The 109,653-nt window shown below is 65.2% G+C and carries 111 protein-coding genes, 2 tRNA genes, 3 pseudogenes and 1 riboswitch (2 of these 117 only partly in view); of the genes and pseudogenes, 45 read left to right on the forward strand and 71 right to left on the reverse strand.

What is annotated here, in order from left to right:
- A protein-coding gene (gene mgtE, locus ACVWY5_RS19820) for a magnesium transporter (protein WP_028336444.1) crosses the window boundary here: on the reverse strand, positions 1–795 show its 5' portion. 627 nt of this gene lie to the left of the window's left edge; 795 of the gene's 1,422 nt are visible here — the first part of the coding sequence; the start codon lies at positions 793–795; its stop codon lies off the left edge, out of view.
- An 84-nt stretch (positions 796–879) separates the two neighbouring features.
- Between mgtE and ACVWY5_RS19825 the strand changes: the two genes are divergently transcribed.
- Entirely contained in the window at positions 880–1,695 is an 816-nt protein-coding gene (locus ACVWY5_RS19825; protein ID WP_080667185.1) for a polysaccharide deacetylase family protein, read from the forward strand.
- A 96-nt stretch (positions 1,696–1,791) separates the two neighbouring features.
- A complete protein-coding gene (locus tag ACVWY5_RS19830) occupies positions 1,792–3,171 on the forward strand; it encodes a polysaccharide deacetylase family protein (protein WP_028336446.1) in 1,380 nt (459 codons plus the stop codon).
- A 6-nt stretch (positions 3,172–3,177) separates the two neighbouring features.
- On the opposite strand, the gene ACVWY5_RS19835 is transcribed toward ACVWY5_RS19830, so the two are convergent.
- Complete coding sequence (locus tag ACVWY5_RS19835; protein ID WP_051376264.1) at positions 3,178–3,417, reverse strand: hypothetical protein; 240 nt, start codon at positions 3,415–3,417, stop codon at positions 3,178–3,180.
- Between the two features lie 275 nt (positions 3,418–3,692).
- On the opposite strand from ACVWY5_RS19835, the gene ACVWY5_RS19840 reads away from it, so the two are divergent.
- Positions 3,693–3,872, forward strand: coding sequence for a hypothetical protein (locus tag ACVWY5_RS19840; RefSeq protein WP_321177000.1), 180 nt, complete (start codon positions 3,693–3,695; stop codon positions 3,870–3,872).
- Positions 3,856–4,896: a DUF354 domain-containing protein gene (locus ACVWY5_RS19845; protein WP_051376265.1), complete on the forward strand. Its 1,041-nt coding sequence runs from the start codon at positions 3,856–3,858 to the stop codon at positions 4,894–4,896. The genes ACVWY5_RS19840 and ACVWY5_RS19845 overlap by 17 nt, the downstream gene beginning before the upstream one ends.
- A 256-nt stretch (positions 4,897–5,152) precedes the next feature.
- Here ACVWY5_RS19845 and ACVWY5_RS19850 read toward each other — a convergent pair.
- Together ACVWY5_RS19850 and ACVWY5_RS19855 are read right to left on the reverse strand one after the other, a co-directional pair.
- A tRNA-Leu gene (locus ACVWY5_RS19850) sits at positions 5,153–5,237 on the reverse strand.
- 93 nt (positions 5,238–5,330) lie between these two features.
- Complete coding sequence (locus ACVWY5_RS19855) at positions 5,331–5,576, reverse strand: FliM/FliN family flagellar motor switch protein (RefSeq protein ID WP_021080574.1); 246 nt, start codon at positions 5,574–5,576, stop codon at positions 5,331–5,333.
- Between the two features lie 60 nt (positions 5,577–5,636).
- Between ACVWY5_RS19855 and lipB the strand changes: the two genes are divergently transcribed.
- Positions 5,637–6,365, forward strand: coding sequence for a lipoyl(octanoyl) transferase LipB (lipB, locus tag ACVWY5_RS19860; protein WP_028336447.1), 729 nt, complete (start codon positions 5,637–5,639; stop codon positions 6,363–6,365).
- Between the two features lie 3 nt (positions 6,366–6,368).
- Here the strand turns inward: lipB and ACVWY5_RS19865 are convergent, their stop codons facing one another.
- On the reverse strand, positions 6,369–6,794 hold the full coding sequence (locus ACVWY5_RS19865; protein WP_028336448.1) for a tautomerase family protein: 426 nt from the start codon (positions 6,792–6,794) through the stop codon (positions 6,369–6,371).
- A gap of 112 nt (positions 6,795–6,906) precedes the next feature.
- Between ACVWY5_RS19865 and ACVWY5_RS19870 the strand changes: the two genes are divergently transcribed.
- Positions 6,907–7,764 carry a LysR family transcriptional regulator gene (locus ACVWY5_RS19870; RefSeq protein WP_028336449.1) on the forward strand — a complete coding sequence of 286 codons (858 nt, stop codon included), beginning with the start codon at positions 6,907–6,909 and terminating at the stop codon, positions 7,762–7,764.
- An 18-nt stretch (positions 7,765–7,782) separates the two neighbouring features.
- Here the strand turns inward: ACVWY5_RS19870 and ACVWY5_RS19875 are convergent, their stop codons facing one another.
- The 4 genes from ACVWY5_RS19875 to ACVWY5_RS19890 are packed head-to-tail and all read right to left on the reverse strand — an operon-like array spanning position 7,783 to position 10,901.
- Entirely contained in the window at positions 7,783–8,208 is a 426-nt protein-coding gene (locus ACVWY5_RS19875) for a hypothetical protein (protein ID WP_028336450.1), read from the reverse strand.
- 10 nt (positions 8,209–8,218) lie between these two features.
- Entirely contained in the window at positions 8,219–9,655 is a 1,437-nt protein-coding gene (locus ACVWY5_RS19880; RefSeq protein ID WP_028336451.1) for a TIGR01777 family oxidoreductase, read from the reverse strand.
- Positions 9,652–10,317 carry a DUF4166 domain-containing protein gene (locus tag ACVWY5_RS19885; RefSeq protein ID WP_028336452.1) on the reverse strand — a complete coding sequence of 222 codons (666 nt, stop codon included), beginning with the start codon at positions 10,315–10,317 and terminating at the stop codon, positions 9,652–9,654. The genes ACVWY5_RS19880 and ACVWY5_RS19885 overlap by 4 nt, the downstream gene beginning before the upstream one ends.
- A gap of 26 nt (positions 10,318–10,343) precedes the next feature.
- Positions 10,344–10,901: a GbsR/MarR family transcriptional regulator gene (locus tag ACVWY5_RS19890; RefSeq protein ID WP_028336453.1), complete on the reverse strand. Its 558-nt coding sequence runs from the start codon at positions 10,899–10,901 to the stop codon at positions 10,344–10,346.
- Positions 10,902–11,130: 229 nt separating this feature from the next.
- On the opposite strand from ACVWY5_RS19890, the gene ACVWY5_RS19895 reads away from it, so the two are divergent.
- The gene (locus ACVWY5_RS19895; RefSeq protein WP_028336454.1) at positions 11,131–11,943 is read left to right on the forward strand and encodes a class I SAM-dependent methyltransferase; all 813 of its coding nucleotides are present in this window, start codon (positions 11,131–11,133) and stop codon (positions 11,941–11,943) included.
- Between the two features lie 9 nt (positions 11,944–11,952).
- Here ACVWY5_RS19895 and ACVWY5_RS19900 read toward each other — a convergent pair whose 3' ends face one another.
- The 5 genes from ACVWY5_RS19900 to ACVWY5_RS19920 form a co-directional block, all read right to left on the reverse strand.
- Positions 11,953–12,252 (reverse strand): acylphosphatase, encoded by a 300-nt coding sequence (locus tag ACVWY5_RS19900; RefSeq protein ID WP_028336455.1) that lies wholly within the window; start codon positions 12,250–12,252, stop codon positions 11,953–11,955.
- Positions 12,249–13,115 carry an isocitrate lyase/PEP mutase family protein gene (locus ACVWY5_RS19905; protein ID WP_028336456.1) on the reverse strand — a complete coding sequence of 289 codons (867 nt, stop codon included), beginning with the start codon at positions 13,113–13,115 and terminating at the stop codon, positions 12,249–12,251. The genes ACVWY5_RS19900 and ACVWY5_RS19905 overlap by 4 nt, the downstream gene beginning before the upstream one ends.
- Positions 13,116–13,221: 106 nt before the next feature.
- On the reverse strand, positions 13,222–15,237 hold the full coding sequence (locus tag ACVWY5_RS19910) for an acetyl-CoA carboxylase biotin carboxylase subunit (RefSeq protein ID WP_431014771.1): 2,016 nt from the start codon (positions 15,235–15,237) through the stop codon (positions 13,222–13,224).
- Between the two features lie 197 nt (positions 15,238–15,434).
- Positions 15,435–15,671 carry a hypothetical protein gene (locus tag ACVWY5_RS19915; RefSeq protein WP_431014772.1) on the reverse strand — a complete coding sequence of 79 codons (237 nt, stop codon included), beginning with the start codon at positions 15,669–15,671 and terminating at the stop codon, positions 15,435–15,437.
- A gap of 23 nt (positions 15,672–15,694) precedes the next feature.
- Positions 15,695–15,895, reverse strand: a complete 201-nt coding sequence (locus ACVWY5_RS19920) for a hypothetical protein (RefSeq protein WP_321177141.1) — start codon at positions 15,893–15,895, stop codon at positions 15,695–15,697.
- A gap of 86 nt (positions 15,896–15,981) precedes the next feature.
- On the opposite strand from ACVWY5_RS19920, the gene ACVWY5_RS19925 reads away from it, so the two are divergent.
- Both ACVWY5_RS19925 and ACVWY5_RS19930 read left to right on the forward strand, forming a co-directional pair.
- Entirely contained in the window at positions 15,982–16,761 is a 780-nt protein-coding gene (locus ACVWY5_RS19925) for a thermonuclease family protein (protein WP_028337653.1), read from the forward strand.
- 91 nt (positions 16,762–16,852) lie between these two features.
- Complete coding sequence (locus ACVWY5_RS19930) at positions 16,853–19,321, forward strand: PAS domain-containing hybrid sensor histidine kinase/response regulator (RefSeq protein ID WP_028337652.1); 2,469 nt, start codon at positions 16,853–16,855, stop codon at positions 19,319–19,321.
- Positions 19,322–19,340: 19 nt separating this feature from the next.
- Here ACVWY5_RS19930 and ACVWY5_RS19935 read toward each other — a convergent pair whose 3' ends face one another.
- The 4 genes from ACVWY5_RS19935 to ACVWY5_RS19950 form a co-directional block, all read right to left on the reverse strand.
- Positions 19,341–19,637, reverse strand: coding sequence for a septal ring lytic transglycosylase RlpA family protein (locus tag ACVWY5_RS19935; RefSeq protein WP_016840471.1), 297 nt, complete (start codon positions 19,635–19,637; stop codon positions 19,341–19,343).
- A gap of 105 nt (positions 19,638–19,742) precedes the next feature.
- Positions 19,743–20,192 (reverse strand): PPC domain-containing DNA-binding protein, encoded by a 450-nt coding sequence (locus ACVWY5_RS19940; RefSeq protein ID WP_028337651.1) that lies wholly within the window; start codon positions 20,190–20,192, stop codon positions 19,743–19,745.
- An 81-nt stretch (positions 20,193–20,273) separates the two neighbouring features.
- A complete protein-coding gene (locus ACVWY5_RS19945) occupies positions 20,274–22,976 on the reverse strand; it encodes a bifunctional diguanylate cyclase/phosphodiesterase (protein ID WP_038377996.1) in 2,703 nt (900 codons plus the stop codon).
- 125 nt (positions 22,977–23,101) lie between these two features.
- On the reverse strand, positions 23,102–23,596 hold the full coding sequence (locus ACVWY5_RS19950; protein WP_028337649.1) for an ArsI/CadI family heavy metal resistance metalloenzyme: 495 nt from the start codon (positions 23,594–23,596) through the stop codon (positions 23,102–23,104).
- A gap of 94 nt (positions 23,597–23,690) precedes the next feature.
- Between ACVWY5_RS19950 and ACVWY5_RS19955 the strand changes: the two genes are divergently transcribed.
- The 5 genes from ACVWY5_RS19955 to ACVWY5_RS19975 all read left to right on the forward strand — a co-directional run bounded on the left by ACVWY5_RS19955 (position 23,691) and on the right by ACVWY5_RS19975 (position 30,900).
- Complete coding sequence (locus ACVWY5_RS19955) at positions 23,691–23,918, forward strand: hypothetical protein (RefSeq protein ID WP_018272058.1); 228 nt, start codon at positions 23,691–23,693, stop codon at positions 23,916–23,918.
- Between the two features lie 92 nt (positions 23,919–24,010).
- A complete protein-coding gene (locus tag ACVWY5_RS19960; RefSeq protein ID WP_321177140.1) occupies positions 24,011–24,367 on the forward strand; it encodes a hypothetical protein in 357 nt (118 codons plus the stop codon).
- A 113-nt stretch (positions 24,368–24,480) separates the two neighbouring features.
- On the forward strand, positions 24,481–25,701 hold the full coding sequence (locus ACVWY5_RS19965) for an efflux RND transporter periplasmic adaptor subunit (RefSeq protein WP_028337647.1): 1,221 nt from the start codon (positions 24,481–24,483) through the stop codon (positions 25,699–25,701).
- On the forward strand, positions 25,694–28,918 hold the full coding sequence (locus ACVWY5_RS19970) for an efflux RND transporter permease subunit (protein ID WP_028337646.1): 3,225 nt from the start codon (positions 25,694–25,696) through the stop codon (positions 28,916–28,918). The genes ACVWY5_RS19965 and ACVWY5_RS19970 overlap by 8 nt, the downstream gene beginning before the upstream one ends.
- A 140-nt stretch (positions 28,919–29,058) precedes the next feature.
- Positions 29,059–30,900 carry an alkaline phosphatase family protein gene (locus ACVWY5_RS19975; protein ID WP_028337645.1) on the forward strand — a complete coding sequence of 614 codons (1,842 nt, stop codon included), beginning with the start codon at positions 29,059–29,061 and terminating at the stop codon, positions 30,898–30,900.
- Between the two features lie 60 nt (positions 30,901–30,960).
- Here ACVWY5_RS19975 and ACVWY5_RS19980 read toward each other — a convergent pair whose 3' ends face one another.
- A complete protein-coding gene (locus ACVWY5_RS19980) occupies positions 30,961–31,503 on the reverse strand; it encodes a hypothetical protein (RefSeq protein WP_456671689.1) in 543 nt (180 codons plus the stop codon).
- Positions 31,504–31,931: 428 nt separating this feature from the next.
- Between ACVWY5_RS19980 and ACVWY5_RS19985 the strand changes: the two genes are divergently transcribed.
- Positions 31,932–32,591 carry a peroxiredoxin gene (locus ACVWY5_RS19985; protein WP_028337644.1) on the forward strand — a complete coding sequence of 220 codons (660 nt, stop codon included), beginning with the start codon at positions 31,932–31,934 and terminating at the stop codon, positions 32,589–32,591.
- A 21-nt stretch (positions 32,592–32,612) separates the two neighbouring features.
- Entirely contained in the window at positions 32,613–34,076 is a 1,464-nt protein-coding gene (locus tag ACVWY5_RS19990) for a cryptochrome/photolyase family protein (RefSeq protein ID WP_028337643.1), read from the forward strand.
- On the opposite strand, the gene ACVWY5_RS19995 is transcribed toward ACVWY5_RS19990, so the two are convergent.
- Complete coding sequence (locus ACVWY5_RS19995) at positions 34,073–34,945, reverse strand: DMT family transporter (RefSeq protein ID WP_018272064.1); 873 nt, start codon at positions 34,943–34,945, stop codon at positions 34,073–34,075. The genes ACVWY5_RS19990 and ACVWY5_RS19995 overlap by 4 nt on opposite strands.
- A gap of 491 nt (positions 34,946–35,436) precedes the next feature.
- On the opposite strand from ACVWY5_RS19995, the gene ACVWY5_RS20000 reads away from it, so the two are divergent.
- On the forward strand, positions 35,437–36,264 hold the full coding sequence (locus ACVWY5_RS20000) for a hypothetical protein (RefSeq protein ID WP_028337641.1): 828 nt from the start codon (positions 35,437–35,439) through the stop codon (positions 36,262–36,264).
- Between the two features lie 30 nt (positions 36,265–36,294).
- Here the strand turns inward: ACVWY5_RS20000 and ACVWY5_RS20005 are convergent, their stop codons facing one another.
- On the reverse strand, positions 36,295–36,669 hold the full coding sequence (locus tag ACVWY5_RS20005) for a hypothetical protein (protein ID WP_028337640.1): 375 nt from the start codon (positions 36,667–36,669) through the stop codon (positions 36,295–36,297).
- 140 nt (positions 36,670–36,809) lie between these two features.
- Positions 36,810–37,994 carry an MFS transporter gene (locus tag ACVWY5_RS20010; RefSeq protein WP_028337639.1) on the reverse strand — a complete coding sequence of 395 codons (1,185 nt, stop codon included), beginning with the start codon at positions 37,992–37,994 and terminating at the stop codon, positions 36,810–36,812.
- A gap of 115 nt (positions 37,995–38,109) precedes the next feature.
- Between ACVWY5_RS20010 and ACVWY5_RS20015 the strand changes: the two genes are divergently transcribed.
- From ACVWY5_RS20015 to ACVWY5_RS20030, 4 genes are all read left to right on the forward strand, one after another.
- Positions 38,110–38,925: an AraC family transcriptional regulator gene (locus ACVWY5_RS20015; protein ID WP_028337638.1), complete on the forward strand. Its 816-nt coding sequence runs from the start codon at positions 38,110–38,112 to the stop codon at positions 38,923–38,925.
- Between the two features lie 96 nt (positions 38,926–39,021).
- Positions 39,022–39,249 carry a hypothetical protein gene (locus tag ACVWY5_RS20020; protein ID WP_028337637.1) on the forward strand — a complete coding sequence of 76 codons (228 nt, stop codon included), beginning with the start codon at positions 39,022–39,024 and terminating at the stop codon, positions 39,247–39,249.
- A gap of 85 nt (positions 39,250–39,334) precedes the next feature.
- Positions 39,335–39,553 carry a hypothetical protein gene (locus ACVWY5_RS20025; RefSeq protein ID WP_028337636.1) on the forward strand — a complete coding sequence of 73 codons (219 nt, stop codon included), beginning with the start codon at positions 39,335–39,337 and terminating at the stop codon, positions 39,551–39,553.
- Positions 39,554–39,566: 13 nt separating this feature from the next.
- Positions 39,567–39,869 (forward strand): hypothetical protein, encoded by a 303-nt coding sequence (locus ACVWY5_RS20030; RefSeq protein ID WP_028337635.1) that lies wholly within the window; start codon positions 39,567–39,569, stop codon positions 39,867–39,869.
- Between the two features lie 433 nt (positions 39,870–40,302).
- On the opposite strand, the gene ACVWY5_RS20035 is transcribed toward ACVWY5_RS20030, so the two are convergent.
- Positions 40,303–40,425 carry a hypothetical protein gene (locus tag ACVWY5_RS20035; protein WP_256438759.1) on the reverse strand — a complete coding sequence of 41 codons (123 nt, stop codon included), beginning with the start codon at positions 40,423–40,425 and terminating at the stop codon, positions 40,303–40,305.
- Between the two features lie 218 nt (positions 40,426–40,643).
- On the opposite strand from ACVWY5_RS20035, the gene ACVWY5_RS20040 reads away from it, so the two are divergent.
- The gene (locus ACVWY5_RS20040; protein WP_321177139.1) at positions 40,644–42,908 is read left to right on the forward strand and encodes a cation:proton antiporter domain-containing protein; all 2,265 of its coding nucleotides are present in this window, start codon (positions 40,644–40,646) and stop codon (positions 42,906–42,908) included.
- 63 nt (positions 42,909–42,971) lie between these two features.
- Here the strand turns inward: ACVWY5_RS20040 and ACVWY5_RS20045 are convergent, their stop codons facing one another.
- On the reverse strand, positions 42,972–43,418 hold the full coding sequence (locus ACVWY5_RS20045) for a hypothetical protein (RefSeq protein WP_018272072.1): 447 nt from the start codon (positions 43,416–43,418) through the stop codon (positions 42,972–42,974).
- Positions 43,419–43,630: 212 nt separating this feature from the next.
- Here ACVWY5_RS20045 and ACVWY5_RS20050 point away from each other — a divergent pair, with 212 nt between their 5' ends.
- Positions 43,631–43,903: a hypothetical protein gene (locus ACVWY5_RS20050; protein ID WP_028337633.1), complete on the forward strand. Its 273-nt coding sequence runs from the start codon at positions 43,631–43,633 to the stop codon at positions 43,901–43,903.
- A 100-nt stretch (positions 43,904–44,003) separates the two neighbouring features.
- Positions 44,004–44,080 (forward strand) — tRNA-Arg (locus ACVWY5_RS20055).
- 281 nt (positions 44,081–44,361) lie between these two features.
- Here ACVWY5_RS20055 and ACVWY5_RS20060 read toward each other — a convergent pair.
- Entirely contained in the window at positions 44,362–45,372 is a 1,011-nt protein-coding gene (locus tag ACVWY5_RS20060; protein WP_321177138.1) for a helix-turn-helix domain-containing protein, read from the reverse strand.
- Between the two features lie 162 nt (positions 45,373–45,534).
- On the opposite strand from ACVWY5_RS20060, the gene ACVWY5_RS20065 reads away from it, so the two are divergent.
- Positions 45,535–46,677, forward strand: coding sequence for an alkane 1-monooxygenase (locus ACVWY5_RS20065; RefSeq protein WP_028337631.1), 1,143 nt, complete (start codon positions 45,535–45,537; stop codon positions 46,675–46,677).
- A gap of 29 nt (positions 46,678–46,706) precedes the next feature.
- On the opposite strand, the gene ACVWY5_RS20070 is transcribed toward ACVWY5_RS20065, so the two are convergent.
- The 6 genes from ACVWY5_RS20070 to ACVWY5_RS20095 form a co-directional block, all read right to left on the reverse strand.
- On the reverse strand, positions 46,707–47,504 hold the full coding sequence (locus tag ACVWY5_RS20070) for a class I SAM-dependent methyltransferase (RefSeq protein ID WP_028337630.1): 798 nt from the start codon (positions 47,502–47,504) through the stop codon (positions 46,707–46,709).
- Between the two features lie 186 nt (positions 47,505–47,690).
- Entirely contained in the window at positions 47,691–48,062 is a 372-nt protein-coding gene (locus tag ACVWY5_RS20075; RefSeq protein WP_016846479.1) for an SANT/Myb-like DNA-binding domain-containing protein, read from the reverse strand.
- Between the two features lie 224 nt (positions 48,063–48,286).
- Complete coding sequence (locus ACVWY5_RS20080) at positions 48,287–48,580, reverse strand: hypothetical protein (RefSeq protein WP_028337629.1); 294 nt, start codon at positions 48,578–48,580, stop codon at positions 48,287–48,289.
- A gap of 224 nt (positions 48,581–48,804) precedes the next feature.
- Complete coding sequence (locus ACVWY5_RS20085; RefSeq protein WP_193395243.1) at positions 48,805–49,233, reverse strand: zinc-ribbon domain containing protein; 429 nt, start codon at positions 49,231–49,233, stop codon at positions 48,805–48,807.
- A 227-nt stretch (positions 49,234–49,460) separates the two neighbouring features.
- The gene (locus ACVWY5_RS20090) at positions 49,461–49,913 is read right to left on the reverse strand and encodes a MaoC/PaaZ C-terminal domain-containing protein (protein WP_028337627.1); all 453 of its coding nucleotides are present in this window, start codon (positions 49,911–49,913) and stop codon (positions 49,461–49,463) included.
- 129 nt (positions 49,914–50,042) lie between these two features.
- A complete protein-coding gene (locus ACVWY5_RS20095) occupies positions 50,043–50,906 on the reverse strand; it encodes a bifunctional 5,10-methylenetetrahydrofolate dehydrogenase/5,10-methenyltetrahydrofolate cyclohydrolase (protein WP_028337626.1) in 864 nt (287 codons plus the stop codon).
- Between the two features lie 15 nt (positions 50,907–50,921).
- Positions 50,922–51,001, reverse strand: a riboswitch (ZMP/ZTP riboswitch).
- A 217-nt stretch (positions 51,002–51,218) separates the two neighbouring features.
- On the opposite strand from ACVWY5_RS20095, the gene ACVWY5_RS20100 reads away from it, so the two are divergent.
- Positions 51,219–51,626 carry a hypothetical protein gene (locus tag ACVWY5_RS20100; RefSeq protein ID WP_028337625.1) on the forward strand — a complete coding sequence of 136 codons (408 nt, stop codon included), beginning with the start codon at positions 51,219–51,221 and terminating at the stop codon, positions 51,624–51,626.
- 120 nt (positions 51,627–51,746) lie between these two features.
- Here ACVWY5_RS20100 and ACVWY5_RS20105 read toward each other — a convergent pair whose 3' ends face one another.
- On the reverse strand, positions 51,747–52,274 hold the full coding sequence (locus ACVWY5_RS20105; RefSeq protein ID WP_051376370.1) for a hypothetical protein: 528 nt from the start codon (positions 52,272–52,274) through the stop codon (positions 51,747–51,749).
- Between the two features lie 215 nt (positions 52,275–52,489).
- Positions 52,490–53,125 (reverse strand): hypothetical protein, encoded by a 636-nt coding sequence (locus tag ACVWY5_RS20110; RefSeq protein ID WP_051376369.1) that lies wholly within the window; start codon positions 53,123–53,125, stop codon positions 52,490–52,492.
- A gap of 262 nt (positions 53,126–53,387) precedes the next feature.
- Between ACVWY5_RS20110 and ACVWY5_RS20115 the strand changes: the two genes are divergently transcribed.
- Positions 53,388–53,771, forward strand: a complete 384-nt coding sequence (locus ACVWY5_RS20115) for a VOC family protein (RefSeq protein WP_026192879.1) — start codon at positions 53,388–53,390, stop codon at positions 53,769–53,771.
- Positions 53,772–53,786: 15 nt separating this feature from the next.
- Here ACVWY5_RS20115 and ACVWY5_RS20120 read toward each other — a convergent pair whose 3' ends face one another.
- Positions 53,787–54,218 (reverse strand): hypothetical protein, encoded by a 432-nt coding sequence (locus ACVWY5_RS20120; protein WP_410712072.1) that lies wholly within the window; start codon positions 54,216–54,218, stop codon positions 53,787–53,789.
- 237 nt (positions 54,219–54,455) lie between these two features.
- Between ACVWY5_RS20120 and ACVWY5_RS20125 the strand changes: the two genes are divergently transcribed.
- Positions 54,456–54,806, forward strand: coding sequence for a GrlR family regulatory protein (locus ACVWY5_RS20125; RefSeq protein WP_026192881.1), 351 nt, complete (start codon positions 54,456–54,458; stop codon positions 54,804–54,806).
- 252 nt (positions 54,807–55,058) lie between these two features.
- Here the strand turns inward: ACVWY5_RS20125 and ACVWY5_RS20130 are convergent.
- From ACVWY5_RS20130 to ACVWY5_RS20180, 11 genes and pseudogenes are all read right to left on the reverse strand, one after another.
- Positions 55,059–57,677, reverse strand: a pseudogene (locus tag ACVWY5_RS20130) (PAS domain S-box protein); the annotation flags it as partial.
- A gap of 149 nt (positions 57,678–57,826) precedes the next feature.
- A complete protein-coding gene (locus ACVWY5_RS20135) occupies positions 57,827–58,798 on the reverse strand; it encodes a tripartite tricarboxylate transporter substrate binding protein (protein WP_028337622.1) in 972 nt (323 codons plus the stop codon).
- 138 nt (positions 58,799–58,936) lie between these two features.
- Positions 58,937–59,845, reverse strand: a complete 909-nt coding sequence (locus tag ACVWY5_RS20140) for a DMT family transporter (RefSeq protein ID WP_028337621.1) — start codon at positions 59,843–59,845, stop codon at positions 58,937–58,939.
- A gap of 303 nt (positions 59,846–60,148) precedes the next feature.
- Complete coding sequence (locus ACVWY5_RS20145) at positions 60,149–60,946, reverse strand: NUDIX hydrolase (protein WP_028337620.1); 798 nt, start codon at positions 60,944–60,946, stop codon at positions 60,149–60,151.
- Positions 60,947–60,948: 2 nt separating this feature from the next.
- Positions 60,949–61,905, reverse strand: a complete 957-nt coding sequence (locus tag ACVWY5_RS20150) for a dihydrodipicolinate synthase family protein (protein WP_028337619.1) — start codon at positions 61,903–61,905, stop codon at positions 60,949–60,951.
- Positions 61,906–62,008: 103 nt separating this feature from the next.
- On the reverse strand, positions 62,009–62,887 hold the full coding sequence (locus tag ACVWY5_RS20155) for an SDR family oxidoreductase (protein WP_028337618.1): 879 nt from the start codon (positions 62,885–62,887) through the stop codon (positions 62,009–62,011).
- Between the two features lie 126 nt (positions 62,888–63,013).
- Positions 63,014–63,874, reverse strand: coding sequence for a MaoC family dehydratase (locus tag ACVWY5_RS20160; RefSeq protein ID WP_028337617.1), 861 nt, complete (start codon positions 63,872–63,874; stop codon positions 63,014–63,016).
- 204 nt (positions 63,875–64,078) lie between these two features.
- Positions 64,079–64,468, reverse strand: coding sequence for a Zn-ribbon domain-containing OB-fold protein (locus ACVWY5_RS20165; RefSeq protein WP_028337616.1), 390 nt, complete (start codon positions 64,466–64,468; stop codon positions 64,079–64,081).
- Positions 64,468–65,625, reverse strand: a complete 1,158-nt coding sequence (locus ACVWY5_RS20170; RefSeq protein ID WP_028337615.1) for a thiolase domain-containing protein — start codon at positions 65,623–65,625, stop codon at positions 64,468–64,470. The genes ACVWY5_RS20165 and ACVWY5_RS20170 overlap by 1 nt, the downstream gene beginning before the upstream one ends.
- Positions 65,626–65,780: 155 nt before the next feature.
- Positions 65,781–66,722, reverse strand: a complete 942-nt coding sequence (locus ACVWY5_RS20175) for an IS110 family RNA-guided transposase (RefSeq protein ID WP_283089494.1) — start codon at positions 66,720–66,722, stop codon at positions 65,781–65,783.
- Positions 66,723–67,014: 292 nt separating this feature from the next.
- Positions 67,015–70,506 carry an indolepyruvate ferredoxin oxidoreductase family protein gene (locus ACVWY5_RS20180; RefSeq protein WP_028338217.1) on the reverse strand — a complete coding sequence of 1,164 codons (3,492 nt, stop codon included), beginning with the start codon at positions 70,504–70,506 and terminating at the stop codon, positions 67,015–67,017.
- A gap of 234 nt (positions 70,507–70,740) precedes the next feature.
- On the opposite strand from ACVWY5_RS20180, the gene ACVWY5_RS20185 reads away from it, so the two are divergent.
- A complete protein-coding gene (locus ACVWY5_RS20185; protein ID WP_038378161.1) occupies positions 70,741–71,967 on the forward strand; it encodes a c-type cytochrome in 1,227 nt (408 codons plus the stop codon).
- Between the two features lie 4 nt (positions 71,968–71,971).
- Here the strand turns inward: ACVWY5_RS20185 and ACVWY5_RS20190 are convergent, their stop codons facing one another.
- On the reverse strand, positions 71,972–72,613 hold the full coding sequence (locus ACVWY5_RS20190) for a trimeric intracellular cation channel family protein (protein ID WP_028338219.1): 642 nt from the start codon (positions 72,611–72,613) through the stop codon (positions 71,972–71,974).
- 144 nt (positions 72,614–72,757) lie between these two features.
- On the opposite strand from ACVWY5_RS20190, the gene ACVWY5_RS20195 reads away from it, so the two are divergent.
- Positions 72,758–73,198: a hypothetical protein gene (locus ACVWY5_RS20195; protein WP_028338220.1), complete on the forward strand. Its 441-nt coding sequence runs from the start codon at positions 72,758–72,760 to the stop codon at positions 73,196–73,198.
- Between the two features lie 67 nt (positions 73,199–73,265).
- On the opposite strand, the gene ACVWY5_RS20200 is transcribed toward ACVWY5_RS20195, so the two are convergent.
- The 4 genes and pseudogenes from ACVWY5_RS20200 to ACVWY5_RS20215 form a co-directional block, all read right to left on the reverse strand.
- The gene (locus ACVWY5_RS20200; RefSeq protein ID WP_028338221.1) at positions 73,266–74,084 is read right to left on the reverse strand and encodes an isocitrate lyase/PEP mutase family protein; all 819 of its coding nucleotides are present in this window, start codon (positions 74,082–74,084) and stop codon (positions 73,266–73,268) included.
- A 73-nt stretch (positions 74,085–74,157) separates the two neighbouring features.
- Positions 74,158–74,921: pseudogene (locus ACVWY5_RS20205) on the reverse strand (IS5 family transposase).
- A gap of 68 nt (positions 74,922–74,989) precedes the next feature.
- Positions 74,990–75,340, reverse strand: a complete 351-nt coding sequence (locus ACVWY5_RS20210; RefSeq protein WP_028338223.1) for an antibiotic biosynthesis monooxygenase family protein — start codon at positions 75,338–75,340, stop codon at positions 74,990–74,992.
- A 33-nt stretch (positions 75,341–75,373) separates the two neighbouring features.
- The gene (locus ACVWY5_RS20215; protein WP_028338224.1) at positions 75,374–75,682 is read right to left on the reverse strand and encodes an NIPSNAP family protein; all 309 of its coding nucleotides are present in this window, start codon (positions 75,680–75,682) and stop codon (positions 75,374–75,376) included.
- A 117-nt stretch (positions 75,683–75,799) separates the two neighbouring features.
- Between ACVWY5_RS20215 and ACVWY5_RS20220 the strand changes: the two genes are divergently transcribed.
- Complete coding sequence (locus ACVWY5_RS20220) at positions 75,800–76,495, forward strand: ArsR/SmtB family transcription factor (protein WP_028338225.1); 696 nt, start codon at positions 75,800–75,802, stop codon at positions 76,493–76,495.
- A 179-nt stretch (positions 76,496–76,674) separates the two neighbouring features.
- Here ACVWY5_RS20220 and ACVWY5_RS20225 read toward each other — a convergent pair whose 3' ends face one another.
- Positions 76,675–76,800: a hypothetical protein gene (locus tag ACVWY5_RS20225; protein ID WP_283809401.1), complete on the reverse strand. Its 126-nt coding sequence runs from the start codon at positions 76,798–76,800 to the stop codon at positions 76,675–76,677.
- Here ACVWY5_RS20225 and ACVWY5_RS20230 point away from each other — a divergent pair.
- A complete protein-coding gene (locus ACVWY5_RS20230) occupies positions 76,799–77,062 on the forward strand; it encodes a GCG_CRPN prefix-to-repeats domain-containing protein (RefSeq protein ID WP_028338226.1) in 264 nt (87 codons plus the stop codon). The two genes, ACVWY5_RS20225 and ACVWY5_RS20230, sit on opposite strands and share 2 nt — an antisense overlap.
- Positions 77,063–77,131: 69 nt before the next feature.
- Here the strand turns inward: ACVWY5_RS20230 and ACVWY5_RS20235 are convergent, their stop codons facing one another.
- Both ACVWY5_RS20235 and ACVWY5_RS20240 read right to left on the reverse strand, forming a co-directional pair.
- On the reverse strand, positions 77,132–77,428 hold the full coding sequence (locus ACVWY5_RS20235) for a twin-arginine translocation signal domain-containing protein (RefSeq protein ID WP_028338227.1): 297 nt from the start codon (positions 77,426–77,428) through the stop codon (positions 77,132–77,134).
- A 134-nt stretch (positions 77,429–77,562) separates the two neighbouring features.
- Positions 77,563–77,880: a hypothetical protein gene (locus tag ACVWY5_RS20240; protein ID WP_028338228.1), complete on the reverse strand. Its 318-nt coding sequence runs from the start codon at positions 77,878–77,880 to the stop codon at positions 77,563–77,565.
- 94 nt (positions 77,881–77,974) lie between these two features.
- On the opposite strand from ACVWY5_RS20240, the gene ACVWY5_RS20245 reads away from it, so the two are divergent.
- Positions 77,975–79,222 (forward strand): glycerophosphodiester phosphodiesterase family protein, encoded by a 1,248-nt coding sequence (locus ACVWY5_RS20245; protein ID WP_038378163.1) that lies wholly within the window; start codon positions 77,975–77,977, stop codon positions 79,220–79,222.
- A gap of 138 nt (positions 79,223–79,360) precedes the next feature.
- Positions 79,361–79,711: a cupin domain-containing protein gene (locus tag ACVWY5_RS20250; protein ID WP_028338230.1), complete on the forward strand. Its 351-nt coding sequence runs from the start codon at positions 79,361–79,363 to the stop codon at positions 79,709–79,711.
- 557 nt (positions 79,712–80,268) lie between these two features.
- Here ACVWY5_RS20250 and ACVWY5_RS20255 read toward each other — a convergent pair.
- Both ACVWY5_RS20255 and ACVWY5_RS20260 read right to left on the reverse strand, forming a co-directional pair.
- Positions 80,269–80,616: a hypothetical protein gene (locus tag ACVWY5_RS20255; RefSeq protein ID WP_028338231.1), complete on the reverse strand. Its 348-nt coding sequence runs from the start codon at positions 80,614–80,616 to the stop codon at positions 80,269–80,271.
- A 106-nt stretch (positions 80,617–80,722) separates the two neighbouring features.
- Positions 80,723–82,255 carry an acyl-CoA carboxylase subunit beta gene (locus ACVWY5_RS20260; protein WP_431014773.1) on the reverse strand — a complete coding sequence of 511 codons (1,533 nt, stop codon included), beginning with the start codon at positions 82,253–82,255 and terminating at the stop codon, positions 80,723–80,725.
- Positions 82,256–82,407: 152 nt separating this feature from the next.
- On the opposite strand from ACVWY5_RS20260, the gene ACVWY5_RS20265 reads away from it, so the two are divergent.
- Both ACVWY5_RS20265 and ACVWY5_RS20270 read left to right on the forward strand, forming a co-directional pair.
- Positions 82,408–82,824: a DUF4260 domain-containing protein gene (locus ACVWY5_RS20265; protein ID WP_028335494.1), complete on the forward strand. Its 417-nt coding sequence runs from the start codon at positions 82,408–82,410 to the stop codon at positions 82,822–82,824.
- A gap of 98 nt (positions 82,825–82,922) precedes the next feature.
- Entirely contained in the window at positions 82,923–83,924 is a 1,002-nt protein-coding gene (locus tag ACVWY5_RS20270; protein WP_028335493.1) for a dienelactone hydrolase family protein, read from the forward strand.
- A 153-nt stretch (positions 83,925–84,077) separates the two neighbouring features.
- Here ACVWY5_RS20270 and ACVWY5_RS20275 read toward each other — a convergent pair whose 3' ends face one another.
- Positions 84,078–84,941, reverse strand: coding sequence for a DMT family transporter (locus ACVWY5_RS20275; RefSeq protein WP_028335492.1), 864 nt, complete (start codon positions 84,939–84,941; stop codon positions 84,078–84,080).
- A 167-nt stretch (positions 84,942–85,108) separates the two neighbouring features.
- Between ACVWY5_RS20275 and ACVWY5_RS20280 the strand changes: the two genes are divergently transcribed.
- Positions 85,109–86,464, forward strand: a complete 1,356-nt coding sequence (locus tag ACVWY5_RS20280) for an aminotransferase-like domain-containing protein (RefSeq protein ID WP_028335491.1) — start codon at positions 85,109–85,111, stop codon at positions 86,462–86,464.
- Between the two features lie 124 nt (positions 86,465–86,588).
- Here the strand turns inward: ACVWY5_RS20280 and ACVWY5_RS20285 are convergent, their stop codons facing one another.
- The 5 genes from ACVWY5_RS20285 to ACVWY5_RS20305 form a co-directional block, all read right to left on the reverse strand.
- On the reverse strand, positions 86,589–87,245 hold the full coding sequence (locus tag ACVWY5_RS20285) for a carboxymuconolactone decarboxylase family protein (RefSeq protein ID WP_028335490.1): 657 nt from the start codon (positions 87,243–87,245) through the stop codon (positions 86,589–86,591).
- An 81-nt stretch (positions 87,246–87,326) separates the two neighbouring features.
- On the reverse strand, positions 87,327–88,139 hold the full coding sequence (blaOXA, locus tag ACVWY5_RS20290; RefSeq protein ID WP_028335489.1) for a class D beta-lactamase: 813 nt from the start codon (positions 88,137–88,139) through the stop codon (positions 87,327–87,329).
- A 133-nt stretch (positions 88,140–88,272) separates the two neighbouring features.
- Positions 88,273–88,536 (reverse strand): EscU/YscU/HrcU family type III secretion system export apparatus switch protein, encoded by a 264-nt coding sequence (locus ACVWY5_RS20295; RefSeq protein WP_028335488.1) that lies wholly within the window; start codon positions 88,534–88,536, stop codon positions 88,273–88,275.
- Positions 88,533–90,116, reverse strand: coding sequence for a flagellar hook-length control protein FliK (gene fliK, locus ACVWY5_RS20300; protein ID WP_028335487.1), 1,584 nt, complete (start codon positions 90,114–90,116; stop codon positions 88,533–88,535). Before fliK ends, ACVWY5_RS20295 begins: the two co-directional genes overlap by 4 nt.
- A gap of 64 nt (positions 90,117–90,180) precedes the next feature.
- Complete coding sequence (locus tag ACVWY5_RS20305) at positions 90,181–90,966, reverse strand: ATP12 family chaperone protein (RefSeq protein ID WP_028335486.1); 786 nt, start codon at positions 90,964–90,966, stop codon at positions 90,181–90,183.
- Positions 90,967–91,036: 70 nt separating this feature from the next.
- On the opposite strand from ACVWY5_RS20305, the gene ACVWY5_RS20310 reads away from it, so the two are divergent.
- Positions 91,037–91,492, forward strand: a complete 456-nt coding sequence (locus ACVWY5_RS20310) for a hypothetical protein (protein WP_038377669.1) — start codon at positions 91,037–91,039, stop codon at positions 91,490–91,492.
- A gap of 103 nt (positions 91,493–91,595) precedes the next feature.
- On the opposite strand, the gene ACVWY5_RS20315 is transcribed toward ACVWY5_RS20310, so the two are convergent.
- On the reverse strand, positions 91,596–92,903 hold the full coding sequence (locus ACVWY5_RS20315) for a metal-dependent hydrolase family protein (RefSeq protein ID WP_028352164.1): 1,308 nt from the start codon (positions 92,901–92,903) through the stop codon (positions 91,596–91,598).
- 165 nt (positions 92,904–93,068) lie between these two features.
- The gene (locus ACVWY5_RS20320) at positions 93,069–93,632 is read right to left on the reverse strand and encodes an HdeD family acid-resistance protein (protein ID WP_028335483.1); all 564 of its coding nucleotides are present in this window, start codon (positions 93,630–93,632) and stop codon (positions 93,069–93,071) included.
- A 202-nt stretch (positions 93,633–93,834) separates the two neighbouring features.
- Between ACVWY5_RS20320 and ACVWY5_RS20325 the strand changes: the two genes are divergently transcribed.
- A complete protein-coding gene (locus ACVWY5_RS20325) occupies positions 93,835–94,002 on the forward strand; it encodes a hypothetical protein (RefSeq protein ID WP_157348039.1) in 168 nt (55 codons plus the stop codon).
- Between the two features lie 52 nt (positions 94,003–94,054).
- Here ACVWY5_RS20325 and ACVWY5_RS20330 read toward each other — a convergent pair whose 3' ends face one another.
- Positions 94,055–95,707: an MFS transporter gene (locus ACVWY5_RS20330; protein WP_028335481.1), complete on the reverse strand. Its 1,653-nt coding sequence runs from the start codon at positions 95,705–95,707 to the stop codon at positions 94,055–94,057.
- A 70-nt stretch (positions 95,708–95,777) separates the two neighbouring features.
- A complete protein-coding gene (glsA, locus tag ACVWY5_RS20335; protein ID WP_050384494.1) occupies positions 95,778–96,776 on the reverse strand; it encodes a glutaminase A in 999 nt (332 codons plus the stop codon).
- A 428-nt stretch (positions 96,777–97,204) separates the two neighbouring features.
- Here glsA and ACVWY5_RS20340 point away from each other — a divergent pair, with 428 nt between their 5' ends.
- A complete protein-coding gene (locus tag ACVWY5_RS20340; RefSeq protein ID WP_028335479.1) occupies positions 97,205–97,414 on the forward strand; it encodes a hypothetical protein in 210 nt (69 codons plus the stop codon).
- A 152-nt stretch (positions 97,415–97,566) separates the two neighbouring features.
- Here ACVWY5_RS20340 and ACVWY5_RS20345 read toward each other — a convergent pair whose 3' ends face one another.
- From ACVWY5_RS20345 to ACVWY5_RS20355, 3 genes are all read right to left on the reverse strand, one after another.
- Positions 97,567–97,869, reverse strand: a complete 303-nt coding sequence (locus ACVWY5_RS20345; protein ID WP_028335478.1) for a hypothetical protein — start codon at positions 97,867–97,869, stop codon at positions 97,567–97,569.
- 88 nt (positions 97,870–97,957) lie between these two features.
- Positions 97,958–99,172: an amidohydrolase family protein gene (locus ACVWY5_RS20350; RefSeq protein WP_051376216.1), complete on the reverse strand. Its 1,215-nt coding sequence runs from the start codon at positions 99,170–99,172 to the stop codon at positions 97,958–97,960.
- Between the two features lie 115 nt (positions 99,173–99,287).
- The gene (locus ACVWY5_RS20355; protein WP_028335476.1) at positions 99,288–100,571 is read right to left on the reverse strand and encodes an RluA family pseudouridine synthase; all 1,284 of its coding nucleotides are present in this window, start codon (positions 100,569–100,571) and stop codon (positions 99,288–99,290) included.
- 167 nt (positions 100,572–100,738) lie between these two features.
- On the opposite strand from ACVWY5_RS20355, the gene ACVWY5_RS20360 reads away from it, so the two are divergent.
- Positions 100,739–101,656: an alpha/beta hydrolase gene (locus ACVWY5_RS20360; protein WP_321176898.1), complete on the forward strand. Its 918-nt coding sequence runs from the start codon at positions 100,739–100,741 to the stop codon at positions 101,654–101,656.
- Between the two features lie 186 nt (positions 101,657–101,842).
- Here the strand turns inward: ACVWY5_RS20360 and ACVWY5_RS20365 are convergent, their stop codons facing one another.
- Positions 101,843–103,177, reverse strand: coding sequence for a replication-associated recombination protein A (locus tag ACVWY5_RS20365; RefSeq protein WP_028335474.1), 1,335 nt, complete (start codon positions 103,175–103,177; stop codon positions 101,843–101,845).
- Positions 103,174–104,533 (reverse strand): annotated as a pseudogene (locus ACVWY5_RS20370) (DegQ family serine endoprotease). The gene ACVWY5_RS20365 and the pseudogene ACVWY5_RS20370 overlap by 4 nt, the downstream one beginning before the upstream one ends.
- Before the next feature lie 341 nt (positions 104,534–104,874).
- Between ACVWY5_RS20370 and ACVWY5_RS20375 the strand changes: the two are divergent.
- Positions 104,875–106,473, forward strand: coding sequence for an OprO/OprP family phosphate-selective porin (locus ACVWY5_RS20375; RefSeq protein WP_028335472.1), 1,599 nt, complete (start codon positions 104,875–104,877; stop codon positions 106,471–106,473).
- A gap of 327 nt (positions 106,474–106,800) precedes the next feature.
- Here ACVWY5_RS20375 and ACVWY5_RS20380 read toward each other — a convergent pair whose 3' ends face one another.
- The gene (locus tag ACVWY5_RS20380) at positions 106,801–107,178 is read right to left on the reverse strand and encodes a winged helix-turn-helix transcriptional regulator (protein WP_028335471.1); all 378 of its coding nucleotides are present in this window, start codon (positions 107,176–107,178) and stop codon (positions 106,801–106,803) included.
- A 118-nt stretch (positions 107,179–107,296) separates the two neighbouring features.
- On the opposite strand from ACVWY5_RS20380, the gene ACVWY5_RS20385 reads away from it, so the two are divergent.
- From ACVWY5_RS20385 to ACVWY5_RS20395, 3 genes are all read left to right on the forward strand, one after another.
- The gene (locus tag ACVWY5_RS20385) at positions 107,297–108,310 is read left to right on the forward strand and encodes a zinc-binding alcohol dehydrogenase family protein (protein ID WP_028335470.1); all 1,014 of its coding nucleotides are present in this window, start codon (positions 107,297–107,299) and stop codon (positions 108,308–108,310) included.
- Positions 108,311–108,500: 190 nt separating this feature from the next.
- Entirely contained in the window at positions 108,501–109,580 is a 1,080-nt protein-coding gene (locus ACVWY5_RS20390) for a phosphotransferase family protein (protein WP_028335469.1), read from the forward strand.
- A 52-nt stretch (positions 109,581–109,632) separates the two neighbouring features.
- A protein-coding gene (locus tag ACVWY5_RS20395; RefSeq protein ID WP_028335468.1) for a hypothetical protein crosses the window boundary here: on the forward strand, positions 109,633–109,653 show its start. The gene runs 1,107 nt beyond the window's last position; 21 of the gene's 1,128 nt are visible here — the first part of the coding sequence; the start codon lies at positions 109,633–109,635; its stop codon lies off the right edge, out of view.

Consider the following 109,653-nt stretch of genomic DNA (forward strand, 5'->3'; position numbering starts at 1 on the left):
GCCGACCAGCCGGTCGATGGTGTCGACCACCGGAGCTGCGACCAGATTGTACTTGCCGAACATCCGCGCGACCTCTTCCTGGTCCTCCAGCGCGGAGACCCGGCGGCGGTCCTCATCGACCAGGTCCTTGATCGGAACCGGGCGGCGCGCGCGCAGCAGCACGTCGAGCGGCACCGCGCCGAGCAAATGCCTGTCGGCGTCGACCACATAGATCTCGTAGAAGCGGTCGGGCAAATCCGGCGTGTCGCGCATGTAGTCGATCGCCTGCCCGACATTCCAATCCGGCGGCACCGCGATGAACTCGGTCTGCATCCGCCGGCCGGCGGAATTCTCCGGGTACAGCAGGCTGCGCTCGATGTCCTCGCGCTCGGCCGCCGGCAGCTTCTCCAGGATCTCTTCCTGGTCCTCTTCGTCGAGGCTCTCCAGGAGCTCGACGGCGTCGTCGGATTCGAGCTCTCGGACGCCCTCGGCAACCGTCTCCGGCTCGAGTTCCTCGAGGATTTCCTCGCGGACGGTCTCGTCGACCTCGTTGAGCGCCGAGAAGTCGAAATCGGCGCCGGTGATCTCGACCAGGGTGACGCGGTCGTCCGGCGCCAGCGCCGCAATCAGGTCGCCGAGATCGGCCTCGTGCAGTTCCGCCACCACCTCGCACAGCAGCGGCCGGTCGGCGGCGTGGATGGCCCGGGTGATCGCCGCAACGAATTCGCCGCGGAGCTCGCCCTCCTCGTCCCGCATCGGCATCCGGGCCAGCGGATCGGCCTCGGCGGGTTCGGCAACGTCGAAATTCTCGGCCATGCCGTGTTTCGCCGGTTTGACAGGAGGGGAAAAACTGGTTGGATGAGTGCGGAACGGATTACCTAATCGGTGGGGCCCAGTGCAATGAGAAAGATGTCGAGCGCACCGCGACCGCTCCGGAAGGCTTTCGCGGCGCTGGTCGCGCTCGCGCCTGTTGCAGTGTTCGGCTCGGCGCACGCCGCCGAATGCCAGCGCAAGGACGCGCTCGGCACCTCACGTGTGCTCGAGGTCGACCCTGCGACCTATCCCCGCGTCGGGCTGAAGAGCTTTCCGCAGACCCTGCCGCTCAGGGATGGCGAGGTCGTGCTGACCTTCGACGACGGACCGACGCCGGGGGTCACCGACAAGGTGCTGACGGCGCTGGCGGCCGAATGCGTGCAGGCAACCTTCTTCATGGTCGGCCGCAACGCAGCCGATCATCCCGATATGGTCCGCAAGATCGCGCGCCTCGGCCACACCATCGGCTATCACAGCTGGGACCATCCGCATCTCAACAAACTCCCGCTGGATCAGGCCGAGGCGAACATCAACCGGGGGATCGAAGCGATCCAGAAGGCCCTACGTGGCACCGAGAGCACGATTCCGAGCACGCCGTTCTTCCGGTTCCCCTATTTCGAATCGACACCCGCCCTGCTGGACCACCTGGAAAAGCGCGGTATCGCGGTGTTCGGAGCCGATTTCTGGGCCAGCGATTGGAACAAGATGACCCCCGAGGAGGAACTCAAGCTGCTCACCGGGCGGCTCGAAGGCCACCGCAAGGGAATTATCCTGCTGCATGATCCGCAAATGCGGACAGCCGAGATGCTGCCCGCCTTCTTGAGGTACCTGCAGGAGCATAAATACCACGTCGTCCACATCGTCCCGGCGGCGCTGAAAACCGTGTCCGACCGGACACATTGAACCCGGGACCCATGGTGGATTACAGACCGTTAAGGCGGCATTCATGGCGCCGCACCTAAGGATTCGTCAGTGCGTTTGGAATGCGGCCGAGATTCGATGATTGCAAACGTCCTGGTGATGATCCGGAAGCGGTCGCGGACCGTGGTCCGCGCGACGCTGCTGGGCTGCGGCTTGATGACGCCGTACGCTGCCCTCGCTGCAGATTGCCCTAACCCCAACGCACTCGGCACCTCGCGGACCCTCGTCGTCGATCCCAAGGAGCATCCCCGGATCGGCACCATGCAGTATCCGGAGACCTTGCCGCTCGCCGATCACGAAGTGGTACTGACCTTCGACGACGGGCCGCTGCCGAAATACAGCAACCAGGTGCTGGCCATTCTCGCCAGCCAGTGCGTCAAGGCGACCTTCTTCACCATCGGCTCCCAGGCCCGATTCAATCCGGAGGGCGTGCGCAAGCTGATCGCGGCCGGACACACGGTCGGCACGCACAGCCAGAACCATCCGCTGACGATGAACAAGATGCCGCTCGAGAAGGTGCGGCAGGAGGTCGACGACGGCATTGCCTCGACGCTCGCCGCCCTCAATGGCGACAAAAGCAAGCTCGCGCCGTTCTTCCGGATTCCCGGTTTGATGCGCGCCGAGATTCCGGAGGCCTATCTGGCGTCCCAGGGCATCCAGGTCTGGAGCGCCGACTTCCCGGCGGACGACTGGCGCCACATCTCGCCGCAGCGGGTCTATGACCTCGCGATCCAGCGGATCGAAGCCAAGCGCAAGGGCATCCTGCTGCTGCACGACATCCAGCCGCGCACCGTTGCGGCGCTGCCGCGCATCCTCAACACGCTGAAGGAGCGCGGCTACCGGATCGTTCATGTCGTGCCCGCAACGCCCGATCGCCCGGCGACGCCGACCCAGCCGCAGCAATGGTACCTGCATCCACCGACCGAGACGGTGGCGACCACGCGCTGGCCCAAAATTCCGAACTTCGTGTTCACCGCGACGCGGGCGCTGCCTGCCCCGGTGTTTGCCGACATGGATTGGCGCGATGCCGATATCCTCGACCACGCACAGCGCACCCGGGTCGCGATGCCCGTCCGCACGCTGTGGCCGCAGCCCCAGCTTGCGCGGTTCGCAACCGTCTCGACATTGCCGGTCCCGGCGTCCGACGTGTTCCGCGTTCCCGAAGCGCTCGATCTGACCCTGCTCGCAGCCCGATCGGCGGCCAATCGCCGCCTCGCCCAGCGTGCGACCGTTGGCGTTGGCGTACCGCGCGCGCAGGCGTTCTCCGCGCGTCAGGCCCGGCATCCGAAGCAGGCCGCGCATCAAGGGCCCGTCGCGGCGCACGGCCGAGCCCACGGCGCCCCCTTGCATGTCGCACCGCCGGCTGCCGACAATGCGTCAGTCCACCTCGCCAACAACATGAAGAAGCGCACGCCGCGCGCCGAGGCGTCGGCGGCCGGCAAGCGCGTGCCTGATTGACGTGATCTAGCCGGCCACGATCTTGGCGACGCAGAGCAGGATCACCAGCGCCAGGAAGAAGATATCGATATAGGATTTGATCTCGCCGGCATGCCTGAGCACGGTGACATCGGCGACGATCTGCCTGCGCGAGGCGACAGCATTGGGCCCCTCGCCGGCCGCCGCGGCGAGCCGTCGCGTCTCGCCCTCCAAGCGCTCGATGCGCTGGAAGAAATAGAACGAGCGCAGGCCGGAAAAGGCGTGCATCGCCGCATAGACCAGGACCAGAATCGCGACCGTCGCGCGCTGCTCGTACTTCTTCGATCAAGCACGAATATCTCCGACTGTTCGACTACATTCCCTGGGTCGAGAGCGAAGTAAACGACACGCTGATCGATCAATACGACTGGGAGACCGCCAACGATACGCGCTCGACCTGGCGCATCGGAGATGGGACGGCTGCTTTCTATAACTACATTTATACGCGGGTCGCGGGCTTCAGCGAGAACGACACCTTCCGCTCGAACCAGATTCGAGAGGGCGTGCTCGATCGAGCGAGCGCGCTTCGTCTCGTCGAAATGGAGAACATTCCGCGCTTCGAATCGATCGCGTGGTATTGCGGCGTAATCGGTCTCGATCCAACCGAGGTGCTGGAGCGCATCGCTCAGATCCCAATGCTCTATCCAAGCAAAGTTAACAAGAGCGATGCACGTTCTGTTTGATATCGGCCATCCCGCGCACGTTCACCTTTTTCGAAACGTGGCGCAGCGCATGCAGGCGCGTGGCGACAAGATCACCGTCACAATCCGTGATCGCGGCATTATCGGTGGATTGCTCGATCACTACGGCCTGCCCTATACCGTCGCCTCGAAGCCGCGCCGGGGCCTTGTCGGCAGCGCCATCGAGCTTGCGATCCACAACTGGCAGGTCCTGAAAGCCGCGCTTCCAGACAGACCGGATTTCCTTGTCGGCACGTCTGTATCAGTTGCTCACGTCGGCCGCGTCATTGGCAGGCCCTCGATCGTCCTGAACGAAGACGACGCCGATTACGTGCCGCTGTTCGCGAAGATTACCTATCCTTTCGCAAATCGCATCGTCATACCGGCGGTCTTGCGGGACAAAAAGACCGCGAAGGTACGGACTCACGACAGCTATCATGAGCTGGCCTACCTCCACCCGAACCATTTCAAGCCCGACCAGGACGTGGTCCGCCTGTTGGGAATAGAGCCTCGCGAGACATACTTCATCATACGGCTGGTTTCGCTGACGGCTCATCATGACGCTGGCGAGCGCGGGCTTTCCGAGGCTCAGGTTCTTCGATTGATTGCGTTGCTCGAACCGCATGGCCGCGTCTTCATCAACGCGGAAAGCTCCATCGCTCCGCGCCTTCAGCCATACGCTCTGAAGGCTCCGCCCGAGAGCATGCATGATCTTCTGGCTCACGCGAAGATACTGATCAGCGACAGCCAGACGATGACGATGGAGGCGGCTTTGCTCGGGCGCCCCGCGATCCGCTGCAATAGCTTCGTCGGGCGCTGCTCCGTGATCGCTGAACTGGAACAGCGGTATCGGTTGGCCTGGGGCTTCAAGCCCCAGCAGTTTGAGGAACTGGTGACGCTCGTGTCGGGTATGGTCGCTGATCCAGCATTGGAAGCAACGATGGCGCAGCGGCACGCGCGGGTACTGGCCGAGAAGGTCGACCTCACCGACTGGCTGCTCAAGCAGTTTGATAGTGGCTTTGCGTGATGGCCGGTCGCGCGTGTTGAGGTCAGGCGTCGAGATCTAGCTTAGTCTCGCCGGAAGCGACCGCTATCGCCGAGGTCCAGCGATTCGATCGGCGCCTCGAACTGTCATCGCCCAAGCCGAGAAGATAGCAGCGCGACCCTGCAGGTCCGCGCGACCAGTCATTCGACAGCGCCTTGCCGGGGCCGGACGCGAACGGCGGCATTCCCGGGCACCACCCGGTAAAAGCCTAATGATTTCAGATGGAAACTTGGGTTTATGGTGCGCTCGGAGGGACTCGAACCCCCACGGTGTTACCCACTGCCACCTCAAGGCAGCGCGTCTACCAATTCCGCCACGAGCGCTTGGGATACCGGATGGAACCCCGAAGGCACCGCCGGATCGACGGGGCCATGTAACAAATCACGGATGCAGGGACAAGGCGATTAATGCGGGAATTAACTGCGAACCCCGGGAGATTTCGGCAGCATTTGCTTGACCTCGACCGCAATCCGGTTGCGGTCGACTAGGACCACGCCGCTGGCCACCGGCAGGTTGTTGGCGAGGATCTTGACCTCGTCGGCCTCGGTGGCATCCAGTTCGATGATGGCGCCGCGGGACAGCCGCATGACCTGGTGAATCGGCATCGTGGTGGTACCGAGGACCACCATGAGATCAACGCTGACTTTATCGAGGGTGGGCACTTCTGAACCGCCGAACGGGAACTAGATTGTGGGTTCACCTGACCACGTTAGGGTTAGCTAATGGTTAACGACCGCCAAAACCTCGATTTGACGACCTTTGCGCGCTCTTCGGGCGGCGAAGCGGTCGAATGGCGGATTTCGGACCGCGCGGTGCCCTACCCCGATTCGCTCGCCGCAATGGACGATCGGGTGGCGAAGATCGCAGCGGGCTCGGCCCCCGAACTGGTATGGCTGCTGGAGCACCCGCCACTGTATACCTCCGGCACCAGCGGCAAGGCCGACGATTTGCTCGCGCCGCGCTTTCCGACCTTCCAGAGCGGACGCGGCGGCCAGGTCACCTATCATGGCCCAGGCCAGCGCGTCGCCTATGTGATGCTCGACCTCAAGCGGCGCCGGCCCGATGTGCGCGCCTATGTCGCCTCGCTGGAAGAATGGATCATCCGCACCCTCGCCGCCTTCAACGTCCGCGGCGAGCGCCGCGAGGACCGCGTCGGGGTCTGGGTGCGGCGCCCGGACAGGGGACCAGGCCATGAGGACAAGATCGCCGCGATCGGCGTGCGGCTGCGCCGCTGGGTCTCGTTCCACGGCATCGCGATCAATGTCGAGCCTGATCTTGCACACTTCCAGGCCATCGTGCCCTGCGGCGTGGTCGATCCGCGCTACGGCGTCACCTCGCTGATCGATCTCGGATTGCCGGTCACCATGGCCGATGTCGACGTCGCGCTCCGGCAGGCCTTTTCCGAGGTGTTCGGCGACACCGCAGCGCGCCTGCCGGAAGCGACGTCATAGGCTTCACGCCGCCTTCTGCGGCGCGACCTCGAGCTTGCCGGCGATGTAGCGGCGCTCCTGGGTGAGGCCACCGAAGCCGTAGGCGTCGCCCTTCACCTCATCGACATGGGCGTAGCTCTCGGTGTGGAGCGGCCCGAGCAATTCGCCCATCCGCTTGAACAGCGCCGCGAGATAGGCCGCCTTCTCGTCCTTGGTGTTGGTGCCCTCGGTGACGTGGATGTCGAGCCAGTAGCTCGCGAGCCCCTGCTCGGCGAGCGACTTGCCACCCGCGAACCAGTCGGCCGCATCGGCGGACTTCACAATGATCGCGGTGACCTTGGGATCCTTGTGCAGAATTCCGGCGGTCAGGTCCGACACGGCGGCGGCGATGTCGGATTTCAGCGACGGCCTCTCGCGCGAGGTCGCGTAGGTGACAGTGATGAGCGGCATGATCGGTCTCCTTGAATCCGGTTGGCGCGGGTCAATTGCGCCTCCTCTAACTAGACCTTCGCGCATCATCTTGGTATCTTATCTAGATTGATAGCAATGATAACGATCATTGATCATGACCACGCTCGATATCGACACCGTGCAGGCCTTCCTCCTGGTCGCCGAGCTGCAAGGCTTCACCCGCGCCGCCGAGGCGCTTGGCACCACGCAAGCGGCGATCAGCATGAAGTTGCAGCGGCTCGAAACGGTGCTGGGCAAGCGGCTGGTCGAGCGCTCGCCGCGCGCCGTGCGGCTGACCGCCGACGGCGCGGCCTTCCTGCAGCACGCCCGCGCGCTGATCGAGGTGCATGATCGCGCGCTGGCCGGCGAGAAGCCGGCGCGGCAGCAGCTCACGCTCGGGATCAGCGATCACGCCGCGGGCCCGGAGCTGGTGCGGCTGCTGGAGCGGCTGCACGCGATGGCCTCCCAGCTTGCCCTCTCCGTGACCATCGGCTTCTCGCGCGAAATGCTCGATGCTTACGATGGCGGCGAGCTCGACGCCGTGATCGTGCGCCAGGAGGGCAGCCGGCGCGGCGGCGAGAAGCTGACCGAGGACGAATTCGGCTGGTTCGCCGCCAAACGCTTCGTCTGGCCGCGCGGCGATGCGCTGCCGCTCGCGACCCTCGCCCCGCCCTGCGGCGTGCGCGCCCTCGCGGTGCGGGCGCTCGACAAGGCCGGCATCGCCTGGACCGAAGGCTTCGTCGGCGGCGGCGTCACCGCGGTGGTGGCGGCCGCGCTTGCAGGGCTTGCCGTCGCGCCCCTCGTCGGCCGGATTGCGCCGCCGGGCCTGGTCGATATCGGCCCTGCCCACAAGCTGCCGCGGCTCGGCACGTCGAAGGTGATGCTGCATTCCAAGGTCGGCGATGCCGCCAAGCTCGCGGCGCTCAGGACGCTGGCTGCGACGTTTCGGAGCGTGGCGTCTGCGGCATAGGTTGAACCTCGCAGCGGTTCACATCGAGTCTTCGCCTGTCGCCAGTTCGCACATGACGCACCAGTAGGTCAGGCCGGCGACAAGCCCGGCCACGACGAACAGGCAAACCAGTCCGGATGTCCAGACAGCCGGGGATCGTAGAAGGACAGTGATGCTCAACGCGCCGATCGCCGCGCCTGCGCAGGCGAAAAATCCCGCGGCCCTGATATGGAACTCCTCAGTGAACCAGACGACGATCGCAGTGGGAATTGCCGTGAGCAGACAAGTGATGATGAAGACCGCGGCCGACGGAAGCAGCATCACGACGATGCCGTAGAGCAGCCGCGCGACATCGCAGTGCGATGTCATCATCAGAACGGTCTGACCGACGGCGGAAATCACCGCGGTCGCGGCGCCACAGCCCGCAAGCCAACCTCCGAATGCACGGGAACAGGTGCTGCACATCGAGGCCTCCTCACAGGATCGCATCGAGCGCGCTGCGCAAGGTTTCGTGCCGGAACACAAAGCCGTTGCTCAGCGCCTTGTTCGGCAGCACGCGTTGGCCGCCGAGCAAGAGCTCGTCGGCGAAGTCGCCACCAACGGCGCGGAGCAGCGCCGCCGGCACGCGGAAGATCGCCGGCCGGTGCAGACGGCGTCCGAGCTCCTCGGTGAATTTCGTGTTGGTCACCGGGATCGGCGCGGTCGCGTTGACAGGACCGGACAGTTCAGGTCTCACAATCACATGCGCGATCAGACGCACGAGGTCGTCGCGCTCGATCCACGACATCCACTGCTTGCCCGAGCCGAGCGGGCCGCCGAGGCCGAACTCGAACGGCGTCAGCATCCGCGTGATGAAGCCGCCATCGGTGCCGACCACGAGACCGATGCGCAAATATGCCACCCGCACGCCGTGATCCGCGGCCGGCTTCGCCGCATGCTCCCAGGCCTCGCACAATTCGTGACTGAAGCAGGTATGGGATTTCGCCGACTCCGTCAGCACCTGGTCCTGCCAGAGCCCGTACCAGCCGATCGCGGAGCCGCTCACGAGTACCGACGGCTTACGTTCGAGGCGCGCGATCAGCTTGACCACATCAGACGTCATGTCGATACGTGAGGCGATGATCTTGTGGCGCTTGGCCTCGGTCCACAGGCCGTTGCCGATCGGCTCGCCCGCGAGGTTGACGATGGCGTCGATCCCGGAGTCGGCGGGCAATTGGTCGAGGCTCGTGATCAGCGTCACCGGCGGCGGCAGCATGTCGGCCTTTGCCGGATCGCGGATCAACGCAATCACCTGATGGCCGGATGCGGTGAGGCTCGCGACCAGGCGGCTGCCGATGAAGCCGGTGGCGCCGGTGACGAGCACGGTCTGCCGCGCCGGCAATTTCTCGACCAGCGTCGCGGCCGGCACTCTGGCCATCCGTCCGAGGCGTCTGGCCGCGGCAAAGTCGCGCGCGCCGAACAGCGCGGCGCCGAAGGCCGCAGCCGTCGCGAACAGACTTAAGGGACCCGCATAGGCCGGCGCGACGGCGGTCGGCAGCATCGCCCAGCCGATCAGGACCGGCACCAGCAGCACGAGGATGGCGCCGTAATTGATCGCCAGCAGCGTGTGATTGATCCGCTCGCTCGGCGGCAGCTTTCGGCTCAGATCCTCCTCGACGAAATCCATCAAGGTGATGACGACCTCGACGACGAGGACGGCCATGATCGCGATCGCAAGGATGCCGTGCACTTGCAGCCAGCCGAGCACGAGAAACAGCAGCGCATAGAGCATGTTGCGCACGCTGTGCAGCTGGAGCTCGTGGCGCTGCGAGGGACGCCAGGCCAGCCGCTCGGTGAATTCGTGGTGATAGAATGTATCGAATGCGCCCATCGCAATCTGGATGGCGACAAGCGTCCAAAGCAGCGGCGTCATGGCGTGGCCTCCCTGAACACGGCGGACTGACGGATCAGCCGGCCGAAACGCGGGTGGATGATCTCCAGCGTGAAGCGGAAGTCACCGCAGCCGAGATCGGAATGGGTCACGGTGAGATCGCCCGGCGTAAGCCATTCGGGCAGCGGCAGGCGAAACGGACCGAGTTGCAGCGAATAGCCGACGCTGCGAAACACCAGCGCCTCGTGCTCGACCGCGATCCGCAGCGCCATGCTGACGCCGAAGCCGACATATTCCTCGAGCCCGGTGGAACCGGCAAAGCGCTTGGCGGAATGAATCACCTGCGGGAAGCCGTCGCGGCGCGCGCAGATGCGGGTCCAGACCTGGCCGCCGCTTGCCGCGTCCTCGGTGACGGTGACGATCATCGGCACGCGCGTTTCGGTACCGGTCGGGAATGGTCCGCCGATCAGCCGTGCGGCCTGCGCCAGCCACCAGCCGATGCGGCTGCACGCGGCTTCCTCGACCTCGCCAACGTAAACGACGGTGTTGCCGTCTTCAAACCGTTTCGAGAAGCGCCGCCAGATCGCAACCGGCAGGCGACCCCAATCCTCGTCCGACAGCAATGCGCGGAAGCGATGGTCGTCGAGCAGCTTTGTATCGGAAGCCGGCGCTGTCTTTAAGGTGGATATCCTTGCTGACGCCATCGCACACTCCCGTTACGCCGCCGCCTTTATTTGGCCCTGCCCGTGGGCAGGAAACTCACGATCTTCTCGCCGAGCTTGATCAGCGCGACCAGGCGCGGCCGCGGCACGTTCAGCATCTGCGTGTACCAGCGGTCGACCAGTTCGGTGAATGTCAGCATCTCCTTCAGCCGCTTGCTCGCGAGCGGGCTGATCGCGGGATCGTCGGCCGCGTCGGAGACGCAGGCGCGCAGCGCTGCAAGCGCGGGATCGATCTCGCGCTCCTTGCGCCCCGCCGCGATCTTGGCCGCGACCTCCCAGATGTCGGTCTCGGCCTCGAAGTGGTCGCGGCGGTCGCCAAGGATCGGCACCCGCCGGATCAATCCCCAGGACAACAGCTCCTTGATCGAGTTGGAGACGTTGGAGCGCGCCATGCCGAGGGTGTCGGCGATGTCCTCCGCCGTCATCGGCGCCTCGGCGAGGTAGAGCAACCCGTGGATCTGGCTGACCGAGCGGTTGACGCCCCATTCGTCGCCCATGTCGCCCCAATGCAGAATGAAGCGCTCGACGACGGCGGGAAGTTTTTTCTTGGCGGTTGTTTCTGTCATGACAGAAATATCAGATAGTTCGGAGCAGAAGTCAAGGCTGGCTATACGGTCCACGACGGCGCACGAGACATGCCAGGTCTCCTGACCTATCCGCGCCCCGGCGAATGCCGTGCGTCACAGGTGAGGAGTTTTCCTTTGTGGCCCCCGCGCTCTTCGTCCAAGCTGATCCGCGGGGATGATTGGGCCGTGCACCGGGTTGCCCGCGTCGCGGCCGCAAGGGAGATTGCGCATGCCAGCGTCCGACAAGGAGTTCGTTGGGTCCATTCCAGAGCTTTACGACCGGCTCCTCGTGCCGATGATTTTCGAACCCTACGCACGCGATCTGGCGCAACGCGCCAAGGCTCTTGGCCCGCGCCACCTGCTTGAGACGGCAGCCGGCACCGGCGCCGTGACCCACGCGCTGTCGTCCGTGCTCGGCAGCGACACCAGGATCGTGGCGACCGACCTGAATGAGCCGATGCTCGAACGAGCGAAGTCACAGATGCCAAGCGGGACCGCAATCACCTGGCGGCAGGCCGATGCACTGAACCTGCCGTTCGACAATGCGAGCTTCGACGTCGTCGCCTGCCAATTCGGCGCGATGTTCTTCCCCGACAAGCCCAAGGGTTATTCGGAGGCGCGCCGTGTGCTGAAGCCGGGCGGCCGTTTCCTGTTCAACATGTGGGGTCGCATCGAAGACAACGAGTTTGCCGACGTGGTGACCCAGGCATTGGCGGAGGTCTTTCCGGCCGATCCCCCGCGCTTCCTGGCGCGCACGCCTTATGGCCACTACGCGGCCGACCCGATCCGGGCCGACCTTGCAGCCGCGGGCTTCAGCAAGATTGAGATCGACGACGTCCGGCTGCAAAGCCGGGCCAATGCGCCTCATGATCCTGCGATCGGCTTTTGCCAGGGATCACCGTTACGCGGCGAGATCGAGGCGCGCGGCGGTATCGGCCTTGATGCTGCGACCGAGCACGCCGCGTCGGCGATCGCGCGCCGCTTCGGCAACGGCGCGATCGAAGGCCGGATTCAGGCGCTGGTGATCTCAGCGGTCGCGTAACGACGCGCTTCAGATCGTGGGCAGGACCGAGAACCGCTCCCCTGCCCGGCGCTGGTTCAAAAGATCGGAATTGCCAGATGCGGCGTGCACGGCAGCGACGCGCGCCGAGAACGGACCGCGGCCACATGCCGTGATCATTTCAGTGACGACGTCGTCGGGGCCGGCGAACACCGCCTCGACGCTGCCGTCACGGCGGTTGCGGACCCAGCCTTCGAGGCCACGCGCGTTTGCCTGCTCGTCGACCCAGGCGCGATAACCGACGCCCTGGACGCGGCCGCTGATGGTGACGTGGCGGATCACGCCGCTCATTTCTTCAGACCGAGGAACTCGCCGCCGCGCGCCTTGGTCTCCGCCTCGCGCATGACGCGGCCGGTCAGTTCGGCTGAGGCAATGCCCTTGAGGTTCTTCGGCGAGGTGCCTTCGCGCAGCGCCTTCAGCGTCTCGTAGACGGCCTGGGTTGCGGCCGCGAATGGCGCGTGGCCTTGCAGCGCGATCCTGACGCGCTGGCTTGCCAGATAGTCGAGCGCGGTCATCTCCTCCGGCGCGCCGCCGAGCACGATCGGCAGCGTCGTCGCGGCCGAGAGCGCCTCCAGCTCGCCGCGCGACTTGATTCCGGTGAAGAACAAGCCATCGACGCCGACCGACTCATAGGCCCTGGCGCGTGCGATCGCATCGTCGAGACCGGTGATCGAGACGGCGCCGGTCCGGCCCAGGATGATGAGCGACGGATCGCTGCGGCCGTCAAGCGCCGCCTTCATCTTGCCGACGCCTTCCTCCAGCGAGATCAGCTGGGTCTTGGCCTGGCCGAACGCCTGCGGCAGCAGCGTGTCCTCGATGGTGAGGCCGGCCGCGCCGGCGGCCTCCACCTCCTGAACCGTGCGGCGGACATTGAGCGCGTTGCCGTAACCGTGGTCGGCATCGACCAGCACCGGCAGCGTCGACGCACGCGACATGCGGCGTATCTGCTCGGCGAACTCGGTCAGCGTGATCAGCGCAACATCGGGATCGCCGAGCACGGCAAGCGACGCCACCGAGCCGCCGAACATGCCGAGCTCGAAGCCGAGATCTTCCGCAATCCGGATCGAGGTCGCGTCATAGACCGAGCCCGGGCGGATGCAGATTGATCCGTTGAGAATCGATCGCAGGGCTTCGCGGCGTTTGCGGAAGGCCATGATGTGTCTCCATCAACGTCATTGCGAGGAGCGAAGCGACGAAGCAATCCATCTCTCATCATATGAGGCTAGATGGATCGCTTCGCTGGCGCTCGCAATGACGGTGCTAAGCGAACTCCAGGATCAGCGCGTCGACCGCGAGCGTGGCGCCGGCGGCGGCGTGGATCTTCTTGACCGTGCCGTCACGCTCGGCGCGCAGCACGTTCTGCATCTTCATGGCTTCGACCACCGCGAGCGTCTCGCCGGCCTTGATCTCTTGCCCCTCGGTCACCGCGATCGACACCACGAGACCGGGCATCGGGCACAGCAACTTCTTGCCGGTGTCGGCGGCCGAGACTACCGGCATCAACCGCGCCGAGGTCGCCTCGGTCTCGGTGAAGACATAGACCGGGACCTCAAAGCCCTGATGCGCGAGGCGGAAGCCGTTGTTGATCGACCGCACCTGGACGGCGACAAAGTTGCCGTCGATGGTGCCCTGCCAGACCGGCTCGCCCGGCACCCAGCCCGACACCAGATTGTGCGGATTGCCAGGGAGCCCGTCGGCGGCAATGAAGCGCACCGCGATGGCGTCACCCTCGCGGGCGACATCGAGCGCGATCTCGGCGTGGTCGAGCCACACCGCGCGGCGGCGCTCGCGCAGCACCACGCGGCCGCCCATCTGGCCGGAGATCTGCCGCTTGCGCTCGCCCAGCACGTGGTCGATGGCAGCGCCAACCGCGGCCAGCCGCCGCGCGATCTCGCCCTCGGGCGCGCGCGCCGAAAATCCCTTGGGGAATTCTTCCGCGATAAAGCCGGTCGAGAGCCGGCCCTCGCGCCAGCGCGGATGGTTCATCAAGGCCGACAGGAACGGAATGTTGTGCCGGATGCCGTCGACATAGAACGCGTCGAGCGCGGTCGCCTGCGCCTCGATCGCCGCGGCGCGCGACGGGGCGTGGGTGACGAGCTTGGCGATCATCGGATCGTAATGGATCGAGATCTCGCCGCCTTCCTGCACGCCGGTGTCGTTGCGGATCGTGATGCCGTCATGGCTGGCCTCGGCCGGCGGACGGTATTTCACCAGGCGCCCGATCGACGGCAGGAAGTTGCGGAACGGATCCTCGGCATAGACGCGGGATTCCACCGCCCAACCGGTCAGCGTCACGTCCTTCTGCGCGATCGCGAGCTTCTCGCCGGCCGCGACGCGGATCATCTGCTCGACGAGGTCGATGCCGGTGATCAATTCGGTGACGGGATGCTCGACCTGCAGGCGGGTGTTCATCTCCAGGAAGTAGAAGCTCTTGTCCTGGCCGGCGACGAATTCCACGGTGCCGGCCGAATCGTAGTTCACCGCCTTCGCCAGCGCGACCGCCTGCTCGCCCATCTTGCGGCGGGTGGTCTCATCGAGCAGCGGGGACGGCGCCTCCTCGATGACCTTCTGGTTGCGGCGCTGGATCGAGCACTCGCGCTCGCCGAGATAGATCACATTGCCGTGCTTGTCGCCGAGCACCTGGATCTCGATGTGCCGGGGATCGACGATGAATTTCTCGATGAAGACGCGGTCGTCGCCGAACGACGACTTCGCCTCGGCCTTGGCGAGGTTGAAGCCTTCGGCGACTTCCGCCTTCGAATGCGCGATGCGCATGCCTTTGCCGCCGCCGCCGGCGGAGGCCTTGATCATCACGGGGTAGCCGATCTCGTCGGCGATCTGGACGGCGTGCTTGTCGTCCTCGATGACGCCGAGATGACCTGGCACGGTCGAGACCTTCGCCTTCGCCGCGGCCTTCTTGGATTCGATCTTGTCGCCCATCGCGGCGATGGCACCGGGGTTCGGGCCGATGAAGACGATGCCGGCGGCTTCCAGCGCGCGCGGAAACGCCTCGCGCTCGGACAGGAAGCCGTAGCCCGGATGCACCGCCTGCGCGCCGGTCTTGCGGCAAGCCTCGACGATCTTGTCGATCAAAAGATAACTCTCGGCCGCGGCGGGCGGGCCGATCAACACGGCCTCATCGGCTATCTCGACATGCAGCGCGTCGCGGTCGGCCTCGGAGTAGACGGCAACCGTCTCAATCCCCATACGGCGCGCAGTCTTGATGACCCGGCAGGCGATCTCGCCGCGGTTGGCGATCAGGATTCGTTTGAACATGCTCTTCTTGCTTGGGCGTTTCCGGACTTCGAATTGTCCATTTGGCAGGATTCCTCCCCGCGCAATCTGGCACGGGCGATTGGGCGTAACCACTCCGTTGGTACAGCAAATTGCCCCGGAGGCAACGGTCTAATGCAGACCCTGCCCGCTGCCCGGCCAGTCCATGGTCAGTCCTCGGCGGTAGCCCGAGGGGTATTTCAGCCCGAATAGGTCTTGAAGCGGCCACGCGAATGAGCCTTCGCGACGGCCTTCATCAACTCGCTGACCTCGTTCTCCAGGAATTCATTGGCCACGATCAGCGCCCGGATGGTGGCGCGCAAATTCCCGCCGCAGGCGGAAATGGCCTGATCGACAGCGGCTTCCAGCCCGTCATCGTCGTCAGATTCGGGCCGTGCAGACATGATGGGGTATCCGGGATTCAGGTGGCGCGCCATGTTCCTATTTTGTTCTCATCAAGTCAATTGGATCTTTGATCGGGCGCGGTCTCCTGGGCCGTCTTTCTCTTCCGCCGCCAGCGCGCGAGGCCATGCAGGGTCCAGATGTCGGTGACGATTTCGGCGAGGACATTGATGATGAACTCGGCCATGCACATCCCTTCAATGGCACTGTCCGGCCGTTCTACGTCGCGGAATGCCGATCGGGACGTGACGGTGCGCACGCCCCCACTCGCGAACAGTCCTTGGTTGGATCGTACCGGCTTGTGCTAGAAGTTCGGCTGCCCGCCAAATATCTGAAGTTGAGAAAATGCGGTTTCGAAATCCGGTCGCCACGACGCTTCTCCTGGCCTTCCTGTCTGCAACCACCAGCCCGACTGCAACCGCAGGCCCCACGGCCACTGCGGTCGTCAAGGACGCCGGCACCGTTCAGCTCGGCAACACGACCTATCGGCTCGACGGCATCGACGCGCCGGCGGTCGATCAGCTCTGCATCGACGAGCACGCCGACGTCTGGACCTGCGGGATCGAGGCGCGCGACCAGCTGACCAGGCTGATCGGCGGCAAGCCAATTCACTGCGACGATATCGGCGTCGATCCGACCTTCAAGAAGCGCCGCCTCGGCGTCTGCAAGATCGAGGGCGATCCGACCAGCCTCAGCCAGGTGCTGGTCCAGAAGGGCTACGCCCTCAATGTCGAGGGGTCGGCCACTGGCCGATTCAAGCCGGATGAAGCCACCGCCAAGGACAATCGCGCCGGGCTCTGGAAGGGCTGCTTCGTGGCGCCGCGCGATTTTCGTACGGCCAGGAAGGATGGCGCCCTGCTCGGCAACGCCTGCCCCGCCGACCGTGACACGCAGATCCGCAATGCGCTCTTCCCCGACGACCTGCCGATGCCGGCCAGCTGCAACATCAAGGGCAAATACGCCGTGCGCGCCCGCGTCACCGGCAATGTCGGCATCTACCACCTGCAGGCGTGCCGCAGTTACCCGGGCCTCGGCAATCCGGATCGCTGGTTCTGCTCCGAAGAGGATGCACAGGCGGCCGGGTTCCGCCGGGCCTATAATTGCCGTCCGCCAAAATCCAAATGAAGAACCAGTGAAGGGCAAGTGATCGCGATAAATCAAGCTGGCAAAGCCGCCTCGTCCTGTGTGAGACTGCACCGAGAGGTTGCCGGCGCGTATGACCCCATCCGATCCCGCTGATGTGCTTCCCGAAGCTGCGGCAGCCGAACGGCTGCGGCAGCATCTCGAGGAGATCGCGCGCGAACGCGATCGCGCCCATCGCGAGCTCCAGGAGCGCGAGGCGGAGCTTGCGCGGATCCAGCGCATCGCGCGGGTCGGCGGACTCGAGATCGATTTCCGCGACGGCGTGCGCAACCGCCGCTCTCCCGAATATCTCCTGGTGCATGGGCTGCCGCCCGAAGAGGTCAACGAGACCTATGAGAACTGGGTCGCGCGCATCCACCCCGAGGATCGCGAGCGCACGATCCGGCACCTGTTCGGCGTGCTCAAGGCCGGCGGCGAAGACTACACGGCCGAATACCGCATCATCCGCCCGAACGACGGCGAGAGCCGCTGGATCCGCGTCGTCGCCAAGATCGAGCGCGACCGCAGCGGCCGTGCGCTGCGGCTGGTCGGCGCCGATCTCGACGTCACCGATCAGATGCTGGCGCAGAAGACCCTGCGCGAGAGCGAGGAGCGCTTCCGCCTGATCGCCGACAGCGCGCCGGTGCCGATCTGGGTGACCAAGCTCGACCGCACCCGCTCCTTTGCCAACCAGGCCTATCTCGACTTCCTTGGACTGCCGTTCGAGGAAGCGATCGTGTTCGACTGGCGCAAGGCGCTGCATCCGGATGACCTGCCGCAAATCCTGCAGGAGCAGATCACCGGCGAGCTCTCGCTGAAGCCGTTCGTGCTCGAGGCCCGCTATCGGAACGCCGCAGGCGATTGGCGCTGGCTGCGCTCGGAATCGCAGCCGCGCTGGGACCCGAACGGCAAGCACATCGGCTTCATCGGCGTCGCCCACGACATCACGGCGGCCAAGGAAGCCGAGATCGAGCTTCGCAAGCTCAACGAGTCGCTGGAGCGGCGCATCCTGGAGCGCACCGCGCAGCTCGAATCCCGCGAAGCGCAGACGCGCGCGATCCTGGAAACCAGCCATCAATACCAGATGCTGCTCAACCGCGATGGCGGCCTGCTCTACACCAACCAGACGGCGCTGGCCGGCATCTGTACCGATGCGGCCGACGTCGTCGGCAAGCCGTTCTGGGACACGCCGTGGTTCGCCGCGACCGAGGGCATGCCGCGCGTGATCCAGAATGCCTTCGCGACCGTGATGCGCGGCGAGGAAGTCAAGATCGAGATGCAGCTGCGCCTGCCGATCGGCGAGCGCTATTTCGATTTCGCGATGCGGCCGCTGCAGGACCAGCACGGCACCATTGTCGGCGCCGTGCCGGAGGCCGTCGACATTAGCGAACGGCGGCGCGGCGAGGAAGCCCTGCGGCAATCGCAGAAGATGGAAGCGGTCGGCCAGCTCACCGGCGGCGTCGCGCACGATTTCAACAACCTGCTCACCATCATCCGCTCCGCGACCGACTTCCTGCGCCGCCGCGATCTGCCGGATGACCGGCGCCGCCGCTATATCGATGCGATCTCCGAGACCGTGGAGCGGGCCTCCAAGCTCACCGCCCAGCTATTGGCATTCGCGCGCAGGCAACCGCTCAATCCGGAAGTGTTCAATGTCGGCACGCAGGTCGACAGCGTGACGCAGCTGATCCGCCCGCTAGTCGGCGCGCGGATCCACATCGAGGTCAGGATCGAGGATCCCGACTGCTTTGCGATCGCCGATATCGGCCAGTTCGAGACCGCGCTACTCAATCTCGCGGTCAACGCCCGCGATGCCATGAGCGGCGAAGGCCAGCTGACGATCGGCGTCCGGAAGGTCAAGAATATCCCCGCCCTGCGCGCCCAGGCCTCGCGCAGCGGCGATTTCGTCACGGTCTCGATCCAGGACACCGGCACCGGCATCTCGCCGGAAAATCTCGACGCGATCTTCGAGCCGTTCTTCACGACCAAGGAGGTCGGCAAGGGAACGGGTCTCGGATTGAGCCAGGCCTTCGGCTTCGTCAAGCAATCCGACGGCGACATCGAGGTCACCTCTACGCCCGGGCACGGTGCGACCTTCACCATCTATCTGCCGCAGGCGATGCGCCCGGCGGACGCCAAGGTCGCAGCCCGCGCGGGCACCGAGCAGGCTTCGATCGGCCGCGGCTATCGCGTCCTCGTGGTGGAGGACAACGACGATGTCGGCCAGTTCTCCACCGAGCTGCTCGAGGATCTCGGCTATTCGGTCAAGCGCGCGGCCAATGCCAATGCCGCGCTCTCGATCCTCTCGGAGAACGAATTCGCCGCCGACCTGGTGTTCTCCGACGTGATCATGCCGGGCATCAACGGCGTCGAGCTCGCCGGAATCATCCGCGATCGCTTTCCCGGTCTGCCGGTGGTGCTGACCAGCGGCTACAGCAATGTGCTCGCCGAGAACGCGCACAGCGGCTTCGAGCTGATCCAGAAACCCTATTCGGTCGAGGCGCTCTCGCGGACGCTCCGCAAGGCGATCGCCGAACAGCGGGCGACCGCTTCCAAGCCCTGATCCTGCCGCCGGCCGCGCTCTACTGGATCACGACATGTGCGACGCCGAGCTGAAGGATGCCGAGCGCGCGGGCCGCCGTGGTCGACACATCGATGATCCGTCCACGAACGAACGGGCCCCGGTCGTTGACGCGGCACCGGATCGATTTTCCCAGATACGAGACGGTGATCATGCTGCCGAATGGCCGCTTGCGATGCGCGCAGGTCATCTCGCCACTCCTGCCGATGCCACGATAATAAGACGCAAGGCCACTCTCTGCGTTTGCCATGCACGAGGCAAACAGCAGCATGGCCGCGGACGTTGCTGCGGTTTTCATTGATCGCCTGCCGGTCGAGCCCCGCAAGGGAACGCGGTTCCACGATTTCGGTTCCGCGCCTCAGCGTCGGCAGGTCGGTTTTTAGGAACTTTTCGGCGGAAAGCGTCAGGCGGTCGCGGCGGGATCGATCAGGGCAATGCCGAGCTCGGGCCGCTTCCGCCGGCGAAGCCTGGCGGGGGCTTCCGTGACCACAACCTCCAGCGTCGGCCGAACGATGCCGGCAAGCAGATGGCCGCCGCGTGTCGATCCATCCGACAGTCCGAGCACGATGTGAATATGCAGGCTGGCCTTGCCGTCGTCGCCGGTCGCGATATCGCCGATCGCGCACAGCACCTCGCATTGCTCGTTGATCTCGATCTTCCGGTAGCTCTTGGATGTGAAATCGAACCAGCCGACGGTTGCCCGCTCGAACGCGCCGATCGCGGTGAGCGATGCCGCCGTCACCTTCGCATCATTGGCGAACTTCGTCAGCGCGCCGAACGCTTCCTCGCCGCTATCGAGCACGACGACGTGAACCTGCGCGCTGGGCGCATCGGACACGAGTTTGCTTTTCATGGACCGCCTCGCCTCTCAAGAGCTTCCACTCTCAATCGGAGACGGCGACGATTGTTCCTGACGGACCGGATCGGCAGGCGCTCAGGCAGCGACGCAATCGGCCGCGAGCAGCGTCCGCAGGTCCCGCGCAGGAACCGGCCTGCTGAACAGGTAGCCCTGCATCTGCGTGCAGCCGAGCATCTGCACGGTGTCGCGCTGCTGATCGGTCTCGACGCCCTCGGCGGTGGTGATCATGTTGCGGTCGGCTGCGATCGAAACCACGGCGCGGATGATCGAGGCCGAGCCGCTGTTGCGGGTCACTTCCTTGACGAAGCTGCGGTCGATCTTGATCTTGTCGAACGGGAAGCGTTGCAGATATTGCAGCGACGAGTATCCGGTGCCGAAATCATCGAGCGCAATGTGGACACCGAGCGCGCGGAGCTGGCCGAGCGTGACCAGCGCCGCATCGTCGTCGGCGATCAGCACCGCCTCGGTGATCTCGAGCTCGAGCCGGCGCGGGTCGAGCCCGCTCTCGGCAAGCGCATTCGCAACCTTCAGCGCTAGCGTCTCCGACTTGAACTGGATCGGCGAGACGTTGACCGCGACGCGCACATGCGCCGGCCAGGCTGCCGCCTCGGTGCAGGCGGTGCGCAGCACCCACTGCCCGATCTCCTCGATCAGCCCGGTCTCCTCGGCAACCGGTATGAACTCCGTCGGCGAGATCATGCCGCGCATGGGGTGCCGCCAGCGCAGCAACGCCTCGCAGCCGGTTACCTCGTCGCTGCGCAGATCGACCAGCGGCTGGTAGTGCAGCTCGAAGCCGCCCTCGGCCAGCGCGGTGCGTAAATCGGCCTCCAGCGCGCGGCGCAGATTGGCCTGCGCCTCCATCGCCGGATCGAAGAAGCGATGGGTCCTGCGGCCCGCCGCCTTGGCGGCGTACATCGCAAGGTCGGCACATTTGAGCAGGCGAAACAGATCGGAGCCGTGACGCGGGGCGATCGCAATGCCGATGCTGGCGTCGCTCGACAAATGATGGCCGAGGCAGTCGAACGGCGTGCGCAGCGACTGATAGACGCGTGCGACCAGGTCGCCGACGTCGTCGTCCGAGGTGATGTCGTGCTGGACGATCGCGAACTCGTCGCCGCCGAGCCGCGCGATGAAGTCGCTCGACCCGACCGACTGGCGCAACTTCTCGGCGACGCGCCGGAGAAATTCATCGCCGATCAGATGGCCCAGCGTGTCGTTGATCCGCTTGAACTCGTCGATATCGATGTAATGGATGGCGAACTCGCGCGTGGCGGCCTCGAGCAGCAGCCCTTCCGCGTGGCGCTGGAACAGCGTCCTGTTCGGCAGATTGGTCAGCGCATCGTAATGCGCGAGATACTCGATCCGCGCCTGCGCACGCCGCCCGTCGGTGACGTCCTCGAGCGTGGTGGCCCAGCCGCCGTCGGGCGCACGCTTGTAGATCAGGCGGATGCTGCGACCGTCCGGCGTCATGATCACGGAGTCCCGGACCTCGTCGCCCTTCGGATTGGTGAAGCGGGCGCAGTACTCGTCGACGTCGCCGACAAACGAGCCGATCGCCTGGCGATGCAGGATCAGGTCGCGCAGATGGCAGCCCGGCCTCGCGACATCGGGCGAAAGGCCGAACATGTCGATATATTGCTGGTTGCAGATCACGAGCCGCGCCGAGTCGTCGAACAGCAGCAGCCCCTGCGTCATGGTATTGATGGCGGTGTCGAGGTGCTGGCTCTTCTCGGACAGCCTGCGGCTTGCCGCATCGTGCTGCCGCTGCAACTGGCGGACGATCAGGAAGACCGCGAAGCTGATGATCAGCACCGCCAACACGGCCGCGCAGAATTGCAGTTTGGTCTGGGTGCGCCAGTCCTCCAGCGCGCTCGAATTTTTTGTGGTGGCGAGGATCAGGATTGGAAAATGCGACAGCGATCTGACCGCGCCGACGTTCTCCTCACCCGAAGCGCCAACGAACCGTCCCGACGTGTTGCCGCCAAAGCTGATGACCTTCTGGAACACCGGCAGGTTGATGATGTTGCGGCCGATCACGCTGGCATCCTGCGGATAGCGCGCGATGATGGTGCCGTCGCGATGGATCATCGAAATCACAGTGTCGCCGCTCAGTGCCAGCGAGGCGACGAAATCCTCGAAATGGCTCGGCTCGACGCCGCGGCTCGCAAAGCCGATGATCTCGCCGTTGCGCCCGGTGATCTTGCGCGCAAAGATCGTGGTCCAGTTGCCGGTCACCTTGCTCATTGCGGGCTCGACGATGACAGGAGACGTTGGCCGTCCCGAGGTGAACTCCTGGAAATAGCGCCGGTCCGCAACGCTGATGTCGGGCACCGGCCACATCTCGGATGAGTTGATCAGCCATCCCTTGGCGTTGAACAGATTGAGCCCGCCGACATGCGGCAGCGCCGCCAACCGCGTGCGCAGCATCTCGTGCGCGCTCAGGAGCGACATGTTCTTTTCGAACTGATCGGCGGTCTCGACCTGCTCGGCCCGCAGGTAATTCACAATGTCGTCGTGGACATGCTGGAGATCTGTAAGCTGCTGGTCGAAATGCCGCGACAGCAGCAGCGCGGTGTTGTTGAGCTCGCGCTCGGACATCTCCAGCGCGCGCTCGCGAAACTGCAGCGCGAGATAGCCGGTGCCAAGCGTGATGGCGAGCACCAGCAGCGCGGCGCTCAAGACGAGCCACTGAATCGCGCCCATCCTGCTGGCGCGCAACACACCCTTGATCGACAGCCGCCGGTATTCCGGCACGCTGCTCGTTGAGACAACCGACATTTTCCTGCCCCTGTGGATGCCCTTGTACGGGAACACAACCCAAGGGGTGGTTAGGAAAATCAGTTATCGGGCGGTTAAGGCCAGTGTGGACTCGCGCAGAACCGGTCCCCTCGGCCGCTCCATGCTCACGAGCTGCAGCAAGCCGACGCCCCCGGGCGGCGTGACCTCTGGCTGTGGGCGCAGCACGCGCTCTGTTTGCCTTCCTGTTTCTCGTGCGCGACACGCGCGGTCCGGTCGCCGGTGCCGTCGCCATAGACGATGCTCTCACCGGTCGTGTGGAACGTCTCCCACGCGATCCCCGCGGGATCGTCGATCCACGACTTCTCCGACTTGGCATAGCAGCACACCGTCTGGCCCTGCTCGATGACCTCGCCGCCGGCCTTGCGCAGCCGTCCGTACACCTCGCCGAGCTCTTCAGCGCTCTCGACCTGAATGCCGAGGTGGTCGAGGCCCGGTTCGCGGCCGCGGCTCGAGATCGCGAAGTTGACGCGGGGATCGTCGAGCATCCATTTGGCATAGTCTGATTTCACGACCGTCGGCTCGGCCCCGAACAGCGCCGAGTAGAAGCCGACCGATTGCGGGACATCCTTGACAGCGACGTGAACATGCATGCGCTTCATGGGGCAGTCCTTTCAGGGCGGCGGCGCTGGATGGATATTCCATCCCAAGCATGCTCAGATATCAACAGCGTTACAACAGGAGTTCCGCTGCGGAATGGATGCGCTGACGCTGTTCGGGTTATTCGCCGTGACCATGATGCTCGTCTGCTATGCGGCCGAAGATCGCAGCCCCTGGTTCATCCTGGCCTTCGCCGTCTCCTGCGCGCTCGGCTCGGCCTACGGTTTCCTGCAGGGCGCCTGGCCGTTCGGCCTCGTCGAAGCGATCTGGGCGGTCGTCGCGGCGCGCCGATGGCTGCTGCGCCGAACCGCAGACAGCGCGTAACGTTATAGTATCCGCGGCCAATCTGTCGCGGACCCGAACTTGAATGCGCGCGGGCACGGCGCTAAGTAGACCCCATGGACGCCTCGCGCACCATGATTCAGTCCTCTCCTCACGCAACGGGATCGCGCCGCTGGCGCAGCCTGCTTGCGGGACTGATTTCGCTTGCGCTGGTGCTGTCGTTCTTCCACGGCTGGACCTCCGACGCCGATTCCGACGCGGGTCCCGGCTTCTCGATCGCGCAGCCGATCAACGACGCCAGTGCCGGCGGCAAGGCTCCGGCGCATCCTGCCTCGCCTCACAGCGACCATTGCCTGACACACGTCGCCTCCGTGGCTCCGCAGGAGACCGCGTTCCCGATCGCCTATGCGCCGCACAGCTACGGCGACACCAGCATCGGGCTGCCGGCTTCGGCCGAACGCCTCTCTCCCTTCAAGCCGCCCCGCGCCTGATCCGGTCGACATGACCGGCCGTGCGCTGCTGCCATTCGGCCGCGCGCACCCTTCCGCACAGATCGATGTCGCGACGGCGCAGGGCCATCGGCCTGCGCTGCGGAGAGGCGCATATGAAACGGGTTGTTCTATTTTTCGCCGGTGTTGCCGCCGGCATCGCACTGGTCGTTGTGGCGGCCGGATGGATCGGCTGGCCTGTCAGGTTTCCGGCAGCGATGCAGGAGACTGCGACAACAGACACAAAGACCGAGGCCCGGCACGAGGCCCCCGGGCATATCGAGCTGAGCGAAGACCAGGTTCGCGAAGCCGGCATCACGTTCGCGCAAGCCGGCGGCGGCATGCTGAAGCGGCATTTCCTCGCGCCGGGATCGCTGATCCCCGATGCGGATCACATCGGCCGGGTCTCGGTACGCGTGCTTGCGACGGTCACGGAGCTGCGCAAGCGCCTCGGCGATGTCGTCGAGAAGGGCGAGATCGTCGCCGCGATCGAAAGCCGCGAGGTGGCCGACGCCAAGAGCGAATACCTCGCCGCGCGGCTCACCAACGATCTGCAGCAGACCCTCTACGCACGGCAGAAGACGCTGGTCGAGACCCGCATCGTGTCGGAAAACGAGTTCCTGCGCACGCGGCTTACCGCGAACGATGCCCAGATCAAGCTCGACGGCGCGCGGCAAAAGCTGTTTGCGCTGGGCCTGTCGGAGGCCGAGATCGCCGACCTGCCGAACCAGCCCCCGGAGAGCCTGCGGACGCAGTTCTTGCGCGCGCCGATCAGCGGCCGGGTATCCGAGCGGCGCGTCGATCTCGGCGGATTGATCGGCCGCGAGGGCCAGGAGAGCGAGCTCTACGTCATCGTCAATCTCGACGACATCTGGGTCGATCTGGCGGTCTCACCCGAAGACATCGGCGCGGTCCGCGAGGGCGTTTCGGTGAAAATCCGCGCCATCGGCACCGAAGATGAAGCCAATGCCGGTGTGATCTTCGTCAGCCCCCTGCTCGACCGCGAGACCCGCAACGCGCGCGTGATCGCGACCATGCCCAACAAGGACCACCGCTGGAAGCCGGGCACCTTTGTCACCGCGGAGGTCCCCCTGTCAGGCGCGCCGTCGACCGTGATCGTCTCGAAGAAGGCGCTTCAAACCATCAAGGGAACGCCGACCGTGTTCGTGCGCGATGCCGACGGCTTCGAGGCGAGATCGGTGCGGACCGGCCGCGAGGACGACGACGATATCGAGATCGTTGCCGGCCTCACAGCCGGCGAGACCGTCGCGGTGCAGAACACCTTCACGCTGAAGGCGGAGTTCGAGAAGGACGAGGCGGAGCACGACCATGATTGAGCGCATCATTGGTCTTGCGATCCAGCGGCGCTGGGTGGTCGTCACATTGGCGGCGATCCTGATGGTCCTCGGCGGCCTTGCATTGACGAAGCTGCCGATCGACGCGGTGCCCGACATCACCAACAAGCAGGTCCAGATCAACACCGTGGCCCCGGCGCTGTCGCCGGCGGAAATCGAGAAGCAGATCACCTTCCCGATCGAGACGGCCCTGGCCGGTGCGCCGGGACTCGAGAGCACGCGCTCGCTCTCTCGCAACGGCTTCTCCCAGATCACGGCGGTGTTCAGCGAGGCCACCGACATCTATTTTGCCCGCCAGCAAGTTGGCGAGCGCCTGACCGAAGTCCGCGCGCGCCTGCCGCAAGGCATCGAGCCGCGGATCGGCCCGACCTCGACCGGCCTTGGCGAAATCTACATGTGGACCGTCCATTATTCCGCGCAGAAAGTGCAGGCCGACGGCGCGCCGGGCCTGCAAAGCGACGGCCGCTTCCTGACGGCGGACGGCCAGATGCTGCAAAGCGAGGTCGAGAAGGACGCCTATCTGCGCACGGTGCAGGACTGGATCATCAAGCCGCAGATCAAGATGGTGCCTGGTGTCGCCGGCGTCGATACGATCGGCGGATACCTCAAGCAGTATCAGGTCCATCCCGATGCGGCGAAGCTGATTGCGCTCGGTCTCACCTTTGCCGACGTTGCCAAAGCGATCGAGACCAACAATGTCAGTCGCGGTGCGCGCTATATCGAGCGCAACGGCGAAGGCTTCGTCGTGCGCTCCGGCGGCCGGCTCGAGAACATCGACGAGCTCGGCGCCGTTGTCGTCACCACCCGCGGCGGCGTCCCGGTTCGGATCCGCGACCTCGCCACCCCTTCGATCGGCGGTGAGACGCGCACCGGCAGCGCCAGCGAGAACGGCCGCGAGGTCGTGGTCGGCACCGCACTGATGCTGATCGGCGCCAACAGCCGCACCGTGTCGGCCGCGGTCGACGCCAAACTGCGGACAATCATGCCGTCCTTGCCGGCCGGCATCGAGGTCAAGACGGTGCTGGATCGCACCCAGCTGGTTGATGCAACGATCGGCACCGTGGCGCGCAACCTCAGCGAAGGCGCGCTGCTCGTGATCGCCGTGCTGTTCGTGCTGCTTGGCAATTTCCGCGCGGCATTGATCACGGCGCTGGTGATCCCGGTCGCGATGCTGATGACGGCGATCGGCATGTGGCAAGGCCGGATCAGCGCCAATCTGATGAGCCTTGGCGCGCTGGATTTCGGCCTGATCGTCGACGGCGCCGTGATCATCACCGAGAACAGCCTGCGTCACCTCGCCGAGAAGCAGCATGCGCTCGGCCGCGTGCTGACGCGCGACGAACGGCTGGCGACGGTGCGGGAGTCCGCGGTGGAAATGGTGCAGCCGAGCCTCTATGGCCAGGCCATCATCCTCTTGGTCTATGTGCCGCTGCTGACCTTCACCGGTGTCGAAGGCAAGATGTTCGAGCCGATGGCGCTGACGGTGATCCTTGCGCTCGCGGCCGCCTTCGTGCTGTCGCTGACACTGGTTCCGGCGCTGATCGCGATCGGCATCACCGGCCGCGTGCAGGAGCAGGAAAACCGGCTCGTTGCCGCCCTGAAGCGCTGCTACAGCCCGCTGCTCCGGCGCGCGGTCGCAACGCCTGTCCCGGTCATCGCGGTGGCGGTCGTGCTGTTCGCGACCGCCCTGTTCGGGTTCTTCCGCCTCGGCCAGGAGTTCATCCCCTCGCTCGACGAGAAGAACATCGCCATGCACGCGCTCAGGATTCCGAGCACGGCGCTGTCGCAGTCGCAGGCGATGCAGCTGTCGGTCGAGAAGACCGTCAGCCGCTTTCCGCAGGTGTCGTTCGTCTTCTCCAAGACCGGCACCGCGGAGGTGGCGAGCGATCCGATGCCGCCGAACGCGTCCGACACCTTCATCATCCTGAGGCCTCGCGAGCAGTGGCCGGACCCATCGCTGACCAAGGACCAACTGATCGAGGACATCTCGAAGGCGGTCGGCCGGCTGCCCGGCAACGTCTATGAATTCACCCAGCCGATCCAGATGCGCTTCAACGAACTGCTCGCCGGCGTTCGCGGCGACATCGCGGTCAAGGTATTCGGTGACGAGTTCGGGCCGATGCAGAAGGCCGCCAACCAGATTGCCGCCGCGCTGCGCAGCGTGCGCGGCGCGACCGACGTCAAGGTCGAACAGGCCGGCGGCCTGCCCGTGCTCGAGATCAAGGTCGATAAGGCTGCGATCGCCCGGCGCGGCCTCAGCGTTTCGGCCGTGCAGGACGTGATCGGTGCCGCGGTCGGCGGCCAGGATGCCGGCGTCGTCTACGAAGGCGACCGCAGCTTCGACATCGTGGTGCGATTGCCGGAGAGCGTGCGCTCCGATCTCGAGGCGCTGAGCAATTTGCCGGTCGCGTTACCGAAGGCAACGCCGAGTTCGCCGGTGCAGAGCCTGCCGCTCAACCGCGTCGCCCAGTTCTCCTTCACCGAGGGGCCGAACCAGATCAGCCGCGAGAACGGCAAGCGCCGCATCGTGGTGACAGCCAATGTTCGTGGCCGCGATCTCGGCTCGGTGGTCGAGGAAGCCCAGGCAAAAGTCGCGCAATCGGTGCAGCTGCCGCCAGGCTATTGGATGACCTGGGGCGGCCAATCCGAGAATCTTGCCGCGGCGCGCCAGCGCCTGGCCGTCGTGGTGCCGGCCTGTTTTGCGATGATCTTCCTGTTGCTGCTGGCGGCGATGGGCTCGGCCCGCGATGCGCTGCTGGTGTTCAGTGCGGTGCCGCTGGCGCTCACCGGCGGCATCGCCGCACTTTGGCTGCGCGGCATGCCGTTCTCGATCTCGGCGGCGGTCGGCTTCATCGCACTGTCGGGCGTTGCGGTGCTGAACGGGCTCGTGATGCTGAGCTTTATCAGGCAGTTGCGCGAACGCGGCGTGCCGATGCGGGAAGCCATCGAGCAAGGCGCCCTCACCCGCTTCCGCCCCGTGGTGATGACCGCCTTGGTGGCCTCGCTCGGCTTCGTGCCGATGGCGTTCGCCACCGGCACCGGAGCCGAGGTGCAGAAGCCGCTCGCCACCGTCGTGATCGGCGGCCTGATCAGCGCGACCCTGCTGACGCTCGCCGTGCTGCCGGCGCTCTATGCCCGGTACGGGCATGCCGGAAGCGCTGCGCGCAATGAGAGAACGGCGATTCAACCTGCGGAATGACGGTATGTTGACCGGCATTCCGCGGGAAAAATCCGGCCGTTACAGCGACGAACAAGCGCTGTAACATTTCTGTCATATGACAAAACTAAACGAAGGCTGCGGCGGGCTGCCGCGGGGGCTTCATCACGGGGAACAGCAATATGCGTCGTGCCATTACCTTACTGTCCGCGAGCATGATCGCGCTTTCGGCGGGCGCCGCCTCGGCGCAGAACGCCAAGCCCCGCAACCTCATCCTGTTCGTCCCCGACGGCCTGCGCGGCGGCATCGTGACGCCGGAGACCGCACCGACCATGGCCGAGATCCGCGACAAGGGCGTCAACTTCAAGAATTCGCATTCGCTGTTCCCGACCTTCACGATGGCGAACAGCTCGGCGCTGTCGACCGGCCATTATCTCGGCGACACCGGCACCTTCTCCAACACGATCTATACCGGCTACACCTCGGTGCCCGCCGGCGACACGGTAGTCCCCTTCATCGAGAACGACGCGGTGCTCGCGGATGTCGACGATCACTTCAACGGCGACTACCTCAACGAGGAGACGCTGCTGAAGATGGCCCGCGGCCAGGGTTTCAGCACCGCCGCCATCGGCAAGGTCGGCCCGACCCTGCTGTTCGACCACACCGATCGCGGCAAGAACACGATCGTGGTCGACGATTCCACCGGCGGCAAGACCGGCGTGCCGCTCTCCGACGAGATGAAGGACGCCCTGACCAAGGCCGGTCTGCCGCTCGCCACCCCGAGCCGCGGTGACAACGCCAAGGCGGGCGACGCCAAGACGCCCGGCACCACCGTCGCCAACGTGGCGCAGCAGGCCTACATGGCCGACGTCGCGACCAAGGTCGTGCTGCCGATGTTCAAGGCGCGCAACAAGCCGTTCGTGCTGGTGTTCTGGTCGCGCGACCCTGACGGCAGCCAGCACAACACCGGCGACAGCCTCAACACCATCACCCCCGGCATCAATGGCCCGACCTCGCTGGCCGGCATCAAGAATTCCGACAACAACCTCGCGCAGCTACGCAAGGCGCTCGACGAACTCGGGCTCTCCACCGACACCAACATCATGATCTCCTCCGATCACGGCTTCTCGACGATCTCGAAGGAGAGCAAGACCAGCCCCGCGGCCAAGACCGCCTATAGCGACACGCCGAAGGATTTCCTGCCGATGGGCTTTCTGGCGATCGACCTCGCCAAGGCGCTGGACCTGCCGCTGTTCGACCCCAACGACAAGAACGCGAAGGTCGCCGACAATGCCCATCCGAAGGCCGGCAACGGCGTGCTCGGCCAGGACCCCGCCAAGCCCGACCTCGTGATCGCCACCAATGGCGGCTCGGACCTGATCTACCTGCCGAACCGCGACAAGAAGCTCGCCGACCGCGTCATCAAGGCGCTGCTCGAGCAGGACTATGTCAGCGGCCTGTTTGTCGACGACAAGCTCGGCACCTTTCCCGGCACGCTGCCGATGTCGAACCTCAATCTGAAGGGCAAGGCGGTGACGCCGAACCCGTCGATCGTCGTCAATTTCCGCTCCTGGTCGAGCGGTTGCGAAATCCCGACCAACTGCTCGGTGCAGATCGCCGACACCGTGCTGCGCCAGGGCCAGGGCATGCATGGGAGCTTCAGCCGCGGCGACACCTTCAACTTCACCGCGGCGATCGGCCCCGACTTCAAGGCGGGCTATGTCGATCCGCTGCCGGTCAGCAACGCCGATGTCGGCATGACCGCGGCCCAGCTGCTCGGCCTGCGCGCGCCGAACAATGGCGGCTTGATCGGCCGGGTGATGTCGGAGGCGCTGCCGAACGGCATCGTGCCGAAGATGGCCGAGGGCACCATCATGTCGAAGAAGCCGTCGGCCAACGGCCTGCGCACCGTGTTGAAATTCCAGCGCGTGCTCTCGACCCGCTATTTCGACGTCGCCGGGTTTCCGGGGCGGACGCTCGGGCTCGAGGAAACCGGCGGCAAACAGAAAACGGCGGGGAAGTGATCCCCGCCGCTCTCGCTTGAAGCCGTTCGTTCGGGATGATGCAGGCATCATCCCGCGCGATCACATCATCCCGATGTCGAACACGTTGGGGAGTTGCGCCGCGAGCGGCAGCGCAGTCGCGCCGACCAGCGTCGCCACCATCGCCGCCAGCGCGCGGCCGGTGCGGCGCTGACCGCGCATCTGGCCCGCGATCCACTCCAGGACCTTTGTGTCCATCTTGGCACCCTGCCTCGGCGCCCAGCGATCGATCTCGGTGTCGGGCGACAGCGCCACCGTGCGCGGCGGCACCGGCAGGCCGGACTCGGAGGCGGCATGATGGGCGATCGCCTTGGCGAGCAGATCGTCGAACCGGCCGCCATCGCTGCGCTCGGCAGCGGCCTCGTTGATCGCGAACAGCGCCTCGATCTCGGCCCGGCTGACCGGCTGATGCTCGACCGCGGCCGCCGTCAGGATGCGCGCGCACCAGGCAGCGTCATCGGCATCGAGCGACCGGGAGAAATGGATGCGGCCCTTGGTGGTCGGGCCTTCGCCGGTGATCACGCCGTCGCGCACGATGGTGAGCGCAATGGGCGGCAGTCTTGCGGCAGGACGGATGCAACGCACCGCTGAGAGGCTCAGCGGTCTTGGTACTTGGGGTAGACATTGTGGGAGCTTTCAATTCCTATCTCAGGCCAGCTTTTCCATGCGGGCGTAAACGAGTGGTTAATGATTCGGAACTTGCGTTCCGAGATTTTTAGATGGTTGCTATTTGGTCGCTTTATACGTCGTCACGGTTCAGTCCTATAGCAGCCAGGGCCGGCGTGATGACGGCGATAAGCGGCATTATCTGGGCATTTCCAAGCCTTTGTGCCGCAGCTGATATTTCGCCGCAGGGATCCGGATCAAAACAAGTTGCTTGGAATTCCACCCTCAAGGAGAAATGTTTCACCTTTTTTCAGAACCCGTTCACTTAAGCCTTATCCCGTCCTATACTGGAACAGACAGCCTCAAATACAAATTCAGTCGCAACTTCAAAGAGATGAGGTAAAATCATGGCACTTCAGATTGGCGCCGTCGCCCCCGACTTCGAAGCCGAGACCACAGAAGGAAAGATCAAGTTCCATGACTGGATCGGCAACAGCTGGGCGCTTTTGTTCTCCCATCCCAAGGACTTCACCCCGGTCTGCACCACCGAGCTCGGTGCGCTCGCCCGCCTCAAGCCTGAGTTCGACAAGCGCGGCGTCAAGCTGATGGGCTTGTCGGTCGACCCGGTGGACCGCCACGCCAAATGGTCCGACGACATCAAGGAAACCCAGGGCGCGGCGCCGAACTATCCGATGATCGGCGACACCGATTTCAACGTGTCGAAGCTCTACGACATGCTGCCGGCATCGACCTCGGGCGATCCCCTCACCCGCACCGCCGCCGACAACCAGACCGTCCGCAACGTGTTCGTGATCGGACCGGACAAGAAGATCAAGCTGGTGATGGTCTATCCGATGACCACCGGCCGGAATTTCCAGGAGATCCTGCGCTCGATCGACTCGCTGCAGATGACCGCCAAGCACCGCGTCGCCACCCCTGCCGACTGGAAGCAAGGTGAAGACGTGATCATCGCGGGCTCGGTCAGCGACGACGAGGCCAAGACGATCTACCCGCAGGGCTGGAAGGCGCCGAAGCCTTACATCCGCATCGTGCCGCAGCCGAAGTAACGGCAGGCTCACTGCGTCCGGGTGACCCGCGCACGGCCACTCATCGTCTGGTTTCGTGACGACCTGCGGCTGTCGGATCACCCGGCCCTCCACGAAGCAGCCAGCCGCGGAGCGCCCGTGGTTGGCCTCTATGTCCGCGACGGAGCAAGCCGCACCCTGAAACCTCGAGCCCCGCGCCCCCTCGGGGGCGCGACGCGCTGGTGGTTGGCGCAATCGCTGCGCGCGCTCGGCAAGAGCCTCAAGGCGATCGGCGGCACGCTGGTGCTGCACACCGGACCGGCCGCCTCCGTGATCGCCACGGTGGCGCGCGAAATCAACGCGGGCGCCGTGTTCTGGAACGACATCGCGCAGGCACCGCATCAGGCGATTGCGAGAGACGTTGAATCCGCGCTCGTAAGTGACGGCATCGACTCGCAGATTTTTCCCAGCGATCTGCTCGTCGAACCCAAGGCGATCCGCAACAAGGACAACCGGGCCTTGCGCGTGTTCACGCCGTTCTGGCGGCGCGTCCAAGGCCTCGGCGATCCGCCAAAGCCTTTGCCGGCTCCGAAGAAGCTCAGATCCGTCAGTGGCGTCGCCAGCGAGGACCTCGGCGACTGGCAGCTTGAGCCCGACAGGCCGGATTGGGCCGGCGGCCTGCGCGAGATCTGGACACCGGGTGAAGCCGCGGCGCAGGCGCGGCTGAAGCGATTCCTCGATGAAGGCATCCACCGCTACACCGACAATCGCGACCGGCCCGACCGCGACGGCACCTCGCGGCTGTCGCCGCATCTGCGCTTCGGCGAGATCAGCCCGCGCCAGCTCTGGCACGCGGCCCGCTTCGCCGCCGCGGAAGACTCGCGCCTTGCCGGCGACATCGACAAGTTCCTGAGCGAGCTCGGCTGGCGCGAATTCTGCCGCCATTTGCTGTTCGACGTCCCCGATCTGGCTGAGCGGAACATGCAGGAGCACTTCGATGCCTTCCCGTGGAAGCGCGACGCCCGCGCGCTGAAGGCCTGGCAGCGCGGACTCACCGGCTATCCGATCGTCGATGCCGGCATGCGCGAGCTCTGGCACAGCGGCGCGATGCACAACCGTGTGCGCATGGTGGTCGCCTCGTTCCTGGTCAAGCACCTCCTGATCGATTGGCGCGCCGGCGAACAATGGTTCTGGGACACGCTGGTCGATGCCGATGCCGGCTCCAATCCGGCGAACTGGCAATGGGTCGCCGGCTCCGGCGCCGATGCCGCACCCTATTTCCGCGTCTTCAATCCGATCCTGCAGGGCGAGAAATTCGATCCCGACGGCGACTATGTCAGGCGCTGGGTGCCGGAGCTCGCGCAGCTCTCCAACGAGCTGATCCATCAGCCCTGGACAGCAACACCGATCGAGCTGGCGAGCGCCGGCATCGAACTCGGCAAGACCTACCCGCCGCCGATCGTCGATCACAAGCAGGGGCGCGAACGCGCGCTTGCGGCTTACGCGAAGATCCGTCGCAAAGTCTAAGCGCGGCGATTGACCAGCAGCACCGCCGCGGCGCAGGCGGCCATGCCGGCAATGGCGACATGATCCAGCCGCTCGTCGAACAGGATGTAGGCCATCAGCGCGGTCACCGCCGGCACCAGATAGAACAGGCTCGCGACCGAGGTCGCGGCGTGGTGACGGATCAGCCAGTACAGCAGCCCGATCGAGCCGATCGACAGCGCGAACACCAGCCAGGCCAGCGCCAGCACGAACTCGCCGGTCCAATGCACGACATTGGTCTCGAACACAAACGCGCCAATGCCGAAGAAGATCGTCACCGCGATGTACTGCACCAGATTGCCGGCGCGCCAGTCGATCCGGTTGCAATAGCGCCGTTGATAGAGCGTGCCCAAGGTGATGCTGATCAGCGAGACGCCGGAGGCGAGCCAGCCCCACCCCGCCTCACCCGTCATCGGCCGGTTGTGCAGGATCAAGACGACGCCGGCGAGGCCAAGCACCAGTCCGCCCCATTGCAGCGGCGTGACGCGCTCGCCCAGCCAGCGGTTGGCAATGGTCGAGGTCAGGATCGGCTGCAGGCCCGGGATCAAGGCCGAGAGCCCTGCCGGAACCGAATGCGCGATCGCAATCGCGGTGCCGCCGAGATAGAAGCCGTGCACCAGGATGCCGGCGACCGCGCTGTGGAAAATGCCAGTCCGGTCCGGCCAGTTCGGCCGCGCGATCGCGGCGATGACCGCCATCACCACCACCACGAACGCCATCCGGATCGCCAGATAGGTCAGCGGCTCCGCATTGTTGATGACGTATTTGGTGCCGATGAATCCGGTGCTCCACAGCACCACAAAGATCGCCGGCGCCAGACGAGCGGCAGTTTCCTCGAAGCTCTTGTTCATTGCAGGCTGTCATTGCCTGAAGACGAGGCAGCCAGCAATCGTGAATTTTGGTGGGTGGCCGCGCCCGTTCCGCAAGCACACTGTCGTCCCTGCCTAGTGCGCAATTGCGCACTAGGCAGGGACGACACTGAGTGTGTTGCGCGGTCAGTGGTGTGCGCGAGGGGATTGACAGGTTTTCACTGAGTTGCGCGTCGGGTCGACTTGCCGTGGCAACAGCGGCTCGCGAGCTCGCCGGCCTCGCCAGTCCTCTCACGCGATGCGACGCAAAGCGCCGGCCGCACGCGCTGCCAATCACGACGATTTGTCCTCAGGGATGCCATGCGCGTTTATCGGATGCGACATGCCGCCCTCGCCGATACGCTTCGGTAGAATCTCGCAGCCATCGGTCGCGGCACGTTCCGGATTGCACTGGAATCTACCGTTGCCGAATACCGGCGGCCAAAAACACTGCACAAGAAGAGCCGGCCACGAGCCGGACAAGAAGAAAAACAATGGATCAAGTGGCGTTGGTCGTCGTTCGGGCGGTCGAGAGCGGCGCGACGACGACGAAAGATATTATCGGCGTGACCAGATTGTCGCGTCTCAAGGTCGAGCGTGCACTGAGCACGCTGGAGAAGCAGAAGCTGCTCCTCCGCGAACGACAAGGCTTATGGGCCCTCGGCTTTCCCGTGGCTCCGACCGTCAGGCAATGTGGATCATGCACCCTCTGCTGCAAGGTGCTTGAGGTGACCGATCTCGGCAAGCCGGTGAATACGGTCTGCAGCCACATCCTGGCGGGCGGCGGATGCGAAATCTACCACGAGCGTCCCCGGCAGTGCCGCTCATTCAGCTGTGCCTGGCTGCAAGGCCACCTCGATGATGATTGGTTTCCCGAGACCACGGGCATGGTGCCGCATTTCGGGCTCGATGCGCTGAATGTGCAGGTCGACCTCGATGATCCCGACCGCTGGCGCGAGGAACCCTATTTCAGCAAGCTGTGCGAACTTTCGTTGAAGGGCCTCAGGGTAAGTGAAGGGCGGCCGTATGCCACCCTCGTCATCGTCGGTCAGGACCGCTACCTGCTGCTCGGGCGGACCATCGTGCCCGATCCAACGCTGTTCGGCACCGCCTTCGTGCCGGTTACGCTCGACACCTTCCGCTACTGGAAGGCAACATCGCTTGAGCATCTGCAGCGGTTGAACGATCGGGTCGTGGAGATCCAGCGCATCCAGCAGGAGTTCGGCCATTGCGCCATCCCTGACGACGACGATCCCTCCCCGCCTTACCGGCCGGCTCTTCTCCAACGGTCGAAGGAACTGGGCGTGATACGCACGACGTGACGACAGCCGGACACAGCGCACGTCAATTCGTCATCTCAGGTGATACTTCCTGCCGTTGGTGTTCGGGTCGGTGTTGTCGCTTGTCGAGAACATCAAGGCCGGGCCGAAGTAATTCCAGGTGTCCCGGTAAAATGCGAAGCGGCCGGCACCCTTGTCGATGATCTCTTGCTGGGCGGTGTTAGCGGGGCCGAGAAGCCGGTCGTCTTCGTACAATCGGGCAGTCTCGAGCGTGCCGTCCACGTATTTGACGGGGATGAGATACGCATATCCCTTGTAAAGGCGGAAGGCGCCACGCAGCAGGTTCCTGTCGATCGGACCCGGAGGAACCAGAAAAAGGAATACACTCGACGCCAAGGCAAAGAGCGTCGATCCGATCGCGATGCGCGTGCTGACAGATGTCCTCAACGATGCTCTTCCCTTGGCTCTTGCTTGCGAGGCTTCCCGCCTTCTCTAGCGCGCGCCTGCGACGCAGACAACCGACCGGCCCCCGCCACGCCTTGCTGCGAGCCGGATCTGGCTCGCGATATTTCCGCATCGAACGACAATCAGATTGTCGCCGCGCGGCCGGCTGATCGGCCCAGGATTGCCATCAGCACCGTCGCGACGGCGCAGCACGCGAGCGCAACCTCCCAGCCTCCGGTCGCATCATGGGCAAGTCCGGCGAGCGGCGGGCCCGCAGCGGCGAGCGAGTAGCCGAGGCACTGCGCCATGCCCGACAGCGCGGCCGCCTGGTGGCTGTGCGAGGTTCGCAGGCTGACGAATGTCAAGCCGAGGATGAAGGCTGCACCCGCTCCGAAGCCGAACAGCGCGACCCACAGCATTGCGAGCGACGGACACTGCCACAATCCCAGCAGCGAGACGCAGGTTGCAAGCGACACGGCAATCGCAATCCCGCGCTGGTCCTTCATGCGCCGGACCATCGGCCCGAGGATCAGGCCGGGAAGCGCGGTCGCCAATTGCAGCACACCGTGCAGCGTACCCGCCGTCGTCGCCGCGTAACCTGCATGCACGAGGATGGCGGGCAACCATCCGACGATGATGTAGAACACCAGCGAGGTCAGGCCGAGGAAGCCGGTCACCTGCCAGGCGAGCGGCGAGTGCCAGATGCGCCCGCGATGCGGCGATGAGGCCGGCTCGACCGTCGGGGCCGCGTGCGTCCGCAGCTGGGGTGCCCAGGCTATCAGCGCCATCAACGGAAAGATCAGCGTGCTCGCAAGCGAGAGATGCCAGTTCGATCCCGGCAATTGCGCGAGCGGGATTGCCACGACCGATGCAAGCGCCTGGGCCAATGCGGACGTGATCGCGTAAGCGCCGGTCAGGCTGGCGATGCGAGTCGGAAAGTCCCGCTTGAGCAGGCTCGGCAGCAGCACATTTCCAACGGCGATTCCGGCACCAATGGTGGCGGTGCCCGCGAACAGCGCCCAGACCGGACCGGACGAGCGCAGCGCGATCCCGGCCGCGATGACCAGCAGCGCACCGAACAGCGACCGCTCGATGCCCCGTTCGCGCCCGAGCACAGCTGCAACCGGTGAGATCGCGGCGAACGCCAGCAAGGGCAGCGTCGTCAGGATTCCGGCCTCCGCCGCGCTGATCCCGCTGGTCTCACCGATCATGCCGAGCATCGGCGCGACGCCGGTAATGGGCGCGCGGAGCGTCGAGGCGATCAGCAGGATCCCCGTCAACAACAGCCCCTGCCCGCCCAGCGTGCGCATCGGCGCAATCATCGTCATCGCATGCTCCTGCCCATCTGCATGCGCCAAGCTATCGACTTGGCTGTCGGAAGAATTTACATATCTATTCTATCGATCGCTAAATTCGGTCACTCGACGGGTTTCCAGCTCCGTTATGGGCTTTCAACTTCGCTATCCCTGGCCGGACCTTGATCCGGATGACGTCGCGGCGGCGGCCATCGCCGTGCGCCTCGACGTCACCGACAACAAGGTCGAGGCGGCCGAGCACGCGCACCGGAAGGGACAGCTCGTCTTTGCGCTCGGCGGCGGCGTGATGTGTCGCGTTCCTAACGGATTGTGGATGGTGCCGCCGCATTGCGGCGTCTGGCTTCCCGGCGGCACGCGCCACACCAACATCGCAACCGCCAATGCGCGGATCTTCTTCGTCTTCATCGAGCCCGGTGCCGCCGATCTGCCCGACCGCTGCTGCACATTGTCGATCTCACCCTTGCTGCGCGAGCTGATCATCGCGCTTTCCGACCGCATGCAGCACGACGGCGGCAGCGAGACGCTCGTTGCGCAATTGCTGCTGAGCGAATTGCCGCGCATGCCGCTGCAGCAGCTGCATCTGCCGATCTCGCCCGAGCCACGCTTGCGACGGATCGCGGCAGCGCTCGCCGATGATCCGGCCGATCGCCGCACGATGGCCGAATGGGCTGAACGCGTGGCGCTGAGCGAGAGCAGTCTGGCGCGTCTCATCCTGAGGGAAACCGGCCTGACATTCGGGCGCTGGCGCCAGCAACTTCATTTGATCGTCGCGTTGCGCGAGCTCTCCGCCGGCGCGAGCGTACAGCAGGTCTCGTCCGCACTCGGCTATGAGTCCGTCACAGCCTTCATCACCATGTTCAAGAAGGCGCTCGGCAAGCCACCGGCGAAATATCTCAGCGATATCATGCAAGGTAGCGGCTCGGCGTTCGCGGCTGGTGGGTGAATTTAGGAACACCGGTCGGCAACGGACGTTTTCGACATATCGGGCGAACGAGACACGCGAGCCGCCTGCGTCGAGCCAATGCATCGAGGATGCCAGATGCCCTACGCGCTATTCGATCGCGACAGACAGATCGACAAGGCTTTTCCGACGGAGAAGCAAGCGTGGGAACATGCACTGATCTGCGGGCTGATCTTCGACGTTCCGGTCGCGGATGAAGCGCCGGGCCAGGTGCTGCCGGCCGGCTATCACATGAAGCGAATTCCCGGCGACGGCGAAGTCTTCGAACCAGCGCCCGAATGGAAGTTACCGAACGAAATTTCGTGATCGGCCCGCGGCAGGGTTGCCGGTTGCGATCGTGACGTTGCGCGATAAGTAACGTCGAACCGGACCAACAATTCAGGGTGAGCGCATGGCCGAAACCGGCAAGATTTTTCACGTTCGCTGCGTCGACAACACGTTGCAGCGGGACACGCTGTCGCTCGGGCGCGTCTACGAGGTGACAAGGGATATCGAACGTGACGGCTATTACGAGCTCAGCGGATTGGGCCGCTTCAGCCGATCCAGATTCGAGGTCGTCGAGACGAGCGACGACACGGCCGAAGTCCGACAGACGTCTCGATCAAAATAGACCGGAGAGCGCGATGCCCAGAGGCGACAAGTCGAGTTATACCGACAAGCAGAAGCGGCAGGCCGAGCACATCGAGGAAGGCTACGAGACGCGTGGTGTTCCGGATCGCGAGGCCGAGCGGCGCGCATGGGCGACCGTCAACAAGGAGACCCACGGCGGCAAGAAGAGCGGCTCCGGCTGCGGCACGCGCGAGGATCATTCCCCGTCGCGCAAGGGCGGCAAGCTCGGCGGCAAGGCGGCCGCGAGCCGCCCCGCGGCGGAGCGGTCGCGCTCGGCGAAAAAGGCGGCACGCACCCGCAAACGCCGGGCCGCTTGACCGGCCGCGGGCGCCCCCGCAGACAGCAAGACAATACCGCACGCCCGAGCATGATCCGGGAAAGTGCGCAGCGATTTTCCGAAAAAATCATGCTCAAACAATGAGCTAAAGCGCGATGACGACGGGACCCGATCTCATCGCGCCTTAGGCGACGGCTCGCAAATGCGTGATCGGGCGCCACCACCGGTTGCCTTCATTTCGGCACCTATCGGGAACAGGCTGTCAGGCCAGGAAGCAAAAGCGAAGCAAAGGCGGCCACCGCAGGGGGTGCCTGCAATTGACGTATCGGTCCCATAGCAGCTGGCAGGACGTGGATTTGCGCAATCTCGTCCGGGTCATATCGGCCTGCACCCTCGGGCTTTGGGCATTTGCGGCCGGCCTCCTGATCGGGACCTTCCTGCTGTGACGGATCGGTGCGGCACGCGCCGCCTGCCTACCCGCCGCTCAGGTGATGCGCGGCGACGAACAGGACGAGCGCGCTAAGCACCAATGCCGATGTGGCGCCGGCAACGCTACGCGCGAGTTCAGCCTTCGAAAGATTGGATCTGGTTGCCATCGCAGCCTCCCGTTCGCGCGAGCTGAGCCACAGCCGCTCCGGCGGTCAGGCTCGCTCATGGAGACATTCGCATCACCAGGATGAACGCATCATGAGCGAAACGAACCGCCGGTGCGTCCGTTCCAAAATCTGACCCAGTGGATCACTTTCGGAACCCGGGCGTTGACCGCATGCGGCAAGCCGGCCGAGCCGCGCTGGAATTGGAAATCGGAGATACCATGGTGATCCGCTGGGGGCGGCTTCAACCGGCGATTTGGGCGACCGTCATCCTGCTCGTGAGCATCACGGCAGCCGACGCCGCGGGCGACAAGGCGAGCAAGCCATCCGAGTTCATCCTGCTCGTCCAGATCGCGCTCCTGATCGCGGTCGGGCGCGGTCTCGGCGAATTGATGCAGCGGATCGGCCAGCCCTCCGTGATCGGCGAACTGCTCGGCGGCCTTCTGCTCGGACCGTCGCTGTTCGGCTGGCTGTGGCCGTCGGCGCACGGCGTGATCTTTCCGCCGTCCGGCGAGCAGAAGGCGCTGATCGACGGCATTGCGCAGTTCGGCATCCTGCTCCTGTTGCTGCTGACGGGCATGGATACCGACCTCAAGCTGGTGCGGAAGGTCGGCCGCGCCGCGACCACGATCTCAGTGGCGGGCATCGCGGTGCCGTTCGTGTGCGGCTTCGTGCTCGGCGAATTCCTTCCCGACGGCCTGCTGCCGCATCCCGAAGCGCGGCTGATCGCCTCGCTGTTTCTCGGCACGGCGCTGTCGATCTCCTCGGTGAAGATCGTCGCCGTCGTGGTGCGCGAAATGAACTTCATGCGCCGCAATGTCGGCCAGATCATTGTCGCCAGCGCGATCATCGACGACACCCTCGGCTGGATCATCATCGCTGTCATCTTCAGCCTCGCCTCGCGCGGCAGCCTCGATATCCTCTCGGTCGCGCAGGCGCTGTTCGGCACCCTGGCCTTCCTCGCAGCCAGCTTCACGATCGGCCGGCGGCTGGTGTTCCGGTTGATCCGCTGGGCCAACGACAATCTGGTCTCTTCGGCGGCGGTGATCACCGTGATCCTGCTGTTGATGAGCGGGATGGCGATGATCACGCACCTGATCGGCGTGCACACCGTGCTCGGCGCCTTCATCGCCGGCGTGCTGGTCGGGGAATCCCCGATCCTGACCCGGCAGATCGACGAGCGGCTGCGCGGGCTGATCTCGAGCCTGTTCATGCCGGTATTCTTCGGGCTCGCCGGCCTCAGCGCCGACCTCACGGTGCTGAAGGATCCGTCGGTGCTGGGGTTGACCGCGGCGCTGGTGCTGATTGCGAGCATCGGCAAGTTCGGCGGCGCCTTTGTCGGCGGTGCGCTCGGCGGGCTGACCCGGCAGGAGTCCTATGCGCTGGCGAGCGGCATGAATGCGCGCGGCTCGACCGAGGTGATCATCGCCACCATCGGCCTGTCGATGGGGGTGCTGAGCCAGACCATGTTCTCAATGATCGTGACCATGGCGATCCTGACCACGATGGCGATGCCGCCGATGCTGCGCAGCGCGCTGGCGCGGCTGCCGCTCGGCCAGGACGAGAAGGAGCGGCTGGAGCGCGAGGAATATGAGCAGCGCGGCTTCGTGGCCAATCTCGAGCGGCTGCTGCTCGCGGTCGACGAGAGCAGCAACGCGACATTCGCCGCGCATCTCGCCGGCCAGCTCGCCGGCGGGCGCGGTCTGCCGATCACGGTGCTGCATGTCGGCGTCAACGCCAAGCTGCAGGAGAAGAACCGTGCCGATGAGGAGAGCCCCGAGGCGGCGGTCATCAATGCGGCCAAGGCGAGCGCCGATGCCGATGCCGACGGCGGCGGCAATGTCGACGTCATCAGCCGCGCCCGCGAGGAGACGGCGGCGGAGGCGATCGCCGAGGAAGCCAAAAAAGGTTTCGACCTGCTGGTGGTCGGCATGGACGCGGTCGCCGGCCCCGATGGCGGCTTCGACCGGCAACTCGACGACCTGACCTCCGGCTTCGACGGCCCGCTGGCGATCGCGGCCGCCAAGGGCGTACACGAGAAGGAGCCGACGGCGAATGCGCGGAAGATCCTGGTGCCGGTCTCGGGCAGCAACGTCTCACGGCGCGGGGCCGAGGTCGCGATCGCGCTGGCGCGCCTTTCGAGCGAGCCGCTGCAGGTGGTCTATGTCTCGACCACGCGCGACAAGGGCGCCCGCCGCACCAGTCCCAGTATGTCGCTGGCGCATGAGGAAGCAATCCTGAAGGACATCGCGGCGACCGCGGCGCGCTACGACATCAACGTGACGACGCGGCTGCGCGCCAACACCGCACCTGAGGTCGCGATCCTGCAGGAGATCGCGTCAAGCCGGGCAGACCTCGTTGTGATCGGCGTCGACCGCATCCAGGGCGACAGCCTGAATTTCGGCAGCGTCGCCACGGCCGTGCTCGGCAAGTCGAAGGCGTCCGTGCTGCTGGTGTCGGATGGCGACGTCAGGCCCAGGACCTGAAATCCTAAGACTTGAAGCCCCAAGACAGACCTGAGGAGGTTCGAAGCGCGAGCGCGTCCGCGCCTACCACTCTTCCGGACAGGGATCGACGATCTTCCAGAGATCGACCCCGTTCTTGATCTTCTTCATCTCGGTGGTGAGCCCGCCATTGCGGCGGATCCAGTCCTTCACCGTATCGGGGTAGTAGGACATCAGATCGGAGGTGCCCTCGAGGCTGGTGACCTTGATACCGAAGGTGAAGGCCTTGTCGTAATAGGCCTGGTGGAAGCCGATGCTGGCCCGCGGCGTGACGCAGATCTTGTTCAGCGGCACGATGCCGAACACCAGCGTGCAGGCCGAGTTGCAGATGCCGTCGATCACGACGCGCTCGCGGCGCTCGCGGATCTGCTTGTACTTGGCCTTGTACTCCTCGACATAGCCGCCATGGTCGCGCGTGATGTGCAGCACCGCCCGCGCGGGCGTCGCGGCCAGAACCGAGAGCAGCAAGGCGACAAGGGGCGTGATGCGCATGGATCGTTCGAAACCGCGGGAAAGGCCGGGCCCGGGCGGACCTGACCGCAAGACTCTGGCCGGACTGTGTTGGCAATCCGTTAAGCATCCGCAAAAAGGCAAAATTTGGCGCGCTGTGACTGATTTCCCGCAGCTTTTGGCCCCGATTCCAGGTTAAATGGGCCCCGGGGCGGCCCACAATGCCGATTCCCGTAAATGACCGGAGGCCGCCCATGACCAAGACCAAGCTTTTCGCCGCCCTCGCTCTGGCCGTGATGGCCCTGACCCCGGCGGCTGCGGCCGACCTCACGGCCCATCCGCGCCACCACCGGCATCACCACCACGCCCATTGGGGCCTGCCCTACCACATCAGCTATTTGCACAATTACGGCCCCGGCCCGACTGCCGGCACGTTCGCCTATTACGATGGCTCCCCGCGCAACAAGTGCTACCAGGGCGCGGCCGCCTATATCGGCCAGGACCACCGACGGCATCCCTGCTTCTGACGGCTTTAAGGGAGAGGACCGCCGGGGCGCCGGCACCGCCGGGTGCCGCGCTTCGTGCCTGCTGGCCCTCCCCGCCCAAGTCTGATAATCGACCCGCAACGCGCTCGTAGCTCAGCTGGATAGAGCATCGGATTTCGATTCCGAGGGTCGGGAGTTCGAATCTCTCCGAGCGCGCCATCATTTGGACGCCCCCGTGGCAGCGTGCGACGGCAGCCACGAAACCATTTTCATCAGCGGACGAAACCGGGCGGAAACATTTGACCGGTACCACTCCTCCCAAACAATAATGGGGAAGTGTCATGATGGAAGCGACCATTGTCGCGCTGCTGCTCCTCAGCGCCGCTGTGTTTTTTGCTCACGCCTACGACGCCCTGCATACGCATTGACGGGATCGGCATCGTTTAAGTCTGCGTACCGTCCACCAGGTCTGTGGGCTTGCGCGAGGCGTCAACCGCGCCCTAACCCCGCCCGCCCTTCTCTCCGAACCACCGCCGGCACGCCCGGCTGAAGCTCGTCGCATCGGTGTAGCCGAGCGCGGCCGCCATTTCGTCGCGCGATTGGGTGCCGGCCGCGAGCATGATCCTTGCGCGCTCGCGCAGCACGCCATCGAGCAGCGGGCGGAAGGCGCTGCCGGTCTCGGCGAGCCGCCGCACCAGCGTTCGCCGCGAGGTGCCGACGAGGCGCGCGGCCTCCTCCTCAGCGAGACGCCGCGGCAGGCGGGCCGCGATCAGGCGCTCGACGATCCCCGCCAGCGCCGTGGTGTCGGGCTGCGGATTTTCGATCGCCTCGAGCGCTTCGATGGCCTTGGCGTGCAATTGCGGATCGGCAAACGGCGACGGCCGCGCGCCAAGCGCTTTCGGTACCTCGAAGATGAAGGCGGCAGCGTTGAACTTCACCGCGCAGGAATAATGCTCGAGCAGCCGCTCCGCGCCCGCAGGCGGCGGCCAGGGAAATTGCAGCGTCGCCTCACCGATCGCATCCTCGAGCAGCTGGACGTACACCGCGTGCACGTTGAGGCTGACCGCCAGCGCCACGGCGTGCCACAGCGCTTCGTCCATCGCGACGGCGGGAGAGATTTCGATCTGGATCGCGCGCGCGGTCTCGCGCAGCCGGTTGCGGACGAAGGGCGCGCGGGTCGACCCGAAACGCGCGCCGGTCGCCAACGCATCCGCGATGGTCGGCGCCGTCCTGGTCGCGACGTCGAGCGCGCCTTGCAGCGATGTCGACCACACCGCCGCGGCCGACAATGGCCATAGCTCGCCATGCCGGCGGGTGATGTTGGCCGCCAGCACCACCAGCGAGGATACCGGCATGTGACCACCGGGCTGGTCGAGCGCTTCGAGCCGAATTCCGGTGCCCTTCAGCAGCTCGTCGCGATCGCTTCGCGTCTGGCCAAATGCCCGCACCAGGGCCCGCGCATAGGCCGCGGACACCGGCGTGCGAAGGGCATCGGATTCCGATCCGTGCATGGCGTCGGCGACCTCCCCCTCGCGAACGTCCGGCCGAACGAGGCTTGGCGCAAAATGCCACAAGATTGGCCTGTTGTGAACTGGCGGCGCAGGCCCGCCTCGCGGCATGCTCGGCCCAACAATGGCGAACGCCACCTCGCAAGAGACGCTGGAGGGAATGCGATGATCTTCACGGGCACCAATGCTGCTGGCGAAACGATCACCTACCGGGACGGCAAACGCTATCTCTGGATGCTCTCGTTCATTCCGCCGCTGATCCCACTGTTGTCCTACTGGCTGTTCCTGCGGACGCACAATGCGCTGGTGACGCTGATCCCCTTCGTCTTCATCTTCATCCTGATCCCGCTGCTCGACGTCGTGTTCGGCGAAGACACCCACAATCCGCCGGCGGAAGTGGTCGCCGCGATGGAGGCCGATCCCTATTACCTGCGGCTCGCGCGCATCACCGTGGTGTTTCCCTGGATCAACTACGTCGCGCTGATTGCGTTCTTCGGCACCCAGGATCTGCCGTGGTGGTCCTATGTCGCCTTGCTGCTCGGCGTCGGCACCATCAATGGCGGCGCGCTGTTGATCGGGCACGAACTCGGCCACAAGCCGGACAGGCTCAACATCCTGTTCGGCATGCTCGCCAACTGCGCGGTCGGCTACGCGCATTTCCGCGTCGAGCACAATCGCGGCCATCACACCTGGGTCGCAACCCCCGAGGATCCCGCCAGCGCGCGCTTCGGTGAATCGATCTATGCGTTCGCAACGCGCGAGCTGCCCGGCGCCTTCAAGCGCGGCTGGCGCAATGAAGCCGAACGGCTGACCCGGCGCGGCGAGCCGGTCTGGTCGGTCAACAACGAGATCCTGCAAGGCTTTGCGCTGACGCTCGTCGTCGCGGCCGTCCTGATCGCGCTGTTCGGCTGGAAGGTCGCGCCCTTCATCGTCGCGCACCATTTCCTCGGCTGGTACGCGCTGACCCAGGCCAACTATGTCGAGCACTACGGGCTACTGCGCGAGAAGCTGCCGAACGGCCGCTACCAGGCGGTCGAGCCGCGCCACTCATGGAATACCAACCACATCGTCTCGAACCTGATGACGTTCCACCTGCAACGTCACTCCGACCACCACGCCAACCCGATGCGCCCCTATCAGTCGCTGCGCGATTTCGACGACATCCCGCGGCTGCCGAACGGCTACACCGGCATGTTCGGGCTGGCGGCGATCCCACCGCTCTGGTTCCGCGTGATGGACCCGAAGACCCTGGCCTGGGCCGGCGGCGACAAGAGCAAACTGAACCTCCGCGATCGGCCCGCGAGCTAGTGATCGCGGCGATTGCCCGGCTCCCGGTCCTATATCTGCGCCGATCGCCGCTTCATGGCGCCGATGCCGAGGAATGAGCCATTCACCGACGGATACTGGCCGGTGAATTCGAACGTTTCGAAGCTTGGCGCTTCCAACTGCTTCAGCGCCTTCCAGAGCAGCGTGGTATCGGGACAGGCTTGGGAATGGATGTCATGATGCACGATGATGCGGGCGTGGGAACGCACCAGCAGATGATCCTGTAGCGCACCGCGCAGGCTGTGATCGCCGTCGATGAAGACGCAGTCCGGCTTCAGCCGGTCGACATGCGCACCGACCAGCGGGGAGGTCGAAAAATCCTGCATGTAGATCGGTTCGATAGCGGCCTGCTGCTGCAGCAGATCGAAGTAGGTCGAGATAAAGGGCGTCGGCGCGATCGGATCGAGTGCAATCACGGTCTTCAGGTCGGCGCCGCTGTTCCTGAGCCACTCAGTAACAAGGATGAACATGCCGCCCCAGCGGCAGCCGATTTCCATGTACGAGGAGACGCCGGACGAATTGCGGGCAAGCCAGGCGAGGTATGGCGCAAGCTGGTTCGGGTATTGCCAAAGGTGGAGGCCCTTGCCGAAGTTCGGCGCCAGTTCCGGCGGCTGCTCATGAAGCAGTTCGTCATTGAGCCCCAGTGCCGGGATGAATTCGCGTTCGAGGAAGTCCACGTCGGTACGCTGAGCCGGATTCAACCCGGCGATCGCATCGATCGCGTCACCGACACTGACAGCGAGATCGGCGAAACGCTGGTATCGGTCGGCTTGGTATCGGTCGGCTTGGGCTAGCGGGGCGTTGAGCATCGGCGCAATCGGATCGGTGGGCTGAAGAGGAGACAGAGAGGCCGCAGGTCGTCGTGCCCCGATGATTGAACGGACGGGGCGTCCGTCTCGGGCGCGAAATCTTGCATTCGGTCGCGAATGGTCCGCCTTCCCCCACCGGATGCGCGAGCCACTTCGGCATGGCGCGCCCGGCGTGCATCCATTCCTTCAGCCGCTCGGAATCTTCCGCCGTACCGCCTCCACGCCGGCGTCGGTCACGTTGTATCTGCGGCCCATCTCCGGGACGATCCAGCCCTTCTCGATCATTCCGGCAATGGTGCTCGGACCGACGCCCGCGGGAAACGGACGGCGGTTGCGGATCGCGTCGATCGCGACCCGCTCGAGATGGGTGGCGACATGCGAGGGGCGCGCGCGAAACGCCTTTGCCATGATCAGGACCGACAGGACCTCGGCGCGCCGGCGCACGGCCGAAGCGCTGCGGGTCAGTTCGTTGCTGATCTCGAGAGCGTTCTTGCCGGCCCTGGCGAGTTCTCTGAGCTTCTCGTCCTCGTCAGGGCTCCAGCGCCGCACGATCCCCATCTGCCCCTCACCGCCTGGATACCCATCTCAAACCGATGCATACGCAGGCGGCGCTGATTTGCCATGTGACTTTCGGCACCTCTTGATGTGACGTCGGGGCTGTCGCCACCAGGACTGCCGATCGCGGGTGCCGCGCGATGCAGCACAAAGAGCATGATCCGATTGAATCGGATCATGCTCTCAATCCCCTTGCTTGGTTGCGTTTGCTTGCGCGCGAAAACGCTTCAGTGCTTGCTGGGTTCAAGCGCGATGAGCACGCCGGTCGGCTCCGGCTCGTGCGGCCGAAGCGACGTCAGCTCCGGATCGCTCCATTCGGCGAGACTGACGACTTCGCCGGTCTGCCCCGACATGTCGGAGGTCTGGGCAGGTTCGAGCACCTTGAGCCCGCTGGTGTCGACGAAGAATGTGTGCTCACCGAACACGCTGTTCAGTTGCGCCACGGCCGGGTGATCGTCCGGAAGCACCTGGGCATTCAGTTGCGTCATGGTCTGCTTGACTTGCGTGGAATTGAGTTTCATCCGCTGCTCCTTCTCGTTGGTTCCGGCCGCGATGGCTTCCTTGACAGGTTTCCTTGACAAGTTTTCCTTGGCTGGTTCCTCCCCGCCCGCACCCCACATCGGGGGCTTCAAGGTCTCGAACCGATCAGGCACCGAAACGTTCCGCACGCGCGACGCATTGACCGCCTGCGCAGCGGTTCCCCGCGTATCGGACGTGAAGTGCGACTCTGAAGTCACGCCCATCGCTACGAGACGGGAGGCTTCTTCCTTGCGAGCCCTTCCAGATGCACACGGCGCGCGGCGGATTTGCGCGCGCGCTCCTTGCTGCGGCAGGCCCGGCAGCGCGCCGCCTTGGTGAACACGTCGCCCTTGGCGGTCTCGTACCACCACTTCTGCTGCAACGGCGTCCAGACCTCGGCAACGCCGCAGTCCTTGCAGACGAAAGGCTCGGGTCGATAGGTTCCGCGCAGGACGAAGTCGGGGGTCGAATAGCTGTTCGAAGGCGCCAGCGCGCTCGTCACCACGGCAACCTCGCCGCGCGCCAGCGCAATCTTGTACTCATGGAGACGGCGCTGTTCGGCGGCGCGCTGCGCCTGCATGCGGCGCCACTCCTCGGCCTTGCGCCGCTTGGCTTCGATCTCCCCGCGCTTCCGCTTGTTGCTCTTCACGCCCATCTTCACGCCCACATCCGTCCAGGCCGATGCCCCACAGCGCGTAGCTGAACCAACTCCCGGGCAGCACGACCTCGTCGATGTTGACGTCATTGATGCGCTGCTGTTCTGCCGCCGGCTTGTCATAATTGCCGCAACATTGCGCGACGACAAGGTCGCGTGCGGGGAACGCGTAGAGGCGCTGACGGCCGTCCGAGGCGGATGACTTCGGAATGCCCCTCAGGCCGCGCCTATGCCCGCCCCTGCTCCGCCGGCCGCATGCGGATCAGCGCGTCGAGCACGAGGACAAGAACCGGGCGCTGCTCGTCGTTGACCAGCTCCGTCTTGAAGATCACGACAGCGTCGCGCCGCTCCGGCCTGATGGTGATCTTCTGGATCTGGGATTGGCCGGTGAGCGTGGCGCCGGGCCGAACCGGGCTCGGCAGGCGAATCTCGAAGCTCCGCCCGACGATCCCCGCCACCTTGGTCCAGATCGCCTCCACGACGAGCCGCTGATAGATCGCAATGGTGTTGAAGCCGCTTGCGATCAGTCCGCCGAACGGGCCTGACGCAGCCGCGACGGGATCGGCATGGATCGGCACCGGATCATATTTGCCGGCGAACTCCAGGATCTCGGCCTCGCCGATCGTGTAGCTGCCAAGCCTGAACGTCTGGCCCTCGGTGAGATCTTCCGCATACAGCATCGCGCGCCTCCATCTGTCGCGCGACGATAGACGAATGGTGCGGGCTTTCCATTACCCCGGACGTCATGAACTTCGTGCGCGATACGCGAGCGACACCCGCCGCTCGCATATCGCCGCAGGTATCCCGCGCTATTGCAGCCGGGCCGCCCTCGCCTTTGCGGCCTTCAGCGTGTTCTCCATCAGGCAGGCGATCGTCATCGGGCCGACGCCGCGCGGCACCGGCGTGATCGCACCGGCGACCTGCACCGCCTCGTCGAACGAGACGTCGCCGCACACCGCATAGCCGCCGTCCGGCTTCTCGACACGCGTGGTGCCGACGTCGATGACGATGGCCTGCGGCTTGATCCAGTCGCCGCGCACGAGGCCCGCCTTGCCCACCGCGCTCACCAGGATGTCGGCCTCGCGGCAGATCCTGCTGATGCCGCGGGTGTGGATATGGGTCTGGGTCACGGTCGCGTGCTCCTGCAGCAGCAGCGCGGCCATCGGCTTGCCGACGATGTTGGAGCTGCCGATCACCACGGCATGGGCGCCGGTGAGGTCCGGCAGGGTCGATTTGATCAGCCGGAGACAGCCGAGCGGCGTGCACGGCACCAGCGCATCGTCGCCGTGAAACAGCCGGCCGGCGTTCAGGGCGTGCAGGCCGTCGACGTCCTTGGCGGGATCGACCGCCGCCATCACGCGCAAGGCGTCGATATGCGCCGGCAACGGCAGCTGCACGAGGATGCCGTCGATATCGTCGCGCGCATTGAGCGCCTCTACTCCGGCAAGCAGATCGGCCTCGCTGGCATCATCCGGCAGGCGTGCGACCTCGCCGCGCAGGCCGAGCCGTCCGGCCATCCTGACCTTGCTCTGCACATAGATCTGGCTCGCCGGATCACAGCCGACCAGCACGACCGCAAGCCCCGGCGCGCGGGGCAGCCGGTCGAGTTCGCCAGCAATCTTGTCGATGACAATTTGGGCATGTGCATGCCCATCGAGAATGTTCGCCGTCATGGCACCTCCGTTTCGAAGCGGTGCCCAGGCGCGCGGCGTCCAGTCTCTGCGCTCCCCGATGGTGGTCCATCCAAGCGCCAGTCGCGCAGATGGCGTCGTCATAGCCGCCCCGCCGGGCAAAGGCAATTCACGCTCTCCCGCGGGTCGAGCGGCGACGAATTGCCCTCACTTTTGCCGGTGGATCGGTGCCGGGCGGGTCACCTCTGGGGGTAGGATTCGGGCAAGACTTGCGTTAAGTCTCGGCGCTTGCCGGGCTTTTCCGATCCCCGGCGCCATCCTTCCGGTCATCACGCCATTTCGGACATTTTCGACATGAGACATATCATCCTCGCGCTGGCGCTCTTCTGCCCGGCTGCCGCGCTTGCCCAAGGCACCACGCCGGCCCCCGCCGACGCCGACAAGCCGGCGGCGACCTCGCAGCCGATGGTCGGCGACAAGCCGCTGGTCCAGGTCGGCAAGAAGTCGGCCGCCAAGAAGGGCGAGAAGCCTGCTGCGCCCGGCAAGCCGCAATCGGTTGCCCAGAAGCTTCAAGCCTGTCAGGACATCGACGACGCCACCAAGGAGCGGCTGATCTGCTACGACGAGATCTTCAAGCCGCAGCCGAAGCCGAAAGCCGCCCCGGCCAAGGGCGTTAACGATTGCCGCTTCGTGAAGGAAGAGGACGAGCGGCTGACCTGCTACAACGGCTTCGCGGACAAGATTCCGCGCCTGCCGCGCTAAAGGTAGCGGGCGGCACTCGGACGCCTTCCCGCATCCGGCGAGGTGCCTGATCGCGGACGTGAAAATGCCGCCGCAAGTGTTTGCGGCGGCGGATCGATTGCCGGCTGCGGCAGCCTTTTCTTACCAGGTCCCGAAGCCGCCGAAGAAGCCCATGCGCTGCTGCTGCTGCGCGACGCGGTAAGGCTGATACATGCCGGGCTGCGCCAGCCGCATCGGCTGCTGGGGATGGGCATGGTAGCGCGCGACCTTGCGCTTCTTCGGCGCCTGAGGCTGGGCCTGCGCCGGTTGTTCAGCCGATTTTGCCTCAGCCGCGACCTTCTGCGCATCAGCCTTCTCCGGCGGAATGAACTGGGCGAACGTATTGCGGACGCGGGCTTGCGCCGACGCATCGCCCGTAGCCGACGGGACGGCCGCGGCGACCGCGTTGACCTGCGCTGGAACAATGGTCGGCAAATTGGTGTCGTAGACCACCCGCTCGGGCAATTTCTGGGTCGACTTGATGCGCACCATGGTCTTGTCGACACCCGACGACGACAGTCCCTGGGCCTGGCCGGCGACCACGGCCTCCTGCGGCACGATGGCATTGACGACGAAGAGCAGCGCGAGCAGCACTCCACCAACGAACAGGAAATAACGCGCCACAGGCATTTTGGTAGCTCCCCCCGCGCAGCAGGGCGCGGTTCATCTCGGCGCGACGACATCAGTCATCGCGCGGGCGATTTCATCGTCTGCGCATGATCACCCGGACGCTATCCGCGCTCCCGGGTCGGTCACTAACGGCTGGTTTATTAGTTAGTTCCGGCCCGGCCGTTACGGTTCACCCGGCAGGTCAATTTGCGGTCACTTTTTCGAGATGCCGGGAATTAAAGGCGGCTGGCCGTCACGACCGAGCATTTCGCCTTGTTTGCGTTAACGTTGACGAACCCGACCAACATCTGCGAGTAGGTCTTGCGGCTTTTCATGGCGATGGTGTCGGAGATCAGCCGCTTGCGCTCGGTCAGCGGCCGACCGTCCCGGCGGATGAAGGCGCAGGCGATCTCGATATCCTTGACGGCGAAATCATTGGCATTGCGCAGCGTCAGGGTGACCAGCGCCTTCGAACCCAGCCCGCCGCGCCGCCACGATTGCGAGGCGATCCGCAGCTTGTCCAGCGGCGACCTTTCAGCGCCGGGCCCGGACGGCTTGGCCTCCTCTGCTCCCTGTGGGGCGGCGGCAACGCCGACGGTAGTCGGCTCGTCCGCCGGTGCGGCCAGCGCATCCCTCGCGGTCTGATTTGTGATTTGGGCTGGTTGCGCGCCGGTCGGGGCATTCTGCGCGGTACGGATCATGGAGGACACCGGCCAAATATCCTGGTCTCCGGCGTCGCTCGGCTCGGGGAGCATGAACCATGCGGCGATCCCGGCGAGCGCAATCAGCGGCAGCAGCAGGCTGGCGTAGAAGCCCCCTTCACCGAGACGTCCGGCGGCCAACCTCCGAAACGACGCCAAGCCGATCCGCATCGTCGTGCCCTCACCCTGGCAGCCTGATCGGGCCGCCCCCCACACAGAGAGGAAGCCGCACCGCGCGGCTTCCGGGACGGCCGCAGGTCGAGCGGCCACGCGAAGACAATCGCTGACGGCCGCAATGGTTTCATTCCGGGACGACAATCTTGCGGCCGGCAGCACGGAGGGATGGCCTCACGGCCGGCCGCTCGCTAAGTTCGCGCCGCCCGAGAGCTAGTGCCGCGCGCCGAAGCGGCGCGAGAACAGCAAGGAGATCGCAATGCCTGTCGTCACCTGGGACCACGTCCACCTGCGCAGTCCCGATCCCGAGGCCACTGCGACCTGGCTGCGCGACATTCTCGGCGGCGAGATCATCCGCGGCCCCGGCCGCATCGACGTCCAACTCGGCGGTGCCAAGGTGTTCATTGCGGAGGTGACCCAGGGCGACGGCGTCAACGCCGCGCCGGTGACGCCCTATCAGGGGCTCGATCATTTCGGGCTCACGGTGAAGGACATCGACGCGGTCGCGGCCGAGATCAAGGCCAAGGGCGTCGAATTCACCAAGGAGCCGACCACGATCCGTCCGGGCGTGCGGATCTGCTTCATCCGCGGTCCGCAGGGCATCTCGATCGAACTGCTCGAGCGCGACCAGAAATACGTCTGAGCCACGCGTGCGGCGCTAAGTCATGCTGCCGGGCATGAAGCAGCGGATCGTCACGCCCATGTAGCTGGGAATCGGCCAGACCATGGCGCGGCCGACCCGGTTGGGCTCGGTGACCACGGCCTCGTCGGGGACATCGATCCACGCCCCGTCGAGGCGCACACGATAGTGCCCGTCCTTGGATTCCCAGTCGACATCGCTGACCGCTGTACCGTCGGCATCCGAACAGCACGGCCCTTTGCCGCTGCGCAGGCCGTCGAACCATTCCTTCAGCGGCGAATTGGCGTAGCGGCCGTCGGGATCGCGCGCCTGCGCGATTCGCATGGCCGCGACCAACACCAGCGTTATCAGCACGAGGGATACGATCATGTGGCCCGCATAGCGGGCCGGAGTTCCATTGAGCCTGCGAGGGCGTGCCCAATGGCCGCCGGATTCAATCCAGTCAGACATGTGTTTGCTCCAGCACTCACCGGCCAGTGCAACCAGAGCTATGCATTTCGCGGGCCACTTTGATTCGCGCGTACGGTCCGCTGTCATCGCGCCGTCACACTGCCTGGCAGGAACCGAGGGTGTCACCCGAACGCGGAACACCCGGGAATCAACCTGCCGCATTGCACGAGGTTGCTCGCTTTGGCATAAAAAACCAACTGGCTTGCCGTGGGCGCGGCGGCCAGCAATCGGGACATCATGAAGAACGGACTTTACTCAATTCACGTCACCCTGCTGGACGGTCGCGTCGGCAAGGGCAGCGGCGTCATTCTCTTCCGCGACGGCCAGATTCTGGGCGGCGACGCCTATCTTTACTACACCGGCAGCTACACGGTGAAGGGCGATGCCTTCAAGGGCGAAGTCCTTGTGCAACGCCACACGACGCCGCGCGACACCGACAACCCGCTGTTCGGCGGGCCCGCGCCCGTCGGCATCGGCGTCTCCGGCACCTTCACCGACACCCGCGGCACCATGAGTGGGACCGCGCTGGTCGGCAAGGCGAGCCTGATCTTCGGCGCCACGCTGCACAAGCTCGCGGATATCAATTAGCGGTTTGAAACTCGCTGCTAGATCCGTCATCCCCGCGCAAAGGCTTCGCCTTTGCGCGGGGATGACGGATCTAGAGCGAGCGCGCGGCTGGCCATTTCGCTTCGTGCCTACTCCGCGGCCTGCTCCAGCGGCGCGACGCGCGGCAGGATCATCTGGATGCGTGTGCCGTTGCCCGGCGCGGAATCCAGCGAGAGCCGGCCGCCGAGCCGCGTGGTGACGATGCTGTAGACGAGCCCGGTGCCGTGTGCCGTTGCCCGGCGCGGAATCCAGCGAGAGCCGGCCGCCGAGCCGCGTGGTGACGATGCTGTAGACGATGTGCAGGCCGAGCCCGGTGCCGCCCTGATCGCGCCGCGTCGTGAAGAACGGATCGAAGGCGCGGCGGCGCACGTCGAGACTCATGCCGCAGCCATTGTCGGCGAAGATCACCTCGACATTGTCGCCGCCTGCGGCGTGGACCTGGATCTCGACCTCGCCGGCCTTGCCGTCCGGGAACGCATGCGCGACCGCGTTGAGGAACAGATTGGTCAGCACCTGGCCATACGGTCCCGGATAGGAATTCATGATCAGGTTCGGCTCGCAATCGACATTGAGCGTCAGATTGTGCTTCCGCAGGCCGGGCCTCAGACTCATCACCACCTGCTCGGTGAGATCGCCGAGGTCGAAGGTGCGCTGGTCCGAATAGTTGCGGTCGGCGGCGACCTGCTTGAACGACTGGATCAGCTCCGCGGCGCGGTTGAGATTGGCGACGAGTTGCGAGGAGGCATCGCGCGCCGTGTTCAGGAAATCGTTGAGGCTGGAGCGGCGCAGGTCGCCGCGCTCGACCTGGGTGGCGAAATTCGCGGTCTTGCGCTCCAGCGCGGACGCCACCGTCAGGCTGATGCCGACGGGATTGTTGACCTCATGGGCGACGCCGGCCACCAGACGGCCGAGCGCGGCGAGCTTTTCGGCCTCGATCAGCGAATTCTGGGTTTCCCGCAGATTGCGCAACGCGGCCTCCGCGGAATCCCTTGCCTTGCGCATCTCCTGCTCGGAGCGCTTGCGCTCGCCGATGTCGAGCGCGACCGTGACGATGTTCTCGATCTCGCCTTGCGCATCGAGGATCGGCAGCTTGTTGACCAGCCATTGCCGCATGTTGCCGGCGACGTCCTTGTACTCCTCTTCATAGAAGCCGAGCTCGCGGCGCGCCGACAGGACGCGCTTGTCGTTTTCATCGGTCTTCGCCGCGCCATAGCGCGACATCAGCTCGCCTGTGGTCTGGCCGATCGCGTCCTGCGGCTCGATGCCGAAGATTCCTGCCATGTAGCGGTTCATCAGCACGTAGCGCAGGTCGCGGTCCTTGACGTTGATGACGGCGGGCACGGTGTCGATGACCATCTGCAACAGCCGACGGCCTTCGGCGATCGCGTCTTCGGCGCGCTTCTGGTCGGTGATGTCGCGCACCGTGCCCTCGTAGCGGATCACTTCGCCCGCGTCGTTGCGGACGACGGTCGCCGAATCGGACAGCCACAGCACGGTGCCGTCGCTCGCGCGCACCTGGTACTCGTAGTCACGCACCGTGCCGTCGCGCTGCATCAGCTGCTGGTACTGCTCGCGCGCCGCCGGATCGAGGTAGACGGTGGTGGCGATGTCGTCGATGCCCTTGATCAGGTCCTGCGGCGTGGCATAGCCCATCATCCGTGCCAGCGCCGGATTGGCGTTGAGCAGCGCGCCGCCCGGCGTCGTGACGTAGATGCCCTCCACAGACGCCTCGAACAGCTTGTGGTAACTCTCTTCGGCAAGCCGCTGCTCGGCGAGCGCGCGCAGCGCCGCTTCGCGCGCGCTGTCGGCGTCGACCAGGGTCTGGCGGAACACTTCGGCGGCGCGCGCGATGTCGCCGATCTCGTTGTCGAGGTCGGCGCCGGGAATGAACGCGCTCTTCTCGCCGCCGGCGACCTTGCGGATCGAGCCCGCGATCCTGGCAAGCGGGCGGACGGTGCGGCGAACCACCAGCACCGACGCGAACAGGCCGATCAGCACGCCCGCCGTGCCGAGCACGATGCTCTGCCATTTCGCTTCAGCCAGCGTCCGGGCAAAATCGCGCGACAGCACATGGCCGCGGCGAGAGCTGAGCTCGCGCAGCAGCTCGGTGACCTTCTGGATCAGCCGTCCTTCGGCGCCGAGCACCTCCTTGTCAATGTCGGCGATCTGGCCCTCACGCACCGAGACCGCGATGATCGCCTCGGCATAATTGTCGACGGCGCCGCGCAGCGCGGGATCGGAGATGGCCATCGCCCGCATGCTCTGCGCGGCCTGCTCGGCGGCCGACGTGTTGTGCGCCAGCAGCGCGGTGGCAATCCGGCTCTGGGATTGCGACAGCGCATTGGCCAGCGCCGCATCGTTGCTCGCGGCGACCGCCTTGTCGAAGGCGTCGCGCAGCGGCGGCAGCCCGGCGACCAGCTCGGCGCGGCGGCTGAGCAGCGCCGAGATGCGCTCGATGCCGTTGCGATAGGTCGCCAGCCGCTGGGTGACGCCGTCGATCATGTCCTGCTGCTCGGGCGCCAGCTTGATGCGGGTCTTTTTCAGAATCTCGCTCAGCGACTGGGCCGCCTCCGCAACCTGGACCGACTGGCTGCCCGGCTCGGTGACGAAGTCGCGCGCCGCCAGCCGCAGCTCGTTCATGCGGCGGTCGATATCCTCAGCGATGTCGCCGACGCTCTGCAGCCGCTGCAGCTCGGCGAAGGTCGTATCGATGTGGCGGATCGCGATCACGCTGGCGGTGGATGTGATGATGATCACAGCCAGGACCAGCAGGAAGCTGCCGAACGTGAGCTGGCCAATGGAGAGGGAGAACGCACGCGGCGCTTGCGAATTCGGCGGCAATTCAGCGGTCATGTCATCAAGGCCGGGGTCCAATGCGCCCTAATATACGGGAAATTACGGGCTTTGGGGAAACATGCTGCACGGCCCAACCCGCCGGCGGTGTGACCGGCGTCACCCCGGGGCGGGTGCCGGTGGTCGATTCCGGCACAGGCAGCGTCGGCCTAGTCCGGCGGGATGCCAGCCTCCTTGACCACCCGTGCCCAGAGGGCGACGTCCGCCGCGATGACGTCGGCAAAGCGCTTCAGTGGTGCGCTCCGGGCGTCGCAACCAGCAACATCGAGCTTCTTCCACACCTCGGCGGAGGCCAGCGCGGTTTCCAGCGCCGCGCTGATGCGTTCGACCACCGGCTGCGGCGTGCCCGCCGGCACCACGAAGCCGAACCACGGCGTCACCTGGGCCTCGGCAACCCCCTGTTCGGCCATGGTCGGCACGTCGGGAAAGTATTTCGAGCGGCCGTCGCTGATCGCGCCGATGATCCGGATGCTGCCGGACTGCACCTGGGCCAGCGCCTGGTTGGCCGACAGGAAGCTCGAGGTGATCAGGCCGCTCGCGATATCGGGCACCATCTGCGGATAGCCGCGATAGCCGATCGCGGTGACGTCGATGCCGGCGAGCCGCTTGAACAGCTCGAAGCCGAGATGGCCGGTCGAGCCCTTGCCGGGATGGCTGTAGTTCAGCGTCCCCGGCTTGGCCTTGGCCAGCGCGACATAGTCGGCGACGGTCTTCACCGGCAACGAGGTCGGCACGATGAAGAAGTTCGGGGCGAGACAGATCTGCCCGACCGGCACGAAATCCCTGACCGGATCCCAGCGCAGCTGCGTGTTCAGCGCCGGGCTTGCGGTGAAGAAGGTCGTCACCAATAGCCATGTGTATCCGTCGGGAGTGGCGCGTGCGACCTCCTCGGCCGCGATCGAGCCATTGGCGCCGGATTTAGCCTCGACGACGATCGTCCCCTTCCACTGCTCCTGCATGTCCTGCGCCATGATGCGCGCGAACACGTCGGCGACGCTGCCCGGTGCGTAGGGAATGACGATGCGGATCGGCCGGTTCGGGAAGTCCTGCGCGCGCACCGTGCCCGCCATCGCCAGCAACGCCAGGCACGCACCGGCAATGAGGCTGACCCGCTGCAACATCGTCTCGTTTCCCGCCCAGTGATCTCGTTGCGGGCAGCATGCAGGCATTGGCCGGCGGCAGCAAGGCGCCGGTTTCAGCGGGCGAAACTTCAGGCGGTGGCGGCCCTTCGCGCCGGAATCGTCATCGCGGCGATGACCTCAGGCCGTGGCGACTCTTCGTGCGGGAATCGTCATCGCGGCGACACCGATCACGACGCAGGCGAGCCCGATCCATGCCGTCGGGCTCAGCCGTTCGCCCAGCAACATGACGCTGAGCGCAACCCCGATCGGCACCCGCAAGTAAGCTTGCGCGGTGGTGCCGACCGAGCCGAGGGTCTGGATCAGGCGGAAGTAGATCACGAACGCGATCGCGGTCGAGAACACTGCAAGCGCGAGCAATGCGGCGAGCGACGTCGTCGACGGCGACAGCGTCCAGGGCCGCTCGACGGCAACGCTGAGCGGAACGAGGATCGCAGCGCCCGCGATCAGCGAACCCGCCGCCGGCGCCATCGGATCGAGCCCCTTGAAGCCGCGGCTGAAGATCGCGGCACAGGCATAGCAGATGGTGGCGGCGACGATCGTGACCTCGGCTACGATCCCCTGCCCGAGATCGCGGAACGCATCGACGCCGACGATCAGGCAGATGCCGGCCATGCCTGATATCACCCCGAACAGCTTGCGCGGGCTCGCGGCCTCGTGGCGGGTGATCGCGGTGGTGAACAGGAAGGTGAAGATCGGCGAGGCCGAATTGAGGATGGTGGCGAGCCCCGCATCGACGAAGCGCTCGCCCCAGGCGATCAGCGTCCACGGGATCACGCTGTTGAGGCAGGCCTGGAAGATGAAGCGGCGCCAGGTCGCGCGATCGGTCGGCATCGTCACGCCGCGCATCCGCATGATGACGAGCAGCAGCAGCCCCGCGATCGCGGTGCGCGCCGCGATCAGCGTGATCGGCGGGATGGTCGCGACACCGAGCTTGATAAAGGTATAGGAGCCGCCCCACAGTGTGGCGAGCGCGAGCAGCAAGGCGAGCTCGAAGGCCATGCTCGGCTGTCGTGGAGTGGTGGTCATTGGCGGGATTCCGTCTCGATGGTTGAGACGGAAGCTACATCGATGTGAGTGTGTGATCCTTCGCTACAGACCGAAGTGTGGTTAGAAAGCGCCTCGCTTTCCCATCGTCGTCCCGGCGAAAGCCAGGACCCATTACCACAGGGTTGTGCTGTAAGAAAAAGGTGCGGCCCCAGCGTCGCTCAACAATGAACGTCGGTGGTTATGGGTCCCGGCTCCGTTCGCAATTGCGCACTAGGCCGGGACGACATTGAATGTGTTGCGCCGCCCGTGAGTCACGACACGCCATCTCTCAGGACGACGGACCTACCCCAGCGCTCCGACGTCGAACACCTCGCCGTCGTACCCCGCTTCCTTGGGAATGCGGAGCTGGCGACCGGTGGCGGTTTTGGTCATCACGGGCATCACGGCGACAATCGACTTGCCCTCGCTGTCGGCGAGCGCGGCGCCGACGTTCGGCTGCTTGCCGAGCCGGATCAGGTTGCGCGTGGTCGGGAACGGCAGCTTGAAGCGGCCGCTCTCGCCGCCCTCCAGCGCCTCGCGCGTCGACACCCAGATCGAGTCGGTCGATTCCTTGCCGTCATGGGCGCCGAGCTGCTCGGGCGGCGCGGCGGCGAGGAAGAACCAGGTGTCGAAGCGCTTCGGCATGCCCTCCGGCGTGATCCAGTGCGCGTACGGCACGAGCTCGTCGAGCGCGAGCACCATGCCGTTGTCGGTCAGCACCTTGAGGAAGCTGATCTTGCCTTCGTTCAGCGCCGCGCGATGCGCGGTCGCGATCTCGTTCGCACGCTTGGCATCGACCAGATCCTTCGAGCCTACCGGCCGCGCCAGCAGGATGCCGCTCTCCTCGAAGGTCTCGCGGATCGCCGCGATGCGGAAGCCGAGCGCGTCGCCGTCGAGCCCTTCCCCGCCGGAAAAGAGCGCAGGATCGGCGGCGATCTCCTTGTCATTCTTGTCGACGCTGCCGCCCGGAAACACCAGCGCACCCGAGTTGAACTCGATCTGGTGATGGCGAACCATCATGAAGACTTCGATTTCAGACGACGCTCCATCCCGCAGCAGCAGCACGGTCGAGGCAAGGCGCGGGGCAACGATCTCGGTCATGATTAGCCTGCTGCACTGGATTGCGGTTGCAGATTGGCGCGGCGATCGACGCGCGCCACACGGGACAAGAGATAGTCGACCTCCGCCCTCGCCTGTGGCGTGATGACCGCACCTGGCTTGCGCTGGGCGCTGGAGGAGATGATGCCGCGCTTCTGCAGCACGTATTTGCGCACGGTCAGGCCGACGCCGGGCTGCTGCTCGTAGCGGATCAACGGCAGATGCGCATCGAACAGATCATGCGCGGCATCGCGCTTGCCGGCCTTGGACAGGTTGACGACGTCGATCAGCAGCTCAGGAAAGGCATAGCCGGTCATCGCACCATCGGCGCCGCGCTCCATCTCGAAATCGAGGAACAGGCCGCCATTGCCGACCAGGATCGACAGCGGCCGCAGCGAGCCGTCCTTCTGGAAGTTGCGCAAGGTCGAGATCTTCTCCAGGCCCGGCCAGTCCTCGTGCTTGAGCATCACGCAGGACGGCGAATCCATCACGATCTTGCGGATCACGGCCGGCGTGAACACGACGGTCAGCGTCAGCGGATAGTCCTGCAGCACCCAGGGAATGTCGTCGCCGATCGCTTCCTGCGCCTGCTTGAAATAGCTGATGATCTGGTCGTCGGTACGCAGATGCGGCGGCGGCGCGATCATGACGCCGGCGGCGCCCGCATCCATCGACTTCTTCGCCAGCGAGCGCATCGTGGCAAAGCCGGGCGCCGAGACGCCGACGATGACCTGCAGCTTCTTGGCGCGCTTGACGAAGCGCAGCGCGACCTGCTCGGCCTCGGCGGCGTCGAGCTTCGGCGCCTCGCCCAGGATGCCGAGCACGGTGACGCCGTCGCAGCCGACATCGGTATAGAAATCGGTCAGCCGGTCGATCGATGCCTCGTCGATGCGGCCGTCATCGTGGAACGGCGTCGGCGCAATCGCAAAGGTTCCTGCGGCCTGGGCAGTGAGTTTGGTCATGGCTATCCTCTTATCCGTCATTCCGGGGCGATGCGTCAGCATCGAACCCGGAATCTCGAGGTTCCGGGTTCGTCCTTCGGACGCCCCGGAACGACAGGTAGCATCAGAACCGCCGCGCGCCCATCTTGATCTGCTCCTCGGAGAAGAAGATGTCCTTGGCGTGGGTGACGATGTCTTCGGCCCTCCAGCCGGTAAATGGCGGCTTCCAGCCCTCCATTTCCATCATCCGCATCTCGCGGACCCCGCGCGGGCCCGAGACGCCGAGGACCTTGCCGGTCTGGTCGCCCGACAGGTCGCTGACCATGTAGAGCACGGCCGGCGCGATGCCGTCCGGGCCGAGTGCCGCGCCCGGGTTCTCCTTGTAGCGCGGCAGGTCCGCGGTCATGCGGGTCAGCGCGCCCGGCGCCAGGGTCCAGATCCGGATGTTGTACTTGCGGCCCTCGATCGCCAGCACGTTGGACAGGCCCCAGATGCCGCCCTTGGCGGCGCCGTAATTGGTCTGGCCGAAATTGCCGATCAGGCCCGAGGTCGAGGACGTGTTGACGATGACGCCGCCGCCATTGTCGCGCATCCATTTGAACACCGGCTGGGTGCAGCAGAAGGTGCCCTTGAGGTGCACCTTCATCACCTTGTCCCAGTTCGCTTCCTTGGCCTTGTGGAAGGTCTCGTCGAGCAGGATGCCGGCATTGTTGACCAGGATGTCGGCGCGGCCGAAATGCTTGATGGCATCGTCGAACACCGACTGGCCGCCGGCCAAGGTCGAGATGTCGGCGCCGTTGGCGACCGCACGGCCGCCCTCGGCCTTGATCGCGTCGACCACCTTGTCGGCCATCGACTTGTCGGAGCCCGAACCGTCGCGCGGGCCGCCGAGATCGTTGACCACCACGGCCGCGCCCTCGCGCGCAAACAGCTTCGCATAGGCTTCACCAAGCCCGCCGCCGGCGCCCGTGATCAGCGCCACCTTGCCGTCGAGTAATCCCATGGTTGTTTTCTCCCTTGTCGTTGTCCTGTCATTCCGGGGCAGCCCGCAGGGCCGAACCCGGAATCCGGAGATTGTGGCGCGAGATTCCGGGTTCGATGCTTCGCATCACCCCGGAATGACGGAAAGCTACGCCAGCACCGTCTTGCCGCTCTTGATCACGGTGACGCCGCGCGACTTCACCTTGGCCTCGAACGACACCACATTGCCGTCCTTCCACAGCTCCATGGTCACGGTCTCACCGGGGAACACCGGCGAGGAGAACCGCGCCACGTGCTGCTTGAAGGCGGACGGATCGTAGTCGGCGTAGGTCTGCAGCACGCCGCGGCAGGTGATGCCGTAGGTGCACATGCCGTGCAGGATCGGCCGCGGGAAGCCGGCCTTCTTGGCAAACTCCGGATCGGAATGCAGTGGGTTGCGGTCGCCGCACAGCCGATAGACCAGCGCCTGGTCCGGCCGCGTCGTGATGTCGACGACCTTGTCCGGCGCGCGCTCCGGCACCTTGTGCGGCTCGGGCTGGCCGTCGGACGGGCCGCCGAAGCCGCCATCGCCGCGGGCGAAGCGCGAGGCGACCAGCGTGGCGAGCTTCTCGCCCTTCTCGTCCTTCAGCACGGTCTGGTGGCGGATCACCGCGCCCTTGTCCTTGCCCTTGTCGAACACGTCGAGCACCGTTGAGTCGGCCGTGATGTGGGCCGCGGTCGCGAACGGCTTGTGGAAGGTGATGTCGCGCTCGCCGTCGACCACCATCACGCGGTTGAGGTTCATCTCGCCGGGACCGGCGCCCCAGGCCGCGACCGAGGCAAACGTCGGCACCACCTTGAGCGGGCGCGGCGTCAGCACACCCTCATTGACGAAGGCGAGTTCCTTCTCGTCCATCGGATCGGCACCCAAGCCGATGCCATAGGCATAGAGCATCACGTCGCGGTCGCTGTAGCTGTATTTCTGGCCGAGATTCTTCAGGGCCATCAGCTGTTCGTACACGATCGGCATTGTTGTTTTCTCCCCGAATGTATTCTTAACGGCACGGTGCCCATTACTGCGCCCTCTCCCCTTGTGGGAGAGGCTACGCGGGCGTCAGCCGCAAACTCGCTTGGGTGAGGGGTTGCTTCCGCAGATGCATCTCTATCGCGGATAGAACCCCTCATCCGGCGGCCTCCGGCCGCCACCTTCTCCCACAAGGGGAGAAGGTACTTTCTAGGCCGGTGTGAAGAACGGCAGCGGGGCGCCGTCGGTCGGCTTCCACACCACCTTCACCTTCTGGCCGATCTTCACCTGCTCCAGATCGCAATCGACGATGTTGGTCTGCAGCGACGGACCTTCCTTCAGCGTCACATAGGCGATCGCATAGGGACCGGTCGGCGACTTCCGCATCAGGCTGTAGGTGTAGACCGTGGCCTCGCCGCTCGACTCTTCCCACACCGTCTTGTCGGAGAAGCAGAACGGGCAGATCGCGCGCGGGAAGTAATGCGCTTCGCCGCAGGTGTTGCAGCGCTTGATCATGAACTTGCCCGCCTTCGCCGCTTCCCAGAACGGCGCGGTCTCCGGATTGGTCACCGGGGCATTGTACTTCTTCGCTTCAGACATCACGCACGCTCCAGAATGCAGGTTGAGGCGGCGTGGCGAACGCCGAGCAGACCGCCGGTGCCGTGGGCGATCGCGAGGTCGCAGTTCTTCACCTGCACCTTCGGATGCGCCTCGCCGCGCAACTGGCGCACAGCCTCGAGGATTTTGGTCATGCCGCCGCGATTGACGGGATGGTTGCTGCACAGGCCGCCGCCGTCGGTGTTGAACGGCAGCTTGCCGACGCCCGAGATCAGATTGCCGTCGGCGACGAACTTGCCGCCCTCGCCCTTCTTGCAGAAGCCGAGGTCCTCGAGCTGCATCAGCACCGTGATGGTGAAGCTATCATAGATCGAGGCGTATTTGATGTCCTTCGGCGTCACGCCCGCCTCCTCGAAGGCGCGCGGACCGGACCACACGCCGGCGGAGTAGGTCAGATCGAGATCCTTGCCGCCGCGCGGGCCCTTCATCGCCTCGCCATGGCCAATCAGGCGCACCAGCGGCTTCTTCAGGCTCTTCGCGATCTCAGGCGTCGTGACGATCATCGCGCCGCCGCCGTCGGTGACGACGCAGCAATCCATGCGACGCAACGGATCGGAGATCATCGGCGAGTTCAATACGTCCTCGACGGTGACGACTTCCTTCAGCATCGCATGCGGATTGTATTGCGCGTGATGCGAGGCCGCGACCTTGATCCAGGCGAGCTGTTCGGAGGTGGTGCCGTAGTCGTGCATATGGCGCATGGCACACATGCCATAGGCATTGTGCGTGGTAGCCCCGTAAGCGGATTCGAAATCGGCCTCGGCGCCGGACGCGCGCGGCGGCATCGGGCCGGTGCGCGGTTTGCCCGCCAGCGTGACCAGCGCGACCGAGCATTTGCCCGCGGCGATCGCCTCGGCGGCGTGGCCGAGATGGATCAGATAGGAACAGCCACCGGTCTCGGTGGAGTCGACGTGACGCAGCTTCCTGGTGTTGAGGCCGAGATAATCGACCATCGGCCACAGCCCGCCCGGCGCGTCGCCGGCGCAAAAATAACCGTCGATGTCGTCCTTGGTGAGCCCGGCATCCTCGATCGCGCCCTTGGCGACCTCGGCGTGAAGCTGTGCTGTTGATTTATCGGGTGCGTGCCGGGTGGGATGTTCGTAGATCCCGGCAATGTAGGCCTTGCCCTTGATGGTCAAATCGCTCTCCGCTGGCGTTTCTTCGCTCGAGCGTTTTTCTGAACCGGACGCGCGACCTTGGCAAGCGCGGAAATATTCCGTCAGACGAGACTGCGACTTGCGCGCGAGGCGCGCGCTCAGAACTCACGTGTCGTCCCGGCAAAGGCCGGCAACTGTTATGTCGGCTTGGTCTGCAGGTAGGGCTTTCTGTCGCGCATCATGGCGTTGAGGACCGTTAGGAGCTTCCTGGCGACGGCGATGAGAGCGAGCTTGGCTGGTTTGCCGACCTGTCGCAGCCGCGCGTAGAAGGCCTTGAATGGATCGGCCCGACGAACCGCGTTCAGAGCCGCCATATAGAGGGCGTCACGAACGCGCTTTCGGCCGCCGGCGATCTTGCGTTTTCCACGGAAGGCGCCGCTGTCGACGTTGAAGGGGGCAAGGCCCGCGAGCGCGGCGATCTGCTTCGCTCCAACATGTCCAAGTTCCGGCATCTTCGCGATCAGCTGCATGCAAGCCACGGGACCCACGCCCGGCAGTGAGCGCATCAACCGCGCATCGTCCGCGATCTCCGGCTCGGCCTTGGTCAATGCGTTGATATCGGCCTCGATCTCGGCGATCTCGCCATCGAGAACCTCAATGAGCCGACTGATCCGTTCGGCCATGGCGCGGTCGTCGGCCTCGCTGCGCCGGTTCTTCTCCTGCGCGCGCATGAGAACCAGTTGGTCCCGCCGTTTTGCAAGCCCTGCCAAAGCGTTGCGGGCGGGATTGGCGGCCCGCTCGGTTGCCGGCTGCATGACCCGGCCAAAGGCCGCCAGCATCCGTGCATCGATCGGATCGGTTTTGGCAAGTTGGCCGCTGGCCCGCGCAAAATCGCGAGCTCGAGCCGGATTGATCCGAGCGAAGCGGACACCGGCCTGGCTTAGGGCCTCGCGAAGCGCGAGGTCATAGGCGCCCGTGGCCTCGAAGACGACCAGCGCATCGCATCGCCAACGCGCCACCTGCTGTGTGATGGCCTGTGCCGCGTTGGCGATGCGCCTGGACACGCCGTCAGCTTCATCAAAGATATCGAGATGCTTCTTGGAGACGTCGATTCCGACATAACGAGGGGGTATGATCACGGTGCCTGTCCCTGTGATGCGAGGTCTGTTGGCGCAGCCTCGTGCAACTGTTCAGGTTGGTAATGGAACGGGCGGGAGGCCGAGCCGGCTCACGGCGTCAAGCGCCAAGGACCCAACGGCTTCCCGCCCAACCCATCCTGACAGACTTCCAAGACACAGGGACCCATAACCACCGCTGTTCGTCGTTGCGCGACGTTGGGGCCGCAGCTCGATCCAACAACAGAGCCCTGTGGTTATGGGTCCCGGGTCGCGCTTTCGCTTGCCCGGGACGACATCTATTGCGAGGTGACGCCTACTCCGCCGCCATCTGCCGCGGCGCGGGCGGCGGGTTGGCGAGGTCGGCGGCGAGTTGCGCGTAGCGAACCTTCGCTTCCTTGATCGCCTTGTCCTTCACCGGGCCGTAGCCGCGGATACGGTCAGGCAACGCCAGCAGTTCGACCGCGACGTCGTGATTGAGCGGCGACAGCAGGTTCAGCACCGTCGCGACATCCTTCTCGTAGCCCGCGATCAGATCGCGCTCGAGCTTGCGGTCGGCGTTGTAGCCGAAGATGTCGAGCGGCGTGCCGCGCAGGAAGCGGAATCTCGCCAGCACCCTGAAGGCCGACATCATCCACGAACCGAAGGCGCGCTTCTTCGGCCGGCCCTGCGCGTCGAGACCGCCGCCGAGGATCGGCGGCGCCAGATTGAAGTTGAACTTGAACTCGCCCTCGAACTGATCGCGCAGCTGCTTCTCGAAGCGGCCATCGGTGAACAGCCGCGCCACCTCATACTCGTCCTTGTAGGCGAGCAGCTTTGCGTAGTTGATCGCGACCGCGCGCGGCAGCGCCTCGCCATAGCCGCCCTTGGTCGCGGCGTCGCGCACCTGGTCGACCAGCTTGCGGTAGCGTCTTGCCAGACGCGCATTCTGGTAGTCGGTCAGGAACGCCATGCGATGGGTGATGATCTCGTCCAGCGACATCGCATCCAGCGATTTCGGTGGCACGATCTCGTCGTCGCCCTTCATCATCCCGCTCAGCCGCGCCGGATCGGCGGCGGCCAGGCGCCCGAGCTGGAACGCCTGGGTGTTCATCTTGATCGAGACGCCGTTGACCTCGATCGCCTGCAGGATCGCCTCCGCCGATAGCGGCAGCAGCCCGCGCTGATAGGCAAGGCCCAGCATCATGATGTTGGTGGCGATGGAGTCGCCGAGCAGCGCTTCGGCCGGCTTGGTGAAGTCGAAGAAGGCGGAGTCCTTGCGCAGTTCGGTCTCCAGCACGCTGTTGACCTTGCGGCTCTGGAAGTTGAAGTCGCGGTTCAGGATGAAGTCCGCGGTCGGGATCACGTGGCTGTTGATGATGCCGACGGTGCGGCTCGCATCGCACAGCGTGATGGTGTCCTTCGACGCCGCCACGACCTCGTCGGCCGCGAGCACCAGATCGGCCGTTCCGGTCACGATGCGCGAACAGGTCACGTCGGCGGTGTGCTCGGAGAGCCGGACGTGGCTCAGCACCGCGCCGCCCTTCTGCGCGAGGCCCGACATGTCGAGGATCATCGAGGCCTTGCCCTCGATATGCGCGGCCATGCCGAGCAGCGCGCCGATCGTCAGCACGCCGGTGCCGCCGACACCGCCGACCGCGATGTTGTAGGGCCGGTCGAGCGCGGGCTTGGAGGCCGGCTCCGGCAGATTATCGATGCTGCCGAGCTCGGGCGGCGCGCGCCGCCTGAGCTTGCCGCCGTCGACCGTGACGAAGGACGGGCAAAAACCCTTCACGCAGGAATAGTCCTTGTTGCAGGTCGATTGGTTGATGGTGCGCTTGCGTCCGAGCTCCGTCTCCAGCGGCTCGACCGAGATGCAGTTCGACTGCACCGAGCAGTCGCCGCAGCCTTCGCAGACCGCTGGATTGATCAGCACGCGGCGCTGCGGATCCTCCATCAGGCCGCGCTTGCGGCGGCGGCGCTTTTCGGCGGCGCAGGTCTGCACGAACACGATCGCCGAGGTGCCCTTGTACTCGCGGCACATCTTCATGACGTTCTCGAGCTCGTCGCGGTGGTACAGCTTGACGCCGGGCGCGATGGTGTCGGCCGGATAGGAATCCGGGTTCTCCGAGACCAAATAGATCTCACGAATGCCTTCGGCATGGAGCTGGAAGGTGATCTGCTGCGGCGACAGATCGCCGTCATGGCGCTGGCCGCCGGTCATCGCGACCGCGTCGTTGTAGAGGATCTTGTAGGTGATGTTGGCCTTGGAGGCGACCGCCTGGCGGATCGCGAGAATGCCGGAGTGGAAATAGGTGCCGTCGCCGAGATTGGCGAAGATGTGGTTCTCGTTGGTGAACGGCGCGATGCCGACCCACGGCACGCCCTCGCCGCCCATATGGGTGAAGGTCTCGGTTGACCGGTTCATCCACAGTGCCATGAAGTGGCAGCCGATGCCGGCCAGCGCGCGGCTGCCTTCGGGCACCTTGGTCGAGGTGTTGTGCGGGCAGCCCGAGCAGAAATACGGCGTGCGGCTGACGGGCGCCGTCGCCTGCATCTGCGTCGACTGACGGCCGTTGAACCAGTCGGCCTTGGCGCGCAGCATCTCGGCGATTTCAGGATTGAGATTAAGTCGAAGCAGCCGTTCGGTGAGCGAGCTGGCAAGCGAGGCAACGCTGAGCTCGGCGGCGAAGGTCAGGAAGCGCTTGTCGTGATCGTCCATCTTGCCGACGATGCGCGGGCGCACGTCGTCGCGCCAGTTGAACAGCTCCTGCTTGACCTGGTTCTCGACGATCTCGCGGCGTTCCTCGACGATGAAGATCTCCTCGAGGCCGACGGCGAAGTTGCGCACGCCCTCCGGCTCCAGCGGCCAGGGCATGCCGATCTTGTAGAGGCGGATGCCGATCTTGCCGGCGATCTCGGGCGTGATGCCGAGCTCGCGCAGCGCCTGGCGGATGTCCTCGTAGCTCTTGCCTGAGGCCATGATGCCGTAGCGCGCGTTCGGCGAATCCATGGTGATGCGGTTGACCTTGTTGGCGCGGGCGAAGGCGATCGCGGCAAAGCCCTTGTAGTCCTGCAGCCTTCGGTCCTGCTCGAAGCGGTCGTCGGGCCAGCGGATGTTGAGGCCGCCCGGCGGCAGCTCGAAATCGGTCGGAATGATGAACGGCGTCATCTCGTCGGTGAGGTCGATCTCGGCGGTGGTCTCGACCGTCTCGGTGATCACCTTCATGCCGACCCAGCAGCCGGAGTAGCGCGACATCGCGATACCCAGGAGGCCCATCTCGATCATTTCGTGGATGCTGGAGGGGTAGAGGTAGGGCATCAGCGCGGAGATGAAGGCGTGGTCGGACTGATGCGGGACGGTGGAGGATTTCGCGCCATGGTCGTCGCCGGCAAGGCAGAGCACGCCGCCATGCTTGGCGGAGCCGGCCGCATTGCCGTGGCGGAACACGTCGCCGCAGCGGTCGACGCCGGGGCCCTTGCCGTACCAGATGCCGACCGCGCCATCATATTTGGCGCCCGGCGACAGGGCGAGCTGCTGCGAGCCCCAGATCGCGGTGGCCGCGAGGTCCTCGTTCACGCCGGGCTGGAATTTGATGTTGTACTGCTCGAGATGCTTGCGGGCGGCGAACAGCTGCTGGTCGTAGCCGCCGAGGGGGGAACCGCGATAGCCGGAAATGAAGCCTGCCGTGTTGAGACCCGCGGCGCGGTCGCGCCTGATCTGCGCCATGGGCAGACGGACCAGCGCCTGGATGCCGGTCATGAAGACGTGGCCGGCGCCCTGGGTGTATTTCTGGTCGAGGCTGATAGGCCCTTGGTTGATTCCCATTTAGCCCTCTTTTCGCTGGTCGCGACGACTGCTTTTTAGCTAGTCATCCGAGCTTGTTAGAACCAGTCTATGTCGGATCTTCCGGCCCGCGCAGCACAATTCTGGGCGACCAGGCCCGTCGCTCAAAAATCGCAATTTCGTGCCGGGAATATTGCAGGGCCGTTTCGGTTTCTGTCGCAGGACAGGCCCGCGGCGAAATGGCGTAACGCGTCTTGTGGACCGGAAGGTGATCGGATGCGGCGGCGATTTCGAACGACGGGTGCGATTCTGGTCGCCGCGCTGTTGTGCGGTGCGCTCGCGATCCGAGAATGTGCCGCCGCGCCGACCGACGACGTCGTCGCCCGCGGCAAGGCGCTCACGATCGCCGGCGACTGCGCCAGCTGCCACACGGCCGATCCGGCAAAGCCCTTCGCCGGGGGCAAGCGGATCGACACGCCGTTCGGTGCGGTGTTCTCGCCGAACCTCACCCCCGACCGCGATACCGGCATCGGCGGCTGGAGCGACGACGATTTCCTGCGCGCGCTGCGAACCGGCGTCGCGCCGAGCGGCGCGCATTATTATCCCGCCTTCCCCTACCCCTATTTCACGAAGCTGATCCGCGACGACATCCTGGCGATCCGTGCCTATCTCGCGACGCTGGCGCCGGTCAGCAACAAGGCGCCGCCGCCGGAGCTGCGCTGGCCGTTGAACTACAGCGTGCTGATGCGGGCGTGGAACGCGCTGTTCTTCACGCCGGGCATCATCCAGCCGGACCAGGGCAAGGGTGCGGAATGGAATCGCGGACGCTATCTCGTCGAGGCCCTCGCCCATTGCGGCGCCTGCCACACGCCCAAGAACGCCTTCGGCGCCGACAGGCGCGACCAGGCGCTCAGTGGCAGCATGGTGCAAGGCATGTTCGCGCCAAGGCTCGACGGCGCCGCGCGCAGCGGGCTGAAATCATGGAGCGCGGCTGATATCGCCGAATATCTGCAAAGCGGCCGCAACGGGCACAGCCATGCCGGCCCCCTGATGTCCGAGGTGGTGCTCAATTCGACCTCGAAGATGCGCGACGCCGACGTGCGCGCGATCGCGGTCTATCTGAAGAGCCTGCCTGCCGGTGCGCCGGAGCCGGAGGTCACCCCGCCCTCGCCGGCGCAGATGAGCGATGGCGAACGGATCTACCGCGGGGCCTGCATCGCCTGCCATGAACTCGACGGCTCCGGCGCGCCGCGGATCTATCCGCCGCTGCCCGGCAACGCCAATCTGCAATCGGCCAATCCGACAAGCACGCTGCGCATCATCCTCGACGGCGCACAGACCGTGACCACGCCGCGCGCCCCGAACGGCGGCTCGATGCCGGCCTATCCCAAGCTCACCGACCAGGAGGTCGCGGACGTTGCGACCTACATCCGCAACGCCTGGGGCAACGCGGCGCCGGCCGTCACCGCGGACGAGGTCGCTAAGGCGCGGACGGCGAAATAATCGTTCAGCGTTCCTCGTCGCTGAACACGAATTTCGGCATCTCCCATCGGTAGCGGATGGCAAGCATGCGGAACGTCAGCCCGAGTGCGAAGGTCAGCGCGGTCCAGAGCTGGGCGTTCACCTGCAGCCCGGAGCCGGTCACATAGAACAGTCCGGTCACCACGGAGACGCTGGCGTAGAGCTCGCTGCGAAACAACAGCGGCACCTCGTTGCAGAGGATGTCGCGCAGCACGCCACCGGCGCAGCCGGTGATCATGCCGGCGACGATCACGATCGGCAGCGGGACGTCGACTTGCGAGGCCACGTCGCAGCCGGCCATGGTGAACACCACAAGTCCGATCGCATCGAGCACCAGGAATGCGAGGTTGAGCCGGTGCACCAGCCGTGCCAGCAGAATGGTGGCGAAGGCGCCCGCCGCCGCGACCGCAAGATAGATCGGATGCGCGACCCAGAGTAGCGGATAATGCCCCAGCAGCACGTCGCGGATGGTGCCGCCGCCGAGCGCGGTGATCGCGCCGAGCATGCAGACGCCGGCCCAATCCATGCTGCGCCTGCCGGCCGCCAGTGCCGCCGTCATCGACTGCGCCGCAACCGCAATGAACGAGAGCACGTGCAGCACCGAATCGGTGGGCGGCATGGTCCACATTGAAAAGGCCTCATGAAACAGGTTGGAACCCGAGGAATCGGCGGTTCCTGCATGAACAGGTTGCAACATTGGCGCGGAACATCCTCGCGCGCCAGCCATTGTCCCCTGCGTTTAGCTTTGAGGTGCTAACGGAGGAACTTTGCAATGGCCCATCAACCTGACGATCCGTATCGCGCCAACCTGACCGAGGACGAAATGCGCCGTCAGGCGCGCTTCAACAGCCTGGACAACGAGCTGCAGCCGGATCCGGAACTCCAGGAGGGACCGGCCAGCACCACCAAGATCGCGATGTTTGCAGTCGCGGTGGCCGTGGTGCTCGGTGCGTTGTTCTACGGCTTGAACAATACGTCGGTGCATGAGGCGGGCACCACGCCGTCAGCGCAGACCGCGCAGCAGCAGCCGGCCAATCCGGCCGCGCCGCCTCCGGGCATGCGCGACGTGACGCCGAAGCCGAACAGCCAGCCCGGCACGACCACGGGCGCGGCGCCGGCACAGCCGGCCTCGCCGTCGGCCAACAAGCCGACCGGACAGGAAATCGACCGCTCGGCGGCGCCGTCCGACTCGACCGGCGACAAGAGCAAGTAATCCGCTCGCTATCGTGAGCGACGAAGCAGCGGGCCCCAGCGGCCCGCTGCTTTTTTTGCGTGTGAGTCTACTTGAACATCTTGTTGAGCTCGCCGCCGGGATAGCCGTTGGCGAATTCGGTGAAGGTGCCCTTCTCGGCCATCTCCTTGGCCGCCTTCATCACACCGGTCCAGGCCATCCGCGCCAGCGCTCCGCCGACGCTGATCCGTCGCACGCCGAGATCGGCGACCGCTTGCAGCGTCAGCTCCGACGCACCGCCGATCAACAGATTGACCGGCTTTGGCGCCACCGCCTTCACGACCGCGGAAATCTCCTCCTTGGTCGCGATGCCCGGCGAATAAAGGACGTCCGCTCCTGCTTCCGAATAGGCCTGCAGCCGTTCGATCACCAGATTGAGGTCCTTCTTGCCCCACAAGAATGCCTCACAGCGGCCGGTGAGCAACACACCGCTGTTGTCGGCATCGATGGCCTTGCGCGCCGCCTTGATGCGCTCGACCGCAAGCTTGTGCTCGAACAGCGGGTTGGCGGCGTCTCCGGTGGAATCCTCGATCGAAAGCCCGGCGACGCCGGTCTTGACGCCGCGCGCGACATTGGCGGCGACCTTGTCGGGCTCAACCGCGAAGCCGCCCTCGAAATCCGCATTGACGGGAATATCGACCGCCGCACACAGCGCAGTCAGGTGGTCGCAGACGTCGTCGACGGTGACGCGATTGTCGGCCTTGGCGATGGTCCAGGCAAAGCCCGCGCTGGTCGACGCCAGCGCCTTGAAGCCGAGATGCTGCAAGGCTCGGGCGCTGCCGACATCGAACGGATTCGGAATGATGAAGCAGCCGCTCTCATGCAGCTTCTCGAAGGCGGCGCGTTTGTCAGCAGTTGGCAGTGGCATTGGTCGCTCCCTGGAGTCATTGGCCGCGCACAGATAGGCACCCACGCATCCGCCCGCTAGGTGGTGTTGACACTTATCGCATCCATAGGACGATTGCAGCGAGCGTGACGATGGCTCGGTAATTTCGGGCGGTCTTTTCGAAGCGGGTTGCGACGCGACGGAACTGCTTGAGCTTGCTGAAGCAGCATTCCACGAGGTGGCGCTGGGCATAGAGATGCTTGTCGAGCGGATGTTTGAGGGCTCGCGAGGGGTTGTTGGGGATGACGGCGATCGCGCCTTTGGCTGCGATGGCCTGGCGCAAATGATCGGCGTCATAGGCTGCATCGGCCATGACGACCTCGGCGGGCAATCCCTCGATCAACGTGGCGGCTTGCGGGGCATCGCCCTTCTGGCCTGCGGTGAGGGTGAACCGCACGGGACATCCCAAACCTCGAACGGCCATATGTATCTTGGTGCTCAAGCCGCCGCGCGAGCGCCCGATCGCTTGATCTTCAGACCCCCTTTTTTTGCCCCGGCGGCGTGCTGATGCGCCCGGACGATGGTGGAATCGACGATCAAATATTCGAAGTCCGGATCATCGGACATCGCCTCGAAGATCCGCAACCAGACACCCTTGGTGCTCCATCGACTGAAGCGCCGGAACACGCTGTTCCAATCCCCAAACGCCTCCGGAAGATCACGCCAGGGAGAGCCCGTGCGAACGATCCAGAGCACCCCTTCCACGAACATCCGGTTGTCGCGTCCGGTCGAACCTTTCTGGTCGGGCCGGCCAATGATGAGCGGCGCCATGCGCTCCCAAGCCGCGTCGCTCAACACCAAACGATCCATCACACCCAAGGCCGCCTCCCAAAAGAAGCCTTGAATCTGATTTGGCCTCAAAAGGGAATCCCTAGAGTCCACACCGCCTAGTGCGGCTCATGCGCCGCGCGGCTGTCCTTCGGGGCCTGATCGCGTTCGTTCAGGCCGTAATCACGGATCACGCTTGCCACCCGCAGCCGGTAGTTCTCGAAAATCCGCGCGCGGCCCTTGGCCTGGGTACGGCGATGTTCGATCGTGTTGCGCCAGGCTTCCACCGCAGCCTCGTCGCGAAAGAATGACAGCGACACGAACTTGCCCTTCTCGGTGATGCTCTCGAACCGCTCGACCGAGATGAAGCCGTCGATCTCCTGCAGGATCGGCTTCAGCTCGGCGGCGAGGTCGAAATAGAGATCCCGTTGCTCAGGCTTCGGCCAGACTTCGAAGATCACTGCGATCATGGGCGCCTCCCGCACATTGCTGTTGTGGCCCTACTATACCTCGACCTTGCGGAGAAATGTCCGTTCCTCGGCGAGGATGAAGCGGTTTTCTTCCGCGAAGTTGAAGTTCGCCACGCCCTCCTTGTCCTGGCGCAACCGGGCGCGATAGGCCTCATAGGCGGCAAGGCTGTCGAACGAGATCACCGCAAAGGCGATGTTGTTGGTTCCCTCATGCGGCATCCAGTAGCCGATGAGGTCGCCGCCGCAGCGCGGGATGATCGAGAGCCAGTTTCTCGAATACTCCTCGAACATCGCGCGCTTGAATGGATCGAGCTGGTAGCGGATGAAGACGGTGACGGTCATTGATGGCCTCCGGTCATGTTTCCGTTATCGCGAGCGTCAGCGAAGCAATCCTCGCAATGACGGCACGGTGAACAATAGCGGCTTGTCCGACCTCAATGCTTCGGCTATCATCGAACTATGAAAGCAGGACCCGACATCTCCCGGATCGCCGCTCTGGTCGGCGATCCCGCGCGCTGCAACATGCTGACCGCGCTGATGACCGGCCGCGCGCTGACCGCGAGTGAGCTGGCGCAGGAGGCCGGCATCACGCCGCAGACGGCGAGCTCGCATCTTTCCAAGCTCGAGGCCGGCGGGCTGATCGAGCCCGAGAAGCAGGGCCGCCACCGCTACTACCGCCTCTCCGACCCCGACGTCGCCGACGTGCTCGAAGGCCTGCAGGGCATTGCCGCCCGCGCCGGCCATATGCGGGTGCGCACCGGGCCGAAGGATCCGGCACTGCGCCGGGCCCGCATCTGCTACGACCATCTCGCCGGCGATCTCGGCGTGCAGATGCTCGACAGCATGAAGCGGCAGAAGCTGGTCCGCCAGAGCAAGCAGGCGATCGAGCTCACCGGCGAAGGCAGGCGCTTCATGGCCGAGGAGCTGCAGATCGACGCCGATGCGCTGACGCATCCGCGCCGGCCGGTGTGCAAGGCCTGCCTCGACTGGAGCGAGCGGCGGCATCATCTCGCTGGCACGCTGGGCGCTGCCATGATGGACCGCTTCACGGAACTGAAATGGGCCGCTCGCGACGCGACGCCGGGCAGCCGCGTGGTCAATTTTTCGCGCAACGGCGAGAAGCGATTCGCCGCGCTGTTCGGCACGGACCAATAGCGGCGCGCCTTCGGGCAAGCGTCGGTGAACCGCCGGTCTCGCTTGCCTCGCCTTCCGATGTATTTTCGTACGCTCGCCATCAGCGCGCGGCTGCCCGCGTCCACGAAATATTTCGAAGTGATGCTGAGCCGGCTTGCGGCGCGCTGACGCAGCTGTGAGCTGCAACATTCATGTCGCATTCAGGCCGCAACATTATGGTCGGCGACATCGGGCACGCCTTCTGCAATGATCCGGCCGGGCGAATCGGTAGACGAAAGTTTGTTGCGGTGCCGCAGCGCGGCCCAAATAAAAAAAGGAGAAGACATGAAGTATCTTTTTGCTGCAGCAGTTCTGGTGACGACCGCATTCGCCGGCATCAGCGCCGCTGATGCAGCCGGTGGCTGCGGCCCCGGCTGGCACCGTGGCCCCTATGGCGGCTGCGTCAGGAATCGCGGCGTCGTCGTCGCACCGGGCGCCGTTGTCGTGCGCCCGCCGGTCGTGGTCGAGCGCCCCGTCGTGGTGGCGCCGCGTGTCCGCGCCTGCCCGTACGGCTTTGTCTGGCGCTACGGCCGTTGCCGCCCGATCTGATCGCGGCAGATTGCGAACTAACAAAACCCCGCCTGGCGCGGGGTTTTTCTTTTCATCATGGAGTCGATATCACCAGCGGCGCCAGTGATGACGGCGCCAATGGTGGCGGCGCCAGCCCCAATGCCTGCGGTGCCAGTGCCGGTGACGCCAACCCCAGTGGCGATGATGCCAGCGTACTTGCTCGGGCTTCATGCGGCCGACCTCCTCGCCCGTGGTGACGGCGGGATGCGCATCGCCAGCCGCTGGTGCGCGTGCATCCTGGTTGAGGGGAAGCGGCGCGAGCGGCGCCGCCTGCGCCGCCGCTGCGAAGGTGACGGCTCCGGCGGCGACACCGAAGGCCATCTTCAGAAAATCCCGGCGTTCCATGAGCGTTTCCCTTTGTTGCTGAGTTGGACCAACTGCAGCAGCGAGTTTTTGCCTCGCGAGCTGAACGCTCGCTGAACCGCGCGTTCACGTTCATGGAACTCGAGGGTTGTCGACGTCGCGACGTCACGCAACCATCATGCCGCCGTCGCCTCCTCCGCCAACACCAGAAGATCGCGCGTGCGCGTCACCTCCGGCCAGTCACGGTTGAAGTCGGCGACCAGCCGCTTCATGTCCGCACTGCTCACCGCGCGCTCGAGCGCCTTCTCGTCGGCGAACTGATAGGTCGCCTGGTGCAACGAGGGATCGCTCAGGCTCCAGCATCGCCAGGCGCGCTCGGCGCCGAACGATTTCATCGCGTCCGGCAGATGCTCGCGCGAATACCAAGCGTCGAAGGCGGGACGCCTGGCGGCGTCCGTGACGGTGGCGCGGACGACGAAATAGGCTGCGGGCATTGGTTTTCCTCCATGGTTTCATTTCGCACAGGCGGCCGGCATATGCTCCGTGATATGTCGGCCTGCTGACAATGCCTGATCAGGGGGATCACCCATGCTTGCCCGTCTCCGCACCGCCCTGCTCTCGTTCCTGCTCGCCCTCGGCGCCGCGCTGCCGGCTGCCGCCGGGGAGATCGCGCTGCCGCGCGAGGCGCAGCTCGGGCCGCGCCCGTTCTATCTGGTCGACAGGATGAAGGACGGGCCCCTGAAGCAGCAGCTCAGCCAATGCACCGGGCCGTTCCACAAGACCGATTTTTCGATCGGCCATCGCGGCGCCGCGCTGCAATTTCCCGAGCATAGCCGCGAATCCTATCTCGCCGCCGCGCGGATGGGCGCCGGCGTGATCGAATGCGACGTCACCTTCACGCGGGATCGCCAGCTGGTGTGCCGGCACTCGCAATGCGACCTGCACACCACGACCAACATCCTGACGGTGCCGGATCTCGCCGCAAAATGCACGCAACCCTTCAGCCCGGCCGATCCGGCCGCCGGCAGGAAGGCATCGGCGAAATGCTGCACCAGCGACATCACGCTCGCCGAATTCAAGCGGCTCACCGCGAAAATGGACGGCTTCAATCCGGATGCGAGGACGCCGGAGGAGTACCAGAACGGCACGCCGCGCTGGCGCACCGACCTCTACGCCAATTCCGGCACGCTGATCAGCCATGACGAGAGCATCGCCCTGATCAGGAGTCTCGGCGCAAAATTCACGCCCGAGCTGAAGGCACCGGAAGTGGCGATGCCGTTCGACGGCGACTACACCCGGGAGACATATGCGACCCAGATGCTCGCCGCCTACAAGGCCGCCGGCATTCCGCCGAGCGACGTGTTCCCGCAAAGCTTCAGCCTCAAGGACATCCTCTATTGGGTGAAGACCGAACCCGACTTTGCCGGCCAGGCGCTCTATCTCGAGGACCGCTACGAGAAAGCAGGCCTCGATCCGAACCGGCCGGAGACCTGGAAGCCGTCGATGCAGGAATTGAAGGCCTCCGGCGTCGCGATCCTGGGGCCGCCGATCTTCGCGATGCTGGCGCTGAACGACAAGGGCGAGATCGTTCCGTCGGCTTACGCCAGGGCGGCGAAGGCCGCCGGCCTCGATCTGATCGGCTGGTCGCTGGAGCGCGACGGGCCGCTCAACCGAGGCGGGGCGTTTTACCACAAGTCGGTGAAGGCTGCGATCGACCGGGACGGCGACACGCTGACCGTGCTCGACGTGCTGGCAAGGCAGGTCGGCGTCCGCGCGATGTTCTCCGACTGGCCGGCGACAACCACGTTCTATGCGAACTGCATGGGAATGAAGTGAGCACACCGTAGCGCGGGTTGGGCGCGACCGTATCCCGCGCTTCGCGCCCGCCGCGCGTACCCGTCATGCCCATTCCGACCGTTTCATGGATCGTCGAACAGGACTAGCATCGCTGAACAACATCCCAGGGAGGCCGCCATGAAGCCAGGACAACCGGTCAAGGACGCCAGCCGTCTCTACGAAGTCGAGCGCCGCGCCGAGCACGCCGCCCGCCCCGGCTTCCGCATCATGGAGCTGCAACTCTCGCTGACCCAGAAGGTGCCTTGGCACACCCACAGCAACATCTCCGACACCTTCTACGTGCTGGAGGGCCAGATGCGGCTGTTCCTGCAGGAGCCGAAGGAGGAAGTGAACCTGAAGGTCGGCGAAGTCTACGCTGTCCGCCCGACCCGCCCTCACCTCGTCACCAATGCCGGCACGACGTCGCTGACCTTTTTGATCCTGCAAGGCGTCGGCGAATACGACTACGTGCCGCTGGCGTCGAAGTAAGGCCGCGTGCAGTGCTCTCTCCGCTCGTCGTCCCTGCGAAAGCAGGGACCCATAACCACAGTCTTGCATTGTTGCGGCAAGCTGTAGCCCCAGCACGGTACAATCACGACCAACTGTGGTTATGGGTCCCGGGTCGCGCTCCGCTTGCCCGGGACGACGTCGGTGAGATTCCGATTCACATCTCAAACAGCCTGTACGGTGTCATCACCCGCGTATGCGCATGCGGGTGATTCAGTATTCCAGAGACGCCGGTGCTTGAGCCGAGAAACCGCGGCGTACTGGATCGCCCGGTCCCGTCTTCGCCAAGGCTTCGACGAGGCCATGCATCCCCTTCACGCCGAAGCTTGAGCGGAGGCGGCGAACCTGGCGATGACGGTGCGGGTTCCTCACACACGATCGTCGTCCTGGCGAAAGCCAGGACCCATAACCACCGCATTTGATGATGAACGGGATCGCGGCCCCAGCGTCGCGCAACAATTCAGATTTGGGGCAATGGGTCCTGGCTTTCGCCGAGACGACACTGAGTTTGCGGCGCCGCTTTGCGCGCCCGCCGCGCCTCACATCAGCTTCAGCGGCGCGTCGTGAACCAGGCGCAGGTCGATGTTGCCGATCAGGCGCGCGCGGCGCGCCTCGGCGGTGCTGATCGCGGCCTCGGTCTGCCGCAACGTGCTGACATTCGAGCCGAGCGACACGATACCGCCGAGCACCAGCGCGATCGACCCGAGTGCCGCAGTCTGACCGGCGCCCAGCAGCCCGAGCAGCGCGACTGCCAGCAACGCGAACCCGCCTGCGATCGCGACCTTCGACCCGAGAATGATCCGCCGGGAGCGCTCGGCGCTCTCGGCAAGCTCCTCGATCTGCGCCTCGATCTCGGAGATCTCGTCGGTCGGCTCGTCTTCGGTCATCAAGTTCGAACCTGTAGGGCGGGTCAGGCGGAAGCCGCAACCCGCCACGGATCGTGCGGAGCGAAGATGGTGGGTTACGCTTGCGCTAACCCACCCTATGCTCTCCTCACAACGGCAGATTGTCGTGCTTCTTCGCGGGGATTTCCACCTTCTTGTCCTTCAGCATCGCCAGCGCCCGTGCGATCCGCCGCCTGGTCGAATGCGGCATGATGACGTCGTCGATGTAGCCGCGCTCGGCGGCGATGAAGGGGGACAGGAAGCGGTCTTCGTATTCCTTGGTGCGGGCGGCGATCTTGTCGGGGTCGCCGATGTCAGAGCGGAAGATGATCTCGACTGCGCCCTTGGCACCCATCACGGCGATCTGGGCGGTCGGCCAGGCGTAGTTCATGTCGGCGCCGATCTCCTTCGAGGCCATGACGTCGAAGGCGCCGCCATAGGCCTTGCGGGTGATGATGGTGACGAGCGGCACCGTGCACTGCGAATAGGCGAACAGCAGCTTTGCGCCGTGCTTGATCAGGCCGCCATACTCCTGCGCGGTGCCCGGCAGGAAGCCCGGCACGTCGACGAAGGTGACGATCGGGATGTTGAAGGCATCGCAGAACCGAACGAAGCGCGCGGCCTTGCGTGACGCATCCGAGTCGAGCACGCCGGCCAGCACCATCGGCTGGTTGGCGACGAAGCCGACGGTGCGGCCGGCGATGCGGCCGAAGCCGGTGACGATGTTTTTCGCGAAGGTCTCCGAGATCTCGAAGAAGTCGCCCTCGTCGACGACCTTCAGGATCAGCTCCTTCATGTCGTAGGGCTTGTTCGGATTGTCGGGGATCAGCGTGTCGAGCGACATATCGACCCGCCCGATATCGTCGAAGCTCGGCCATTCCGGCACGCCGTCGGTGTTGTTCGACGGCAGGAAGTCGATCAGCCGGCGCATCTGCAGCAGCGCGTCGACGTCGTTCTCGAACGCGCCGTCGGCGATCGAGGAGCGTGTCGCGTGCACCGAGGCGCCGCCGAGCTCCTCGGCGGTCACCACCTCGTTGGTGACGGTCTTCACCACGTCGGGGCCGGTGACGAACATGTAGCTGGTGTTCTTCACCATGAAGATAAAGTCGGTCATCGCGGGCGAATAGACGTCGCCGCCGGCGCAGGGGCCCATGATGACGGAGATCTGCGGGATCACGCCTGACGCGATGACGTTGCGGCGGAATACATAGGAATAGCCCGCCAAGGCAGCTACGCCCTCCTGGATGCGCGCGCCGCCGGCGTCATAGAGGCCGATGATCGGCGCCCTCGCCTTCATCGCCATGTCCTGCAGTTTCGTGATTTTCAGCGCGTGGGTCTCGGAGAGCGAGCCGCCGAACACCGTAAAATCCTTGGCGAAGACAAACGTCTTGCGGCCGTTGACCGTGCCCCAGCCGGTGACGACGCCGTCGCCGGGGATCCTGATCTTCTCCATACCGAACTCGATTGAGCGGTGCTCGACGAACATGTCGAATTCCTCGAACGAGCCCTTGTCCAACAGGAGCTCGATCCGCTCGCGGGCGGTCAGCTTGCCGCGGGCGTGCTGCGCCTCGATGCGCTTTTCGCCGCCGCCCAGCTTGGCGCCGGCGCGCCGCTCTTCGAGGGTATCGAGGATATCTTTCATTTGTTTCCGCCCGTGTTAGCTACAGTCCGCGTCCCGGCGCGAGCCGAGGTTCGGAAATGGCTTAGCACGGCCATTTCGGAACCGGAAAGGCGGTTGTGGCCGGGTTCGGGCGCAAAAAACGGTAGGATTTTCCGATATCTGGGGAGATGGCGATGACCGACACGAGCACGGCCACGGTCGAGACCGGCGCACCGACCGGCGGGGTGCGCACCCTGCTTCGGCTGGAGGGCCTCGTACTGTTCCTCGGCATGACCGTGCTCTATGCCCAATGGGAGGGCTCGTGGCTAGTCTATGTCCTGCTGTTCCTGGTGCCGGATTTGAGCTTTGCCGCCTATCTCGCCGGACCGCGGGTCGGCGCCATCGTCTACAACGCCGCCCACAGCTATCTGGCGCCTGTGGCGCTGATGACGTTGGGCTTTGCCGCCGCGGCGCCGCTGGTGCTGTCGATCGCGATGATCTGGCTCGCCCATATCGGGATCGACCGCGCGCTCGGCTACGGGCTGAAATATTCCAAGGGCTTCGGCTTCACCCATCTCGGGCGGATCGGGAAAGCGCAGGAGCCCGCCTAACGCCCGCTTCCTGACGTCACGCACGGCCGGTCAAATTGACAGCGTGCGCGTCGATTGCTGTAGTCGCGGCCAATCAAGACAACATCGGGGGGGAATCGATGCTGACCGACTGGCGCCTCGCCGCGACCGCGATCCTGTTCTGCTGCGCCGTGCTGTTCACCTGCATCGAGACCAGCGCGCAGCAGATTCCGAAGGAGATCGCGGCGCGCACCGAGATCTACGGCATCCCCTCGCTGACGATCTCCGACCAGCAATTCCTGAACGGCGACAGCAACGGCAAGGCGGTCACCGTCGGCGGCGAATTCCGTATCGCGCAAGGCAGCGGCCGGCTGCCGGTCGTGGTCCTGATGCACGGCTCGAGCGGCGTCGGCGCCGGGATGGACGGCTGGGTGCGCCACTTCAACGGCATGGGCATCTCGACCTTCGTGATCGACGGCTTCTCCGGCCGCGGCCTCACCGCGACCGGGCCGAACCAAGCCCTGCTCGGCCGGCTCAACCTGATCGTCGACATCTACCATTCGCTGGAGATCCTCGCGAAGCATCCGCGGGTCGACCCCGAGCGCATCGTGCTGATGGGATTTTCGCGCGGCGGCCAGGCCACGCTCTATGCCAGCCTCGACCGCTTCAACAAGCTCTGGAACAAGTCCGGCGTGCAGTTCGCGGCCTACATCCCGTTCTATCCGGACTGCTCGACCGGCTATCTGACCGACACCGAGGTCGCGGCGCGGCCGATCCGGATCTTTCACGGCACGCCCGACGACTATAACCCGGTAGCGAGTTGCAAGGCTTATGTCGCGCGGCTGCAAGCAGCCAAGCGCGACGTGGTGCTGACCGAGTATCCCGATTCCGCGCACGGCTTCGACGCCGGCCTGATCGGCAACAACACGGTGGTGGAAGCAACGGGATCGCAGACCGTGCGCCACTGCACCATCAGGGAAGGCGAAGGCGGCGTGCTGATGAATGCATCGACCCAGGCGCCGTTCAGCTACAAGGATGCCTGCGTCGAGCTCGGCCCGCATGTCGGCGGCAACCCAACCACCGCGCTCGAGGCCCGCAAGGCGGTCAGCGACTTCCTGCAGGCGCTGTTCAAGCTGAGCTGACAGACGCGGGTGTTCCAGTGATGCTTTACACTGCCGTCATTGCGAGGAGCGATAGCGACGAAGCAATCCATTTCTCCGATTGCAGAGCGATGGATCGCTTCGCTTCGCTCGCAATGACGTGGATGGAGCAATGTGTGCCCCTCTGAAGAACAGTTAAGCGAAGCGGCGCGCGAACACCACGCAGACCACGACCGCCAGGGTCGCCGCGATCATCGACCACGGCACCTGCTCGTGCAGCAACAGGCCGGCCAGCGCGAGGCCGAAGAACGGCTGCAGCAGCTGCAATTGGCCGACGCTGGCGATGCCGCCGATCGCAAGGCCGCGATACCAGAACACGAAGCCGACCAGCATGCTGAAGATCGAGACATAGGCGAGCCCGAGCCAGGCCGGCGCACCGATGCCCTGCCAGCTCGGCGGCAGCGTCATGATCGTCATCAGGAGCACCACCGGCGCCGACAGCACCAGCGCCCAGGAGATCACCTGCCAGCCGCCGAGCCGCCGCGACAGCGCCGCGCCTTCGGCATAGCCGAGGCCGCAGACGATGATCGCCGCGACCATCAGGAGGTCGCCGGTCAGCGACGCCGATCCGTCGCTCGACAGGGCGAACGCGCCGACCGTCGCGCTGCCGATGCAGGAGAACAGCCAGAACAGCGGCTGCGGCCGCTCGCCGCCGCGCAGCACGCCGAACACGGCGGTCGACAGCGGCAGCAGCCCGATGAACACGATCGAATGCGCCGAGGTGATGTGCTGGAGCGCGAGCGCGGTGAGCAGAGGAAAGCCGATCACGACGCCGAGGGCGACGATGGTCAGCGACACCAGGTCCTTGCGCTGCGGCCAGGGCTGCCGCAGCACCGCCAGCAGCGCGGCGCCGAGCAGCGCCGCGATCGCCGCCCGCGCCGAAGTCAAAAACAGCGGCGAGAACCCGGCCACGGCCACGCGGGTCGCCGGCAGCGAGCCGCTGAAGATAATCACGCCGAGCAGGCCGCTGCCCCAGCCGTCGATCGAAGCCTTGTCCATCGTACCTCACTTCCGAACGCCGACCATAGCCGGCGGAGGCTCGCCAAGGCAGCTACAGATCAGTACAATACTGCAAAACTGTATGGGCAAAGGTAGGCATACACTTGCAACAGCAATCCGATGCGCCGCAATCCAACGCAGCGAAGGCGACGCGGACCGCCGACGTGATGAACGCGATCCGCGCCAAGGTGGCGAGCCGCGCGCTGGTCGCCGACGACCGTCTGCCCTCGATCCGCGGCCTGGCCGCGACCATGGGCGTGTCGCCCTCCACCGTCGTCGAGGCCTATGACCGCCTGGTGGCCGAGGGCCTGATCCGCGCCCGGCCCGGCTCCGGCTTCTACGTCTCTTCGGCGGCGCTGCCGCCGCTCGCGCTCGCCAAGGACCAGCCGCAGCGCGACCGCGCGGTGGATCCGTTCTGGGTGTCGCGGCAATCGCTCGATGCCGAGACCGGCGCGCTCAAACCCGGCTGCGGCTGGCTGCCCGCCGAGTGGATGCCGACCGAAGCGCTGCGGCGCGCGTTGCGCGGCCTGGCGCGGGCCGACGATGCCGTGCTCTCCGACTATGGCGCGACGCGCGGCTCGCTCACGCTGCGCCGGATCCTGATGGCACGGTTTGCCGACGAGGGCCTCGAGGTGCCGCCCGAGCAGCTCTTGCTGACCGCGTCCGGCACGCAGGCGATCGATCTCGTCTGCCGCTTCCTGCTGCGGCCGGGCGACACCGTGCTGGTCGACGATCCTTGCTACTTCAATTTTCGCGCGCTGCTGCGCGCGCATCAGGTGAAAATTGTCAGCGTGCCCTACACGGCATCGGGCCCCGATATCGCGAGTTTCGAGGCGACGCTTGCCGCCGAGCGGCCGCGGCTTTATGTCACCAATTCGGCGCTGCATAATCCGACCGGTGCGACGCTGTCGCCGCAGACCGCGCACCGCGTGCTGAACGCGGCCACAGCCCATGATCTCACCATCGTCGAGGACGACATCTTTGCGGACTTCGAGCCCGAGCCGTCGGCGCGGCTCGCCGCGCTCGATGGCCTGAACCGCGTGATCCGGATCGGCAGCTTCTCCAAGACGCTGTCGGCATCGGTGCGCTGCGGCTTCATCGCCGCGCGCGCGGACTGGATCGAGGATCTCGTCGATCTCCAGGTCGCGACCGGTTTCGGCGGCCCCAGCGCGGTCGCGACCGAGATCATCGCCAGCGTGCTGTCGAGCGGTTTCTATCGCAAGCATGTCGAGGAGCTGCGCCGACGCCTTGCTCGCGCCCGCCGCGACGTCGGCGACAAGCTGCAGCGCATCGGCGTCACACCCTGGCTGATGCCGCGCGGCGGCTTCTATCTGTGGTGCCATCTGCCCGACGGGTGCGACTCGGCCGACGTGGCGCGGCTGGCGCTCGCGGACAATGTCGTGCTGGCGCCGGGGAACGTGTTCAGCGCCTCGCAGACGGCCGCCGCCTTCATGCGCTTCAACGTCGCGCAATGCCGCGACCCGAAACTGATGCCGACCTTGCAGCGGGCGATCGGGCGCTGAGGCATGATGAGATCGAACTGGGGCAGCGGCGGTACTTCACCTCTCCCCGGCGGGGAGAGGTGAATCGAACCCGCGACCAAAGCGATTGAGTCCAAACCATCGCGCGCAAGCCAGCAGCGGCGCCCTACTTCTCACCCACCTTGAACGGCTCCTCCTTGCCCGGCGGCACTGTCTCCTCAGCCATCGCCAGGATCATCGCCACCATCACGTAATTGCCGGCGACTGCGGTGAGGTCGACGATCTGCTGATCGTTGAAAATCTTCTTGGCTCGCGCATAGGTCTCGTCGGAGACCTTCTTGGTCGTGGTCAGTTCGGTGACGAAGTCGTACACCACCGCCTCGTCGTCGGCCATCTTCGATGGGCGGTTGCCGGCCTTCAGCTCGGCGATGACGTCGGGCGGCAGACCGGCCTTGGCGGCGAGCGGCGCGTGCGCGAACCACTCGACCTGTGAACGCCACTGCCGGCCGATGATCAGGATCGCGAACTCGTTCAGCCTGGTCGGCACCGAGGTCTGCCAGCGCAAATAGTAGAACAGATCGTAGAGGCGCTGGCCGAGCACCGGGCTCCGGATCATCGGATTGTAGGGACCGCCGATGCCGACGCTCGAGACCTTCATGATCTGCTCGCCGAGCGGTTTTTGCAGGTCGCTGAGCTGCTCCATCGTGAGCTGCGGGAAGCGCGGCTCCTTGCTGGTGGCCGGCACCGAAAACACGGTTGCTGCGAGCCAGCCGCCGGCCGCAGCCAGCGTGAGCGACGAGAGCCAGACTGTTGCTGAATGCATGATTCCTCCGCTTTGATTTATCGGAGGATGCTAGTCGAGCCGCACAGCGTCGACCAGCCGCGGTGCGCGCAGGTCAGCTCGTCACAGCGCGACGATATCGGTGAGGCATTGCTGCGAGACGCTCATCCGCGCATCGATCTGCGCCTGCGTCTTGCAGTCCATGTTCATCGCGAACACGGTGATGTCGGTGCCCTTCTCGGCCCAGCCGACCAGCCAGCCGAGCGAGCCGTGCTCCTTGTCGGTCAAGCCGGTCTTGGCGCGAATGACGGCGGCGCCGACCTTCGTCACCGGGAGAATGTCGCACACCAGCTGCTGGCTGCGCTTGCCGACCGGCAGCACGCCGCGGCGCAGCCGGTCGAGGAAATCGATCTGCTGCACCGGATCGATCCGCAAATTACCGGTTACCCAGAACTGGTCGATGCCGCCGCCGATGTCGCGGTTGCCGTAGTCGATGATGTCGAGATATTTCTTCATCCGCTCCTCGCCGATGCGGCGGGCGATCTCCTGGAACACCGGACAGGCCGACACCGCGAGCGCGGAGCGCAGCGTGTGATCCTTGTTCCAGGCCTCGATGCTGCGGGTTGTGCCGTCCCACTTGAAGACGTCCTTGTCGGGATCCTGCACCACGCCGGTCTCGAGCGCGATCAGCGCGTTCGGAATCTTGAAGGTCGAGGCCGGCAATTTGCCCTCGCCCGAGCGGACCTTGTCGCTGGCGATGATCAGATAGTCCTCGACCTTGTAGCCGACGAAGGTGCCCTCGGTGCCGAGCTCGAAGAAGCGCTTTTGCAGCTCCTCGCGAAACTCGCTGCGCTGATAGGACACGTTGGCGAAGCTGCGCGACGGCAGGATCGCGGCGGCAGCAAGCAGACCGAGCGCATGACGGCGATGGATCACGACAAGTCCTGGGCAGGTTCGCGTTGACGACGATGGTGGATGCCATCGTGGTGAAAGGATGGCAAGAAGACTCACTTGTTTGTCGCGTTTTCTTCACGCGAACCGGTGCCCGCTTCGCTCGAAAACGCGATCGCTAGCGCGCCCGGCCCGACATCCGCAGCACGAAGACCAGCACCTCGGCGACGGCCTTGTAGAGCTCGGCCGGAATCTCGTCGCCGAGCTCGACATTGGAGAGCGCGCCGGCCAAGACCTCGTTCTCCTCGATCGGAATGTCGTTGGCCTTGGCGACCTCGATGATCTTGGCGCCGATCGCGCCCTTGCCTTTCGCCACCACGCGCGGCGCGCCGGCGTGGTCGTAATGCAGCGCGACCGCGAGCTGGTTGTTGGCCTCGCTCATGATGCGCGGTCCAGGAAATGGCCGGCGCGCGCGGGCGCAGGTTGCGGCGGGCTGCCGTCGCGGATCTCGATATCGCCGGGCGTGAGCTCGGCCCTGGTCAGCGCCTGGCTCAGCTCGGAGGCGCCGGCGCGCAGTTGCGCGGCGGTCGAGGGACGCTCGGCCCACATCCGCACCGAGGTGCGCTCGCCGTTCAGCGAGACCAGCGCGTGCACCGGCCCGGCGGGCTCGACGTCGAGCGTGAAGCGCGCGCGCCACACCCGCTTGGCGGCTTCGACCGCGCTGCCGCCGCCATCGCGGGAAATCTCGAACTGCGCCATCGCCGTGCCCTGCGGGGTCAGGAACGGGATCTCGAAATTCCAGCGCGGCAGCATGGCGTCGAGCTGCGGGCGCGTAGCGTCGCCGCGGTCCGGCAGCGAGGCGACCTGCAGCAGCGTCTGCCGCGCCAGCGCGGCGTCGGTGTTTTCCAGCAGGCGATGCGCGGCGGTCGCGAGCGGCGTGTTTGGGGCGATCGACGGCTCGGCGACGGCCTGCGCCGACGGCAGCGCGCCGTGAAATGGCGGCGGCGGTGTGTTGCCGCGTACGGACAACTCACCCGGCAGCATCTCCCTCGGCGCGGCGCCCTGCCGTGCGGGGTTGCCGAGTTCGTGCAGCGCTTCCTGAATGAGATTGAGCGCGCCGCCGGAGGACGGGCCGGCATCGAGCGCATCCGCGAGCGCGCCTGCGAGCCCTGTGGCGCCGCGGCTGACATCCTCGGCGACCGGCAGGCGGGCCTGCGGCAGCAGGATCTCCTGAACGTCGAGGTCTTGCGTGCCTGATGGCACGAGGCTCGGCGCCGTCGCGGCGCTGGCCAGCGCCGGTTGCTGGAGCGATGTGGTGGACGGCGGCCTGCCGGCATCACCGGCGCTGAGCGAGGTCAGCGCCTGGCGCAGCACGATCAGCGCGGCCTTCAGATCGGGCGCGCTGCCGCTCGCGGGCGTAATGCCCGCCGCCAGCATCGCCTCGAACAGCAGGCCGGACTTCTGCAAGCCGGCCTTGACCGCATCGCCGCTCAAATTCTCGTCGAGGCCGGTCTGCTGCGCCAGCACCTGCGCGATCGCGGCCTGCAGCTTCGGCGGCAGATTGGTGGGAGCGACCGCGGCAAGATTGGCGAACAGCGGCGCCTGGCTGCCCTGCACTGCCGCCGCAGTCTGCGCCGCCGCGGTGATGGTGACGCGCTCCAGCGGCGTCAATACAGGCTTCGGTGCCGTGGCGATCGGCTGGGCGGCAGCGGCAGCGTTGGCCGCTGCCGGCGACAGCCGTACGGCGTCGCCGGTGTCCGGGCCCGGCCCGACCAGCTGCAGGCGGATGCCGTCATTGGTCTGCGACACCGCAAGCTGCAGGTTCTGGCCCTGCTGCAGCGGCACTTCGGTCTGGACGTCGATCGACAGGCTCGCGATGGCGATCCGCACCAGATCGGCGGACAGCACCTTCAGCACCTGCGCATTGACGACGCTGCCGGCCTCCAGCGTGAGGTCCGGCGCAACGCTGTCCGCCTCCTTCGAGGCGAGCACCGGCAGCACGGGATTGATGGCGATTGCCATGTCGGAGGTCTCGGCCAGGCGCGAGGAACGAGCCGCAGGCTAGCCCGGCGCCGTAAACCCCTCGTTAACCGGCCGCCGGCGCCAGCTCCCTGAGCACGCCGGCGGCGGCCTTGAAATCGAGCTGGCGGGCGGCGCGGCGGGCGGCGACTTCCTCGTCGACGCCCCATTTCTCGATGTTCCAGTCCTCGTCGACATGGGCCGCGGCCCAGACCTGGTCCTCGTCGCGGATACCGTGCGCCAGCGCCAGCGCCAGCAGCGCCGAGCCGGTCAGCGTCGTCACCACATGGAGTGCCGCGACCGACCATGGGTCAGTCGGGAACGCCGCCCGCGCCGCCTTGATCGCAGGCTCGGGCTGGCCGACATGCATCACCCCCTCGGCCATCACGAAATGGGCGCCGAGCGCGTCGGCGGCCCAGAACAGGATCGGATCCCAGTGCTGGGCCTCGCGCGCCACCAGCGTCTCTGGATGGCCGGCGCGGTAGAACAAGAGGTCGCTGCCGAGGAACTTGGCCGCATCGTCGGCGACCTCGTCGACGCGATCAATCACCCCCTCGATCACGCTGTTGGCAAGGCGCGTCAGCGGCATGGTCATGGGATCGATGGTCTCGCCCTGCGCATTCCATTCCGCCGCCACCGCGTCCGCAATGGGCCGCGTGGGCACCGCGATCGGCTTGCCGGACGGAGAGCGGATCGGCTTGCCGTCGAGCGTGATCGAAAATTCGCCGTCGGCCTCGGCGACGCCGGCGCTGGTGTAGAACCGCTTGCGCTGGGGCGTGCGAATGTGGCGCCGCACCGCCTCCTGCGGATCGAACGGAGATTGTTCTGGGACATCGTCGAAAAGGTCGCGCATCGCGCCGGGTAGCTTTCGTTCAAAGGGATTTCCCTGCAAGATATGTCAGGGGCAACGGCAAATAAAGCTGATGGGACGCGGCAAATTCCTTGCGGGTTTTTCGCTGGTTGCGGCGGTTTTCGCCGCCGCCACGGCCTGTGCCGGGTTCCGTTCGCCGGAATCCCTGATCCGCAACGTCTACGCCTATTATGGGCGAGGCAGCGCCGAATATTCCAACGGCCTGCCGCGTGACGAGGAAACCGCTCGCCGATTCTTCGATCCCACCCTGCGCGGTGCCTGGACCGCGCTGCACGATGCGCCCTACGATTTTCTGGTGCAGAGCCCGACCTGGCGGCTCGGCCCGATCTCGATCGCAATCCCGCGCCGGCAGTTCGACAGGACCGACGTAACGGTGACATTCGACAATGAAGGCCGCGCCGTCACGCTCAACTTCATCGTCGTCAACGGTCCCGACGGCTGGGTGATTTCGGATGTCGAGAGCCCGCACGATTCCTTGCGGATGTTTCTGACGCAGTTTCGGCGGTAGGAGACTGCCCTTGCCGTTCCGGCGACCGCTGCTCCACCGGCCAAGGTCGGCAGCCATATCGGCTTTAACGCTGCCGCTTGGCCCGCCTTGTGATCATGTCCGCCTACCTGTTCCGGTCACCACCAAGAAGATTCTTGTAAACCTTCCCATCTTTCATGATGACCAGGAAGTTCTTCGCCGGATCTTCGATCAGCTTGATGTTGTCGATCGGATTGCCTTCGACCAGCAGAAGGTCGGCGAGCGCACCTTCCTCCACCACGCCCAGCTTGCCCGAATATGGATTGCGAAGCCCGGACAAAGCGAGCAATTCGGCATTCGTCGATGTCGCCATGATGAGCGCTTCAGCCGGCGTGTACCATCGCGTGAGGGCTGCCAGCATGGCGCCTTGCCGGTCAGCGAGCGCTTTCGAGAACAAGACGTCGGTACCGAAGGCCGTCTTCAACTTGTACTTCTTGGCAAAGCCGTAGACCCTGTCGGTGCCGGCAACGACCTGCCGCATCTTGTCCTGCTCCGCAGGTCCAAGAGCACTCGCGCCCGACAGATCGAGGAAGGGCTGGGTGCTCAGCCAAATTCCCTTCTCGGCCATCAGGCGGGCCGACGCGTCGTCCATCAAATGACCATGCTCGATGCATTTGACTCCCGCTGCGATCGATCGCTGGATCGCGACCGGCGTGTAGGCGTGTACGGCGACATAGGTACCCCAGTTCTCGGCAGCATCTACCGCGGCACGCAACTCCGGTTCAGTGAACGTGGACACATCGAGCGGACTGAACGGCGACGCCACGCCGCCGCCCGCCGTGAGCTTGACCTGTGTAGCCCCTTGCATGAGCTGCTCGCGCACGCGCACGCGAACTTCGTCCGGGCTGTCCGCGACCATGGCGCCGCCTATCCTCTCCATGCGGCTGAGCATGCCGCCGATCGTTCTGGGCAGATCGGACAGCTGCCGGAAGTCGCCATGGCCGCCGGTGATGGTGATCATGGCACCGGATGGGTAGATGCGGGGACCGGCGACGAGACCTTCGTCGATCGCGCGCTTGAGGGAAAAGGCCGGCCCGCCCATGTCGCGAATGGTGGTGAAGCCGCGCATGAGCGTGGCCGTTGCCTCGGCGGCCGCAAGAAGATTGGTGTAACCAACGTCGCTCGCCATCACGGCCGCCGGCGTCGGGCGTACCAGCAATGCATGCCAGTGCGCGTCGATCAGCCCGGGCATCAGCACCCGTCCGTCGCCGGCAATCAGCTGAGCCTCGGCCGCGATCGCCGCAGTCGAAATCTTCTCGATCTTGTTGTTCCGGATCAGCACATTGGACGGCCCGGACAGCGCGCCATTCCTGCCATCGAAAATTCGCACGTTCTGGAACAGCACGCCGCCATCCTGCTGGGCTTGCGCCGGCAGCAAGGCGACGAGGCTCATCACAATCGACGCAACCAGCGCCGAAACTCTGACGCCCTTCCGCAAACCTGACATGTCCACTCTCCCCCGATGGCGCATCGCGCGAGACCGTCACTGATCTCGCGTGGAGCCGACTTGATTTCAGACGATTAATGAGAGTTCTGCCGCTCCCTCACAATCGACGTCCTATTGAGCCGCTCTGGCGGCAGGCTGCAAAGCATAGCTCAGCCATCCGATGCCATGAGACAGCAGATCGATCCCCAGCAGCAGCCCGAGCACCCACAGCCCGGTTGCCGGAAATCCCGTCAGAATGACGAGGCCGGCCAGAACGCCAAACAGCCCGGATGCCAGCATGATCCAGCCGGACTGCTGCCAATGGCGGATGCCGATCAGCATACGCACAATCCCGGAGACTAAAAGCATGAGACCGAGGGCATAGGTCAGGAGCAGCGCGCTCGTCACCGGTTGGCTGAGCAGAACGATTCCGCAAGCAAGATAGAGCACCCCCAGCAGAAGCTGCCACACGAATCCGCCCCAGCCCTTGGTCCAGAAGGCGTGCAGGATTTCGAACCCGCCGGCAACGATGGCGGTCCAGCCGATAAAGATGGCGCTGATCACGGTGAAAAGCGCGACATCTCCCAGGACCAGAAGGCCCGCGGCGATCATGACGAGGCCCAGCAGAACGCAGACCCATAAAGGCGGGCCAGGCAGGCCGCGGAGCATCGTGGAACTGTTCTCATAGGTAGCCATGTCGTCCTCCTTGATCCCAGGCAGCCATGGACGGTCGCGGCAACCGGGCCACTCGAACTGCCGGAGCTTGTGCCTGCTCTCACCAGCGCCATCCACAACGGCGGCGACCTCTGTGCCACCAACAGACCCAGCGGCGCCGGCGATGCCGGCGGCGGCGCGGTGGCGGAGGACGCGGGCGCGGTGGTGGTCGGGCGACGACCATATGAAGCGGCCGCTCGGGATCATCCGTCTTCGTGACGAGGGCATCTTCAGGGACGAGTGGCAGCGCCTTGGCCGCCTGCGTCAGCAAGCCGGTTCCGAGACCAACGGCTGCAACGCCGCCGAGCATTCTCCGGAGCACGATGCGACGATCGAGTTCATCCATATTTGACACCCGTCCGTTCTTGCAGAGACCTTCTTGCCCGGCGGCGGCCAACATACGATCAGGCCGATCGCTCGCCCTCGCCGGTCGCTCCGTCGTCCGGTATCTCGCCCGGCCGATAATTCGGCAGCCGTCCTGCGGGAATGATCGCAAGCAGTGCGAGGCCGGCCATGATCAGCAATCCGATCTTCAAAGCGCGCAGGCGCGCTTCGGTATTGACCCGGACGGCTTCCTCGACCTGCTGCGGCGTACCGCTGGTGCCTTCGAGCACGCTGCGCAGCCGGTCATTGCTGACGAAGGTGATGTTGCCGAGATCAACCTGGCTCTGAAGCTCCTTGGTCAGCACCGGACTGGCCGCAATCCTGCCGAGCGCGATCGTGCTCAGAAGACCGACCAGAAGCGCTCCGGCGACAGCGGTGCCGACTGCAGCCGCCAGATTCTGTGTGGTTCCGCGCAACGACCCGACGTCCCCGGCCAATGCCTTGGGTGAGGCCGTGACCAGAACGTTGAACAGCAGCGTCACCAGCGAGCCCTGGCCGATACCGAACAGCACGAGGCCAAGGAGAACGGGAATCTCGCTCCAGTCGTTGCGCACGACGAACGCGAGCCACAGCAACGCGACAGTGCAGAGGCCAAAGCCGAAGCGTCCGATCCGGCGAGGCGTCAGTTTGTCGTAGAGATTGACGATCATCATCGCCGAGAGAAAAACGGTCAGATTGAAGGGCATCATCGCGATCGCCGTCGCAATTGGCGAACGTCCCTGCACAATCTGGATGTAGAGCGGGACCGTGAAGTTCAGCGCTGCCTCGAGCGCCACGACCGCGAACAGCGCGTAGACGGCGCACCTCTCCTCCGGTGAATCGATCACCTCCAACGCCAGCAAAGGCGTCCTCCCCGCGGCCTGCTGGCGATGGGTCCACATCAGGAATGCCTGCCCGAGCACAATGCCAAGCACGATCAGGACCGGTGCCGGCGAGACGCTCAGCAATTCGAATGGCGCGTTAGGGGTCGCCAGGATCACGCCCCAACTGTTCAGATTATTGAATCCGAAGCTGATGAAGATGATCGCGCTCGCGGCAAGAGCGACGCCGATCAGGTCGATCTGGACATCCGGGCGACCGCGGTCCGGCCGCAGGCGGAAACTCAGAGCGAAAGCGATCGCCGAGGCAACGATGAGAATTCCAAACGCGGGGCGCCAGCCGATATAGGTGCCAAGCAACCCGCCGACGACAAATGCCAGCACGCCGGCGGCAGCCCGCGCCGAGCCCAACGCGCCAAGGGCCGTCGCCTGCTGGCGTCCGCCATAATTCTCGGCAATCAGCGCGACGAGCGAGGGCACGATCACCGCGCCCGCGGCGCCGCAAAGCGCCTGAGCGGAAATCATGACGGAGGCCGTGGGGCTGAACGTCATCGCAATCTGCGCTATCAGGAAAAGCACGACCGCAGCACGAAATACCTGCACCGCCCCGAACCTTTGGGCGAGCTTGGCGCCAAGCATCACGAACCCGGCGACAAGCATCGAGTACGCCACGATTCCGGTCGCGACGGTGGTCGGCGGCACGCCGAAGCTGGCCACCATTCCCCCCATCGCAACCGGCAACGACGCGACGTTGAACGACATGATCATCTGACCGAACGCAATTGCGACCATGGGCACCCATGATGCGCGCTCCTCCTGATGAATGTCGCCGATCGAGATTGCTTGCGTTGCCATCGCGTCCTCCAACCTGCCCGACGTTGCGATCGATCGGGCCACAGCTCGACCGATCTTCAGTGCCTCTTGTTCACTCGTCCGGTTGGGACACGAACAGATCCATGCCCAGTCTTTGCGACAGGAACTTCGCGGCGAGCTGCCCTCGCACGCTGTTGCCGGCCGCATCCAGTGGCGGCCCGAAAGTGCCGAAACCACCCTTTCCCGGAGACACCGCGACGATGCCTCCACCAATGCCGCTTTTGCCGGGCAGGCCGATGTCGTACAGCCAATCCCCCGACGTTTCATACAGCCCCGCCGTAACCATGACGGCCAATGCATAGTGGCACACGGCCGCATCGACCACCCGCTGCCGGGTCACCGGATTCACGCCACCATCGGCGAGCGTCGCGCCCATCACGGCCAGATCCCTGGCGCTCACATTCAGCGAACACTGCCGGGTGTAGAGATCGGTCGCCTGCCTGGCGTCGCAGTAGATCCGGTCGTAGCTTTCCAGCAACCGCGCGATGCTTCGATTGCGAAAGTTGGTCTTGGATGCCGATGCGTAGACTTCCTCGTTGAGCGAAAGTTTGCGACCCGCGAAGCGCGACAAGCCGTCATGAATGAACCGCCATTGCTCGTCAGCGCTCGAGCCCGGCACGAGGCTTGTGGTCGCGATCGCGCCTGCGTTCACCATGGGGTTGGTGCGCCCGGCTCCATGCTCGATCGCCGCCAGTGAATTGAACGGCAGCCCGGTCGCGTTCGCGCCCAGTTTTGCACGAGCCTCTTCAGGGCCGATGGCCTCGCACACCAATGCGAATACGAATGGCTTCGATACACTCATGATCGAGAATTCGTATTCGATATCGCCCGCGCCGTAGACACGTCCGCTGGTACCGGCCACGCAGACGCCGAACAGTTCACTCGGCACCCTGGCCAGGGCCGGATAAACCTGCGAATTGGTCCCTTCGCTGTTCGACTTGAAGCGCTGATGCGCTTGAGACACGAGCTCCTGCACCATCTCGGGTTCGGGCAAGTGCCCGGTCGAGATGTAGGGCCGCTCCGCTTGTTCCGCGATCGAAGGCGGCCACATTGGCTGTCCTTCCGGATTTCGACCTTATTGCTTCAGGTCTTCTAGTCGGCAACCAGAAGTAGGCTCCCAAAAAACCACGGAGTCAACGATCCACCAGCACAGCCTTTGCAGTACTTGCGTTGGTCCAGACCACTTTACGACAAATGTGCTGAACGCATCGCGTGTCGCGGAATTGCAGCGCCGTTGCGCGATACGACTCTCGATTGAGTCATGCGACGTTTCGGCGCGGCTAGGTAAGCAAGATTGCCCAATCGCCCGCGGCGCAATTGAATCAAAAGCGAAGTCATCATGGCAGCAACGAGCGATTTCCATCATTGGCAGGCGAGAGTACGATCATCGTGTGCGGATGTGAGCCCGCCGCTTGTCCAAGCAACACCGGCCCGCGGCGACGGTGGAATGACCGCATCACTTACAGAGTGAGGTTGATCATGGTGGCGCGCGCAAGCGACGGACAGCTTCTGTTGGTAAAGAAGCTTGGTGGGCTTATTGCTATCGTTGTCGGCTGCTTGCTGACAGCGGTCGGTGTGACATTCGAATCGACAAGCACGATTGTCGTCGGTGTCCTGCTTCTTGTGCTCGGTGCGGCCCTGCTCACGCTCAAGATCATGAGACGAAATCAAAGCGGTCCGTTTGGATAGCCAGACAGATTCGCACCGTCGACAGCCTCGAACCGGATCGCCGCGCCTCCGCCGGTCGATGCCGCTTGTCTGTTCGACAACGTGCTCGCGCCGGCGCGACGACAATTCCGTCCGTGCGTCAACAAGGCTTGTCTAGCAGACCACGCCCTGCCCTAATCGCGGTGGTTGGCGCAGGATCGCGAATAGGCGGCACGCTCGGCCTGGTTCAGGCCCGCGGCGGCGGCCTCGTCGAGGCACCGGCTGACGCGGTCGCCAAACGAGCTGCGCGGCCGCGAACGCAGGCTCGGCTGCGTCGGCGCGTCCATCCTGGGGATAGCCGGCACCTCGATCCGCGGCGGCGGCGGGGGTTGGGGGACCGGCGGATCCCACGTCGAGCGGCCGGGCGCAAGGATTTGCGCGCTCGCCGCGCCCATGGCCCAGAGCAGAATGCCGGCAGCAATCAGGGATCGCTTCATAGCCTATATGTCGTGACGCCGCAGCAACGGTTCAAGTGAACGCACCATGCGTCAATACTGCCCCCGAGATGCGAGTTCCCCGCCCTCGTCACGGCTTCTGGTAGATCACGTGACCGGCACGGATGGTGCTGCTCACTTTCGAAAGATTGCCGACGTCGCCGAGCGGATCGCCGTCGAGCACCACGAGATCGGCGTCGAACCCCTGCTCCACCCGTCCCTTCTTCGCGGCCTTGAAGAACCGCGCCGGATTGGTCGTCAGCGAGGCCAGCACCTGCCGCCCCGACAACACGCGGTGCATCAACTGAAATTCCCGCGTGGTGTCGTACAGCGTGGTGAAACCGACATCGGTGCCGAACAGCACCGTGCCGCCATTTTCCGAAAATTGCTTGAGCTGGTTGACGGTCGAAGCCACCAAACGATTGGTGACGTTCGGATCGAGCACCACGGTGGTGAACAGCGACAGTGTGGGAACGAGCGCAGTCCCCTGTGCCTTGAACCGCACCAGCTGATCCGCGGTGTAGCCGGGTTCGCCGGGTGTGGTGTGCGCGAGCACATCGACGCCGGACTCGATCATCGTCTCGACACCGACCTTGTTCTGCGGATGCGCGAACACCGGTCTGCCCTGCGCATGCGCGACGTCGACGGCGGCCTTGGCGATTGCAGGGTCCATGTTGACGACGGGCTTGTCCCCCATGAACGCGCCGGTGAACAGCTTGATACCGTCCTCACCCATGCCGAGCCAATCGCGCGCCCATTGCGTGGCCTCCTCCGGCGTCGCGACTTCAGGAAGCTGCACTTCACGCGGGATGTAGACGGGGTGCCCGCCCTTCGGGAAGATGTTGCCGGCGAGCAGGATGCTGGGGCCGGCGACTTCGCCCGCGGCGATGCGCTTGCGCAGCGGCAACGTGTCGCTCGGATCGGAGCCGAGATCCCAGACCGTGGTAAAACCCCAGCGCGTCAGCATCTCCTGCATGTGCTGCGTCAGCGCCGCGGGCGGCGCAGCGCCGGCGTTGCGCCAGACTTTCTGCGTGAAATGGACATGGCTGTTCCAGAAGCCGGCGACGATGGTCTTACCGCTGCAATCGATCACGCGGGCGTCCGGCGGCGCCTGGATGTCGCCGGACTTGCCGACCGCGCTGATGACGCCGTCGGTCATCACGATCACCGCATCCGGCAGCGCTTCCGCATCGGCCGATGCGTAGAGCGTGCCGCCGCGGAGCACGATGGTCTCGGCCTGCGCCGTCGCCGAGGCGATAGCTGAGCCAATCAGGAAAAGCGTGACGCGCAGCCAGGTGCCGATCATGGAGAGTCTCCGTTGCAGGCCGGCAAAGGCCGGCGCGCGAAGATAGCCGCAAAGCGCGGAGCCGTTTGATCGTTGTTGCTGTCCGCGACGGATATTGGAGGCCGCGCCCCGCCCGTCACTCCTCGGGCGCGTTCTCGATCGGGTCGAAGCGGTCGGCCTCGAGCCCGAGCAGATTCCAGGATTGCAGCATGTGCGGCGGCAGCGGCGCGGTGGCATCGATCACGCCGCCGCGCGGGTGCGGAATCACGATACGGCGGGCGAGCAGATGCAGCCGGTTCTGCAAGCCGCCGGGCAGCTGCCAGTTCTCCTTGTTGAAGTATTTCGGATCACCGACGATGGCGTGATCGATATGCGCCATGTGGGCGCGCAATTGATGGGTGCGGCCGGTCACCGGCTTGAGCGACACCCAGGCGAGCTTGGTCGCCGAGGTCTCGACCACGGCATAATATGTCACGGCGTGGCTCGCGCCCTCGTCACCATGCTCGGCGATCCGCATGATGCTGTCCTCCTCGCTCTCCTCCTTGGCGAGATAAGTCGAGATGCGACCCTGCTTCGGCTTCGGCACGCCGGCGACCAGCGCCCAGTAGATCTTGCGCGCGGAGCGATGGCGGAATGCGCCGGTGAGATGCGTGGCAGCGAAACGCGTCTTGGCGACCAGAAGGCAGCCCGAGGTCTCGCGGTCGAGCCGGTGCACCAGCCGCGGCTTCTGCCCCTTGGCGTCGCGCATCACCTCGAGCATCTGGTCGACATGGCGCGTCATGCCGGAGCCGCCCTGCACGGCGAGACCGGCCGGCTTGTTCAGCACCAGCACGTCGTCGTCCTCGTACAGCGTCATGTCCTTCAGCGCCTGCAGCGTCTTCGCCTCGGCTTCGGAAAGCGTGCCGGCCGTCTTCGGCGTATCAAGCCGCAACGGCGGGATCCGCACGCTCTGGCCCTCCCCGAGCCGGTCCTTGGAATCGGCGCGCTTGCCGTTGACCCTGAGTTCGCCCTTCCGGACGATGCGCTGGATGTGGGAGAACGACAGGCCGGGAAAGCGTGCCTCGAGGAAACGGTCGACGCGCATGCCATTCTCATCGGCGGTGACGACAACAGTCTGAACCTTGGTCGGCAATGGCTGTTCGGCCGCGGCAGTCTTCGACATGGCGGGCTCAGCTCGCTCCTGCCGGTCGCGGCGCGGCTCGGCAAAGCGCGCCGGCTTTCCGGCCGCATGGTGTGCGAACGGACGGTCGCCGGACTTGCGCTCACCGAGCTTGCGATCGTCCGGCTTGCGGCCGCGCGGCGCCGATCCGCTCTTACCATGATCCTTGCCACGATCGCCGGCGCGGTCCCGGTCGCGGCCCTTGTCGCGCCCTTTGGCGCGGTCGCCCGGCGATGTGGTTCTCTTGATACGGCGGCTCATGGTGATTTTCGGCTCCAGACCTGCATTGTGCCTAGCGCAAATGCCACGAATCGTCACGGCGAAATCGGTGTGAATCCGATGCAAGATCGGCCATGTTCGGCCGCATACGGCAATCGACGGGGGGCCCTGGAATGCGACTGGCGATATCGGCTTTGGCGGCAGCCCTGATGCTCACGGACCCTGCGCTCGCCCAGCAAAGCCCGATGCCCGAAGCCGCGATGCCGGAAGATCTGGCCTGGAAGCTCTTGGAACTCGGCCGCGTCATCGACCCGCCCAAGACCGCTGCACTCTACGCGCCGCTGCAACAGAAGGGGCCCTATCAGGGCGTCAAGGTCGAGCGCGACCTCAAATACGGCCCCGCCGACCGGCATCTGCTCGACGTGTTCACGCCGGAGACGGCGGCGCCGGAACGGCCTGTGCTGATCTACATCCATGGCGGCGGCCTCATTGCGGGCAACAAGCGCGCGCCCGGCAGCCCGTTCTACGACAACATCATGCTGTGGGCGGTGAAGAACGGCTTCGTCGGCGTCAATGCCACCTATCGCCTGGCGCCGGCCTTTCCATGGCCGGCGGGCGCGGAGGACGTCGGTGCGATCGTGCAGTGGGTTGCGGAGAACATCGCCTCCCGCGGCGGCGAGCCCAGGCGCATCTTCCTGATGGGCCAGTCGGCCGGCGCGATCCATGTCGCGAGCTATGTCTCGCATCCAGAATTTCACAAGGTGAAGGGCGGCGGCCTTGCCGGCGCGATCATGGTGTCGGGCATCTATGATCTGACCGCCTCGCCGGCCGGCGATGCCGAGCTCGCCTATTACGGCTCCGACCCCTCGCGCTATGCCGAGCGCTCCTCGCTGCAAGGCCTAGTCGGAAGCCCGATCCCGTTCCTGATCACCGCAGCCGAGCTCGACCCGCCGCGCTTCGTCGAGCAGTTCGAGCTCATGAAGCAGGCCAGTTGCAAGCGGCCAAGCGGCTGCGCGCGCAGCTTCATGCTGCCGCAGCACAGCCACATGTCGGAGGTCTATGCGATCAACACGCCGGACACGCGGCTGACGGATGAGATCCTGGAATTCGCAAAGAGCGTCAAGTGACGCGCCAGAGCAATACGAAGTTATGGGCCGTTGCAGCGCGCGCTGCCAAAATAGCGAAAACAACCCCATGCAAAGCAGCCAGCGGCGGCCGGCGTTGCACCAAGCAACTTGACACGTCGGGCAACTCAGGGATACTCTTCTAATATTCCGAAATTATACAAGTGTTGCTCGCCCAAATCTCTTGCTCTAGCTCCCGCCCCGTTCCTTGCGCAGCCGCTGCCAGTAATCCAGCCGCTTGCGGATCTCGCGCTCGAAGCCGCGGTCGGGCGGATCGTAGAAGGTCTGGCGACCCAGCGCTTCCGGGAAATAGTCCTGGCCGGAGAACGCGTCGGGCGCGTCGTGATCATATTGATAGCCGGTGCCGTAACCCTCCGACTTCATCAGCTTGGTCGGCGAATTCAGAATGTGCTTCGGCGGCAGTAGCGAGCCGCCCTGCTTCGCGGTCTGCATCGCGGCGCCGAACGCGGTGTAGACCGCGTTCGATTTCGGCGCGGTGGCGAGATAGACCACGGCCTGCGCGATCGCGAGCTCACCTTCCGGCGAGCCGAGGAAGTCGTAGGCATCCTTGGCGGCGTTGCAGACCGCCAGCGCCTGCGGATCGGCAAGGCCGATGTCCTCGACCGCCATGCGCACCACGCGCCGCGCCAGGAACAGCGGATCCTCGCCGGCATCGAACATGCGCGCGAGATAGTACAGCGCCGCATCCGGATCGGAGCCGCGCACCGACTTGTGCAGCGCCGAGATCAGATTGTAATGGCCGTCGGCCGACTTGTCGTAGATCGGCGCGCGGCGCTGCAGGATGGCCTGCAACTGCTCGGCGTTGAACACCTCGCCCTTGCGGGCGGCGCGCCAGACCTCTTCGGCCAATGTCAGCGAGGCGCGGCCGTCGCCGTCGGCCATCCGCACCAGCGCGGCGCGCGCCTCGGCATCGAGTGGCAGCTGCTTGCCCTCGATCTTCTCGGCATTGGCGAACAGTTTCTCGATCGCCGCCGTATCGAGCGAGTGAAACACCAGCACGCGGGCGCGCGACAGCAACGCCGCGTTGAGCTCGAAGGACGGATTCTCCGTGGTGGCGCCGACCAGCACCACGGTGCCGTCCTCCATCACGGGCAGGAAGGAATCCTGCTGCGCGCGGTTGAAACGGTGCACCTCGTCGACGAACAGCAGCGTGCCCTTGCCGGTCTCGCGGCGGGCCCGCGCGGCATCGAACGCCTTCTTGAGATCGGCGACGCCGGAGAACACCGCGGAGATCTGCTCGAAATGCAGCTCGGTGGCGTCGGCCAGAAGCCGCGCCACGGTGGTCTTGCCGGTGCCGGGCGGTCCCCAGAACACCAGCGAGCCCAGCGTGCGCGTCTCCAGCATCCGCGTCAGCGCGCCGTCGGGGCCGAGGATGTGATCCTGGCCGACGACATCGGCCAGCGTGCGCGGACGCAGCCGGTCCGGCAGCGGGTGCGGCGCGTCCTGCTCCATCCCCGCCGCAGCGAAGAGATTGCTGGCTTCGTGCGGTCGCTTTGGGCTCATCCGCCGAGCGTCACGTTGATCTGCTGGCCGCCGCGCACCAGCGTGATGCGCCAGACCCGCGACCCCGTTTTCGAGGCCTTCTCGAGGTCGCTGGTCCGCGCAATCTTCTCGTTGTTGACCGCGAGAATGATGTCGCCCTTCTGGAAGCCGACATTAGCGGCGGTGCCGTCATCGGCCAGCTCGGTCACCACGACGCCCTCGGCGCCCGCGTCGAGATGCAGCTCATCGGCCAGCGCCGGCGAGATATTGGCGACCCTGGCGCCCTGGAACGGCGAGCGCGCGGTCAGCACGATCTCGTCGCGATTGGTGTCGGGCGCGGTCTCCAGCGGCACGGTAAGCTTCACCGGCTTGCCGGCGCGCTGCACCTCGATCTCCGCGTTGCCGCCGAGTGGACGGGTCGCGAAGCGGTAGTCGAACGCGTTGGGATCGTCGATCGGCGTGCCGTCGATCCCGATGATCAGGTCGGAGAGCTTGAGCCCGGCCTTCGCCGCCGGGCTGTTCGGCGCGACATTGGCGACCAGCGCGCCGCTCGGCAGCTTCAGTCCCAGCGTCTCCGCGATCTCAGGCGTGACCGCCTGCAGCCGCGCGCCGAGCCATGGCCGCTTCACCGCCTTGCCGCCGCTCTTGGCGGAGGCCACGACCACGCGCACCATGTTGGCGGGAATCGCAAAGCCGATGCCCTGCGAGCCGCCGGAGCGCGAGAAGATCGCGGTGTTGATGCCGGCGAGCCGGCCGGTCATGTCGACCAGCGCGCCCGCCCGAATTGCCGGGATTGATCGCCGCGTCGGTCTGAATGAAGAATTGATAATCCGTGATCCCGACTTGAGTGCGCGCCAGGGCCGAAATGATGCCGTGCGTCACGGTCTGGCCGACGCCGAATGGATTGCCGATCGCCAGCACGACGTCACCGACCTGCAGCTGGTCGGAGTTGGCGAAGTCGAGCGTTGCGAATTTTTCCTTGTTGGTGTTCTTCAGCCGCAGCACCGCAAGGTCGGTGCGGCTGTCCTTCAGCACGATCTCGGCCTCGTATTCGCGCTTGTCGGCGAGCGAGACCTTCACCTGGTCGGCGCCCTCGATCACGTGATTGTTTGTGACCACGAGGCCGGAGCCGTCGACCATCACGCCGGAGCCGAGCGAGCGCTGCATCTGCTCGGGCTGCTGTCCCGGCACGCCGAAGAAGCGGCGAAAAATCGGATCGTCCAGGAATGGATTGCGGTTCTGCACGGTCTTGGCGGCGTAGACATTGACCACCGCCGGCTGCACCCGCTGCACGATCGGCGCATAGGACAATTGCAGCTCGGCCTGCGAGGACGGCACGCGGCGATCCTGGGCCGCGGCTGCGGAAAGATTCCCCATGAAGGCCAACGTGCACAGAGCGGATACGGCAACAAAGCGGACAGGTCGGAGCATTCTCACCTCTCGTGGAAACGCCGGAATATAGGCGTGTTCGCCGGGCAATTGAAGGGCGCCCGGCCGGATAACTGGCCCCCCGCCGGACCGGTGCACAACCCGCGGCAGCCGCGTTGAAGCGCGCCGCCAAGCTTCTATGATGGCTGTCATCTCACTGCGCCGCTCCGCTTGTTGCCTGCGGACCACAAGCGGAACTGCGATGCCCGGAAGCACTGTCGTGCGTCAGTCACGATACGCTCCTAGGACCGTTCAGTGAGTGGGGACTTCAAACACAACAGGGGTGCACGATGGGTGCGACAAAAGTTGGTGCAATCGCCATAGGCCTGGCAGGGGCGCTCGCCGCCTCGCCGGCCTATTCACAATCGGCCGGAGGCGGCAGCGATGCGGAGATCGCGCTACTGAAGCAGCAGCTGAAGATGCTCGAACAGAAGCTCGACAGACTGCAGAAGCAGACCAACGCCAATACCGCAACCGCCGCCAGCGCGAACGCCAATGCGAAGGCGGCGGATGCCAAGGCCGCGCGAGTGGCGAGCGCCAACGCCGCGATCCCGGTGAAAGGCCCGGTCGCGCCGTCCGGCGTCGTTGTGACGATGCCGAACAACCGGCCGACGATCTGCACCGCGGACGAACAGAACTGCGTTGCGATCACGAGTCGCGTGCATTGGGATGTCGGCGGCTACGACTATCGTCCGAACACCGCAGGCACCTCGCCGCAGAAGCTCGACAGCGGCGAGAACGTCCGCCGCGCGCGCATCGGCATCGTCGGCAAATTCTTCGGCGACTGGAATTACTCGCTGATCTACGATTTCGGCGGCTCGTCCGACGGCTTCGGCGGCGCGGCACCGGGATCGCTGCCCGGCGGCGGCACCTCGGGCATCGAGAATGCGTATCTGAGCTACACCGGCTTCAAGCCGTTCGGCGGCAAGATGGCGATCGAAGGCGGCATCATGGACGTGCCGTGGACGCTCGACGAAGCGACCAGCTCCAACGACATCCTGTTCATGGAGCGCGCCTCGGTCGGCATCATCGCCCAGAACATCGCCGCCGGTGACTTCCGTTCGGCCGCCGGCACCCGCTGGTGGAACGACCAGTTCTGGATCGGCGGCTATGTCACCGGACCAACGTCGGGCGCCATCCACTCCGCGTCCTCCGCCTCGCCGGCCGGCACGTCCGAGCAGTATGGCGGGGTCATCCGCGTCGCCGGCAATCCGATCAGCGGCAAGAACTATTCGGTGCACATCGGCGCCGATGCGGAATGGCTGGTGCAGCCGCCACGCAACCAGCTCACGCAGGCGCAGACGCTCACGCTCAGCGACCGGCCCGAGCTGCGCATCGATCCGACCACGCTGATCTCGACCGGTGCGATCGCCAACGTCTCCGGCGCGCAGGTCTACGGCGTCGAGGCCGCGGCGACCTATGGCCCGTTCATCGCGCAAGGCGAATATTACTGGTTCAATGTCGACCGCTCGGCGAACACGGGGCTGCCGCCATTCGGCGCGCCGAGCCTGAAGTTCGACGGCGGTTACGCGCAGGTCGGCTACGTGCTGACCGGCGAGAACCACGCCTACAACCCGGCGACGGCCTCCTATAGCGGGATCAAGCCGCATGATCCGTTCTCGCTCGCCGGCGGCGGCTGGGGCGCCTGGGAAATCGCCGGCCGCGTCAGCACGATGGACCTCAACGATCAGATCGCGCAGGCGGTCGGCGTCGCGGGCGGACGGCAGACCATCTACACCGCCGCGCTGAACTGGTACGTCAACAACAACGTCCGCTTCATGCTGAACTACCTGCACGGCGATATCGCCAAGCAGGCCTCGGCGACCTCGGCTGCGGACGTCGGCTCGAAGTTCGACGCGGTCGCGCTGCGCACGCAGGTTGCGTTCTGAGCTGATCGGAGCGGCCGTCAAGATCAACGGCCGGGAGCGACACCGCTCCCGGCCGTTACGCGCTGCCGAAATATCGAAAACAACCCATGCAAAGGAGCCGGCGGCAAAAGAACTTCGTCGTCCCGGACAAGCGCAGCGAAGCGGAGCGCAGATCCGGGACCCATAACCACAGGATCTGGCTTGACGAAGACTCGTGGTCGCTCGCCCGCGCCGCAACCGCTCCCTGGGGTTATGGGTCCCGGCCTACGCCGGGACGACACCGAACTTTTCATTTGCGAGTAACCTGCCCCTCGGCGCGTGGCCGGCCTGATTCAATTCAAACTTGAGCTACGCCGCGCGCTTCTTCTTCACGACGACCTCAGGCGCCGGCGCGCAAGACAGCCGCTCCTGATGCCCCTCGCCCCAGGCCTTCAAAATATCGATCACCGGGCGCAGGCTCTCGCCGAGTTCGGAAAGCGTGTATTCGACGCGTGGCGGCACCTCGGCATAGACCTTGCGGATCACGAGGCCATCGTCCTCGAGCGCGCGCAGCTGCTTGGTCAGCATGCGCTGGGTGATGCCGGGCATCCGCTTCCGCAGCTCGCCGAAGCGCTGGGTGCCGGCCTGCAAGTGGTAGAGGATCACGCCCTTCCATTTGCCGTCGATCAGGTCGAGCGCCGCCTCGACCGCGCAGCCCGGCCGGCGCGCAAAATTCTGCCGTTTCATCCAGTATTTTCCCAATAGTATACAAACAGGGACTAGTTCCCTGTTTTTACAGTACTTGCCAAATGGACGCCAGCGCGACAGTTAATCGGCAGGCAATCGCCCACCACGGAGACCAGGCATGAAGGCCGTCGGATACCAAAAATCGCTGCCGATCGAGGCGGCGGACTCTCTCGTCGATTTCGAGATCGCCAAGCCCGAGCCGAAGGGGCGCGACATCCGCGTCGCGGTGAAGGCCATCTCGGCCAATCCGGTCGACTACAAGGTGCGCAAGCGCGCCGCGCCGACCGACGGCGGATACAAGATCCTCGGCTTCGACGCGGCCGGCGTGGTCGACGCGGTCGGGCCCGACGTCTCGCTCTTCAAGCCCGGCGACGAGGTGTTTTACGCGGGCTCGATCCTGCGCCAGGGCACCAATTCGGAATTTCATCTGGTCGATGAACGCATCGTCGGCAACAAGCCGGCGTCGCTGTCCTTCGCGCAGGCCGCCGCCCTGCCCCTGACCTCGATCACCGCGTGGGAGCTGCTGTTCGACCGGCTCGGCGCGGTGCCGGGCAAGAGCCTCGACCCGCGCACGCTTCTGATCACCGGCGGCGCCGGCGGCGTCGGCTCGATCCTGATCCAGCTTGCGCGCCGCCTCACCGGGCTGACCGTGGTCGCGACCGCGACGCGGCCGGAGTCGCAAAAGTGGTGCCGCGATCTCGGCGCCCATGCGGTGATCGACCACTCGCAGCCGATGAAGGAGCAGATCGAGAGCTTGAGGCTGCCGCCGGTCGGCCTCGTCGCCAGCCTCACCTTCACCGACCAACACTACAAGTCGATCGCCGACTTCATCGCGCCGCAGGGCAAGTTCGGCCTGATCGACGATCCGCCGGAGTTCAACGTCGCCGCCTTCAAGGGCAAGGCGGTGTCGGTGCACTGGGAATCGATGTTCACGCGCTCCTCGTTCCAGACGCCCGACATGATCGCGCAGCATCATCTGCTCAACGATGTCGCCGACCTGATCGACAAGGGCGTGCTGCGCACCACGCTCGACCAGACCTTCGGTACCATCAACGCCGCCAACCTCAAGCGCGCCCACGCTTTGCTGGAAAGCGGCAAGTCACGCGGCAAGATCGTGCTCGAGGGCTGGTAAGGCTCCTCACGTCCGCTTCCTCATGCCCGGGCAACATCCCGGGCATGATATCCCCACAGGCCGGCGGCTGGCTTTTGCCAAAGCCACGGCATCGCCTGTATGATTTGCGCAACGATCACCCCGTCCTCAATCCGGCCGCGCAGGACGCGGCCGGAGCGGTGGTGACGCCTACGGGGATGGGAGGAAACCGATGAGTTTGCTCACGGCCGATCCGTCGCGGATCGATCCGGAGTGGATGACGCGGGCGCTGCGCGAAGCCGGTGTGATCGACGAGGTCAGGGTCGTCGATCTCGCCTGCAAGCCGGTCGGCAATGGCCTCGTCGGCGACAGCTATCGATTTCGTCTGACCTATGACGGTGACGAGCCGAACGCTCCTTTAAGCGTCGTCGGCAAATTCCCTGCTGCAGATCCCGACAGCCGCCGCTCCGGTTCCGCGCACACGCTTTACGTCCGCGAGGTCGCGTTCTATCGCGAGCTGGCCGCCACCGTCGCCATTCACACGCCCCGGCCGATTCTTGCCGAAATCGATCCGGCGACCGACGACTTCACGCTGATCCTGGAAGACCTCGCGCCCGCACGTCCGGGCGATCAGCTCGCCGGATGCTCGATCGCCGACAGCCAGATGGCCATGACCGAGGCCGCGGCGTTGCATTCGCCGCGATGGAATGACCCGAGCCTCGATGCGGTGCAATGCTTCGTGGTGGCCGCAAGCCGGCGCAGAGACCTTCGCGCGGTGCTGCCCGGCATCATCGGTCACTACAAGGAGCGATATCGCGGCGTGATCGAGTCGGAATTCCTTGATCTGATCGACCGGCTTCCGGACGCGCTATTGCGCTACCAGTCCGATCGATCCGCGCCGCGAACCTTGCAGCATGCGGACTTCCGGCTCGACAACATGCTGTTCGATGTGCGCGGCAACACCCGGCCGATGGCGACGCTGGACTGGCAGACGCTGACAGTGGGCCCGGGAATCGTCGACGTCGCCTATTTCCTCTCGGCCGGCATCGATCCATCCGAACGGCGGCTTCATGAGGCCGACCTGGTGCGGCTCTATCATTCGGAACTGATCCGGCGCGGCGTGCGGGACTATGACTGGGATCGTTGCTGGCGGGATTACCGGCGCTACACGCTGCACGGCATCATGATGGGCGTCGTCTCCGCGCTCAGCGTCCAGCGCTCCGAACGCGGCGACGCGCTGTTCCTGAAAATGACCCGCGGCGCCTGCGCGCAAGCGCTGGACCACGACAGTTTTTCATACTGGCAGGACTGACGCGCTTTCGAGCGAAGTGGATTCAACGCGTCAGGCATCGAAAGGGATCGGCGTGCTCAACAAACTGGACGAT

Source organism: Bradyrhizobium sp. USDA 3256, from assembly GCF_054058275.1.

Bases quoted from the DNA above. Each gene is read 5' to 3' on its own strand.
- ACVWY5_RS19940 (WP_028337651.1), bottom strand. From the start codon at position 20,192: ATGAAAAGCAAACTCGTGTCCGATGCGCCCAGCGCGCAGGTTCACGTC.
- ACVWY5_RS20375 (WP_028335472.1), top strand. From the start codon at position 104,875: ATGGGTGCGACAAAAGTTGGTGCAATCGCCATAGGCCTGGCAGGGGCG.
- ACVWY5_RS20140 (WP_028337621.1), bottom strand. From the start codon at position 59,845: ATGACCACCACTCCACGACAGCCGAGCATGGCCTTCGAGCTCGCCTTG.
- ACVWY5_RS20320 (WP_028335483.1), bottom strand. From the start codon at position 93,632: ATGGCTACCTATGAGAACAGTTCCACGATGCTCCGCGGCCTGCCTGGC.
- ACVWY5_RS20270 (WP_028335493.1), top strand. From the start codon at position 82,923: ATGCTGACCGACTGGCGCCTCGCCGCGACCGCGATCCTGTTCTGCTGC.
- ACVWY5_RS19945 (WP_038377996.1), bottom strand. From the start codon at position 22,976: ATGTCGGTTGTCTCAACGAGCAGCGTGCCGGAATACCGGCGGCTGTCG.
- ACVWY5_RS20200 (WP_028338221.1), bottom strand. From the start codon at position 74,084: ATGCCACTGCCAACTGCTGACAAACGCGCCGCCTTCGAGAAGCTGCAT.
- lipB (WP_028336447.1), top strand. From the start codon at position 5,637: ATGGTTAACGACCGCCAAAACCTCGATTTGACGACCTTTGCGCGCTCT.
- ACVWY5_RS20310 (WP_038377669.1), top strand. From the start codon at position 91,037: ATGGGACGCGGCAAATTCCTTGCGGGTTTTTCGCTGGTTGCGGCGGTT.
- ACVWY5_RS20220 (WP_028338225.1), top strand. From the start codon at position 75,800: ATGAAAGCAGGACCCGACATCTCCCGGATCGCCGCTCTGGTCGGCGAT.
- ACVWY5_RS20015 (WP_028337638.1), top strand. From the start codon at position 38,110: ATGGGCTTTCAACTTCGCTATCCCTGGCCGGACCTTGATCCGGATGAC.
- ACVWY5_RS19835 (WP_051376264.1), bottom strand. From the start codon at position 3,417: ATGCACGCCTTTTCCGGCCTGCGCTCGTTCTATTTCTTCCAGCGCATC.
- ACVWY5_RS20080 (WP_028337629.1), bottom strand. From the start codon at position 48,580: ATGAAACTCAATTCCACGCAAGTCAAGCAGACCATGACGCAACTGAAT.
- ACVWY5_RS20125 (WP_026192881.1), top strand. From the start codon at position 54,456: ATGAAGAACGGACTTTACTCAATTCACGTCACCCTGCTGGACGGTCGC.
- ACVWY5_RS20025 (WP_028337636.1), top strand. From the start codon at position 39,335: ATGGCCGAAACCGGCAAGATTTTTCACGTTCGCTGCGTCGACAACACG.
- ACVWY5_RS20295 (WP_028335488.1), bottom strand. From the start codon at position 88,536: ATGAGCGAGGCCAACAACCAGCTCGCGGTCGCGCTGCATTACGACCAC.
- ACVWY5_RS19975 (WP_028337645.1), top strand. From the start codon at position 29,059: ATGCGTCGTGCCATTACCTTACTGTCCGCGAGCATGATCGCGCTTTCG.
- ACVWY5_RS19865 (WP_028336448.1), bottom strand. From the start codon at position 6,794: ATGCCGCTCATCACTGTCACCTACGCGACCTCGCGCGAGAGGCCGTCG.
- ACVWY5_RS19875 (WP_028336450.1), bottom strand. From the start codon at position 8,208: ATGTGCAGCACCTGTTCCCGTGCATTCGGAGGTTGGCTTGCGGGCTGT.
- ACVWY5_RS20145 (WP_028337620.1), bottom strand. From the start codon at position 60,946: ATGACCGAGATCGTTGCCCCGCGCCTTGCCTCGACCGTGCTGCTGCTG.
- ACVWY5_RS20235 (WP_028338227.1), bottom strand. From the start codon at position 77,428: ATGGAACGCCGGGATTTTCTGAAGATGGCCTTCGGTGTCGCCGCCGGA.
- ACVWY5_RS20210 (WP_028338223.1), bottom strand. From the start codon at position 75,340: ATGATCGCAGTGATCTTCGAAGTCTGGCCGAAGCCTGAGCAACGGGAT.
- ACVWY5_RS19965 (WP_028337647.1), top strand. From the start codon at position 24,481: ATGAAACGGGTTGTTCTATTTTTCGCCGGTGTTGCCGCCGGCATCGCA.
- ACVWY5_RS19825 (WP_080667185.1), top strand. From the start codon at position 880: ATGAGAAAGATGTCGAGCGCACCGCGACCGCTCCGGAAGGCTTTCGCG.
- ACVWY5_RS20190 (WP_028338219.1), bottom strand. From the start codon at position 72,613: ATGTGGACCATGCCGCCCACCGATTCGGTGCTGCACGTGCTCTCGTTC.
- ACVWY5_RS20325 (WP_157348039.1), top strand. From the start codon at position 93,835: ATGAAGCGGCCGCTCGGGATCATCCGTCTTCGTGACGAGGGCATCTTC.
- ACVWY5_RS20250 (WP_028338230.1), top strand. From the start codon at position 79,361: ATGAAGCCAGGACAACCGGTCAAGGACGCCAGCCGTCTCTACGAAGTC.
- ACVWY5_RS20065 (WP_028337631.1), top strand. From the start codon at position 45,535: ATGATCTTCACGGGCACCAATGCTGCTGGCGAAACGATCACCTACCGG.
- ACVWY5_RS20095 (WP_028337626.1), bottom strand. From the start codon at position 50,906: ATGACGGCGAACATTCTCGATGGGCATGCACATGCCCAAATTGTCATC.
- ACVWY5_RS19995 (WP_018272064.1), bottom strand. From the start codon at position 34,945: ATGAACAAGAGCTTCGAGGAAACTGCCGCTCGTCTGGCGCCGGCGATC.
- ACVWY5_RS20105 (WP_051376370.1), bottom strand. From the start codon at position 52,274: ATGCCTGTGGCGCGTTATTTCCTGTTCGTTGGTGGAGTGCTGCTCGCG.
- ACVWY5_RS20155 (WP_028337618.1), bottom strand. From the start codon at position 62,887: ATGGGATTACTCGACGGCAAGGTGGCGCTGATCACGGGCGCCGGCGGC.
- ACVWY5_RS19905 (WP_028336456.1), bottom strand. From the start codon at position 13,115: ATGGCCTTCCGCAAACGCCGCGAAGCCCTGCGATCGATTCTCAACGGA.
- ACVWY5_RS19830 (WP_028336446.1), top strand. From the start codon at position 1,792: ATGATTGCAAACGTCCTGGTGATGATCCGGAAGCGGTCGCGGACCGTG.
- ACVWY5_RS20285 (WP_028335490.1), bottom strand. From the start codon at position 87,245: ATGCATTCAGCAACAGTCTGGCTCTCGTCGCTCACGCTGGCTGCGGCC.
- ACVWY5_RS19880 (WP_028336451.1), bottom strand. From the start codon at position 9,655: ATGACGCCGCTGCTTTGGACGCTTGTCGCCATCCAGATTGCGATGGGC.
- ACVWY5_RS20070 (WP_028337630.1), bottom strand. From the start codon at position 47,504: ATGCTCAACGCCCCGCTAGCCCAAGCCGACCGATACCAAGCCGACCGA.
- ACVWY5_RS20230 (WP_028338226.1), top strand. From the start codon at position 76,799: ATGAAGTATCTTTTTGCTGCAGCAGTTCTGGTGACGACCGCATTCGCC.
- ACVWY5_RS19900 (WP_028336455.1), bottom strand. From the start codon at position 12,252: ATGAGCGGCGTGATCCGCCACGTCACCATCAGCGGCCGCGTCCAGGGC.
- ACVWY5_RS20090 (WP_028337627.1), bottom strand. From the start codon at position 49,913: ATGCTGTATGCGGAAGATCTCACCGAGGGCCAGACGTTCAGGCTTGGC.
- ACVWY5_RS19955 (WP_018272058.1), top strand. From the start codon at position 23,691: ATGGATGCGCTGACGCTGTTCGGGTTATTCGCCGTGACCATGATGCTC.
- ACVWY5_RS20265 (WP_028335494.1), top strand. From the start codon at position 82,408: ATGACCGACACGAGCACGGCCACGGTCGAGACCGGCGCACCGACCGGC.
- ACVWY5_RS19915 (WP_431014772.1), bottom strand. From the start codon at position 15,671: ATGGCGCGCCACCTGAATCCCGGATACCCCATCATGTCTGCACGGCCC.
- ACVWY5_RS19985 (WP_028337644.1), top strand. From the start codon at position 31,932: ATGGCACTTCAGATTGGCGCCGTCGCCCCCGACTTCGAAGCCGAGACC.
- ACVWY5_RS20255 (WP_028338231.1), bottom strand. From the start codon at position 80,616: ATGACCGAAGACGAGCCGACCGACGAGATCTCCGAGATCGAGGCGCAG.
- ACVWY5_RS20045 (WP_018272072.1), bottom strand. From the start codon at position 43,418: ATGCGCATCACGCCCCTTGTCGCCTTGCTGCTCTCGGTTCTGGCCGCG.
- ACVWY5_RS19950 (WP_028337649.1), bottom strand. From the start codon at position 23,596: ATGAAGCGCATGCATGTTCACGTCGCTGTCAAGGATGTCCCGCAATCG.
- ACVWY5_RS19935 (WP_016840471.1), bottom strand. From the start codon at position 19,637: ATGAAAACCGCAGCAACGTCCGCGGCCATGCTGCTGTTTGCCTCGTGC.
- ACVWY5_RS20305 (WP_028335486.1), bottom strand. From the start codon at position 90,966: ATGCGCGACCTTTTCGACGATGTCCCAGAACAATCTCCGTTCGATCCG.
- ACVWY5_RS19930 (WP_028337652.1), top strand. From the start codon at position 16,853: ATGACCCCATCCGATCCCGCTGATGTGCTTCCCGAAGCTGCGGCAGCC.
- ACVWY5_RS20010 (WP_028337639.1), bottom strand. From the start codon at position 37,994: ATGACGATGATTGCGCCGATGCGCACGCTGGGCGGGCAGGGGCTGTTG.
- ACVWY5_RS20245 (WP_038378163.1), top strand. From the start codon at position 77,975: ATGCTTGCCCGTCTCCGCACCGCCCTGCTCTCGTTCCTGCTCGCCCTC.
- ACVWY5_RS20360 (WP_321176898.1), top strand. From the start codon at position 100,739: ATGCTCACGGACCCTGCGCTCGCCCAGCAAAGCCCGATGCCCGAAGCC.
- ACVWY5_RS19890 (WP_028336453.1), bottom strand. From the start codon at position 10,901: ATGACAGAAACAACCGCCAAGAAAAAACTTCCCGCCGTCGTCGAGCGC.
- ACVWY5_RS19925 (WP_028337653.1), top strand. From the start codon at position 15,982: ATGCGGTTTCGAAATCCGGTCGCCACGACGCTTCTCCTGGCCTTCCTG.
- ACVWY5_RS19885 (WP_028336452.1), bottom strand. From the start codon at position 10,317: ATGGCGTCAGCAAGGATATCCACCTTAAAGACAGCGCCGGCTTCCGAT.
- ACVWY5_RS20150 (WP_028337619.1), bottom strand. From the start codon at position 61,905: ATGACCAAACTCACTGCCCAGGCCGCAGGAACCTTTGCGATTGCGCCG.
- ACVWY5_RS20345 (WP_028335478.1), bottom strand. From the start codon at position 97,869: ATGAAGCGATCCCTGATTGCTGCCGGCATTCTGCTCTGGGCCATGGGC.
- ACVWY5_RS20050 (WP_028337633.1), top strand. From the start codon at position 43,631: ATGACCAAGACCAAGCTTTTCGCCGCCCTCGCTCTGGCCGTGATGGCC.
- ACVWY5_RS20135 (WP_028337622.1), bottom strand. From the start codon at position 58,798: ATGTTGCAGCGGGTCAGCCTCATTGCCGGTGCGTGCCTGGCGTTGCTG.
- ACVWY5_RS20165 (WP_028337616.1), bottom strand. From the start codon at position 64,468: ATGTCTGAAGCGAAGAAGTACAATGCCCCGGTGACCAATCCGGAGACC.
- ACVWY5_RS20075 (WP_016846479.1), bottom strand. From the start codon at position 48,062: ATGGGGATCGTGCGGCGCTGGAGCCCTGACGAGGACGAGAAGCTCAGA.
- ACVWY5_RS20030 (WP_028337635.1), top strand. From the start codon at position 39,567: ATGCCCAGAGGCGACAAGTCGAGTTATACCGACAAGCAGAAGCGGCAG.
- ACVWY5_RS20350 (WP_051376216.1), bottom strand. From the start codon at position 99,172: ATGATCGGCACCTGGCTGCGCGTCACGCTTTTCCTGATTGGCTCAGCT.
- ACVWY5_RS19910 (WP_431014771.1), bottom strand. From the start codon at position 15,237: ATGTTCAAACGAATCCTGATCGCCAACCGCGGCGAGATCGCCTGCCGG.
- ACVWY5_RS20085 (WP_193395243.1), bottom strand. From the start codon at position 49,233: ATGGGCGTGAAGAGCAACAAGCGGAAGCGCGGGGAGATCGAAGCCAAG.
- ACVWY5_RS20330 (WP_028335481.1), bottom strand. From the start codon at position 95,707: ATGGCAACGCAAGCAATCTCGATCGGCGACATTCATCAGGAGGAGCGC.
- ACVWY5_RS20185 (WP_038378161.1), top strand. From the start codon at position 70,741: ATGCGGCGGCGATTTCGAACGACGGGTGCGATTCTGGTCGCCGCGCTG.
- ACVWY5_RS20020 (WP_028337637.1), top strand. From the start codon at position 39,022: ATGCCCTACGCGCTATTCGATCGCGACAGACAGATCGACAAGGCTTTT.
- ACVWY5_RS20380 (WP_028335471.1), bottom strand. From the start codon at position 107,178: ATGAAACGGCAGAATTTTGCGCGCCGGCCGGGCTGCGCGGTCGAGGCG.
- ACVWY5_RS20280 (WP_028335491.1), top strand. From the start codon at position 85,109: ATGAACGCGATCCGCGCCAAGGTGGCGAGCCGCGCGCTGGTCGCCGAC.
- ACVWY5_RS20000 (WP_028337641.1), top strand. From the start codon at position 35,437: ATGGATCAAGTGGCGTTGGTCGTCGTTCGGGCGGTCGAGAGCGGCGCG.
- ACVWY5_RS20260 (WP_431014773.1), bottom strand. From the start codon at position 82,255: ATGAAAGATATCCTCGATACCCTCGAAGAGCGGCGCGCCGGCGCCAAG.
- ACVWY5_RS20115 (WP_026192879.1), top strand. From the start codon at position 53,388: ATGCCTGTCGTCACCTGGGACCACGTCCACCTGCGCAGTCCCGATCCC.
- ACVWY5_RS20060 (WP_321177138.1), bottom strand. From the start codon at position 45,372: ATGCACGGATCGGAATCCGATGCCCTTCGCACGCCGGTGTCCGCGGCC.
- ACVWY5_RS20040 (WP_321177139.1), top strand. From the start codon at position 40,644: ATGGTGATCCGCTGGGGGCGGCTTCAACCGGCGATTTGGGCGACCGTC.
- ACVWY5_RS20215 (WP_028338224.1), bottom strand. From the start codon at position 75,682: ATGACCGTCACCGTCTTCATCCGCTACCAGCTCGATCCATTCAAGCGC.
- ACVWY5_RS20160 (WP_028337617.1), bottom strand. From the start codon at position 63,874: ATGCCGATCGTGTACGAACAGCTGATGGCCCTGAAGAATCTCGGCCAG.
- ACVWY5_RS20035 (WP_256438759.1), bottom strand. From the start codon at position 40,425: ATGGCAACCAGATCCAATCTTTCGAAGGCTGAACTCGCGCGTAGCGTT.
- fliK (WP_028335487.1), bottom strand. From the start codon at position 90,116: ATGGCAATCGCCATCAATCCCGTGCTGCCGGTGCTCGCCTCGAAGGAG.
- ACVWY5_RS20385 (WP_028335470.1), top strand. From the start codon at position 107,297: ATGAAGGCCGTCGGATACCAAAAATCGCTGCCGATCGAGGCGGCGGAC.
- glsA (WP_050384494.1), bottom strand. From the start codon at position 96,776: ATGTGGCCGCCTTCGATCGCGGAACAAGCGGAGCGGCCCTACATCTCG.
- ACVWY5_RS20275 (WP_028335492.1), bottom strand. From the start codon at position 84,941: ATGGACAAGGCTTCGATCGACGGCTGGGGCAGCGGCCTGCTCGGCGTG.
- ACVWY5_RS20120 (WP_410712072.1), bottom strand. From the start codon at position 54,218: ATGTCTGACTGGATTGAATCCGGCGGCCATTGGGCACGCCCTCGCAGG.
- ACVWY5_RS19960 (WP_321177140.1), top strand. From the start codon at position 24,011: ATGATTCAGTCCTCTCCTCACGCAACGGGATCGCGCCGCTGGCGCAGC.
- ACVWY5_RS20355 (WP_028335476.1), bottom strand. From the start codon at position 100,571: ATGAGCCGCCGTATCAAGAGAACCACATCGCCGGGCGACCGCGCCAAA.
- ACVWY5_RS20390 (WP_028335469.1), top strand. From the start codon at position 108,501: ATGAGTTTGCTCACGGCCGATCCGTCGCGGATCGATCCGGAGTGGATG.
- ACVWY5_RS20110 (WP_051376369.1), bottom strand. From the start codon at position 53,125: ATGCGGATCGGCTTGGCGTCGTTTCGGAGGTTGGCCGCCGGACGTCTC.
- ACVWY5_RS20100 (WP_028337625.1), top strand. From the start codon at position 51,219: ATGAGACATATCATCCTCGCGCTGGCGCTCTTCTGCCCGGCTGCCGCG.
- ACVWY5_RS19970 (WP_028337646.1), top strand. From the start codon at position 25,694: ATGATTGAGCGCATCATTGGTCTTGCGATCCAGCGGCGCTGGGTGGTC.
- ACVWY5_RS19845 (WP_051376265.1), top strand. From the start codon at position 3,856: ATGCACGTTCTGTTTGATATCGGCCATCCCGCGCACGTTCACCTTTTT.
- ACVWY5_RS20340 (WP_028335479.1), top strand. From the start codon at position 97,205: ATGGTGGCGCGCGCAAGCGACGGACAGCTTCTGTTGGTAAAGAAGCTT.
- ACVWY5_RS20315 (WP_028352164.1), bottom strand. From the start codon at position 92,903: ATGAGCCTCGTCGCCTTGCTGCCGGCGCAAGCCCAGCAGGATGGCGGC.
- ACVWY5_RS20180 (WP_028338217.1), bottom strand. From the start codon at position 70,506: ATGGGAATCAACCAAGGGCCTATCAGCCTCGACCAGAAATACACCCAG.
- ACVWY5_RS19895 (WP_028336454.1), top strand. From the start codon at position 11,131: ATGCCAGCGTCCGACAAGGAGTTCGTTGGGTCCATTCCAGAGCTTTAC.
- ACVWY5_RS20240 (WP_028338228.1), bottom strand. From the start codon at position 77,880: ATGCCCGCAGCCTATTTCGTCGTCCGCGCCACCGTCACGGACGCCGCC.
- ACVWY5_RS20195 (WP_028338220.1), top strand. From the start codon at position 72,758: ATGGCCCATCAACCTGACGATCCGTATCGCGCCAACCTGACCGAGGAC.
- ACVWY5_RS20365 (WP_028335474.1), bottom strand. From the start codon at position 103,177: ATGAGCCCAAAGCGACCGCACGAAGCCAGCAATCTCTTCGCTGCGGCG.
- ACVWY5_RS20225 (WP_283809401.1), bottom strand. From the start codon at position 76,800: ATGTCTTCTCCTTTTTTTATTTGGGCCGCGCTGCGGCACCGCAACAAA.